The sequence below is a fragment of the Corynebacterium sp. ES2775-CONJ genome, from assembly GCF_024814515.1.
In the GTDB taxonomy this organism is placed as follows: domain Bacteria; phylum Actinomycetota; class Actinomycetes; order Mycobacteriales; family Mycobacteriaceae; genus Corynebacterium.
In genome coordinates this window covers 1-115,343 of the sequence record NZ_JANUXT010000001.1, presented here as the reverse complement: position 1 = coordinate 115,343, position 115,343 = coordinate 1, and the positions used below count along the sequence as shown (strand labels likewise).

The window sequence follows — 115,343 nt, the reverse complement described above, 5'->3', positions numbered from 1 at the left end:
TGGAGTGTGACCTTGATCTTTCAGGTATTTTGCAAGTTTGCCGGCGAGAGTAGTCTTACCCGCTCCTTGAAGACCAGCGAGCATGATAACCGTGGGAGGAGTTTTGGCTAGGCTGAGACGGCGGGTTTCCCCACCAAGTATGCCTGTGAGTTCTTGGTCGACGATCTTAATGACTTGCTCAGCTGGATTGAGAGCCTTGGAAACTTCGGCCCCAAGCGCGCGGTCTTTGATTCGAGAGATAAAGCCACGCACGACGGGGAGAGAAACATCGGCTTCGAGGAGGGCGAGTCGAATCTCGCGAGCCACCGCATTGACGTCAGCTTCTGAGACGCGACCTTTTGATCGCAGCCCCGTGAGGGCTTTGCCGAGGCGGTCTGATAGAGATTCAAACACGTTACTACTCATCTCCTTAATATCTTATGCTCAGCCTCGCTCCGAGGTCTCCGCACAGTTCTCTTCCCACCTATACTAACCTCTGCTTAACACTCGGGTCACGTCACGGTCTACGGCAGCTCGCTCATATCCCGGTTTGAGCGAGCACACCACAATAATGGTTGCCCCTGGAGTAGACATGCTCAGCCAGTGTAGATCGGGCAGAACCCCCATGAGGGTCCCCAGTGCGGCGCGCCGATCACTGGTACGAATTTCTAATATATCTCCGTGCCAGTAGGTGACTGGGTCGGAGCGCGTAACAGGTGGCAGCGCCGAATAAACTCCTGATTTATAGGCTTGGATGAATTCTCCCTTATCGAAACCAGTGCCTAGCGTGTTGTAGACGGTCAATTCAGCGATGATCTTCCCCCGTGATCCATCGTCGATAAAGTCTGCTTCAGTAATTGTCCATCCTTTAGCTGCGATGAGGGCAAAAAGCCTAATACTCTCTCGCCAGTACTCCCCTTCCCAGCAGATTCTGGCTTGGGATTCTTCTCCTCCTAACAGGTCCAAACCCGCGCGATAGCGAATAACCGGAGGCCGTGGTTGATGGCTGTGCAACTGAGCACGAGCTTTGGAAATGAGCAGCCTCGAGCCCGATTGCAGAGCTGGGGACCACACACCAGGACCGGTAGCTTGGGCATCTGCGGCTACTAAGACCTCTAATAACTCGAGAACAAGGAAATTGTATCCAAGGGTGTCTAAAAGCGTGTCGCGGATATTATCGGATTCAATGTCCTGGGTTGCGATGAGCCTTGGAATAAGAGTGTGATGCAGAACAACGGCGTGGACCACCGCTTGATCTTGAGCTGAGAGCTTTAAAGTCTGGGCCATCTCGACAACCATCTGCGCCCCAACCTCCTGATGACTTCGGTGGTGACCTTTGCCAATATCATGGTAGAGGGCAGATAGGAAAAGGAGGTCAGGACGGGAGACACGGCCCCGAGACCGAGCACAAAACTCTAGGACCTTAAGGCTATGTCGATCCACGGTGTGGATGTGGGTAGGTTCTCTGGGCAACATTCCCCGAATACGCCCCCAACCAGGGCAAATATTTTCCCATAACCCGTATTCGTCGAGCTCCAGAATCACCCGAGCGCTATGATCTGGTGAGGAAAGAAGAGCAAAGAAATCCCCTGTCATCGTTTTCGTCCATTCATGGCGATTCGCCCTGGGGACGGTGATGAGCTGACGCCAGACCGAGCGTCGAATGGGCATTCCAGTTCGTGCGCCAGCCGCAGCTACGCGAAGCACCAGCCCTGGGTCGCCGAGATTCGGTTGCCGGGCGAGTGTAATCTCGCCATTCTCCTCAACAACGTCGATATCGAGAGGGCGACGCTGGGCACTTCGCGCAGGGGAATTACGGCGCAGCAGATGCCTCGTCGACGCTAGAGCGGTAGTCAGAGCACCATCGATGCGGTGGGCTGCGTGAGCGAGATCCCGAGAGAGCGCATACCGGTCTGAGTAGCCCAGATCTTCTGCGACATCCACAGCGAATTCCGGATCCAGCACATCGCGTGCGCGCCGGGCATGGTAATGCAAGAGGGTGCGCGAATCCACTAATAAAGCACGTTCTTTGGATAGATCGGGGATATCGACCATATGGCCAAGGGCTAGAGCACGCAAAAATTCGTGATCGCGCAGACCCCCACGTCCATGTTTTAGATCCGGTCGCGTCATCGCAACGACAGAGCCAGAACGTCGCCACCGTGCGATGGCAAGGTCGACAAAAGCATTAAAGTTCCGGTTGAGATGGACTCGCCACCTACGCAGCACAGCGTCCCTGGTGGCCGACGTTAATTCTTTATCGCCGCGAATATGCTTGAGTTCTAATAGAGCCAATGCCGCGGTGGGATCGGAGTTGACTAATGAGACACACTCATCTCTGGTGCGCACCGCGTGATCGAGGCGGAAGGATGCATCCCATACTGGATACCACAGGTCCTGAAGATTCTCAGCGGCAATGGTGCCATCATAAATAAGCACCAGGTCCAGATCTGATTGCGGCTGCAGTTCACCGCGTGCCAGCGAGCCGGTGGCAGCGAGTGCGCTCCCTTTCGGGAGGCGGATATTGGCGAGGACGTGTGCGGCACGGGCTCTCGCGCGGTCACGGATATCGTGAGCACGCACAGAGCTAAATTGCCGCGGAGCCGCGCTCACCAGTACGCACGCGAACGACATCCAGCACGTTGGTGACCCAGACTTTACCGTCACCAATCTTACCGGTATGGGCTGCGTCGACGATGGCTGTGACGACATCGTCAATGATGGGATCCTCAACAACGACTTCGATTTTTACCTTGGGTACGAAGTCAATAGCATATTCGGCACCTCGGTAAACCTCGTTGTGGCCTTTTTGCTGACCGAATCCTTGAGCCTCGGTGACAGTCATAGCGTGAACTCCCACCTGCTCAAGCGCATCCTTGATATCCATCAATGTAAATGGTTTAACAATGGCAGTGACGAGCTTCATTATTTGTCCTTGCTAGGCTCCGTTAAGCCCACTGAAAATCTTTTGGGTACTCCCCAAAATAGTAGCCTAGCCAGCCTCCTGGCGGGGAGGCTGGCTAGGTGTCAAGAATGACCTTTTACTAACTACTAGTCATAGCGACCTCAGCCGAGGAGCGCATCAACGAAACTTTCTACTTCGAATGGAGCGAGGTCGTCGGCACCTTCACCCAAGCCCACAAGCTTGACTGGAACACCTAGGTTCTCTTGGACTTGGAAAACTATCCCACCTTTGGCTGTGCCATCGAGCTTGGTCAGCACCACACCAGTGATATTAACCACTTCACCGAAAACCTTGGCCTGATTTAAACCGTTTTGACCCGTCGTAGCATCGAGAACAAGCAGCACTTCATCGACGTTAGTCTTCTTTTCCACAACTCGTTTGACTTTGGCAAGCTGATCCATCAGATTGGCGGAATTGTGAAGTCGCCCAGCGGTGTCGATGACCACCACATCGGCTTTGTGGTCCACTCCACGTGAGACAGCATCGAAAGCTACGGATGCCGGATCGGCAGCCTCTGCACCGCGAACGACCTCTGCTCCAACCCGACGCCCCCAAGCTTCGAGCTGATCAGCTGCTGCGGCACGGAAGGTGTCGGCGGCACCGAGAAGCACCTTATGCCCCATCGATACCAGTACGCGCGCTAATTTACCGGTGGTTGTTGTCTTACCCGTCCCATTGACGCCGACCATCAAGATAATCGCCGGTTTACCTCCATAAGGGATAGCCTTAAGGGAACGATCCATGTCGGGCTTGCATGCTTTAATAAGGCATTCTCGAAGCATAGAACGCGCTTGAGCTTCAGATTCCACTCCACGGACCGCGATCATATCCCGTAGCTCTTCCACCACAGTCATGGTGATCGCCACCCCGAGGTCAGCTTGAATGAGCTCAGCTTCAATATCCTCCCACGCTTCTTCATTGAGATCGCCGGCAGAGAGTATTCCCAGCACAGATTGTCCAAAAACATTCTGCGAGCGCGCCAGTCGACCGCGCAGTCGACCCATGCGACCGGCTGCGGGAGCTATATCGTCGATGGTGTCTTCCACTCGAGCGCTTTCTGGGGAGCGATCAACAAGCCCATCGAGCCTTTCAGAGCTCGTGCTTACTTCTCCGTGAGCGGAGATATTAGCGGGTTCCACTAGCCCGGTTGGTGCGGTGTCTGAAGTGTCAGCAGCGTCCTCGGCTTTGTCATCACCGTCATTTTCTTCCAAGGCTGCGATATCTTCGAAATCAACGAGCTCGACGAAATTATCATCTAAATCATCGGCTACGCCCTCTGTATCAGCATCTACCGACCCGTTGTCTGGTAGTGCCTCGTCGGCCGCTGTGACAAGCTCAGCTTCCGGCTTAAAATCGCTCGAGATATCCGGCTTGAGATCCTTGGCACCGTCCGACGGCGGTATGGGGGCTAGTGGCTCCACCGTGGAGATCGGTGTTTGATCGGCTCCAGGAGGTTGCGGTGGATCGAGCAGCTCAGGGTGTTTCTCGGCTGGGGCGAATTGAAAGCCTCCATGAGCCTGATAATTTCCAGATTTTTGCTCTTGAGTTAGTTCTTTGGGTTGATCATCATCGGGTTTCTGGAACGCGATTGTTTTGGTTTTTCTACGTTTTAAGCCAATAACGATCAGGATGGCAACAATGATTGCCACCACGACGGCAGCTAGGATGATCCCATAGAGCGGTTCGATAGTCATGCTCCCATCTTGGCAAATTTAGAGGCTTTTCACACCTTGAACCGCGCCATGCATCAACTCTTATTGCCTAATAAAGTGTGGCCGCTCATGTGGCGGCCACACTTTATTAGGCAATTCCGGGTTTCGATAGAGCTAAAACTATCGCCTCTGCTGAGACCAGATCGCTGGTCACTAGATCGGGGACTATATCGGCCATGCGCGCCCACCCATCGGTGGCCGCATCAAGAGTTTTATTTGACGTAATGAGTCCGTGTGCCGATAACCTTGATGCCAAAGCTAATACGAAAGAAACCACTGGGCTCAGCGCCCATAAATGTTCTTGATTATTGGTATCTACTCCATCGAGCTTATCGAAGCGGATCCGAGCAAGGGCGTAAACAGTCTTGTTGGTGCTGCGTAGTGTTCGCAAGATGGTCACGGCGGCGGCGATAAGCTTTTCACCAGCGAGCAGTTGGTTCAGCTCTGTGCGCTTATTAAAGGTTTCGAACACTGCCAGTAACCGTGAGCCGTCGTCTAAGACTGCGCCCGGGACAATATGAGCGTCGTCGAAAAGTTGCTGCAAAATTGCCCGCTGTTGCGCTGGGTCAAGACCCGCAATCATCACTGTAGAGCGATCAATGCAGGCAGAGTCAAGAGTCTGATCACGCCCGGTCTTTAGAATTTCCACGACATTCTCGCCCGCCACTGCTTGTAATTCGCGGTAGAGCTGCCGAGCGGCGCTCCGCTGCTCGGCTGTAATCCCCTCGGTTCCATAAAGGTTCGAGAGAGTACCCATCAGCTCGAGCGCCCCGATCCAAGCAGCGCGATGATGGGATTCATCGGATCCGGCGCTTTTATCGAAGATGCTTCGCACAAGGCCGGTTTCGATAAAGCGCCCTGGTTGCTGTTCAGAGGTAACGAGTGAGTGTGCCAAACCACGGATAGCGGCATTCGGTTGCGCACTAAACACAGTGCGCACCGCCTTGCGGAGTTCCTCCCGACGCCCCCCAGTTGCCAATATATCCCACAGTACTGGCATCACTGCTGCTTGGGTGGGAACCTGATCGGTTTCCCCCGAGAGGAAAGCACTCAGAGTCCCCAGTCCGCCGTCTAATTCCCCATAGAAACCCTGTTGCTCAAGGGTTTGAGCTTGCGGCCCTGGTGCCACCGGGGTGCGGAGGGCTGTAAAAGGATCGCGGCGATTAACTTGCACGATAAGGTTGCCAGATCCGATATAGCGCACCGGTAATTCAGCTCTACCCTCACTGAATTCCAGACGCTCGGCTGGCTCCCACGGCGCAGTTTCTGGCCAGACCCACACCCCCCAGTAGGGGCCCAATGCATCGGAGGTGATCGTGGAGCCGTCCAGTTTTATATGAGGTAGGTCTGCGATTTCGCTATCAGCTAATACCACCGAGATACGACGGTCGGTTGCGGGATCAGTCCATTCTAGATTGACTCGACCCGTAGGAAGCATGTGGGTGGCCCCGACAATCTTCGACATATGCGCTGTATAGGTATAACCACCGTCGGTGGTGGCCATAGTCGTGGTTTTAACCGGCTGTCCGTGACGGTTGATTACGGAGATCTTGGGATCGTTCATAGAGCGCGTACCGCGCACTCGAATCTCTCCCGCGAGATCGATATGGTGCGGGTGCACGGACATCCGTGACGCTCGCCACATCGCGGGTTCGTTAATGGTGGGGAGTTCAAAGATGAGCCGCGGAGGCGAAAATCTCAGCGGGAGAGCGTCGCCCTCGTCGGTACTTATGACGAAGTCTGATCCTGGGTCAAGCGGCCCCACGGCAGGATGAGCCGGCTGCACCTCGAAGGATTTGTCACCAGGCTTAATGATGAGAGTTGCTTCTGAGAGACCTCCTTGGGACGGTATCCTGAAGGAGCCGCAGCCTCCTTGGAAAGTGCTGCGAGCTAAGGCTCCCTCCACTATGGCGAATTCATGGCGAAAGGATTCATTACGTGGTCCTCGAAGTCGCACCAGATATTCACCGACCCAGGGTGCGTCGTACAATTCTGGATCAAAGACCTCAAAAACGCCTCCTTCAGCGGGAACTTCCAAAGGCTCTGGTTGGGTGACTTCCTCACCTTGAGTTCCCGCGCCGGAAAACGAGGCAATAGAGAGGTACCACATCTCGCTGACACCGGAGCTAGTGGGTGGAAATTCTGCTAGCAGACTGGTGGAATGGACGCGCAGACCAGTCATCGTAAAAATATCGGGCAAGGCGTCATCGGGTGTCGAAAAGCTCACACGCTGCCGGGGGTCAATGGAACGAGCGCGTTTTAAATCGGCGTGGGTACCAGGCGCCACCGCGTCGATCGCTTGGGACTCGGCAAGGTCCACGTTATGGCAGGTCCACCCACTCCAGCCTTCGATAGCAAAGGACGCAGAAATAACATTGTGCGCGCCGGTGACAGGATCGATAAGCTTATAATCCTCTGGCACCAGAGCTCGCAGTTTCATATGGTGCAAGGATCGTTTATCGGTTACTGTGCCGCCGCGTTTATTAAAAAGGAGTATGGGGTCAGCAGCATCAACCACCGGCACATTCCACGTGATTGAGTTAGCTAAATCTTCGACGGTTACTTCACGAACGGGTTTGGGCAAGCTGATATCGAGTGGATCGGAATACCCTGTGACATCTCCCCACGAACGGCCTGTGCGATAAACCGTGGTGGAACCATCGATACTCACTCGCCAAGTGATCTCGCCCGAATCTGGCACTTTTTGTTCTGGCAGCCGCAGCAGCACCTTTTTGCGCCTAGCATCAAGAATAAGGCGTGGTCGCATCTCGCGATTAGCCACCCCTACGGCAGCCAATCTGTCTACGGTGCCCACTGGACGCTCTCGGAGTTCTGCTATAACCGCTTCCCTGATCGAAGTCACCAAAGATGTTCTCACGCCCTCATCTTCCCGATCCACCCACGAGTGTGGGTGCGCGAGGGCGAATTCGCGCACCGTAAGAACTCCGTCAAGGATTCGCTGGGCAAGCTCGGGGGCATGGGCAGAAAAACGAGAAAAATATGGAGGTAGCTTGTCTGGATTGCTATCGAGGGCTTCCAGCAAGAGAGGAACTTCCGTGTTGATCAGTCCAGCATGAAAGCAGAGGGTAGAGATGGGATCGGTATCAAATGTTGCTAGACCTCTACGCTTCAACGCGGCTTCTAGATCATCCTCGAGGAATTTCTCTAGCTCAGAAACTGTCTGCTGGGTGATATCAAGGCCCACACCGTTGAGGTATTCGTGGATAAAATTATCTGCATCAACGAGTTTCTGGGCACGTTGCACCAAGGTAATCAGCGCTGTGGATTCACTGATCTCTAGCAGCGCCTTGAGCGTTGAGCCTGCTGTGATCTGACGACTGAGGAAGATTCCGTATAATTTTTTGACCTTTTCCAGTTCGTCAGTTGCGAGATCGAGATCAGCAACCAAGGTTGCCGCATCGAGGTCGGCGGTGAGCTCGACGTCGTGTTGCGATGCCCATCCGAGGAGGGAGTCAGTGGGATCGGCAATAGGTTGAACCTCAGCGGGCATAGAGAGTTGCGTCCTTTCTCTTTTTAAAAAAGCAGAGTTTACCATGTTCTAAATGAAACCTAAGCGCTCATAAGGAGCTGGGGTTTTTATGTGTTCTCACTGGGTTCATTCGCTGCGAAATGACCTTGGTTACACCATCTCCGCGCATGGTCACACCATAGAGCACATTAGCTATATCCATAGTAGGTTTTTGGTGAGTAATGACGATCAGCTGTGAGTCTTCTCTAAGTTGTTCAAAGAGCGCTATCAGGCGACGCAGGTTGACATCATCGAGCGCGGCCTCCACCTCATCCATTACATAAAACGGGGAGGGTCGCGCTTTAAAAATAGCGACCAGTATTGCCAAAGCTGTGAGAGATTTCTCCCCGCCAGATAATAGGGAGAGTCGTTTGACTCTCTTTCCTGGTGGTCGCGCTTCAACCTCTATGCCGGTTGTCAGAATATGTTCGGGGTCGGTGAGAAAAAGCCTCCCCTCACCTCCGGGGAAGAGAGTAGCAAACACTCGGGGGAATTCTCGCTCGACATCATGCCAGGCATCGGTCAGCAGTTGCAGGATCTTGTGATTGACATCTTTAATCACAGTCTCTAAGTCTTTTCGAGCTTTCTCCACGTCGTTAAGCTGAGAGGACAAAAAATTATAGCGCTCTTCTAAAGCTTTATATTCTTCTAGGGCCAAGGGGTTGACCTTGCCCAGAGCACTCAGATCCTGCTGGGCCTGGGCGAGCTTGGCAGTGGCCGACTGAGCATCGAAATCTTCAGGAATATGGTGGGTGGTAAGCAAATCGTCGATCGCCATACCCATTTGTTCGGCTACTTGGCGCTCAGTCTCCTTCAGGCGCACTGCTTCCTCGCTGTAGGCGAGTTCAGCGCTATGGGCCCGAGCACTTTTATCCTTAAGTTCACGGTCTAAGTTATTTACTGCTTTCTTGAGCTGATCACGTATAAGTTTCTTCCTTGCTAGATCTGCTTGGCAGTGTGCTCGCTCATCAGCGGCTTTTTCTAAGGCTGCATCGAGGCGCTGATTAATAGTGGAAGCTAAGAAGGACACCGTGCTCGCTAGGTCTGCTTTGGCCTTGCGGTGGGCTTGAGTGCGTTCATGGCGTATCTTGTGTTCGCGCTCGTTGCGGGCTTGACGCTCAAGCGATTCCACTCGCTCTCTTTTACTCTGAAAGGCATCTTGCAGGGAGCGAAGCTGGAGGAGGGCTTCAACCTCCATCGCCTTGACCTGGGCGAGCGCAGATTGGCTTTGATCGCGGCGCTCGAGCATGGGGCTGAGATCAGGTGTTTGATCAATCTCCCCGACCAGTGCGAGACGGTCTCGAGTGACGGTGATAGCCTCTTCACAATCAGCGAGGCTGAGCTCGGCCTTTTTCCGCTGTTGCCCGTGTGTTTCCATCGCTAGCAGGATTTTCTCTTTTTTGGCCTTGTAATTATCTGCGCTTTGCTCCATTTCTCGAACGTGAGCGAGACTATCGCGAAAGTGGGCAATAAGACGAGCATGCTCGACGCGTCGCCCATCGGCACTTAAGCGCGCGCCTTCAAGAGTGCCCACTAGTTCGTTGAGCTCAGCCTGATAGGTATCTCTTTCGGCCAAGGCTTGCTCAATGGCGCTATGGACTTCTATGGCTTTCGGGGCGCTCCGATGACCGAAGATTATCCACCCCTCCCCTACCATTTCGCCATCTACGGTCACCGCTCTGAGGCGAGGTTCCTGGGCGACTAGCATGTGCGCCTGTTTCAGGTCATTGACACACACGACATCGGCCAGAAGTCTGCTTACACTAGCTCGGAATTCCTCTGCGACGGTGATATCGTCTAGCAACCACGAGGCCCCGCCGGACAGTGATATATCAAGGTGCCAGGATAGTTGCTGAGGTTGTTCGAGCATTATTGTGGTGCGCTCGATAGCCTCGTTATGTGATCCTTCAAGTGCTGCGATGATATCGGGAGCTGATGGTAAACCACCGGCGAGACTTTCTTGGTACAAGCCGAGGGCTACCCCGAGAGCTTTTTCCTTGCCGGGTTTCACCTGAATGAATTCTGCCAAGGTCTGTAGTCCCTCACGATCAGGTGCTATAACCGAAAGGGCTTCTACGGGCGCTGTGGGCAGGGTATCTCGTAACGTGCCCACGCGAGAGTCCAAAGCTGCAATCTTCTTCTCTACAAAGCGTTGTTTAAGACGCAAGTCATCGAGCCTCTGCTCTGCATCAACTAGTTCCTGTTCGGCCTGGCGGTGAGCTTCTTCTCGCAGTTCGCATTCGTCTCGCGCCACGAGTAACTGGTCAGATATTTCCTTGAGAGCGCTGACAACCTCATCCAGTTGCGCTGCATAATCAGTGTTTAGTTCCACGATACGAGCATGCTCAGCACGAGCTGCTTCTAGAGCGGTACGCTGCGATTGCTCTTGGGCTTGAAGTCTGACAATCCCCTCGCGACGATCCGCCTGCGCCTGCACATGGCGGTAGTATTCGTGCTCGGCCTCGCGGGCTTGGTCTTCTTTATCGACTACTTCCTCGCGAATGGATTCGAGAGTGTCGGTAGCGATGTTGATCTTCTCATCAGCAATCTCGCATTCGATTGCCATCTCATTCGCCCGTCTACTCAATTCCTCTGGGTCCCGTCCCGAATAAGGGGCGGGTTGAAAAGAATGTTGCCGATCATTGGCAATGCGCGCAGTGGCTGTAGCTTGCTCTTTTAACCTGGTGAATTGAAACCACATCTCTTGGGCGCGGCGGGCGGCTTCTTCTGCTTGTGCATTTTCCTCTTCGATAATTGTCAAGCGCTGGCGTTCCTCGCCAAGCGTGTTGCTAATAGCGGCTACTTCTGCAGCCGCTATCTGATGGGCATGCGCACTCGTTTCCAGTGCGCGCCTTCGGCTGCGGATGTGGTACACGCCGAGATCAAGGCGAGTCTGCCGGACCTCTGCCTGGACAGTCCGGGCGCGTTGCGCAGTCGCGGCCTGACGGGCTAGAGGTTTGAGCTGCTTTTTCAACTCGTCTGTGAGGTCCTGGAGGCGGTCCAGGTTTGCCTGCATATGGACTATTTTTCGCTCTGCTTTTTCTTTGCGTCGTCGGTATTTCAGCACGCCTGCAGCTTCCTCAATATAGGAGCGACGATCTTCTGGTTTGGAATCCAGAATTTGAGCTAGCCTTCCTTGGCCCACCACCACATGCATTTCTCGCCCGATACCGGAATCGCTGAGAAGTTCCTGAATATCCATGAGACGGGCCTTTGAACCATTGATCTCGTACTCACTAGCTCCGTCTCTAAACATTCGGCGGGTGATAGATACCTCGGAGTAGGCTATATCCAGTGCGCCGTCAGAGTTGTCAATGCTCAGCGTCACTTCAGCTCGACCTAAGGGTTTACGATCACCTGCTCCGGCAAAGATGACATCGTCCATCTTCGCCCCACGCAGAGTCTTCGCACCCTGCTCACCCATCACCCAGACAAGGGCATCGACGACATTGGATTTTCCGGAGCCATTAGGGCCAACTACTGCACATATACCGGGTTCGAATTTCAGAGTTGTTGCAGACGCGAAGGACTTAAACCCCTTAAGAGTCAGTGACTTTAAATGCACGGTAGCCATTCCTTAGTATCAGACGCATCTAGCACCTTGATTGTATTAGCTCCTCATTCAAACCATTGAATCTGAAGGGGACAAAAAAGTGCCAAGCATTTTCTTACCCTAGGTAAGTGGGTAGTATATCTGCAGCGTGGTGGCAGGGAGCTTTCTGAGTATAAATCTAGACTCCTAGTCGTGCCACGGAGATATGGGCTGTTTACGCGACCGCAATATCCTAACTAGGAGCTAAAATCATGGTGAATGCTTGTGCGCGATTCTCATTTACCGACCTCCCATTTCATCGGACCCTTGGATACTACTTCCCTTGGCATACGATAAAACGTTAGCCCAAACAGTAAAAACGATGAGCGATCAACTATGAGATGCCAACAGAAGGACAGACTATGAAGAAGAAATCATCTCGTACAAGACCTTGGTTCTTCCGGCCGGAGATCGGGCTGGAGGCTAAGTTGATACCATCAATGAACTGTCGCTCGATTTTTTAAGACTCACCGTTTTGTACCCAGGCTACCCATCTATTCCACAGCAACCTCATCGACTCTGCAGGCGCTCAGCAATATGAGCGGTGCTATAACTGTTGTGGGTTCACTTATGCGATAGGTAAGAATTTGGGTTGAGCAGTCACCATAGAACTATTGAGCGTCCGCTTCTGTACGGTGCTCATGGGCACACATAAGGATTAGTGTGAATCAGCTCGGGTGTGAGTAGTTCTTCGTCGCAATCCGGGTCGAGACAGAAACCCAGCCCGCCCTATCTCTGTCGAGGCGGGTAGAACTACTAGTAGGGATTTAGCGCCGCCTTAATGGTCTAAGGTCGCTATATTCTGAGCAGTTTTCTAGTGAACGTCGAGAACGCGTGCAGCTAGCTATACGCGATGAGGAATCGCCTCAGTGCCTACTGGCAACCCGGGGCTGTATTGTCGGTAGCACAATTTGCTCGGTCGACGCGAACGTATTCACTTGGACCTATGCCTGCAGTAGCTCACGGTCGCATCCATCGGATCTTACAACCACTCCCTTGGCAGTCCAGAGGATCCGTCGACTAATGAGATTTGTTATTTATGTCGTTCATACAGGGGATATGAAACCGATATCAGACGTTGATAATTCTGGTCGGGTTTGACTGACCATCGAAGAAACCGCACCAGCGCGTGGCCGGTGCGGTAAGTCATGACTAGAAGCTGGTGACTACTTTGCCAGCCCGTCGCGTGCAGGCGTCAGAGCCATCCCACGCTTCGATATTTCTAAGCTCGGGCAGCATATCGCGGTGGAAAATTGGATCGAGGCCTTTGGCCTTTTGTTGGGTGTAGTTCTTCAACAACTTCACAGCTACTCCACCCAGTGGGACAATAGCTACTAGGTTAATAAGCACCATCAACGCGGCGAAAGTATCGCCGAGTGCCCACACCAGTGGAACAGATCCGATTGAGCCGAAGAAGACGAAGCACATAACCGCCACCCGGAAAATATTGAGTGCCGGCTTCGACTGAGTGAAGTATTCCAAATTGGCTTGGGCCAGATAGTAGTTTCCAATGACCGAAGAGAAGGCGAGGAAGAAGAGGATCAAGGTGACAAAGTGAATGCCAATGCTACCAATCTCATTAGCCAAGGAGGCTTGGGTCAGTGCTGCGCCTTCAACTTCCCCGCTAATCGTGGGGTTACCAAGCAAAATGATGAAGGCGGTAATCGAACACACCAAGAGGGTATCGAAGTAGACGCCGAGCGTTTGAACGAGACCCTGCTTGACTGGGTGGGAAACAGTGGCGGTGGCCGCGGCGTTTGGAGCGGAACCTTGTCCCGCCTCATTGGAGAAAAGACCGCGACGCATACCATTCATGAAGGCTGCACCCACAGTCGCACCGGCAATCTCGCGGAAGCCCAGGGCATGCAGGACGATATTCTCAACCATTGCGGGAACTTCGGAGATATTGATGAGCACAACCACTATGCCTACCGTCAAGTACAACAGCGCCATAAATGGCACAACCACCTGGGTAAAGTTGGCGATGCGCTTGACTCCGCCAAAGATGATGAGACCTGTAAGTATAGCCAGGACCAAACCAATACCACCTTTGAAGATGGTCGAGTCTGTTTCAAAGGAAGTAGAGAGAGCTTCGGCAATGGAATTGGACTGAATGGCATTGTAGACAAAACCAAAGGTGAAGGTGATGGCCACTGCGAAGATCATAGCCAACCACCGCATATTGAGACCTCGAGTGAGGTAGTAGGCTGGGCCACCGCGGTAGGTGCCATCGCCTTCTCGCTCTTTCCAAAGCTGTGCGAGAGTTGCTTCTACAAAGGCGGTAGCGCCGCCTAGTAATGCGATAATCCACATCCAGAAGACTGCACCCGGACCGCCGAGGGTGATAGCGACGGCAACACCAGCGACGTTGCCGGTACCCACCCGGGAAGCAGCCGAGATCGTGAAGGCCTTAAACGAGGAAATGCCTTCAGCGTCGGCTCGGGTTTCGCCTCCTTTGTCGACGACCGCTCGGAACATCTCCGGCAGCATCCGAAGCTGCACCACGATGGTTGCTATTGCGAAATAAAGCCCAGCGGCGATCAGGAGGTAAGGAATAACTTTCCAGATATTATTGTTGACCGATTCGGTTACGAATGATTCGAAGGTTCCCATGCGAGTTACCTTACAGCCGCAAGAGAACTACGTCCGCATCACAACTAAAAACTGAGAAAATTTGAGTGACTTTAGGCCCTATTATCCGAGAAAAAAGCCACATAAACTGCGAAAATTTTAATTCTTGCTGGCATTGATGAATGACAGATAGCGGCATGGATACCCCCCGCTATTAGCCCCTCTACCAACGATCTGAACCTACTAAATAACAGGTAAAGGGCTGTAGATATGAGAGTAGATCGCTTGTTTTTGGGCATTCCGGTGCTTAAGATTTAGCGATAGCCTTTCCTTTTGGCCCCTGCACCTGAGGATACTCGGGGGAAGGGTGGGCTGTCACCGAGGACCAAAGATGAGATGCTGCTGCAATAAACGCGGAAATCGCAATGAGAATAGCCCCAGTTCCTAAAACAAGAGTACCGACCCTTCTGGAATCGCTTGGCTGACTAAGACTGCTTGCTGAAGCTCCCGGCTGATCGATGGTATCTGAAGTGCCCATCTCGGTTGCGTTCACATGAGCGGTGCTGAACATGCACGCACTCAAAGCTATTGCGAGGATGCGTTTGCTAACTGTGCTCATGATACTAACTCCAATCTTTTATATTCACGTTACTTTGAATATTTAAAGCAAACAAAACGAGAAGGTTGCGCACCGAGAAACCCTTGAAAATATCCACGAAGATGATCACTATACAAGATATTAGGGATCCCCGCACAAGAAACGGACCTGGCCAACGGCACGCCTAGTTGAGAAGGCTCCGCCCTAGCTCTCAAGGTATGTGCACCTCATCCCAGATCGGCGTACCGAACAGCTTCGCTTTTAGTGCCGGCGCTGGCAGTTGGGACACAGGTGGCTGGATCTCCCTGCTACGTGTAGTCGGATAAGAACCTGACCACAGCGCTGGCAAGGCAGGCCGGTTTGACCGTAGGCGTGGAGAGATCGCGAAAAATACCCTGATTGACCGTTCACATTCACATACTGGGAATCGAAACTGGTCCCGCCCTCTCGAAGCGCACTCGTCATTACGTCGCGCCCTGCTTGAAGAAGCTCGATAATGCGTTTGATAGACAGTCTGGATGCGCGCTGCTGCGGGTGTACGCGGGCCCGCCACAGCATCTCGTCGGCATATATATTGCCGATACCGGAGACAATTTCTTGGTTGAGCAAGATACGCTTAATCTCAATATCTTTGTGCTTGATTCGGGCGGCTATCGTGTCGAGGTCGACGCACTTTTCCATAAGGTCAGGGGCAATATGGCGAATTCGGGCTGGGACCTCACGGCCGTGCACCATCTCAAGAGTGCTAATATCCCAATATCCAAATGTGCGCTGATCGACAAACCAGAGTTCGGAGTTATCGCTGAAGAGAACGCGGATACGTAGATGCGTGTGCGTGGGCACACCTTGAGGTTCGTTGTTCTTGACGAGCATTTGTCCGCTCATACCCAAGTGCACTATGACAGTGGTCTTAAGCGGTTGGTTTGCATTCTCAAGGCTGAGCCAGAGGAATTTTCCGCGTCGGTTTACCGCGGAGATGCGGCGACCAATAAGGGCTGCCTGCAGCTGCGCTTCCCCACCGGCTATATGTCGGATAGCCCGCGAGTGGTAGGCCTTAAGTTCGAGAATATTTCTGCCCGTTATATGCTCGTTGAGCCCCTGACGTACAACTTCTACTTCTGGGAGTTCCGGCATAAAAGAAGCTCGTTTCGCGCTGCGGTATCGTTGAGAATATCCAAAGCGTTATGAGCAGCCTGCTGTTCAGCCTGCTTTTTATTGCGCCCTTGGCCCGTTCCGATAATCCGCCCGAAAACCTTAACAACAACAGTAAAAAGTTGGTCGTGCTCAGGGCCTTCGCTGGTGGACTGGTAATCAGCCATCGGCAGTTTATATTCGGCAAGCCGCTCCTGCAATGTAGTTTTCCAATCTTGGTGGAGTCCGACCGCAGTTGCACGCGCGATCTTCTCAGCGAAGAGCCGCCATACCACCCCACGCGCGGTATAAAAATCATGCGCGAGGTAGATAGCTCCTAGTAAAGCCTCCATAGTATCGGCCAAAATGGAGTCTTTATTACGCCCATCCGTATGCAGTTCACCCTTTCCAAGGAGGACATAGGCGCCAAGATTAATGTCGCGAGCAATATCGGCGAGGCCATAGCGAGAAACGATGCTGGCTCGCATTTTGGATAAGTCACTTTCGGGACGAGAAGAGTACATATCGTATAGCTTCTCAGCAACTGACAGGCTCAGCACTGCGTCGCCCAGATATTCTAGGCGCTCATTATTGGCGAGATGGCCGTTTTCGTTGGCGAATGAGCGATGCGAGAGCGCTAGTTTAAAAAGCTCCTCGGGAATGTCGACGCCAAGCGCCGAGGTCAGGGGCTCCAGATCGAGAGCATTAAACGCTGCGTCGAGGGCAAGGTCCCCGCTCAATCGGGTTGATTTCCTACTCACAGGAATTTCTCCAAGCCTGCCCAGCGCGGATCGGCCTTGATGGGGCCATCGGCCAGACCGTCTGGCTCCGGTACGTTTTCAGTATCACACTCATCGGCGCACTGCGGGTTAAAGGGAAGGGTGATGCCTGCTTCGTCGATGACGGCTTGCAGGATATCGACATAATCATCGGTGAGAACTTCAATGTCATCATCGTCTCCATCAGCGTCTTCTCCCCCGATAAAATCATCGCTGAGTGCATAGACTTGCGTGATGCGGATTCGTGCGTCGGGATTCAGGGAGCTTAAGCAGCGTACGCATTGACCATTAAGGGTGGCGTTTACTGTCGCGTCAACCATGATGCCCTCGCCGAGTGAACTGATGGTGGCTTCGACGGTGACCTCAGTGCCTTTATCGATGGCGATCATGGCCGGGCCAATACGCTCGGGACTTGGCCCGGTTTGGGTGGTAAAGGTGGTTTCGCCGGTGCGAAGCACTTCCGACAGGTTGAAAATAAATGGCGATTGCGCGCTATTTTTTACGGTATTCATCGCTTTGAAACTCTACTCCCTTTTTATTCTTCTAGCAGCCTAAGGCTTCCAACAGAAGTAAAAGCCCCGAGTGCTTACTCGGGGCCTAGGGTTTCAGTAACTACTTGCTATAACGGGCGCCACCCGAAGCTCCGGCACCGCTACGCAGTGCGCTGCGATCTTTGGAAACAACCCGCAGCGTAGCGGAGAGAGCCTCTTCGAATTCAGCTAATTTTGAATCCACGAACTGATCACATTCAGTTCGCAGGCGGTTCGAATCAGCGTGTGCGGCGTCGACGATGCGGTGGGCTTCTTCATTAGCACGGCGTACCACTTCGGATTCGCTGACAAGCCGCTGCTGCTCAGCAAGCCCCTCGTCGATGCTGCGCTGGTATTGGTCGTTACCGGAGTCAATGAGGCGCTTGGCTTCAATCCCCGCGCGCTCAACGGTGCTCTCAGCTTCTCGACGGCTCGATTCTAAAAGCGCGTCAGCTTCATCCTGGGCGCGCGCCACAGTGGCATGAGCCCTGTTTTCCGCATCGGCCAGCATAGCTTCAGAGTCGCTTTGAGCATGACTCATCATCGAATGAGCTTCTTCACGGGCATCGTCTACTAAATTCTGAGCCTCAATCTGAGCCTGTCCAATGATCTCATCTTTTTGGTCGATGACGTCTTGGGCATCGTCTATTTCTATCGGTAGCGCATTGCGTAAATCATCGAGAAGCGCAAGCATCTCGTTGCGAGGCACCATGCAGTTGGCGGTCATGGGCACCCCGTAAGCTTGTTCAACGTTACGGACTAGTTCATCAAGGGATTGGAAGACGCGGTACATAGTTCCAAGCATACCTGCACAAAAGCGAGATGCGCTGTCTGCAACAACGCATCCCGCCCGAAAATTTTCTGCTTAGAAAACTCCGTGAGCCAACATGGCGTCGGCAACCTTCTTAAATCCAGCAATATTTGCTCCGATGACAAGGTCTCCCTCGTGACCGTATTCGCGGGCGGTTTCCTCGCAGGTGCGATAAATATCGCTCATAATTTCTTGCAGGCGCTGATCAGCGTAGTCAAAAGTCCACGACTCGCGGGAGGCGTTTTGTTGCATTTCCAATGCAGAGGTGGCTACACCACCAGCATTAGCGGCCTTACCAGGTGCGAAGTGGATACCAAGTTCCCGATAGACATCGATAGCCTCAGCTGTCGACGGCATATTAGCGCCTTCGGCGACGAATCTACAGCCATTCTGAGCCAGGGTGCGAGCATGATTGCCATCGAGCTCGTTTTGGGTTGCGCACGGAAGGGCCACATCACATGGCAGATCCCAGATCGACCCCTCAGGGTGGAAGGTTGTTCCAGCAACTTCATCGGCGTAGACCGAAACGCGCTCGCGTCGATCTTCCTTGATCTCCTTGAGCTTTTCTACATCCACTCCTTCTGGGGTATGAACCCAACCTGATGAATCCGAAAAACCAACCACCGTTGCACCCAGTTCTTGGGCCTTTTCGATGGCATATATCGAGACATTGCCAGAACCGGAGACCACCACTGTGGCACCATCGAAGGAGGCTCCGTGGGTTTTCATTAGTTCTTGGGTAAAGTAGACGCAACCATAACCTGTGGCTTCGGTTCGCACCAGCGATCCGCCCCAACCCAAACCTTTACCGGTAAGCACTCCAGCTTCGTATTGATTAGCGAGGCGTCGATATTGGCCAAAGAGATAACCAATTTCCCGGCCGCCTACCCCGATATCACCGGCAGGCACATCGGTAAACTGGCCGATATGGCGGCGCAGTTCGGTCATAAATGCCTGGCAGAAGCGCATGATTTCGGCGTCAGACTTACCCTTTGGATCAAAGTCCGATCCACCCTTGCCACCGCCAATGGCCTGGCCCGTCAAAGCATTTTTAAAGATCTGTTCGAAGCCTAGAAATTTTACAATGCCCAAGTTGACCGAGGGGTGAAAACGCAGGCCGCCTTTATAGGGCCCCAGTGCTGCATTGAATTGGACACGGAAACCGCGGTTTGTCTGCACTCGCCCCTGGTCGTCGACCCATGTCACCCGGAAGAGAACCTGCCGATCGGGTTCGCAGATGCGCTCGATTAGGCCGTCTTCTAGATATTGAGGATCTTTTTCTGCAACGATTTTCAGGGACTCAAAAACCTCGTCGACAGCTTGATGAAATTCAGCCTCGCCGGCGTTGCGCTTGACCAGGGTTTCGTAATAAGTATCGATGGTTTTTTTGATTTCAGACATAGTGGTTCCTTCCCTAGTCCATATAAAGCACCCCGCTTGTACTCTTGAGCTACAACCGCTACGACCGTAGTGAGAGATGATTAAAACCTATAAAAACTCTATATTCACGAGCCGAAGAGTCGGGGCGACTATTGTGTGCAGCATAATTCTACACAGCTATAGAAATTAGTACCTATTCAGCTATCGAATTCAATACCCCCTTTTGGGATAGATGCATGTCATCTGAGGTTTTTCCAGATTATCCGACCGTCAGGATCGCTATATATAGTTTTCATTAAGGGCTCGTCGTGGGGGTAAATTACTCCAGCGTGGCCCCTCGCTCGCTATAGTATGGGGCTAGAAATCTAGCCCCGAGTACCACACGATAGGAAGTTCCTTCGATGCGCATTGTTATCGCCCCCGACTCCTTCAAGGGCTCTGGTAGTGCCACCGAAATCGCCGCCATGCTCGCTCACAGCATACAAACGGAACTCTTACACCACATGGCTCCAGAGGAGATTGATATTGTACAATGCCCCATGGCCGATGGCGGTGAGGGAACCAGTGAAGTCTTCACGGGTGAGCGCATCACTCTTCCGTCTATCGACGCTAATGGGCGCCTGATTGAGGCTAGTTACACCTTCGACTCCGAGATCCACACGGCCTATATCGATCTCGCTCAAGCCTCTGGCCTCCCACTCGTAGCAGATGATCCACGACCTCTTGATGCCGATACTTTCGGAACCGGTGTACTCATTGCGGATGCTCATGCCCGCGGAGCCACCCGCATAGTCCTGGGATTAGGTGGCACAGCCACCACTGATGCGGGCACGGGTATTCTCGCGGCCCTAGGAGTGGTGCCAGTCGATACTCACGGTCGCCCAGTCGCTCACGGTGGGGGTTCTCTGAGCTCCATTGACCGCCTCGATACCGCCACCCTCAATATCGGCGCTGCCCAACTCGAGTGGATTCTACTACGAGATGTCTCCAACCCAGCCACGGGCCCAAACGGCACCGCCCGTCAATTCGCTCCGCAGAAGGGAGCAACCCCAGCTGAGCAGGACATTCTCGAGCGCGGCATCACCGATTTTGCGAGTCTCGTCGACCTCGACCCGCAAACAGTCGGCTTCGGGGCAGCAGGGGCTCTACCCCTAGGACTCATCTGGCTGTCACGGCTTATCTATGGGTCTAGCGATCATATCCATCTACTCCCCGGTGCCAAGGTTGTTGCCGACTCCCTCGATCTCATGCATCTAAGCCACGAAGCGGACTGGATTATCACCGGCGAGGGACAGTTTGACTCCCAATCCGAGGCGGGGAAAGTGGTCTTTGAAGTATTAGATATAGCCTCACACTCCCCGGCGCGCACGATAGTGGTGGCGGGGAAAATTGAGGGCACTCCTCAGGCCGATTGGACCTACACACTCATCGATGCCCCCTTGCCAGAACAGCTTCGCGACGCCGGCAAAAAGATCGCCCACGAAATTCTGAGGACATTACAGGAGAATCCTCGGAAATAATTTTCCCCTCCTTCGCCCAAAGTTTGGCAATAGGCACCGATATACCGACTATTATCAGTGCCTATGAGTTTCCTGTTTTCGCGAGTTAATCCGATCCAAACCATGGCCGATGGCACGATTAAGCAAATTAATCCTTTCTCGGGTACTGAGGTTTGGACGGTACCCGGACGCGGGCACCGCCCTCTTGATCACCCAGCCCGCGATACTCTCCCAATCACACCAGGAGAACGGGAAAACTATTGCGCTTTCTGCAGTGCTCGCTTAGACGAAACACCACCAGAAAAGGCGCGGGTTATCCGTCACGGCGAAAACGATTTTGAAATTGTAGAAAAACCCAGCTTTGCCGAAATCGATGGCACCGAGGCGGAGTTTAGGCGGGTATCAAACCTATTCGAGATCGTCAGTTACGCCTACTGGCAGGCCAACTACGGCTTCGAAATGAATGCAGCGCAACGATCATGGATGCAGCAGTACCAATCGGATCCACGCGGCATCGACCATATATTGCGGATGGTAAAAACCAAGCGCCAGGCCGCTGGACTTGACCCTGAACTTCCTAGCCAGATCCTGGTCAAGGAAGCTGAGAGCTTTTTTGGCGGTGGCCATGACCTCATTATCGGCCGACGGCATTTTTCCGATCATGCACATGACCATACGGGCCTAGCCTCCGCGGGCAGCTTAAGCGTCGTGGAGCACCGAGCCTTTATCCAGTTCACTATCCACACCATGCAGGATTTATACTCCAATAATCGCTACACCCCTTATGTTGCCGTTTTTCAGAACTGGCTCAAACCCGCCGGCGCCTCTTTCGATCATTTGCACAAGCAACTAGTTAGCATCGATGAGCGCGGGCTGGCGGCCGAGAACGAGGTAGCCAAACTACGGCAGAATCCCAATATGTACAACGAATGGGCCGTCAACTATGCCGCGATGCGGAATTTAGTGATCGCCGAGAATGAGCATGCTATCTGCTTCGCTGGCTTCGGTCACCGTTACCCCACTTTAGAGGTTTATTCGAAGTCCCCCACCCCTGAGCCCTGGCTGCAAACTCCAGCAGAAGTAGCTTCAATGAGTGACTTGATCCACGCCTGCCACGCAGCGGTTGGCCCCCATGTGCCCAGCAATGAAGAGTGGCATCATAAACCTATTGACCTAGACATCCCCATGCCCTGGCGGGTGATGATTAAGTGGCGCGTATCCACCTTGGCAGGTTTCGAAGGTGGCACAAAAGTATATCTGAACACCCTCAGTCCTTGGGATGTCCGTGACCGAGTGGTGTCATCGATGTTCCAATTAAGAGATAGCAACAGTATCTCCTCAGATATTCAGATCGCTACCGAATGCACCATCGAGCGCAACAGTCTCAAATACAATCGCCTACTTCCTTTATAAGCCTCCCACTTAAGGTTCGCACTCACTACAGTATGAAGAATGACTAACTCCATCCACGAACTCATTTCCCACACAGATCTCTCCTGGCAGCGGGAACTCTATGAATATCTTCACCAGCACCCTGAACTATCTGAGCATGAGGAGTTCACCGCGAAGAGCATTATTGGTGCGCTGGCACCTTTTGACGCGGAGGTGATTACAGATATAGGCGGTTTTGGCATCGTGGCTACTCTGCGCAATGGCGACGGACCATGCGTTTTATTGCGCGCGGATTTCGACGGCCTGCCTGTCACGGAGGAGACCCAGGTGAGCTACACTTCACAGAATCCTGGGGTTATGCATGCCTGCGGTCACGATATGCACGCAACCTCGTTACTTTCAGTCGTAGCTATTTTGGATGCGAACCGTCAAGCGTGGTCGGGCACCTTCATCGCGCTATTCCAACCGAGTGAAGAAAACGGTCGAGGGGCTCAAAAAATGGTCGACGCTGGGCTTCATGCCATCCTGCCGCGCCCCGATCTCTGCTTGGGACTGCATATTATTGCCGGCTCTGCAGGTACAGTATTCACCCGCCCGGGCCCCATTCTCACTACTGCAGACACGATTGAGATCACTATTGAAGGGAAATCCGCCCACGGCTCAATGCCACATTTGTCGATCGACCCCACCTTTACCGCTGCAGCCATTGTGATGCGACTACAGGGCATAGTAGGTCGCGAAATTTCTCCACACGATTTTGCGGTTATTTCAGTAGGAACTCTTGAATCCGGTCATTCTTCGAATACGATCCCAGGTTCAGCGCGCCTGGTGCTCAATTGCCGTAGCTATGATTCCTCTGTGCGCGACACACTCTATGCCGCAATCGAACGAGTGGTGCGAGCCGAGTGCCAAGCATCTGGAATTATAGAAGAACCTAGTATTCGCTACTATGCTCATGCCCCGCTCACCGATAACTCGGAGAAAATCTATCAGGATTTACGTCCAGTTTTCGACTCCCACTTCGGTGACAACTCACAGGTGGCCGAACGGTGGACCGCTTCGGAAGATTTTTCGAATATTCCGCGCTCGTGGGACAGCCCCTATTTCTTCTGGTTTGTTGGAGCAACGCCCAAATACGTGTGGGAGGCCGATCCAAGTAGTGCGCCAGGAAACCACATGCCCGATTTCCTTCCCGATTTCGCTCCCACACTCTCTGCTTGCGTTGAGTCTTCCTTATTGGCGGTGCTGCACTACCTGGGCCACTCATCAAAAAATTAAAATGCTCATAACTAGCACGGCACCATAACCCCATTCATCTCCATTAAGATGTGATAAATCTCAAAGCAGCAAATGTAGTCCAAACTCACATCACCCAAATTTGAACCGTTAATCACCTTTATTTAACCAGCTAGATACGGTATTAAATGATTTAGGCGGTATAAAGCGCAGCTGTAGTTTCGCTAAAAACGGGGGCAAAACAGGTTCGTGGGTATTTTCAATAGTACTTTTCAGTACGCGGCTACTAGACTGGGGCGCTAAGAAGAGATCGATGGCTTCAGATGCATTTCGCCATCGATCTATCCCCTATGATTACAGGAGAAGAACTTCTATATTATGAAGAATTCCACGAAGACCCCTGCGCTGGATGCTACTGTTGCAGGCCACGTCCGCGCCGTAGCCGGCTCATCCCCAGCTACCGCAACCAACCGCAAGTTCTGGTTCGGCCTATCGCACTCCGTTATGGAACAGCTCTCCGATAACTGGGAGAGGACCACCAAGGCCTATAACGCTACTCGCCAACAGCACTACCTGTCTGCTGAATTCCTTATGGGTCGCGCACTGCTGAATAATCTCACCAACCTCGATCTGGTTGAGGATGCAGAAAAGGCCACCAGGGAATTGGGCCACGAGCTCTCGGATGTTCTTGAAGCCGAAAACGATGCCGCACTAGGCAATGGCGGCCTCGGCCGTCTCGCCGCCTGCTTCCTCGACTCCGCCGTCACCCACGACTATCCAGTAACCGGTTACGGCATCCTCTACCGTTATGGTTTGTTCAAGCAGATTTTTGACAACGGCTTCCAGACCGAGGAGCCTGACGCGTGGAAGGAAGACGGCTACCCCTTCGTAGTCCGTCGCGAGGAAGAGCAGCGGACCGTAAAATTCGACGATATGGTCGTTCGCGCAATCCCCTTTGATATGCCAATCACCGGCTATGGCACCAAAAACGTGGGTACGCTGCGGTTATGGAAAGCAGAGCCACTGGAGGAATTCGACTACGAGGCCTTCAACTCCCAGCTATTTACTGATGCGATCGTAGAACGCGAACGTGTCATGGATCTATGCCGCGTGCTGTACCCGAACGACACCACCTACGCTGGCAAACTCCTGCGCGTACGCCAGCAGTACTTCTTCTGCTCTGCGTCCTTGCAGGCAATGATCGATAATTATATCGAACAGCACGGCAATGATCTCAGCGATTTTGGCAAGTACAACTCGATTCAGCTCAACGATACCCACCCTGTGCTCGCCATCCCTGAGCTCATGCGTTTGCTCATGGACGATCACGGACTGGGCTGGGATGCAGCATGGAAGATCGTTACCGAAACCTTCGCCTACACTAACCACACGGTTCTTGCTGAGGCTCTCGAGCAATGGTCGTGCACCATTTTCCAGCAGCTGTTCTACCGCGTCTTTGAAATTGTGGTCGAAATTGACCGCCGCTTCCGGGAAGATATGGCTCAGCGCGGCCTCGACGCAGGGCGCATTAACTATATGGCCCCTGTCCAGGACGGCGTGGTCCATATGGCGTGGATCGCCTGCTATGCCGCTTACTCCATCAACGGTGTCGCTGCCCTCCACACCGAGATCATCAAGGCAGAGACCCTAAAGGAATGGCACGAGATCTGGCCTGCGAAATTCAATAACAAGACCAATGGTGTGACCCCACGCCGCTGGTTGAAGATGTGCAACCCGCGCTTGGCTGACCTCCTCACTCGCCTGCTTGGTTCCGATGCTTGGGTCACCGACCTTGATGAACTCAAGAAGCTGCGCAAATACGGCGAAGACGATGCCATCATGCAGGAACTTCTCGATGTTAAGGATGCTAATAAGCGCGACTTCGCCCAGTGGATCGAGGATCGCCAAGGCATTGCCATTGATCCAGAGTCGATCTACGACGTTCAGATTAAGCGTCTGCACGAATACAAGCGCCAGCTTATGAACGCTTTGTATATTTTGGATCTCTACTTCCGCATCAAGATCGACGGAGAAAGCAACGTTCCTCCTCGTACCTTTATCTTTGGTGCTAAAGCGGCTCCCGGATACGTACGTGCCAAGGGCATTATTAAGCTCATCAACGAGATCGGTCGCCTCGTCAACAGTGACCCTGAGGTCTCAAAGGTGCTGCGTGTAGTCTTCGTGGAAAATTACAATGTTTCCCCGGCCGAGCACATCATCCCAGCCTCTGATGTCTCTGAGCAGATCTCCACTGCAGGCAAGGAAGCTTCCGGCACCTCAAATATGAAGTTCATGATGAACGGTGCTCTCACCCTCGGTACCCTTGACGGTGCCAATGTGGAAATTCTGGATTCTGTGGGCGACGACAACGCCTATATCTTTGGTGCCAAGGTTGAGGAACTGCCGGAACTGCGGACCAATTACAGCCCCTACCATGTTTACGAGACCGTTCCGGGCCTCAAGCGCGTGCTCGATGCCTTCGTGGATGGCAATCTGGACGATAATCAGTCTGGTCTCTTCCACGATCTGCGCGCCTCCCTCCTCGATGGGGGCGGCTGGGAGACCCCAGACGTGTACTACGTTCTCGGCGATTTTGCCGCCTATCGCGAAACCCGCGATAAGATGGCTGCAGATTTCTACGCTGATCGCCTACATTGGGCCCGCATGTGCTGGGTCAATATTTGCGAGTCCGGCCGCTTCTCCTCCGACCGCACTATCGGTGACTACGCTCGCGAAGTGTGGAAGCTAGAAGAAACCAAAATCTAATCACTTCTGAGTGAGATCCGCGATTTGGCGCCACCGTCATATCGCGGATTTTTTTCGCCATAGCTTCGCAGCATCCTCGGGCCCGTATCTGCCCGATCAGTTCAACCGGTAATGGGGTCGCTTGCGCGGCGGGTTCTACCCAAGTACAGATCCGACACTTTAAAAAAACTACGCGGTCTCACTCTAGGATATGGTGGTGAAAGTCCGTTTGAACCGAGCACATGCTTACTACAACTATCACGAAGCGGTAGACTTCATTTTGGTGCGAGAGTTGAGATCTAGATTGAACCTCTACACTGCTGTGATCTACCACCACCATCTCTCGCTTTCCGTGAAGCCCCGCAGCAAGGTTAAGTAGCTGAAGCAGATATGAATCGAAGGAGGTCATCGTGGCAATTCATGTGTGCCGTATACTCTCAGCCGCCGTAGTGAGTACCGTGGTTCTGACGGGTCTTAGTGCGTGCAGCACCGGCGATGATGGGCAGCCTTCCGTTTACTTTCTGAATTTCAAACCGGAGCAAGAGTCTGCCTACCAAAAAATCGCCGCAGCATATACAGCTCAGACTGGTGTTCCCGTGAAAATCGAGACTGTTACTTCAGGAAATTACGAAAATGCTCTCAAAACTGAGGTGTCCCAACCAGATGCCCCTACCCTTTTCCAGCTCAATGGCCCTACAGGCTTGAAAACGTGGCAGCACTACACCGCAGATCTCTCCGATATCGCACTGACGGCGGCGCTCAAACAGCCCAATCAGGCTCTCAGGGGTGATGACGGCAAGGTTTACGGAGTGCCCTTTGCAGTAGAGGGCTACGGAATTATCTACAACGAGGAAATCCTAGATCGATACTTCGCTATGCCTGGAGCTCAAGCGACGTCAGCAGCGGATATTCGCGATTATACGACGCTCAAAGCGGTTGCCGACGATATGCAGTCTAGGAAGGAAACACTTGGCATTGACGGAGTATTCTCCTCAACATCGCTAAAAGCAGGGGAGGATTGGCGTTGGCAAACCCACCTTGCCAATATCCCTATGTATTACGAGTTTAGAGACGCCCAAAGCCATAATCTCGACACCGTGGTCTTCAAATACAACGCGAATTTTAAAAAGCTTTTTGATCTATACCTTAATAATTCCACGGTAGATAAAACCTTGACTCCGACACAGCAAGTCTCGGATTCCATGACGGAATTCGCGCTCGGAAAATCGGCTATGGTGCAAAACGGTACGTGGGGATGGAGCCAAGTCACTGAGGTGGAGGGCAGCATCATAAAGCCAGATAAAGTCAAATTCTTACCGCTTTATACTGGTATGTCCGATGACCCGCACCAGGGCTTAGCTGTTGGCACTGAGAACTATCTGGCCGTTAACGCGAAAGCCCCCAAAGAGGATCAGCAGGCGTCGATTGATTTTATCAATTGGCTATTCACCAGCGATGCCGGAAAAAAATACGTGATCGACGACCTTGGTTTTATAGCCCCTTTCAAGCAATATGCTGAAGACGATACCCCCGATAATCCTCTAGCCCGTGAAGTTGCTGTGGCTCTTTCCGATACGCACAGAATAACTATTCCGTGGGTCTTTCAGTATTTTCCTTCACAACAGTTCAAGGACGACTTCGGCTTAGCTTTAACCCAGTATGCAACTGGCAGAATGGAATGGTCTGATGTCGTGTCCCAATTCGTCGAGAGCTGGGCAGCTGAAAAGAATGCGAATACCTAGGCATCGGACTCGACTTTTCTAGTTAAATCCAACGCGGGTTCGTTTATGCGTTGTTGTAGCCCCCAACTAGTGGAATCGCGGTTTCTCACAGCTTCCTCAAGGCCCATGATTAGATGAATATATCGCAAGTACTCTTTGTCTTTCTTGTGTGCATAAAAAAAGAAGCTGCCCACTACATGGACAGCTTCTTTTTTTTCCTAGGCCTTGATTTGCTTAACCACGGTCTCTTCACCCAGGAGATGAACCTGGATCATATTGGTGTTACCAGATACTCCTGGAGGGGTGCCGGCTACCATAACTACCATGTCATCGCGAGAATAGCGATCCATGGACAGCAGCTGCTTATCAATTTCTTCGATCATTTCATCGGTGCTTGCCAGATCAGGAGTGAGGAAGGTCTCGGCGCCCCAGGTCAGGGCAAGTTCACTGCGAACCGCCACATGCGGAGTAAATACGAGAAGCGGTAAATCCGTGCGCAAACGAGCGACACGCTTTGCGGTATCACCGGAGGAGGTAAAGGCAACCAATGCCTTGGCATTCAAGCGTTCGGCGATATCGCGCGCAGAGTAGGAAATAACGCCACGCTTGGTACGTGGGATATGGGCCAGTGGAGGCACCTCACCATCTTGCTCAGCGGCCATAACGATACGAGCCATGGTACGCACGGTATTGTGGGGATCTACACCAACCGAGGTCTCACCGGAAAGCATCACGGCATCAGCGCCGTCGAGGACAGCATTAGCCACGTCGGAAGCCTCAGCGCGAGTCGGACGGGAGTTGGTGATCATGGAGTCCAGCATCTGAGTTGCAACGATGACGGGCTTTGCATTCTCACGCGCGATTTGCACGGCGCGCTTTTGAACATGCGGAACCAGCTCGAGTGGGCATTCAACACCGAGGTCACCGCGGGCGACCATAATGCCGTCGAAGGCGAGAACGATAGCTTCGAGGCTTTCAATAGCTTCAGGTTTCTCCAGCTTTGCAATGACCGGGACGCGGCGCCCTTCCTCGTCCATGATCTGGTGGACGAGTTCAACGTCTTCCGCTGAGCGGACGAAGGAGAGAGCAATGAAATCCACGCCTAGTTTGAGGGCGAAACGCAGGTCACGAATGTCTTTTTCGGATAGGGCGGGGACGGAAATGTCCATACCAGGCAGGGATACGCCCTTGTTATTGGAAACTGGGCCACCTTCCACTACTTCGCAGACTACGTCATTGCCTTCGACGCTCTTACATACAAGTGCAACCTTGCCATCATCAACGAGGAGGCGATCGCCAGGCTTAGCGTCCTTGGCTAGGTTCTTGTAGGTGGTGGATACACGGTCGTGGGTACCCTCGACGTCGTCGACGGTGATCCGAACGATTTCACCGTTCTCCCACACAGTGGCGCCGGTGGCGAAGCGACCAAGGCGAATCTTGGGCCCCTGCAGGTCGGCCAAAATACCGACAGCGCGACCAGTTTCATCGGTTGCTTCGCGAACCCAGCGGTAGTTTTGCTCATGGTCGGCGTGGTCACCATGGGAGAAGTTCATGCGAGCCACGTTCATACCATCACGGACAAGGTTCAAAATAGCGTCCTTGCTGGCAACAGCAGGACCCAGAGTACAAACTATCTTAGTGCGACGTTCCATGCCTTAAACACTAATCGCACAAAGCCAAATGCGCTAACAAGCCGCCCTAGGTCACACCGTCGGACTAAGGAAATAAGATGCAAACGGGCATAAACGCAGCTCACTAGAAAAAAGGTGTGATAGAAATAACTTTTGACCTTATTCGGCTGCCGCTCGGTGAGGACTGATCTCCCCGGCCGACTCCCGCCCGCGTGGCAAGAGAAAGAAAACGATGCCAGCCATCACAAAGGCCGCAATGGAGACGATCGCATTGATCCTGATTCCCTCAATTAGCGTGGCCTCATCGGTGCGCATATTCTCGATAATGAACCGACCCGCGGTATAGCTCATCACATAGAGGGCAAAAACTCGGCCATGACCCAGTCGGAGTTTTCTGTCCATAAAGATAAGAAAAAAGAATACCGCGACATTCCACACCAGCTCGTAGAGGAAGGTTGGGTGCACTGTGGCAATAATTTCGCCCGTCGAGCGCCCCGTCATTGGCGCGTATTGCCCCATCTCGTCTACTCGATAATAAATCTCGAGTGCCCACGGCACTGTAGTTTCCGCACCGTAGAGTTCTTGATTAAACCAATTACCCAGTCGTCCGATCCCCTGAGCCAAAATGACGCCGGGTATGAGGGCATCAGCAAAGGGCGCAAAGGGAATCTTTCGCCACCGCAGATAACCCCATACTGCCACTGCGCCAAGGAATACAGCCCCCCAAATTCCGAGACCTCCATTGGTGATCTTTAGTGCGTCCACTGGATTACAGGTATCACAGAAGTATTTATGGTTATCGGTAATCACGTGATAGAGACGACCGCCGATTATCCCAGCGGGAATGGCAATAATAGCCGCGTCGAGGACGAGTTCTGGATCGCCACCACGCTCGTGATATCGGCGGCGACCGATCCATATCGCCACAATAATCCCCACTATGATACTCAAGGCATAACCACGCAAGGGGAAGGAGCCTAAGTACCACACCCCTTGCGGAGGCGACGGAATAGCGGCAAGTGTACTCATAATCACAAATATGCTCCCAATAATGACGGTACGTTTTAGATAGTGCGGTGAAGATATTCTTTTAACCGCGCCCCGGACAGGAGGGATGAAGTCCCACCGAGACCAGCTTTTTAGTAAATTCCTGCGGTGAATCGGCAGTCACCAGGGATTGTCCCATGACTACAGCGTCCGCACCCGAAGCCGCATAATCAAGAAGCTCGGCCGCGGTGCGCACCCCCGACAAAGCAATTTTTATAATACTGTGCGGCAAGCCTGGTGCAATATCACCGAAGGCACGACGATTTAAGGTCATTGTCTCAAAATCCCTCGCATTAACCCCGATTATGCTAGCGCCGGCAGCCAAGGCTCGAGAGGCCTCCTGCGGATTCCGCACTTCTACAAGCGCAGCCATTCCCAGTGATTCAACGCGGTCGATGAGCGCGGCAAGATGTGGTTGGTCGAGGGCGGCTACCCGAAGAGGGACCATATCAGCGCCATAGTAGCGGGCTTCGTGGATCTGGTAGGGATCGATAATAAAGTCGCGGCACATAATGGGCGTTGCCACTGCTTTGCGCACTTCGGCCATCTCTTCTAGGGAGCCATGAAATTGGCGACGCTCGGTATGGCAGGCGATGATGGCGGCACCGCCACGTTCGAATTGCTGGGCCAAGTCCACGGCGGAATCAATATGAGCGATCTCACCGACGGTGGGAGCTGCCCTTTTGATCTCAGCGATGAGGCGACAGCCCCGTTGTTCAAAAAGCGGCCGCACCGGTCTGATATCGGGAGCATGAAGTCGCGACCGTTGCTTCATTTGTTGAAAAGACATGACAGCCTCACGGGCGCGGACATCCTCACGAACGCCAGCGATGATGGATTCTAAGACCGAAGCCACTGAAAGACGATCCTTAACTTAAAGGAAGCTTTATACCGGCAAGCATAAAGCACATGGTGCACGTCTAAGGCTAATGGGGCTGATGAGTAAAACAAAAAGAACGGGTACCCCCTCTAAGAAGCCTCGAACTTTCCACCTTTCGGTTGATCTCCATCGGTCGGGTCGATACCTGCATCGAGGGCATCCCAGATCAACCGACTAGACTCGGGATCGTCTTCGAGATCGGTGACAAGATGATCACGGATCTGACTTTTGCGCTGATATACGCTGCTTCGCTGCACCAAACCCGGTCTCAGACCGATACCTATACCGCCACCGATCGCTGTGAGTCCCCCGATGATCACTAACGGTTCGTAGTTGCTAGAGATGAGAGCGAGTACGCCTGCGATTATGGCGCCTACCCCCGCTAGTCGACGCCCCAAAGCTGGAGTGAAAGGCACCGCTAAGGCACTTAGCCCCGCTGCGAAGGTAGCCAAGAGTGCCGCTGGTTCCCCGGTTGCCCGAGAACCTAGACCGATCAGTATCGTCGCCATAACGATAAGGAGACCAAAGAGCTTATAGGAGTATGTCACTCTATCGCTCCTTTTGGTTAAGATCTGCGAACGCTGTACACAAATGCTCGTGACAGGGTTGACTTCCAATAATAAGACCGTGTGAATCTGCAGTCCATGGGTTGCCTACGAGGTCACTGACTATGGCACCAGATGCTTGGGCGAGTACGACACCAGCTGCGTTATCCCATAGGTGCGGACTGAGACTGACTCCTGCCGCGAAAATACCAGCAGCCCCAAAAGCGAGATCAACTCCGACCGAACCAATCAGGCGAGAGCTGTACCCGAAGTCGGCACACATATCTCTGACTGTTCGTGCGTAACTATCATCCGTTCGAGAAAGGGACGAGATACCAATATGGCTACGCACTTTGGGGCGGGGTTCTAGTGGGGGTTGCGCTCGGCCATTAATAAAAAGCGGGGAACCCTCGTAGGCACCGTATCTACGTGACATAAAAGGGATGCTACTGAAACCAATAACGGGTCGCCCATATGCCACGAGGCTCATGAGGATTGCGCAGGTGGGATTTCCGGCGGCGTAATTTGCGGTGCCATCGATTGGATCGACGATCCAGAAAACCTCGGTGTGTTGTCCCCCAAATTCTTCCCCGCTGACGGGAATTCCGGTAGCGGCGGAAAGTTCGGCGCTGATAATTCTTTCCAATTTTAGGTCTATGGCAGTGGCAAAATCACCACGAGACTTCTCAATTTCCGGCGCTGCTCCAAGGCCTGCAGTAAATAGAGGCTCGACGCTCTTCACCACGCCTTCGGCGCGGTCGTAAAGGCTTTCGAGGTTGATCATAAAGTATTTTTTCCCATGCGTGCACGCATAGTGCTGGGGATAATCGCGCCAGCAATGCCTTCTGACTCATATCGAATTAGTTCGCTTAGCATCGCGGACGAGTCAACGCTGCCTGCTATAGTTTTAGCGTTCGTCACAGCCGCGCTATCGCGCATGAGATCGATGAACGATTCCTGTGATTCGCTCATGATAATGAGCCACTGCAATCCTCGAGCGTCGAGCTCTTCGAGGAGTTCCCAGAAATCTGCGTCGGCGGCAGTGCGCCATTCCCCACCGTGCATGTGCACGGTGATCTCGGCTGCCATGCGATCCAGAGAGGTATAAGGGTGAAGTTCCCTCAAACTGTTGACTGCAATAACTGGTATATAGCCCATCTGATCCGAGGTGCCACGGTATTCCGCAAAAACCCGAGAAATTAGGTGCTGGTAGGTTGCGAGCTCCTCTGGAATATCCGTGCCTCGCGGGATATAAATCTCGTTATCGACAGCTTCCTGGTTGAGCACTGCGCCTACGTCTGCTGGCGGAAGATCAAACCGTTGAATCAGGCTGAAAGTCATGTCATTGAGTGTAGCCGTAGTGCTAGCTTAAAAAAGCCCGTATGCCCATAGGCCGGCCGACACCAATGCCATAAGGGCCAGGATCGCCAGCGCAACCGCCACAATGCGTAGGCCCTGTCGATAAGCTGACCACGCTCCCCCGAGCATAAAACCGCCCGCCATAATAAGGACGTAGATGAGGACATAATTAGTTTCTGATTCTTGTGCGAGGGTAGTGATCAACAAATTCTTACCTTCTTCCGTCGGACTTGGTAGAGGCTCACTGCGCCAGCACCTAGAATAATTATCACTGAGGCAATAAAGGCACCATGGTAGGCGAAAATACTTGCAGTATAACCCAGGATAAATGAACCCAAACCCGTCCCGCCATCGAAACTAATATTCCACAAGGCGGATACGGTGGACAGACGCGAGGGAGGGGTGCTCTGGAACATTTTTACCATGCTTTCGTTCTGCACAGCCCCATAGCCACACCCAAAAATAATGGCTGCAACCAAGAAAAATATGGGATCCCAATGCCCTAATATGGTCACGGCTACCAGCCCCAAGCCGCTGGCAGCAAGACCCAAGGCTGGCAGGATCAAATAACCAGCACGACCCCGACTGTCAGCATAAAGACCAGCACCATAACGACTCAACATCTGAGCTCCGCCTAGTCCAGCTAGCATAAACGTGGACAGCGTCAACGAAGCCCCACTCCTATCCATAGCCGCAGGAAGGAGCGCAGAGAGCGCACCAAACCCCATGGCAGTCGCTGACATGGCAACGGCAGGTTCGAATACCTTCTGCAGCAGCCTAATATTATCGCTCCGAGTGGCCTTAAGATGAGGGCGCGGCACCGCCACAGATGGAATAAGCAGTCCCATCGCCGCAGCTGCAAGCGCCACTGCGGCGGCGAGAATATATACGCATCGGAAACTCAAAAGATCGGCTAAGTAGACGCCCGCAGGCAGCATTATTAATTGGGCAAATCCGATCCAAAATCCCATGAGACCCATCGCTTTTCCCAAGGAGCGCGCGGGGACTAGGGCCGCTAAAACCGCGGCTTGAGCGACTGTGAGAGCGCCAAAGCCGATTCCTCGCACGGCAGAAATCACAAGCAGAAAAGTGGTCTCAACACTAAATATATAGCCCAGGGAGGGGATCCCTAACATGAGGGCAGAGAAGATGATGACTGTAGTAAAGCCCCATCTCCTTAGGGCTGCAGGAGTCAGTATTTGCGCCCCGACAGTGGCTGCCATAAAGACTCCAGTCGTCGCACCGGCAAGACTCAAGCTGCCACCCGATTGGATCACGGCTAAAGGTATCAGCGGCAGAAGGAGAGAAAGATTTCCGAAGGCTCCCGCCACTGCTATCAAGATAGGGACGAATCCGGTGATGGAACAAAGCGAAGTCTTATTACTATCAACACTCATGCGGTTGCTAAAGCCAGCGTGGACTTTCTCGTCACTCCTTTACAGCTATCGACAATCCGCATCAAGGATAGTCCCCTTCTCTCCGCCTAAGCCACCTGAGATTCCGCAAAGAGCGCAGCGGGTGATGCGATCGGTTCCATCTGGGCATTGACTACCCAGCAATAGGTTGGTGCGTATTCGGCACTGAGTTCGTGAACGCACTCTAGATGGCGCGCACCTACTATATGGGTAATCCACCATTCTGCACTTCTATGGGGAAGAAATTTAGATTCCGGGGAGCTCAAGCGCAGACTAATGAGATAGGCGGGGGAAGCGCCAGGGGAATATAGCCGAATGTCCTCTCTCGCTTTCGCGCCTATCCGGTAACGGCGCACCGCAACGATAGCTGTGGGGGCTGCTGGGTAGTCGCCAACGATTTTTCGGGGAGGTCGCCACGCCCCAGTGGCCCGAGCCAGAGATCTCGGATGCTTGATCATGCTCCAAATAGACGATATATCGTTGTATAACTCATCGAGTGTCGTGGGGTGCATAACAATCGGACGGTGCTGACGGGGATCGGGAATTTTTTTCATAACGCCCACTGTAGTGAGGGAAGTAGACACCCGTCCCAGTTTTTCGAAAACTTGTTCGATTAATCCTAGGTACACAGTTCCATCAGGAGCGACTGCAGCGCTGCCCCTGTCGCTTTAAATTCAGCCTGCGTAATCTCTCGCGGACTGCTCCCATAGCGGGCTATCACGTGCATATTCATCTGTGCCCCCGCAGCAAAAGCTTCGAAGAAGTATTCATTCATCATCGTGGCATAATGGTCATCAACAACAGCGGTTACCATCGGTTCGGGTTCCCCACTGACCACGCTCACTGGATCAGCAGGATATTCCATCGCTACTTCCGCTAGCGCCCGGGAAGCGGCAACGACCGCATGCCCATAAGACCGAAAATCGCCCGCACGGCCGATTGCTGTGTGAATCGCTTGGCCCAGGGCTACTCCAGTCTCTTCGATGATGTTTTGGGGCTCCCCCAGCGGATCGGGCTCCACCAACACTTTAAGGCTGATTCGAGCGCTGTCTGCGAAAAGGAGTAATAGCTCATCGAAAAACTTAAGATGGGTGTGCACTTTAGATGTTCCACCGTCATGCAAGTCCACCGTAACTTTTACGGCCGCGTCACCGTGGTGGTTAATCACCGCGTCTTGATGGGACAATCCCCTTCGCCTCCCACTAGCCAAAAATACCCCCGTCGCAAAAATCGACGGGGGCTGGACATATATTTTAGTCGCAGAAAACCCAGCGGCCATTCTCATTAACAAAGCGCTGGACACCGGTGTATGTTCCATCAGACCAGCTCGTGGTTACGTTGGCAGAAGCTGTGGTGCCATTAACCATGATGTCCGTAATGGCATCGACACGGGAGTTGGCATTAGCAAATTCTGGAACCTCGCTAAGCGGAACATCAGGTACGAGGTCAAATTGGTTGCCAGCTTCAGCATAAATGCGGTCACGCACATGTTGGCAGGAATTATTAGGAACGTAGGTCATAAAACTACGCAAAGTCTTTTGATCCTGGAGACCGCGGATCAGCCCCTCAATCTGAGCAGCCTGTTCAGGGGTCGCTGGGCCGCCATCAGAGACAGGCGCATGCTCGGCTACCGGGAAGGGAACCTCTGTCGGAACCGCTGGGTTTTGGGGATTAGCCGGAGGAGCTGGAGGTGCGGGAGGAAGCGGTGGCTGCTCTGGCTTCTTCTCAGCATCCTCAGGAGCAGCGCTTGGTTCAGCGCTCTCAACAGTTGTTGTAACCGGAGCCTTCGTAACGGTCGAGACTGCAACCGAGGTGGTGGGAGACTCCGCCTCGTCAGAACCACATGCTACTAAGAGCAGAGAACTCGCTGCTACGGTGGCCACTGCCGCCTTCTTATAAACGAAACTCACGGTAATAAAACTCCTTATTAGGGTTGATCTCTTGTCTAAATACCCACTATAACACTCATCAACTGAGATCAAGATCCTCCCAGTGTTTTATGAGAAAGTTCCCAGCCTTTGTCAAACCTCGCTCCCCACGACGCCTTTGTCGGTCGCGCATCATCGTTATGGCAGAGGTATTAAGATACTAGGCGTGGAGTTAAATAAGAGCGCGATCATTCAAGCCAGCATCGATATTCTCAGCAGCTATGGATTAGCGGATATGACCATGCGACGCGTAGCCACACACCTTGCTGTTGCACCTGGAGCCTTGTACTGGCATATCAAGAATAAACAAGCTCTGATCGACGCCACCGCTCGAACCCTTTTAACAGATTTTCTAGCTTTAGACCATCACGATCTGCGCGAAGCAGCCCTCTTTTTGCGTACCACGATGCTAGGAATCACCGACGGCGCTGAGCTTGTTGGTACGGCGCTTATCAGCAATGATCTGCGTGCTGAGGTTGAAGGTATTTTCAGTAAGGCCACCACTGCTGACACACCACAGATCGCCGCCGCGACCCTAGTCCATTATGTCGTGGGCGCCAGCGTATTTGAGCAAAACCAGGCCCAACGCCTAGGGGCCTCATTTGATGCGGACAATGCCCGTGACCAGTTTTTAGCCGGCGTTGATATCATCTTAAATGGAATTCAAGCTCTTTCGGGCTAAGATACTGGGCTATGACTACAGAACCGATTGCGGAGGAGCACTCACCCTCCAGCGTTAACGATCAACCCACCCGCAAGGTCTGGCCGGGTGATCCTTTCCCACTCGGCTCCAAATACGACGGTGCTGGCACCAATTTTGCTATCTTTTCTCATGTTGCTGAAAAAGTTGAGCTGTGCCTCATCGATGCTGATAATAACGAGGAGCGCATTTCTCTTACTGAGGTAGACGCCCATATCTGGCATTGCTATCTACCCAACGTACTTCCAGGTCAACGCTACGGGTTCCGTGTCCATGGCCCCTATAACCCCGCCGACGGCAAACGCTGCGATCCGTCGAAGCTGCTCGTGGACCCCTATGCTCGCGCCTTCGATGGCGAATTTGACGGTGATGCTTCCCTCTTCAGCTACGACATCACTCAGCCGGATAAACCAGAGGCACGCAACACCGAGGATTCCCTCGGGCATACCATGCTCTCTGTCGTCGTCAATCCCTTCTTCGACTGGGGCTCAGACCGCGCGCCCCAGGTTCCCTATCATGACACGGTGATTTACGAGGCCCATGTCAAGGGAATGACTATGACCCACCCTGACGTTCCCGAAGAACTCCGCGGAACCTATGCTGGCCTAGCACACCCAGCCATTATTGAATATCTCAAGGATCTTGGCATCACTGCCATTGAACTGCTCCCTGTACACCAGTTCTTACAGGATGACCGGTTGCGTGATCTGGGACTGCGCAACTACTGGGGCTATAACACCTTCGGCTTCTTTGCTCCGCACCTGGATTATGCAGCCGCTAAGACCCCAGGCGATGCCGTATCCGAGTTTAAGGGCATGGTTCGCGCCTTCCACGAAGCTGGTATCGAGGTGATTCTCGATGTTGTCTATAACCATACAGCCGAAGGAAATCATCTCGGCCCAACGATCGCCTTCCGAGGTATAGATAATGAGGCTTACTACCGCCTGGTAGATGGCGACAAACGCCACTATATGGACTATACGGGAACCGGAAACTCCCTTAATGTTCGCGACCCTCACCCACTGCAGCTCATCATGGACTCACTGCGCTACTGGGTCACCGAAATGCACGTGGACGGTTTCCGCTTCGACCTCGCCTCCACCCTGGCGCGCGAGCTGCATGACGTGGATAAGCTCGCTACTTTCTTCGATCTCGTACAGCAGGATCCAGTAGTCTCACGCGTTAAGCTCATTGCTGAACCGTGGGATGTGGGCGAGGGTGGTTATCAGGTAGGTAACTTCCCTGCCATCTGGGCCGAGTGGAACGGGAAATACCGCGACACCGTTCGGGACTTCTGGCGAGGCGAGCCCTCCACGCTGGGCGAGTTCGCATCCCGACTCACAGGTTCCTCGGATCTCTATGCACATAATGGGCGTCGGCCTACGGCCTCCATCAACTTCGTTACTGCCCACGACGGCTTTACCCTTAATGACCTCGTCAGCTACAACGAAAAGCACAATGAGGATAATGGTGAGGGTAACCGCGATGGCGAGTCCCACAACCGCTCGTGGAACTGTGGCGCCGAGGGTCCCACAGATGATCCCGATATTAATCAACTGCGTGCTCAGCAGCGTCGCAACTTCCTCACCACGCTCTTACTCAGCCAAGGCACCCCCATGCTGGCTCACGGTGACGAAATTGCGCGCACTCAGTCTGGCAATAATAACGTCTACTGCCAGGATAACGAGCTCGCGTGGATGGACTGGGACCAGGTGGCCGATAACCACGAGTTACTAGGTTTTACCAAGCGACTCATTCGTATCCGCGCCAACCACCCGGTTTTCAGACGCCGTAATTTCCTCGCGGGCGGACCACTAGGTGAGGACGCCCCCGATCGCGATATTGCGTGGATGGTTCCATCCGGCAAGCTCATGACCCAATCGGATTGGGAATTCGCTTTTGGCAAAGCTTTAATGGTCTATCTCAATGGAGCATCTATTGCTGAGCCCGATCGTCGCGGGCACCCGATTATCGATGAATCCTTCCTCATGATCTTCAATGCCTATCATGACGTCATCGAATTTACCTTGCCACCAGAGAACTTCGGGTCTTCGTGGAAGCTCGTCGTAGACACTACGGAACCCACGGGGTACCCACTGGAGGGTAAGGTCATCGAATCCGGGGGTTCAATGACCGTTCAGGGTCGCTCCATTCTCATCTTCCGGCAGGTAGATCCGCCGGTCAATGCTAGTGTCCCTGGCGATGAGTATGCTGAGCGAGAAGAATACGATAGCTAATACAAAAAGGGGCGGTGCCTATCTGGAGTAGCGCACCGCCCGCTGGGTTCATCAAGACACGAGGCTTTCTATGACTATTTCCATCCATGGCGGCGAAGTCACCATTACCGCGCAGGAGATCACCATTCACCCCACTCTCCTGACCGCCTCACTTGATGCCCATCCCCTCACCCTTCCGCTCGGACCAGCGCGGGTTACCCGCACCCCCAGCTCGATCCTGGGAGGTGTCGTCCAGATTGGAGATGACCCCGAGCACACGATCACTTTTCCCCCAAATTCGGACCATCAGATCGAGTTATTCTTCCAAGCTCTAGAGGCTGCTAAGAAGGGAGAACTGGCCGCTATAGCCAATCTGGATTTCTGTGGCATCGATGTGGAAACAGCCAATAGTGACTGGGGGTCGATCTGCCAGGTTGGTTTAGCCCGGGTGCGAGACGGCCTGGTGGTCGAAACTAAGTCCTGGTTGTGCCAGCCTGCAATCGCAGGTTTCGACGAATTCAATAAAGAATTCCACGGCATTACTGAGAAAACCGTTGCTACCGCCCCACCGTTTGCAGAGATCCTTCCCGAGGTGATTGCGTGGGTCGCTGACGACGACGTAGTGGCGCATAATGCTCAATTTGATATGACAGCCTTCTTCCGAGCCGCAGCCGCAGCACAGGTTGATCCCCCGCAGTGGAATTTCGCGTGCTCGCTCGCCGCGGCCCGGTCCTGTCACCTGCCTATAGCTTCGCATAAACTTAATGTCGTCGCAGATCATCTCAACGTTGATCTTGAACACCACCATGATGCTCTCTGCGATGCCAAGGCTTGCGCAGAGATCTTCGCTGCTCTTACCCGCCTGAAGCGGACCAGTGGGAGCCTTGAGGAGGTTTTTATGACATTTGGTTTCGAACGCGGTTCGCTCAACAGCAATAGGGTTTACCCAGTGCTGCGCGCCTCTCTCGCCAGTGCACCGGTGCCAAAGGAAAGCACGCCTAGGAAATCGCAGCCGTGGGCTAAGGTTGCCACACCGGAGAAGGTCCCGGATACTAATACCGAGGCTGATCCCCGCAATCCTCTTTATGGGCACGTAGTGACCCTCACCGGTGATTTCGATCCCTTCGATAAAGGTCTCTTGTGGCAAAAACTTGCAGCTGCAGGTGCTACGGTGGCCAAGAATGTGACCAAGAAAACCACTCTATTAGTGATCGGGCCGTGGAACTGCATTACCACCAAGCAAAAACGTGCAGAAGATCTGAACGACAAGGGTCAGGCCATAGCTTTCTGGACAGCTCAAGAACTTTTTGACGTTCTTGGCCTAGACGCCAATCTCAATCCTCCTTTCTAAACCAGAAGGTATTGCGACTCATGCGGTAGGAAGTATAGCCTCCCTTAACACGTCAGCAGCTCTATATCCAGGGCGATCTCATCCTACTTCGGCTCGCTCGTCCTCGCCGCACCGTTGAAATATGAAGGAGAGCTTGAAATATCCATACCGCCCCTTATGACGAAGCAATAATAAAACCTGTCTCGGTGCTCGGTGTGCTCCACATATTAAATTGACATATCCATGAGATCATCGACGAGTATGCGTCAGAACCAACGCACAAATCGCGCTAAACCCCAGCGATGAAGGTTGTATACAAAGCTCGTTTCATCCGCTCCTTGGATGCGACGGGGAAAGCTAGATATCCCTAAACTGCTACCCCATCAATAAACCAAACGATTCTAAACCTCTCTGACTCTATACCCCATACTTAGTAGTGGTTTTCCTGCTCCCCCTGCAGGTCCTCAGCTAATGTACACGCCGGTGGCTCAATGAAGGCATCATCTCACTATTGCCTAGATTTTCACCCAGTCAAGGCGCTCCTCTTGCTCAACCCCAACGAGTAAAAGTGAGAGAACCACAGCGTCTCGCCTTCTCATAGCCCCAAGGAATGGTGGTTAAAAAAAATTATACCGATGGAATTCTCGTATACTGCGTTCTCGACCCATAATGCACGATCAATTCGTAGCTCCCGCACGGCGCTCGCTATGATAGGTAATTGTGAATTCGCTCTCGGATCTTCATAATTTCCACCAGGACTTCATCAAAACTCACCCTGATGCTGTACCTGAGTTCCGTGATGCTATCGAGAGAGTGCTAGCAGATGCTGGCTTAGCCTACGATCGGGTCAGCGTACGCATAAAATCGTGGCGCTCCTTGCGCGCTAAGATCAAAAAGAAGCACGCCGATGGCTCCCCTGTTTACCCCAACCCGATTCGTGATATCCACGATCTCATCGGAGTACGTATTACCACCTACCACTCGACTGAGATTCCACAGATCATTGAGGCTTTAAGCGATGAATTCACGGTGCGCCGAAGTGTGGATAAGGCGGAGCAGGCTCGCATTTCAGGAACCTTTGGCTACGGTTCTCACCATCTCATCGTGGAAGTTGATAGTAGAACCAGCGAGTTGTCTAACTATATGGGCCAAGAATTTGAGGTGCAGATTCGTACCGTTCTGCAGCATGCCTGGGCCGAATTCGAGCACGATATCCGATACAAGCGTCGATCGCGTAAATTGTCTCCTCAAGTTGATCGGGCTTTTACCCTTGCTGCAGGCTTGATCGAACTAGCCGATCAACAATTTGATCAGATTGCCGCTATCGAGGAACCTCGCGAAAGTTCCGCGGCCGATCTTGGGGTGGAATTTACTGCCGAAACCTTGCCGGGGATTATCACCATGATCAACGGCAACCAGATCCCTCAGTCGTCTATCTCCAGCTACCAGTGGCTTGAGGAGCTTCTCCACGCTCACGAAATTCGTACTGCTGGCCAACTGGAAGCATTATTGAGCCCTCGGAATATCACCCGTATCCGTGAAGCCATGAATTATAAATTCCGCCCTGGACACGTGCGAGTAATCGACGATCTTCTCCTTGCACAATACGGTCGCGAGCATATCCGCCTCACCGGATCAAGTGGAAAGCACCCTAAACAGCGCGTTCATCGCCTCGAGCGGAGTCTCCCGTTAGTTTCCCACGTCTTTTAACGGTCGCGCCCGATTAAACGATCGAGCTGTCGACGTTCCTTCTTCGTCGGGCGGCCCGCACCACGATCTCGTCGTGGGATGCCTAAATCTCTTGGCGGAGGCGGCGGCGAATGATCGATATAGCACGTTCGAGCTATGCTGGCGCCCACACGTTTTTTCATGGTTTTGGTCACTTCAACATCGGTGAAATGATGATCTGCCCAAACACTAACCCGATCTCCAGGGACGACAAGGTGCGAAGGCTTCACTGCTTTCGCATTCACCTTGATATGGCCTGCCTTGCAGGCATCAGCTGCTTTCGAGCGTGTCTTAAGTAACCGTACCGCCCATACCCAGGAGTCGACTCGAACGGGACTGTTATCGGTCACCATTGATCACGGTAGTTGATAATCGCACGAATTCGCCCGTAGTTCACACCCACTCCAGCTAAGCTAACGGCTGCGGCGATGATGCTGATGCCGATCTGCGAAACTAAAAGCCCTCCCACGGCAGCGGCCAACCCAGCACCGCCCCAAGCGACGGCGGCGCGGGCGTGACTGCGCACGGCTATTTTTCTTTGTTCGGTGCTATGTGGTGATTGAAGAGTCATAGGTTTGATTCTACCCACGTACTTCCGGCATCAGTAAGCCGCGCCCCACCTGCAGTCAGTGCCGCTAGAAAGCTTTCTAACTCCGCTTTTCCACCCGGGTCTACCGCGATTGTAAAATGTGCGCGATGCTTGTACTCCACCTCAGTCACATGAAATCCGCGTCCACGTAATTCGGCTTCTATCTTGCCTGCATCACTGTAGTTGAAGTCGGCTTGAAAAAGATCTTGACGTGCGCGACTGACACTTTCGACTTGATCAAGGCAGCGCATAACAGAATCGGAATAGGCATGTACTAGACCACCAGCGCCCAACTTGATGCCACCAAAATATCGTACGGTCACCGCTGCGATATCTAGGAGTCCGGAACCTCGAAGCACATCCAGCATCGGGGTACCAGCGGTGCCAGAGGGCTCACCATCATCTGAGGATCGCTCGATTGGGTTCGACCCGTCGACGTGGTAGAGGTAGGCGCTGCAGTGATGGCGAGCATCTGGGTAACGGGATCGAATCTCTGCAATAAACGCGCGTGCCTGCTCTTCATCTTCAACCCGAGCGATGAAGGTGAGAAATTTACTGCGCTTGATCTCAAATTCGTTAAAGAATTCTCGATGGGCTCTCGGGCGCCGATATGCTCTTGCCAACGGTTAACTCACCACAAATTCGTATTCTGGCGTTCCAGGCTCAAGGTGTCGGCAGGTAATTCGGGATGCATCCATCCGCGCTTTGAGCCCGTCGATATCGCTAGCAGACCCTAGTTGTAGACCTACCAATGCAGTGCCAGTTTCGCGGTTATTGCGCTTGAGATACTCGAATAGAGTGATATCGTCATCGGGCCCTAGGATGTCGTTAAGAAAGCTTCGCAGCTGTCCGGGCTCCTGGGGGAAACTGACTAAGAAATAGTGCTTAAGTCCGCGTTGCACGAGTGATCTCTCGACGATCTCGGAATAACGAAGGACGTCGTTATTGCCGCCTGAAATCACGCACACGACGATATCACCAGCACCAAATTTCAGATCTCGCAGCGCCGCCACGGAAAGAGCTCCCGCGGGCTCAGCTATAATTCCTTCGTTCTGGTACAGCTCGATCATCTCGGTACACACCACACCCTCACTGACCGTCAACGGGTGCAGCCGACCGAGATTCTGTTCAATTACTTGGTAGTTAATATCCCCTATACGCTTCACAGCTGCTCCGTCAACGAAGGGATCGACAGCTGGAAGCGTCACAGGGCCGTTGGCTTTTAAGGCCGCCTCCAAAGATGGAGCTCCCTTGGGTTCGACCCCCACCACTGCGGTACGAGGCGACAGATCAGCCAAATAACTTAAGATTCCCGAGATCAATCCGCCCCCGCCCACGGGGACCACAATTGTGTCAAGGGTTTTACCCAAGGCCGATAACTGAGAGAGAATTTCTGCCGCCACCGTGCCTTGGCCGATCACTGTATTTGCGGCATCAAAGGGCTCGATGATCGTCGCTCCTGTCTCCAGGGCATAATGATGAGCTGCAGCACTTGCCTCATCGAAATTTGCCCCAGTGACCTCCAAGGTAATATTCTCGCCACCGTGCACCATGATGCGATCCCGCTTCTGTTTGGGGGTAGCTGAGGGTACAAAAATACGACCGTTGATTCCCTTAGTCCGACACGCGAAAGCAACGCCTTGGGCATGATTGCCAGCCGATGCTGCCACAATTCCAGCCTTTTTCTGCTCATCACTGAGCTGTGAAATAGCGTTAACAGCCCCGCGAATCTTATAGGAACGAACATCTTGAAGATCTTCGCGCTTCAGGTAGATCTCGGCGCCCGTTAATTGTGAGAGCCTGGGGCAGAATTGTAAAGGTGTGGTGCCGATTGTTGCAGAAATTCGAGCCTGCGCAATTTGAATATCCGCTGCGTGGATATTAACCGGAGTTTGTGCTGGCGAATGATCTGCTGGGGTACTCATGAATACCTAGCTTAGCGCTTTAGGTTTCGAGCGAAAAAAATCACCTCGGCTGCGGGCTCTCACCAGCTAGTGTGCATCTGGTATCGCGCACCGTGCGGTCAAACCTGCTAACGTCTTTGCTATTGGTGATCACACTGCTTCAATGCGTTATTATCGCAAGGAATCACGCTCACTACAAGACTCACTACATTTATAAAGGAGCAAACGATGCGCCCTCGTTCTATTAGCACCCTGGTGGTCAGCCTAGGTACTGTCGCGGCTCTGATCGCCGTGCCCGCTGGAGCCACCGAAAGTTCCCAAACCACTGAGACCACTGAGACCACCGGCACCACCGGGACAACTGCAGCCCCCACAACTGAGGAGAAAAAACCCGACCACTATGGCAGTGACAAGGGTGCGGATGGCGTAGCTTCTTCCGAGGATGATTTCTTCGAGTTCAACGAGAATGGAGCCCTTGTCCGGATGGGCGACCTCGAGGAAAAGCACCTTCCCATTATTAGTGCAGTATTCGGTCTTATAGCATCTATTGCCGTTTTCGGGGCTTCGGTATTCCGGGCTTTCCCTGAACTACAGGGGATGCTCAACAACGCTCTTAAGCAGGCTGGGGTGCGCGTTTAATGCGGGTGACCCACAGTGTAGCAGCGGTTATGCTCACCCTTCCGCTTATAACCGGGCACGCAGTGGCCGCAGAGGCGCCCACTAACCAGAAACAGCAGTCAGCGGAACTCATGACCACCGACGTCGAACAGCAAGAGGGGTCACTCTATGAGCAGGCGCTCAAACCTGGTTCCTCTTTAACCGGCAGTACCCCTATCGATCTCACTATGATTGCGGCGGCCTTAGTGGGCGGTGCAGCTCTGATCTACCGCATCATTGCAGAGGGGCCACATAATTTCCTTGTGGGCCTTCGTATGCAAATCGATGATTTCATCGCTCGAACCCAGCAATTATCTACCGTGCTTGTCGGCTGAATAAAGGCGCTGCATATCCAAGCAGCGCCTTTATTCTTTAAGCCAGAATCCCAGGGCCCAAGGTCGCTTTAAGGTCACCCATAAGGCTAGCTGACCGTTCGACTCGAAGGCTTTCACCTAAGATCATTGTGTGCGATTCATCTCCGTCGACAAGGTTGAGATACACATCCGATTCCCCGCTATTAGCCAGCAAGACAGATTTGAGCTTGCCAAGATTCTCCATCGTGCATTGATCGGTGCGCAGGTTCAAACGAACTGGTAACCCGGTTCCATTTCCTATACCCAAATCGGGTATTTTCAGATCATCGCAGAAAACTCCAACCCGATCCTCCCGGATACTGATATGGGCTTTGATGAGAACAATATTGTCTTCAACGATATGTGGACCCACAATGGCATAAGTCTTCGAGAAAACCAGGACCTCAACTTGCACACCAGCATGGTCCTCCACGGTCACAATGGCCCACGGTGTACCATCTTTTTTCGATACTCTCCGATCAACGGCTGAGATGATGCCACCAATCTCGACCTCTTGGCCATGACTGACGTCCTGTGAAGCGATGATCGACAGCGGAGTCTTGGTTTGAGCGGCAAGGGCATCTTCGTAGCCATCGAGAGGATGCGCAGATACATACAGGCCGAGCATCTCGCGTTCGAGAGCCAATTGGTGCTTCTTATCCCACTCCTGATCAGGGACGTCGATAGTGAAAATCTCCGCCGGACTCGAGTCCGAATCGGCGCCGAGACCTGCGAAAAGATCAAATTGCCCCTTATCCATGGCCCTCTTCGGCCCGGTGGCGGCATCAACGGCCTCATCGGAGATAAGTGAAAGTCCCCGGCGCGGATGCCCGAGAGAATCAAAGGCACCCGCTTTGATCAGCGATTCCGTGACGCGCTTATTACAGGCGGTGAGGTCAATTTTATCGAGATAGTCAGAAAAGTTTCTATAACTGCCCTTGTCTTCGCGCGCTTTGACAATCGAATTCACCACGTCCTCGCCGACATTTCGCACCGCTCCGAGTCCGAAGCGGATATCGGAACCCACAGGGAGGAAGTTGAATCGCGATTCATTCACGTCTGGGGACAGCACAGAAATCCCGAGGTGACGACAATCCGCTAGATAGATCGCCATTTTATCTTTTTTGTCCGCCACCGATGTTAACAGTGCCGCCATATACTCAGCTGTAAAATTAGCCTTCAGGTAGGCGGTCCAATAGGAGACCAGTCCATAGCCTGCGGCGTGGGACTTATTGAAAGCGTAGCCGGCGAAGGGCAAAATCACATTCCACAATGCGTCGACCGCTTCCTTGGAAAACCCATTGCTGAAGCAGCCAGTGGAAAATTTCTCGTATTCTGCTTCAAGGACTTCTTTTTTCTTTTTACCCATGGCTTTACGGAAGCCATCTGCTTCACCCGCGGTGTAGTTGGCCAGCTTGCGAGAGATCGCCATGATTTGCTCTTGGTAAACAATCAGCCCATGAGTTTCGGCGAGAATATCTTCAAGGACATCCGCCAACTCAGGGTGGATGGGTTCTTTGGGCTTCCGTCCGTTTTTCCGGTCGGCGTATTCATGGTGCGCGCCCACTGCCATAGGCCCTGGGCGGTAGAGCGCCAAGGATGCCACGATATCGTTAAAGCCAGTTGGCTGCATGCGCTTGAGCAACTCTTGCATGCCAGCAGAGTCGAGCTGGAAGACACCCAAGGTATCTCCTCGGCTCAGCAATTTATAGACTTCAGGATCATGGGTGTCGAGGCTCTCGAGATCCACGGTGGTATCGCGATTGATCTTAATATTCTCGATAGCATCGCCGATAACCGTTAAGTTGCGGAGCCCTAGGAAGTCCATTTTCAACAAGCCTATGGCTTCACATGCTGGATAGGGCCAGCCTGTGATCAGTGCACCGTCATTTGGGCGTTTCCACATGGGAATACAGTCAAGCAGTGGAACTGAGGCCATAATCACGGCACAAGCGTGAACACCCGCCTGCCGTACCACTCCTTCAAGGCCTCGGGCAGTATCGTAGATCTTTTTTATTTCTGCGTCGGCTTCGATGAGTTTGCGAACCTCACCGGCTTCTTGGTAGCGGGGGTGCTCTGGGTCCATAATGCCAGATAGCGGGATATCTTTGGCCATTACCGCAGGCGGGAGGGTTTTAGCGATGCGATCGGCAATTTGGTATCCTGGCTGGCCGTGCAAGGTTCGAGCGGCGTCTTTCAGCGCTTGTTTCGTTTTCACGGTGCCGAATGTAATCACTTGGGCGATCTTGTCCTCACCCCAGCGCTCGGCCGCGTAGCGGATCATCTCCGCTCGGCGGCGATCATCGAAATCGATATCTATATCGGGGGCCGAGGGGCGTTCCGGGTTGAGGAAGCGCTCGAAGAGCAATCCATGCTCAATTGGGTCGATATTGGTGATAGTGAGCGCGTAGGCTACGAGTGCACCTGCGGCCGAACCTCGGCCTGGTCCCACACGAATACCCACCGAACGAGCGTATTTGATGAGCTCCGCGACAATTAAAAAGTACGAGGGGTAGCCCTTCAAATCGATTACTTCGATTTCGTATCGTGCGCGGTCGAGATATTCTTGGGGCACCTCCTGGCCAGGGAACCTCTCTTTGAGGCCTTCTGCGACCTGGTGCTGAAGCCACGAGGTCGGAGTATGTCCTTCCGGTACATCCGCAATGGGCATGCGGTCATGGGGATGTGGCTCCCACAGGCGACCATAGTCTTGAACACGCTCGGCGATCCAGAGGGTGTTATCGCACGCATCCGGAACCAAATGATCCCATAATTCACGCATCTGGGCGGCAGATTTGACATAGTAGCCGCTGCCGTCGAATTTGAAGCGATCTTGGTCGTGCATTGTTTTACCCGTTTGCACGCACAGCATGACTTCGTGGGCATGAGCTTGAGACTCCAAGACATAATGGCAGTCATTGGTCACTAGAGGTGGAAGGTTGAGTTTCTTCCCGATCTCTAGCAATTCGCCGCGAACTCTGTTCTCAATATTGAGGCCGTGGTCCATGAGCTCGAGAAAATAATTGTCTCGTCCGTAGATGTCCTGCCACATCGCGGCAGCTTCTAAGGCTTTATCAAATTGGCCGAGCCTCAGGCGCGTTTGAACGTCGCCGGAGGGACACCCAGTTGTGGCAATAATGCCGGTTGCGTGCTCAGCAATGAGTTCGGCATCCATACGTGGCCACTTGCCCAGTTGACCTTCATACGAGGCCATCGACGAGAGATAAAAGAGGTTTTTAAGCCCCTCAGCTGTTTCTGCCACCATTGTTTGGTGTAGATACGCTCCCGACGCGGAGACATCGTCGGATTTTTGGCTTTCATCACCCCACCGCTGGCGCTTGAGATCGAAACGAGAACCGGGGGCTAGATATGCTTCGATGCCGATAATTGGCTTGATGCCGGCGCCGGTCATTGCTCGGTAAAAGGCGTCCGCGCCAAACATATTGCCGTGATCGGTAATTCCCACTGCTGGCATCTCTTGGCGGGAGACTTCCTCGGCCAGCATATTCACCTTAGCCATCCCATCGAGCATGGAATATTCCGTGTGGTTATGCAGGTGTACGAAGGAAGATTTTTTTGCCATAGGTGTTGAGTCTAGTGTGTTTACTTCACCCGTGCATCTGTCTGGTGGGCCGGGAGATTTTCGAGGTTTTTAGGCTTCTGGCACTATGATGAGCGCTTATGCTGTATGTCGTTTCGGCTTATCTTCTGTGGGGTCTATTCCCTGCTTATTTTCCGCTGCTTGCTGCGGCTTCCCCTTATGAAATTATAGCCCACCGTATTGTGTGGACCGCCGTTATCATGCTGGTCATCATTTCTCTTACGGGCACAGCACGCAGACTGCGCGAGATCGACCGCACAACGTGGGGGTGGTTGTCGTTTGCCAGTATCGCTATTGCATTGAATTGGCTTATTTATGTGATTGCTGTTAATTCGGGGCATGTGGCCGATGCCGCACTCGGGTATTTTATTAACCCTCTTGTCAACGTTCTTTTCGGAATTATCTTTCTTAAGGAGCGCTTGCGTTTTCTCGAGACTATAAGCATCGGCATTGCGGTTCTCGCAGTAGTATTTCTGACAGTGCTCGCAGGTGAGCCCCCAATTATTGCTTTAAGTCTGGCATTTAGTTTTGGTACCTATGGTCTGATTAAGAAAAAAATCAATCTTCCAGCTTCGCTCACCTTGACGGCTGAAACTTTGGTGCTCACTCCTTGCGCTCTAGCGGCGATAGGTTACCTCGAATACTCCGGTCAGGGTAGTTTCGCCTCCGTGGGACCTCATCACAGTGCCCTTCTGATCGCTACAGGCGTGATTACTGCTGTTCCTCTTCTCCTCTTTGGAAAGGGCGCGCGGATGATACCACTGTCAACGGTGGGGATGTTGCAGTATATGACCCCGACTATGCAGCTACTATGGGCAGTTTTTGTTGTCAACGAGAGCGTCGATTCATGGAAGTGGATGGGTTTTATCCTCATCTGGATCGCTGTTGCCATCTATATGAGCGATACCCTCATTCGCGCCACCAGATCCCATAGATCCCATCGGTCACATAGGACTAATAGGAGACGGGTCGAACGCTAAACAGTCCCCAGCGAGCATCGGAGGGGAGAACCTCGATAGCGAGTACCTCTGAGGCTTGTGCCACCTGATCAAGAGTTGTCGGTGAGGCGTGGACAACAAGCCCCGTCACAGCATTGGGATCGAGGCCTTTCAGCCGAATTTGTTCCTCTAGATGGTCACCCCGAGGTTGAGTAATAGTCTCGGGTATACCAATGACCGCAGCTTCGCCTACCCCCACCGCATTGACTCTTTCGACCGCTAAGACGATCTCGCCGGCCAGGTCGGCGGGGATGGGACGCACAAAACTAATATAGGCAAAAGCGGGGGCATGATGCTCTCGCCTACTCATACGTGATCGCTGCTGATAATCCGCGCGCGTCTCCCCACGTTCTGGCCCTAGTACATCGCCGTTAAAGATCACGGGTGGTTCCTTGGCAGTATCAGCAACAAAGAAGCTATAACCCAAGCCCATCACGGCAAGCGATACAACAGCTAGGCCGACGCGGATAGTATCAGCCGCCATGGCTACTAAGAATTGCCAGCGCGCACTACGTCGAGCGCATGACGGAGGTCCGGTGGATATGGTGAGCAGATCTCCATCCATTTACCCGAGGCGGGGTGCTCGAAACCGAGTCTAACCGCGTGCAGCCATTGCCGCTCTAGGCCTAAGCGCTGTGCCATAACCGGATCGGAGCCGTACATCGGATCACCGCAACACGGGTGATGCAGTGCAGCTGTGTGCACGCGAATTTGGTGCGTCCGCCCAGTTTCAAGGTGTACTTCTAAAAGCGAAGCCTCCACGAAAGCTTCTAGGGTTTCATAGTGGGTAACCGCATATTTACCGTCAGTGGTCACCGCGAACTTCCATCCCGAACTTGGGTGGCGGCCAATGGGGGCCTCAATTGTCCCCTGGAAGGGATCCATATGACCTTGCACGAGCGCATGATAGGTCTTCTTGACAGTCCGCTCCTTAAAGGCGCGCTTGAGTATCGCATAACCGCGCTCGCTCGCCGCCACTACCATGACACCTGAGGTGCCAACGTCTAGACGTTGCACGATTCCGTTGCGTTCTGGGGGGCCGGAGGTAGATATTCGAAAGCCCGCAGCGGCTAAACCCCCAACAACAGTGGGACCTTCCCAGCCCACCGTGGGGTGGGCAGCTACTCCTACCGGTTTATCTACCGCTATCACATCCTCGTCAGCATAGAGGATGTCGAGGCCCTCAACAGGTTCAGCCTTGGGTTCTAGCGGCTCCTGTGGCGCAGGAAGAAGCACTTCGAGAAGGCCACCTGGGGTGATCTTATCTGCCTTTCCCAGGATTTTCCCATCGACTGATATATCGCCATTAGTGGCGAGCTCAGCGGCAACGGTGCGTGAAATCCCAAGCAGTTTGGACATGGCAGCGTCGACACGCATTCCATCTAAACCTTCGGGGATTGAGAAGGTGCGGTGTTCTCTCACTGGGCACTCCTCTCCGCGAGGAGCGAACGTACCACATAGATCGCGATTCCTATGGTGAGGCAGGCGTCGGCAAAGTTGAAAACCGCGAACCGTGAGACCGAAATATAGTCAACAACATGCCCAAAAAAGAATCCTGGAGGTCGTATCAAACGATCAATAAGGTTTCCCAGGGTGCCACCGCCGACAAGACCAAGGACGATACCGACCCACACCGTATTAACACGGAACGAAAAAACTAGAATGCCAATGAGCACGACCGTTTTAATGAGCGTAAATAGCCACGTCGTACTCGAGCCCAGGGAGAAGGCGGCACCAGAATTGAAGGCGAGACGAATGCTCAGCCACTCCCCCACGATCGGCCATCTGTCACCGCGGGCAATATTGGCGAGGATCCACTCTTTGATGCCTTGGTCTAGGAGAGCCAAGATCACGATGATCCCCCAGATCATGCCAGTTAAATATAAGCTTTTCGATCTCTGCACCCTCTTATCTTTGCAAAAGGTCCCTCTTTTCGCTACCTTGCCCCCGCTACCAACAGGTAGGCTACGTACATGTTTTCTCTCTCTCGTACCCTTGTCAGTCTTTCGGTAGCCATCATATTGACAGGTATTGCAGGATGCAGTGTCACCGGTGAGCGCGATCAAGTACCGGTTGACCAGGCTGTAGGTCTAGCGCTACAGCCCCCACGAGTTCGACTTATTGAGAAAGGAGAAAGCCCCCGCAACCCCCTGATCTTTCAGGATCACAACACCCCCACTCAAGCAGCGACCGTGAAGGTCGGGTCCTCGCTGAGTCAGCAGATATCGACCGGCGATACGCTCAGCCCCCAGCCTTCCTTAGACGCGGCGTCACCTGCGGTGACCACGCTTAAGGTCACTGCGGAGAGCGTCCCTGCTCAGCAATCCGAAGAGTCCACTCGAAGCGTTTTTCTCAAGGTCCGCAGCGCCAATTCCGATACCGATCTCGATACTGCCCGCGGCTTCGGTTTTGGATGGTTCGCTGACGATTCCGGGAGGATCTCTTCCGTTAATTTTGCTGCTCCCACTCAGGCCACAGATGCTGCTCGAGCCCAGACAGAAGACAGTTTGCTGACCCTGGTGGGGCTACCGGTAATTTTCCCCCAAGAGCCCGTTGGGGTCGGCGCTAGATGGACAGTTGAATCACGGATCACTAGTGCTTCCGCCAGCTACTTACAGGATATGACCTTCGAGCTTCTCGAGCGATCTGGATCTGTGGTGCGACTAGGAGTGAGTGTTCAGCAACGTCCCTCGCAGGGAGCCATCGAGGCTCAAGGGGAAAAACTAGAGGTTATCAGCGCCGAGAGTGTAAGCGAAGGCGAGTTAGTCATTGATACCTCCCACCCGCTGCCTGTTTCCGGTAGTTTAAAAGTTATCGCGCGAGTTATATATGCAGCCGCGGGTAATGAGGTGCGGGTGGTACAAGATAACAGCACCGTTGTGGAGTTCGTTCCACCGCAGTAAAAAGGTAGTGGAGATACTAGGTGCAGCCACCTCCCTGCCCACGGCCACACAGGCGTCATGAGGTCAATAGATTTATAGGAACGAACATGTATATAGGTCCTGTCGCACTGAGCAATTAGAGTCTTTGAGCCAAGATCATAGGGGGAAGATTGTGCAGCTTGCTCGCAGAGATGCCAGTGAAAGCAACCTTCAGCTCTGGAGTGTAGCGTAGGTACGCGGTGCGCACAGGCAGATTGATGATGCACTTATCGACGACTCTAGGCGGTGTGGACGCCGTGAGCGCGCTATCTCATCGAGCATAGGATACCCCCACTGCTGTGGTGAGGGGATCAAGCGGTCCCCGCATTCCCTGCTTCGCGGGGTGCCGGACTCGAGACACCGGGCGGCCGCTGGAGTGCGTGCTCGCACGGAAAGCAGTAAGGCATAGGTGGTGATCGCGCCATCAGCGCTGGTGTATAGCTGGTTTTATGTGGTGAGTTGCTGAAACGCTCTCTATAGCCTAAGCGCATCTTCTCGTCGAGCACGAGATACCACATGCACAACACCCCTTGGGAATCCCAAGGGGTGTGACTTTGCTAGGTTATTTCTTTTTCGGCGCTGATATGCTAACTTTTTCGATCTCCACACTCTGTGCGGGTGGGCCATCGACTGCGCCATCTTTGACTCCATGAGCAGCGATATCCCTAAGAACGTCCATCCCTTCAGGTTCCACGGTTCCAAAGAGTGTGTAGTTAGGGGGCAATGGGGAGTCTTTGTAGTTGATGAAGAACTGAGATCCGTTGGTATCAGGGCCCGCATTAGCCATGGCTACAGTGCCGGCCATATAGAGTCCTTGCGCAGATTCTCCAACCGGATATTCATCGGCAAAGCGGAAGCCGGGGCCACCTCGTCCGGTTCCCTCTGGGTCGCCGCACTGGAGCACATAGATCCCGTCAGTAGTCAGACGATGGCACACCGTATTGGTGTAGAAGCCGGACTTCGCCAGGTGAGCGATAATCGCCGAGGTACAGGGAGCTTTGTGCGGGTCAAGGGTTAAGGGGATATCGCCGCGGTTAGTTTCAAAGACTAAGGAGACCGGGTCAGATAGTTTGTCTTCCGGGAGTTTTTCGGAGATATCACCGAATCCCTCTGCCGTGATACCACACTCAGCGGCGAAAACCGCTGTCGCGTCTTGCGCTGCTTCGCCATTTGGTGCCGTCGATGAGTTATCAGTACTGCACCCTGCGATAAGAGCACCACTACTTAAGGTGATCAGGGCTATCTTGGCTAAGCTCTTCATCAATTCTTCGTCGCCGTCCTGTATCTTTCTGGTTAATATTTTCTACGCTGCTGGTGGGGCTGGTGGCATCTCAGCATCTTCTGGGGACGCTGGCACCCCAGGGTTCTCAGGAGCAGCAGGCTCATTACCTAAGGTCTCATTACATAGCGGTGGGACCTGTTCGGGAGTGACCGTATTGGTAATTAGGGTACAGGCCCAGGATTGGGATAGCTTCCAGTGCCCATCTTCGTAGATGAATTCTACATTCTCCGCTGGTTGAGGTTCCCGATCCGGCAGCATGAAATTGACCGTTGCCAGTACTGAGTCAGGGGTATAACCGGGAAGAATGGGCTGAACCACTTGGAACTCTGCACCTGATTCCAACTTAGAATCGGTCATGACCTGGAAGAGCTCTGGTACAGTTTCGCCACCTTGGACTGTTTTGGTCTTCTCTTCCACTGGCACGTTGGGGTCGGCTGCGAGAGCCAAGAGTGCATTGAGTTCCTCGGCAGTAGGCAGACTGGGGGCCATAGCCTCCGTGGGACTCATCGTGGTCTCTGTAGGGGCCACCGTATCGGTGGTTGCATCGGTATCGGTCGAGCAGGCACTCAAACTGAATGCGGTGGTGGCAGCAAGCGCTAGGGCCGCGATTTTCGACGAGGTCATCAAAGAAATCTCCTTTATCGGTTCACGATCGGATCTAATCCCTCTAGACTATCGCAGGAATATCCTCAGGGCGAAAAATTCTCGCACCACCAGCCACTGTGGCACCCTATATCTATGAGCTCTCCTACCTTGCCCAAGATTGTTGTCGTGACCACCGGCGGAACCATCGCTTCCGTGGCACATGCCGGCGGCGCTCGCCATCCAGAAATTACTGGCGAAAAACTCATCGCCCCGATTCGCCAGCGTTTTCATGATCAGTGCACGTTTGAGGTCAGGTCTGTTGGCGTCATTGACTCGTCCGCCATGACCTTTGCCACCATCGACACCATCGTTACTGTCTGCCACGAAGCCCTGCGCGATCCCACGGTAACGGGTGTCATAGTCACGCACGGAACCGATTCGATGGAAGAGACAGCGATCGCCCTCGATACCTTCCACACCGACGCTCGCCCGATTGTTGTTACTGGCTCCCAGGAACCGTTCGATTCGGAGCACTATGACGGCTACGATAATCTTGCTGATGCTGTAATAGTCGCTTTAGATTCAAGCGCTCGTAATATAGGAGTACTGGTCACCTTCGGTCGCGCGGTCCTAGCCGCACGCGGAATGATGAAATGGCATACCAGAGACTTCCTCGGTTTTGCCACGAATGCACCCGAGGAACCCGAGCGGGCAGAGCCGGTGCCGGTGGTTCCACTTGAAGATATTCGGGTTGACATTATTTATGCTTATCCTGGGGCTCCGCGCACTCTTGTCGATGCTGCTCTAGCAGCTGGAGCGAACGGTCTTGTTGTCGAGGCGATGGGGGCCGGAAATGTTGGTGCTGAGATGGCGGCGGCGTTGATCGACGCCCGTGAGAAAAATATTCCCGTTGTGATAAGCACGCGTGTGCCCAGAGGCGAAGTGAATGCATTGTACGGCGGGGCGGGCGGTGGTAGTACTCTCAAGGCCCATGGTGTCGTAGGCTCGCGCTATTTTCGCAGCGCCCAGGCTCGCGTGCTCCTCGCGATTGCCATCGCCTCAGGCCGTGTGCCGGAAACTCTCTTTTAGAAATCTTCCTCAGCTAGGTTGTCTGGCCACGCCAGGCTCGCTATAGGATCAGCCGGCTCTAGGAGGGGATCGTCGGTTGAGAATGTCTTAATAAATCCCGGGCCTGTCGCGCGGGTTTCAAAACGGACGGTCAGCACTCCGTGTCCACATCCTTGGATCCACCCATGACCATAGTCAGGATGGGAGATATCTTGGGTGGGGCGCCATCCGCCATTATCGTGGGAACTAATATCAACCTCGGTGCTGATTTCTGGGGTCGAGCTACGGACTCCGACCTCGTAGTCAGACTCTGCCGACGCTACTGGTTTACTGGGCAGCAATTCAGGGAATAGCATCTCCTGGCTCGGCATTTCGAGGTTGGAAAAGGATACGCCGACGAGGCGAATAGGTCCTACTTCCTGCGGATAGCGGAGGAGCAATTCCGCTGTCTTTTCTAATAATTGCTGGTCGTCGGTGGCGTAGAGGAAAGAGTGGGAGCGTGTTTCGTTGTGGTGATCGGCCATTTTAAGTTTGACACTGACAGTGCGCGCTCCTCGTCCATCTTTGAGCAAACGTTGGTGAGCGCTGCGAAAAGCGCGCTGCAAAGCCTGGTCCACATCGTCTTTTGCGATCAAATCTTCTGAGTAGGTAAATTCGGCGCCCACAGATTTTGCAATAGCGCGGGGGGCTACGGGACGGTTGTCGTTTCCCCGGGCAATCTCCCACAAAGCTAGCCCTGTGGCTCGACCGAGGGCAATTTCCACTTCTTTTTCTTCAAGCGCGGCAAAATCGGCAATCGTATGAACCCCTAGATCTTTCAATCGGCGGGAAGCCACTGGTCCGACTCCCCATAGTTTTCCTACTGGCAGAGCACCGAGAATTTCGCGCTCATCTTCGTGATTAATAACAGCTACTCCGTCCGGTTTCGCCAAACCAGACCCGATTTTTGCGGCCTGTTTTCCGCTTCCGCACCCAATAGAGCACGTGAGTCCTGTTTCTTCGCGGATTGCTTGTCGCAAGTTTTCAGCCCACGCTGTCACCTCTTCAGCCTCTTGACCATGTAGGTTCTCCGGCTCTAGGAATGCCTCGTCGATAGAGAGCTGTTCGATGAGACCCGCTTTATTTTTCACAATACGGAAGACCCGCTGAGATACTAGTGAGTAGACGTTTTTCCGGGGTGAGATAACTACGGCACTATATCCCACGAGATTTTTTGCTTGGTGCATGGGCATGGCTGAATGGGCACCAAAGGCACGCGCTTCATAGCTAGCGCCCGCTACTACTCCGCGCCCGGAGGTGCCGCCCACAAGGACGGGGCGTCCCTTGAGGGTCGGTTTGGTGAGCTGTTCCACTGAGGCGAAGAAGGCATCCATATCAATGTGCAGTACCCACCTCTTATCCATGCGAACAAGTGTACTAAAAGCACTATCAGGTGCAAATGCGGAAATTTGAGGGAAAATATGGCTATTATTTGATAGTCAAAACAACTAATATGATTAATGTGTACGCGATAAAAACATCGACCAAATACGTCCTCACACTCATCATATTGCTCGCCATCACTTGCACCCCGGCGCAGGCAAAACTCCACTCCACAACGCTTATCGGCTCCGGAACTGGCGCCGAGTACGTGGCTCTCGGCGACTCCTTCGCCGCGAACCCTAGCACCACGGAACACTACGAGATTCTTAACCCCAATGAATTCTGCCGATATGGGGATATCTCATACCCAGAAGCGCTTGCTCGATACTTCAACAGTTTTGCTAATTTCACCTGTTCAGGTGCTGTCATCCGCGACGATTATATCGGCCGGCCAGTCAAAGCCACGATGATGACACTTCTCAACAATGCCGCCCCATCTCGAGCTCTCGGCCCCGATACTCAGATTGTCACCATCACTATCGGAGGAAATGAATCCTGGAATGGTGTCCGTGACTACGGCCTTGCTGGATCAACGCCCCTTGTCACCACTGATAATTATATTATTCGTATAAAAGAGTCGATCAGCCGCATTAAAGAATTAGCTCCGCAGGCGCGTATTTTATTGGTGGGATATCCCGAAGTTGTCGGCCCCGATAATCAAGGCTGCTTGATCAGTAGTGATCGCTTTGGATTTCCGATCCACCTATCCATACCTGTAGTGGGTGCCTACGACTACGTGCGTGCTCTAAATCACGCAATGCAGGAGGCCGCCCCACTTTTAGGGGTAGAGTACGTCGATGTCTATACCGATTCGATTGGGCACGGTTTGTGTGCACCTGAGAATCAGCGCTATATCAAAGCCATTGTGGATACTCCGGCGCGCGATCCGATGTTGCCGCTACACCCCACCGAATTAGGTACTGAATTCCAGGCTCGCAAGGTTGCCGAGTATTTGAATCTACAGTAAAAAAGAGGCCTCGCTATAAGGCCTCCTTTTTATAACTTTTTATAACCTAGCTGCGCTGCAGGTGCGCACTAACTCCACTGAGCACCTCGTGATCCAAGGTTTCGTTGCTCACGATAGAGAATTCGGTGGCTAATACTTCGCCAGCGATAAAGTCGCGGTGGCGTTGAGCCCATTCCACCTTCTCACCTGGCACCGACAGCACCACGCTGATGCGATCGGATACCTCAAAGCCACTATTCTTTCTGGCGTCTTGAAGACCGCGCACAATATCAGCGGCCCATCCCTCGGCTTCAAGGTCCTCCGAGAGCGTCGTATCCAATACCACCAGTCCACCGACGCCCTCGATGGCTGCCGTCGAGGCTGGATCGGCGGCGACGAGCCGCTCGCTAAATTCTGCTGGTTGCAATTCGATGCCGTCGGCAAGCAGGGTTCCGGTCTCTAGAATTTCGTAGTTACCAGCCTTCACAGCCTTAATCACCCGTTGTACGTCCCTGCCGAGGCGAGGACCAGCTACCTTGGCATTCACGACGGCCTCGAAGCGGCCCACAGAATCAACATTCGAAGTTAGCTCTACATTTTTTACATTCACTTCGTCGCGAATGATCGAAGTAAATTCCGCCAGCCGTTCTGCCTCAGGAAGAGCCACCGTGAGCTTCGACAGCGGTAATCGATTACGTAGCTTATGAGCCTTTCGCACAGAGGAGCTCGCCGAGCATACCCCGCGGATATCATCCATGGCGCCGACCAAGTTCACATTGGCCGCAAAATCTTTGGCCCGAGGATAGTCCGTTAAGTGCACAGAGCGACCTCCGGTTAAGGCCCTCCAGATAACCTCCGAGATCATGGGCAGTAGTGGCGCGGTTAGACGGGTGAGCGTCTCAAGCACGGTGTAGAGGGTGTTGAAGGCCTCGGGGTGCTCTTCGTCGCCCGCCCAGAAACGCTCACGGGAGCGACGCACATACCAGTTCGTCAATGCATCACAGAACCAACGCACCTCATCACAGGCCCGTGCTACGTCGGTTGCATCGAGCGCTGTGGTGATGTTATGCACCAAATCGTGCAGCTTAGCCAGAATATAGCGGTCGAGGACGTCCTCGGAATCTAGGGACCACTGGGCCGGCTTCGAGGAATAGAGTTGGAGGAAAGTATAAGCATTCCACATGGGCAGCAAAGCTTGGCGTACACCTTCGCGAATGCCTTGCTCGGTGACAATAAGGTTGCCGCCACGCAGGATCGGTGAAGACATGAGGAACCAGCGCATAGCGTCGGACCCATCTCGATCGAAAACCTCATTGACATTCGGGTAATTGCCCTTGGACTTGCTCATCTTCAGACCGTCGTCGCCGAGTACGATGCCGTGAGCAACTACCTTCTTATACGCTGGGCGGTCGAAGAGAGCCGTAGCCAGAACGTGCATAGTGTAGAACCAGCCACGTGATTGCCCCGAGTATTCCACAATGAAATCTGCTGGTGCGTGGGTGTCGAACCACTCTTTGTTCTCAAAGGGATAATGCTTCTGCGCAAATTGCATCGATCCAGATTCAAACCAGCAGTCAAGAACCTCCGGAACGCGCCGCATCATCGACTCCCCTGTCGGATCATCGGGATTCGGACGCACGAGCTCATCAATATACGGGCGGTGAAGGGAGGTCGGCCGCACTCCGAAATCGCGCTCAAGTTCATCAAGGGAGCCGTAGACGTCTATGCGTGGATAGTTTTCATCGTCGGAGACCCACACTGGGATAGGCGATCCCCAGTAACGGTTGCGGGAGATATTCCAGTCGCGCGCACCTTCAAGCCATTTGCCGAATTGGCCGTCGCGAATATGCGCAGGCATCCATTCGATCTGCTCATGGTTGAGCTCCACCATGCGATCGCGGACTTTAGTGACCGCCACGAACCAGGACGGCAAAGCCATGTAGATCAGCGGCTCACCGGAGCGCCACGAGTGCGGATAGGAGTGCTCAATAGTTTGATGGCGCACCACCCGTTGCGCTTTTTTAAGATCTTTGATGATCTCCTTGTTGGCATCAAAGACTAGTAAACCCTCATATTCAGGAACGAGGCTGGTGAATTTTCCATCCATATCCACCGGAATCACCACATCGATTCCATGGGCCTGGCAGGCGATCATATCATCTTCACCGAAGGCCGGAGCTTGGTGTACGATGCCGGTGCCGTCTTCGGTTGTGACATAGTCAGCGCCGATGATCTGGAAGGCATGCGGGTGGTCAAGGAAATAATTGAAAACCGGCTCATAGGTCAGTCCGATCAAGTCGGTACCGGGGTGAACTGAGATAATCTCAAAGTCCCCAAGCTCAGCCGCGTAGGAGTCCACGAGGGCTCGGGCTAGTAGGAAATCTTGACCCACAAAATCCGCTGCTCCCGATGGGCCCACCTTGACGCGCACATATTCAACGTCGGGGTTGACCGCAAGTGCCAAGTTGGAGGGCAGGGTCCACGGCGTGGTGGTCCAGGCAATCGCAGCCGCTCCAACAAGATCGGGATTAGCACTACTTCCCTTTCGGAACCCAGTGATCGGCAGGGTAACCGTTAATGTGGGATCTTGGCGCATCTTATAGGAATCGTCGAGACGCGTTTCCTGATTAGATAAAGGAGTATGCTCGGCCCAGGAATAGGGCAGTACCCTAAAGCCCTGGTAGATCAAGCCCTTGTCGTAGAGAGCCTTAAAAGCCCACATGACCGATTCCATAAAGCCGAGATCCATGGTCTTATACCCATTGGCAAAATCCACCCAGCGGGCTTGTCGGGTTACATAGTCCTTCCACTCTTCGGTATAACGAAGAACCGAGGTGGCGCAGAACTTATTGAATTTTTCCAGGCCCATCGACTCGATCTCGCCCTTGTCCTTGATGCCCAGCTGCTTCTCAGCTTCCAGCTCTGCGGGCAGTCCGTGGCAGTCCCAACCGAACACACGGCTGACAAGATTGCCCTGCATGGTGCGATAACGAGGGATAATATCTTTGACGTAGCCTGTCAGAAGATGCCCGTAGTGAGGCAAGCCATTCGCGAAGGGCGGACCGTCATAAAAGACGTATTCCTCCTGCCCCTCTCGCTGGTCGATAGAAGCTTGGAAGGTGGAATCTTCCTTCCAGTATTTCAGTACTGCCTCTTCCATATCGGGGAATCTGGTTGACCCCCCTGTCATATCGACCTTGGGATAAACTTTGCCGAATTCGGACATTCAACGCTCCTTCAAGAAAAACTTGTGGGTTCCACCAGATGCAGGGACGCTAGTGTCGCGCGGTACCACCCTGCTTGAATGCCATCAGCATTCCGCTTCGTTTTTCTTGCTGCGAGGATATGACGGTCCCACCCGCTCAGTTCTACTGAGAGGAAACGCACTTCGGTGCGGTTTTCTCCGTTCTTCCGAGAAGCTCCCCCGGTGATAGCCGAGATCGTTGCCTATAGTGAGATAAATTATAGCGCGTCCTGACAAAAAAAGACCAGTTCCCACCACGAGGTGGAAACTGGCCATTAAGCTAACCGAACTACTCAGCTGGCTTAGCGGAGGTTCGGGACTCCAGCTCAGCAAGCTGCGACTCAAGGAGGGTCTTCAGGCGGGTACGGTATTCGCGCTCGAAGGTGCGCAGCTCAGCAATGCGGTTTTCCAGAGCATTCTGCTGCTGCTTGATGGTAGCCATGGTCTCGGTATGCTTACGCTCTGCGTCAGCTTGGAGAGCATTAGCCTTGTCCTCAGCGGCCTTAATTTGTGCATCTGCCTGAGCTTGGGCCTCGGATAGAGCTTGGTAGGACTTGGTTTTCGCTTCCTCAAGGAGACGCTCGGCGGTGATATGAGCGTCGTGGACCTGCTTTTCGGAGCGCTCGCGAGCGTCATCCAAAGTAGCCTTAGCGGAAGCCTCAGCTTCGGCTACTTGTTTCTCAGCCGCGGAGCGAGCGTCGTCAAGAAGCGACTTGGACTCGGTCTTTGCCTCGTAGGTCAAGCGGTCCGCCATCTCCTGAGCCATACCAAGTACGCGGGCTGCTTGCATATGGGTATCGGCGGAGGCTGCCTCTCCGCTTGGAGCTGCGATGGTAGCAGGTGCGGATTTCTGGGCGGCAGCAAGTTCGTCCTTTGCGGACTGAGCCTCAGTCTGAGCCTTGCGCACAGCCGACTCTAGTTCGACGAGTTTCTTTTCGTATTCGGCCTTGAGCTGGTTTTCCACCTCGGCTCTTATAGCTGTCTCGTTAGCTCCACTTGGTACAGCCTGAGGAACGATACCCGATTGCAAGTCGGCGATTTGTTTACGCAGATCGTCGTTCTCGTCTTGAATCTCGGCGAGGGTATCCTCAACCAGATCCAAGAACTGATCGACCTCGTCCTCGTTGTAGCCACGCTTACCAATCGGCGGCTTGCTGAATGCGACATTATGCACATCGGCTGGAGTCAGCGGCATGGAAATTTCCCTTCGAGATTCAATCTATTTCGACGTGCTCTGTCGCTCGCCGAACTTACATTTCTTACCTAGAATAACCCACTAAAGTCGCTAAAGGTAATGAAGACACGACTAATTAAAAGTGGACTCCCGTTTATATTAGCCCCTTATTTTGATATGCGCACCAATTTCTATAAGTAAATTGCAGGTTATTACCCCATTGCTTGTGCACTCCCGTGCCTGCCCAACGGTGACTTATGATGAGCGATTACCAAGAAAAAACCCTCCCAGCGCCTCAACGAAAGTCAAGACTAGGAGGGGGATTTGCGAACCTTCACATACTGTTTAGAGCAAAACCGCTATTAAAACCTTGGAAAACGAGAGGGCGAAGAAAAGGATAAGGATGGAAACGTCGAGCGATACGCCACCGAGTGGGAGCGGAGGAACCACTCGTCTGAGCGCCTTGACTGGCGGATCAGTGACCACGAAGGCAGCCTCCGAGAGCCGGTTGAACCAGCTAGGCGCACTGTAGTTTCGAGAGAATGTCACAATCATCTCAACCAGGATGCGCGCGATAAGGACGAAGAGATAAAGTTCGATCGCCCACAACAGGATAATTTTGATAGTTTCCACGGAGAACTTCGGGCCCTTTCACAGATAAACAGGACAAAAAAAGTCCTTGTCTCGGTACACTAGTTAGCCTAGTGCACCGTGACAAGGTTTAAAAAGATGACTTCCACCATCGAGCGCCGAAATTAGTGGATATGTGCAGCCTTCTTCAACTGCTCGCTGTCAAGATCGCAGTGCTCAGGGATAACAGCGAAAATACGGTTCTCTAGCTTAACCATTCGACCACGCAACGCATAGCAAAGACCTGCGGCGAAATCGACAATTCCTTTGGCTTCCTTGGCATCCAAGGCCGCGAGGTCGAATACGACGGCATCCCCGTCACGGAAGGGCTCACCGATCTTCACGGCATCATTATTGCGGTAGATTTTCACGGAAACTACCGACGCTTCGACACGGGTACGAGTGGCATAGTGATCCTCGCGCTCACGAGCGTAGCTTGGGGTCCGATCATAGCTTTGAGGCTCCTCGAAATAGGCATCCTCAGAGTCATATGGGAAGGAGTCGGGGTCAGCGCCGAAGAAGAATTCTTTGGTGGATTTAAACAAGGACATAGTGGGAACCTTTCGGGTGTGTGCGCCGCGATCTCTCGAGCGCTACTGCGGTGGTGGAAGTATTGTCAAGTACTCAGATTATCGGGTAACAGTGCTGGACATGGAGACAAACACGCCCAATTGTGCGCCTCTATTAACTAGTGATATAAATAACACCCGCCTGACGTCCGGTATTCCCGTCCCGACGATAAGAAAAGAATTGTTGATCACTGATGGTGCATCGGTGATCACAGTCAATCGAGCGTACTCCGAGAGCGTATAACTGGTTTATGATCCCCGCACGCAGGTCCAGGCCCGGGGTCTGTTTAAGAGTTGTTGTACGCGCACCGCTAAGATGTCGTTCCACGTCGGCAGCCATAGCCTCCGGCACCTCATAGAAGTCGCCCGAGGCCGCAGGGCCTATGAGGGCATGCATCCGAGACGGAATTGCTCCAAGTTCTACCATGCGCTCGACAGTACGGCGAACAATGCCATTTCGAGCCCCCATGCGCCCGGCGTGTACCGCGGCCACGAGCGGAGCCTGCGGATCACTCAGGAGAACGGGAACACAATCAGCCACGAGAACACACATACCCAGCTTCGGCGTCGCGGTTATGAGAGCGTCCGTTGCCGGCACAGGTTGGTCTGTTGGATATTCGACAACGGTGATATTGGGTGAGTGGATCTGCTCCATCCACACCAAATTTTGTTCGTCGAGCCCGACTAATCGCGCGAGCCGCGCTCGGTTCGCGCGCACGTTGTCCTCATGGTCACCCACGTGATCTCCGAGGTTGAAGGAATCATAGGGGCTTGGGGAAACGCCTCCACGCCTGGACGTGAAGAACTGGCGCACAGGGCGCGCAGGGAAATCGGGGCCCTGAGGCCCCTCAGGCTTGGGCATATGATCTAGTAACGCATGAAGTCGGGGATGTCGAGATCGTCGTCATCCTCGGGGCGCTTTGGGGTCGGTTCGCTTATACGCGATGTAAATAAACCCCCTTTGCCACTGGAGGTATCCGAGGAGAATTCGTAGCGTCGATGGCGCGCATCATAGCTCTCTTGACTTTCACCGCTTTCACCCGAGCCCATAATCCCAGACGTGGGTGATGGTTCTGGGGTAGGTGATGCAGCCATGGCAGGCTGAGAGTCGGTGGAATTGTTGTCCCCGGTGTTATCGAAACCAGCCGCAATGACGGTTACCCGAACTTCGTCTCCCAGGTTGTCATCGAAGATGGTGCCGAAGATCAGGTTGACGTCTTCGTCGGCCTTTTCTTGAACCATCGACGCCGCCATATTCACTTCCATAAGTCCCAGATCAGATCCGCCTGCCACTGAAATCAGCACACCCTTAGCGCCTTCCATGGTGGATTCGAGCAGCGGGGAGTTAATCGCTTGCTGGGCGGCTTCCATCACACGGTTCTCACCGCTGGCTGAGCCCACGCCCATTAAGGCGGTTCCCGCATTAGCCATCACGGTTTTGACATCATTGAAGTCAAGGTTGATAACGCCTGGAGTAGTGATGAGCTTGGTGATGCCCTGGACGCCGTTGTGGAGCACTTGGTCAGCGGCGCGGAAGGCTTCCATCATGGAGAGGTTCTCGTCTCCCAATTCGAGGAGTCGATCATTAGGGATCACGATGAGGGTATCGCAGACCTCAGCTAGCTTCTCAATACCTTCGATGGCCTGCTTGGTGCGGCGGCGACCTTCGAATTTAAAGGGGCGGGTCACCACACCCACTGTCAGAGCTCCCTGCTTGCGCGCAATAGAGGCGACCACTGGGGCGGCACCGGTTCCGGTTCCCCCACCCTCACCAGCGGTTACGAAGACCATATCGGCACCCTCGAGGGTTTCTTCGATTTCTTTTTTGTGATCTTCTGCAGATTGGCGTCCAACTTCAGGATTAGCTCCGGCGCCAAGGCCTCGGGTGGCCTCGCGTCCGATATCGAGCTTGACGTCCGCATCGGTGAACATCAGTGCCTGCGAATCGGTATTCACGGCGATAAATTCAACACCCTTCAGACCTTCTTCGATCATGCGGTTGACTGCATTGACGCCACCGCCGCCAACACCAACGACCTTCATTACGGCGATGTAGTTATCTGGGGAAGTCATAAAGAAGACTCGCCTTTCTGGAAATTCTTGTGCTCGTATTAATCTAGCTGTCACCCTTTCGGGCTGTGGTCAACCAGAAAGCGTGAAGGTTTGTAGCTTCTATCTTCGCGGACGAACCCAAAAATTCTTGGTACATTTTCGTGGCGTGTCGATACCCTCAACCTAAACTTTAGAGTTTTGACATGCGATTTTAGCGTTGCGGCTCGATATTTCTAAGGGACGACAGAAACGATCGGCGCACCTGAGATATCAATGGTTTGCTCGGGTCGAGTCACCGCTACCGACAAAGCGATTGCTTTATCATGACTATTCTCATTGCTACCCCAAAAAACCCGCTTTCCATCCTTAAGAAGGAGTGCCATACTGCTTGCCGACGGTGCTTGGATCTCCGCAATCGCCGACCGCTCCGCAACGCCAATACTCTCGATTACCCCCAGGATATCGCGGTAGCCCTGGTCATCGGTCACCCCTGTCACTGCAATGAGCCCCTCGGGGTGCGGTTCGACGACAAAGACCCGCCCTTGACGGTCGATGAGGTGATCCCCGTCCTCTTTAGCTTCGTACATCACTGGCTCGTGCTCAACGATTTCGATTGCCACGGTGCTCGGAAGCTGGGTTTTTACTGTGGCCGTCAGTACCCACGGCAAGGCAACGAGATCCTGAGCAATATCCTGGGTATCTACTCGCACCGTATTCGTACCGATCAGCGGATCGGTGACGTTCTGGATATCTTCGGCGTGGGTGTGCTGGCTACCTTGGGAGATAATCTCCTTAACCGTGAATACGGGGAAGAAAAAGGCGATGGCGAAGAGAATGAGGCATATTGACCCTATGCCTACCAAGGTCAGTGATATCTTTTTCGCCATCATCAGATAAATCGATCCTTTCCAGGTCCTAGGCACCGGTGGTTAGCTCGTGTAAAAGGGACGCTCCCAACATGGTCACGCTTCCTGCCCCCATCGTGATCACCAGGTCGCCTGGTTGCAACTGTGGCGCGATAGTGGCTGCGGCTGCGGAAAAATCTGGCACAAAGCTAGCTGGGATAGTCATAGCCGAGGTGATAATCTGTGAGTCCACTCCCTCTACAGCTTCCTCGCGGGCGCCATAAATATCCAAGACATAGGCACGATCTGCAAGCGATAAGGCGCTGGCGAATTCCGAGGAAAATTCTAGAGTACGGGAATATAAGTGGGGTTGAAACACAGCAACCAAGCGTCCGTGGCCTCGAGCGGCTATTCTCTCTCGTGCGGCTTGCAGCACGGCCGCAACTTCCGTGGGGTGATGGGCATAATCGTCGTAGAGATCAATATCGTTGGCACTACCACGGTATTCAAAACGACGGCGCACCCCACCGAAGGCAGAAATTCCGCGAACCAAAGCAGCGAAGTCCCCCCCAGCGGCCACGCCTGCGGTCACGGCGGCCGCAGCATTTAGCACCATGTGCTGGCCTGGAATGCTCAGGCTGATAGGCATCGACCGCTCCCCCATCTTCAGCACGGCGGTGGTGTGATCGGTGCCGGTGCTCATCGATTCAACGATCGTATGAGCAATGTCGGGATGCTGTGCGGCTGCCTCTGGTGTGCCATATCCCCATACCACCGTGAAGTCCTTAAAGTCCTCTCCCAACTGTGCGGCAGCTGGATCATCGAGGCAGACAATCAACGTACCTCCGGAATCTACTCTCTCCGCGAAATCGTAAAATACCTGCATATACGCATCATTGGAGCCGTAATAGTCGAGGTGATCGGGCTCCATATTGGTTACTACCGCAATATCGGGGCTATACCGCAACAGCGACGCATCCGATTCATCCGCCTCAGCTATGAAGAACTGGCTGAGACCGTGATGGGCATTCTTGCCTGAATCGCTGAGTTGCCCACCGATCGCATAGCTGGGATCCATGTCCGCGTGGTGCATCGCTACGACGGCCATCGAGGTGGTCGAGGTTTTGCCATGGGTTCCGGCGATGAGGATTTGCGTTTTATCGGCCATCAATTCTCCCAGGAGATCGGAGCGCCGAATCACTGGAATACCAAGTGAGTTGGCGTGCGATAATTCTGGATTATCTGGTGGGATCGCGGCGAATGAGGTGACAACCACAGTAGGGAGCTGACCTGAGAGGGTGAGGTTGTCAGCTGCGTGTCCGACAGCGATATGGGCGCCCAAGGTACGCAAATCACCAAGAGCCGGAGATTCTTTGATATCCGATCCAGATACCACAAGCCCCCGTTCAAGAAGGATACTGGCAAGCCCTGACATACCGGCGCCTCCAATTCCCACTAGGTGAACTCGGGACAAATCATGCGAGGTGACCATGCTATCTTCCAATTCTTTAACTATGACTATGATCGAGCAACGATATCGGCCACGATATCGGCGATCGTATGGCTGGCATTACCCACCCCAGAGATCTTTGCGGCCTCACGCATGCGCTGCAGTGCATCGGGGTCACGCAGCAATGCGTCCACCGTATCAACCAGGCGGTCGGATAGTTCGTGATCTGCAATAATGCGGGCAGCACCTGCATCAACCACGGCTCGCGCATTGAGCCCCTGCTCTCCGTTGCCATGAGGAAGCGGTACATAGAGCGCGGGGACTCCTGCGGCGGTAATTTCTGCCACCGTCATAGCTCCAGAGCGGCACACGATGAGATCTGCAACCTGGTAGGCAGCCGCCATATCTTCGATATAAGGCACGCTCACCAGGTTTTCCCGAGCAGTGGGAGCGGTATTATTGGGCCCGTGTGCCAAGAGGATCTGATATCCGCGAGCGATAAGCTCATCGGCGTGCTGTTCAATGGCATCATTGAGCGACTTCGCCCCCTGAGAGCCACCAGTGACGAGTAAAGTATGGCGCGTTTCATCGAGGTTCCACAGCGACTGTCCACGCTCACGAGCCGCACGAATATCACTATCACTACCAAGTGATGAGCGAATAGGGATACCGACCACACGCCCGGGCATCCCAGAGCCTTTAACGGCGTTCAACCCTAGGCCACCAATTTTTTGGCCCAGTTTATTGGCTAGGCCAGCCCGTGCATTTGCTTCATGAACCACAAAGGGCAGACCTAGACTGCGCGCCGCTAAATATGCAGGCGCTGCTACATACCCCCCGAATCCCACCACTACATCAATGTCATTATCAGTGAGGATACGACGAGTCTGCCGAATGGTATCCAGGAGCCTGAATGGGAGTTTCATCAGGTCTTTATTCACCCGGCGCGGTACGGGTACCGGCGGAATCATGCGCAGCTCGAAGCCGCGTGCCGGTATGAGGTTCTTCTCTAATCCTTTGGGACTACCTAAGGCTATGACGTTATAACCGCGGCTTTTTAACTCCCCCGCCACTGCGAGTGCCGGTTCGATATGCCCGGCGGTGCCACCGCCAGCGACGAGGATATTCACTGTCTTTGTAGTCATAATTGTTCTCAGTTTAGTCTCCATCGCATCGAACCGCTGGTATGCGCTCCGAGGTTGATCTGAATTGGCTTTTGCTCAGAACTATGAGCGGGGATATTCTCGGCGCGGTGATCGCCTGAGCGAGTCCCCGTTCATGTGACGGCGCCCACGAGCCTGTCGTGGTTGAGTTGGCTGTGGCGGTGTCCGACGCTGATTGCGCGCAGGTAGCTGCCGCGTTATTGGTGTGTGGCTTGCCCTTGTTCCCGTCCGAGGGCGTGCAGCGCCTGGGCGGTCGAGGCCCTCAAGGTGGGGTTCAGGGAGCAACAATACCCGGTCGATCCAGGGCCGGCCATTTGCCTGCATCGCTGAGATTGCATCGCTTTCATGACGCGCCGCGCTCGCAACGAGGCCCATGGCGCCCAGAGTAATGATCGCCGAGGTTCCACCCGATGAAATCATAGGCAATTGGATACCCGTCACGGGGAGCAGGGCCACTACGTAGGCGATATTAATGAAGGCTTGGAGCACGACAGCCATGACAAGTGTGGAGGACAGGAGGCTGAGATAAGGGCTGGAAGATTTCTGAGCGATACGCAGCCCGATATAGCCCAACCAAGCGAATAAGGAAATGAGAAGAACTCCACCGATCAGCCCGATCTCTTCACCAACTATGGCGAAGATGAAGTCATTATGAGCCTCTGGGAGGTAGAACCACTTAGCACGTGATTGCCCGATTCCTACTCCCGTGATCCCTCCTTCTGCTATGGAGAGTAGACCTTGATAGGACTGGAAGGATGAATGGGTAGAGTCCTCAAATTTGCCCCAGAAGATATTGAGAAATACCGTAATGCGGTCTTTTCTGAATTGGGTAGAAAACAGCGAGAGTCCGATGACTCCGATGACCAACAGCATCCCCATGGCACCAAGGAAACGGATGTCCACACCCACGAGGAATAGCAAAACCACAACGACGAGCATGAAGCTGATTGCCATCCCAAGGTCGTGCTCAGCGACGATGAGCATCGCCATCACTGCGGATACCACGAGGTACTGGACTAGCGGTTCGTGCATTGAGGTCATCCGCAATTTTTTTCCGGCTAGTTTATCGGCGCCCCACATAACAATGGCAACGCGAGCGATTTCCGAAGGCTGAATGGTCAGCGGCCCTAGGGTTATCCATGACTGCGAGCCCGTTTCCGCTAATCCCGTTCCGACCTGGGGAATGAGGACGAGGATGAGTAGCAAGATGGAAACGGCGAGAATAGCTGAGCTGAGTCGCCTTACTACCTGAGGGCGGATCTTTAAGGCTGCCCACAGGGCTACAAAGCCGAGGGACACCATGGTGAGCTGGTGCAGCGGTAGAGTCCACACGCTATTGGCTTCTCGTTCGGATTTTGCCACGGCCGCACTTGAGACCATGATGAGGCCTATGGTGGCAAGTAGCGCCACCGTTATTAAAATATTGACATAGTCGAAATAGGGTCGTGCGCTATTGTCTTTTAGCCTCATCGTGAGCTGGTGCCAGAGGCCTGGGCGCGCTGTGGACTTCGCTGTCATGGTCTGAACCCTCTTCTCATTGGTGATGCTCTGCTAGGTACTTCTTTGCCGCTTGGCTAAAGATATCCCCTCGCTGGCCCATTCCGGTGTACATATCTAGGCTTGCAGCGGCGGGCGCCAAAATCAGGCTATCGCCGGCGCAGGCTCTGTCACTTAACCAGGCGACAGCGTCGTCCATCGCGATAACGGGATCTTTTTCTGCAATGGAATAGACCTCTATATCAGGCCTATGATGTGCCACAGCACGGGCGATGGTCTCACGATCGACACCAAGAAGTGCTACGGCCTTTAATTGAGCTGCATATTTCTTAACCAAGCCGTCAATATCGGCGCCCTTAAGTTGTCCACCGGCAACCCATAAGATGGAATCGTGACCGGCGAGGGCGGCGTCTGCGGCGTGAGGATTGGTTGCTTTTGAATTATCGATCGCTTGGATGCCTCGCTCGTAAGCGATGACCTGGCCGCGGTGGCCAGCGCTTTGAAAATTCTTTAGAGCGCGAGCGATGGCTTGGGGCTCAACGCCCACAGCGCGTGCAGCGGCGGTGGCAGCTAAAGCATCGTAAAGTCCGGCAGGTCCCGGTGGCTGAATCCCCGCTATGGGAGCGATATACTCTTCTTCGGCAAAAGCTCGGTCACAAATCTTAGAATTACGCACACCTATTTGACCTTTGCGGGGCTCCTCCGCCGTAAAGGTTACGTTAGCCTTGGAGATGAAGGGACGACTAGCGACGTCATCGGCGCCCGCGATCGCGTGCTCTGCGGTGAGAATTTTGGCTTTATCCTCACAATAGGCCTGCATGGAGCCATGCCAATCGAGGTGATCTTCAGCAAGATTGAGCAATACACCCACATGGGGTCTCAGGTCCTCAGCCCAGTGCAGTTGGAAACTCGATAATTCGGCGACCACAATATCGACTCGCTCGCTCGCCTCCAGGGCCTCCGCGATTGATACCCCGATATTGCCCACCGCTTGGGCCTTGGCCCCTGACTCTCGCATCATTGCAGCGAGCATGGAGGTCGTGGTGGTTTTCCCATTAGTTCCTGTGACTGCCATCCATGTGCGAGGAGGTCCAAAGAAGCCAGCCTGATCAAGGCGGAAGCACAACTCCACATCGCCTATGACTGTGACACCGCGCTGAGCGGCAGCGTCAAAAAGTGGAGTGTCAGGGCGCCACCCTGGTGACGTTACTATGAGGGCGGTATCCGCTAGTGCGTGGTGCGCCCGTTCGGGAGTAATACCTGGGACTCCGGTGAGCTCCAGGGCGATGGCGAGTGCGGTCTCATTGGCGTCTACAAGGGTTACGTCATGGCCTTGGTTGCTGAGCAGGCGTGCCATAGCGGTACCAGATACGCCGGCTCCGGTTACGAGAATTGGTCCAGTGATATTCATTTAGTTGACTCCGTAGGAGAGAGATTCGCTGAAGAAAATCGCTAGCCCTACTCCGACGCTGAGCAGAGTGAAGGCCCAGAAGCCCCACACCACATGGATTTCGCGCCAGCCCCCTTTTTCGAAGTGATGGTGCAGCGGGGACATTCTGAAGAATCGCTTCCCCGTGGTGCGGAAAACTGCGACCTGAATGATGACGGAGATGGTTTCGAGAACGCAGATCAAAGCGATGATGATGCCCAGTAATTCGGTGCGGCTCATAACCGAAAGTGCGATCACCATGCCGCCGAGCGCCATGGATCCGGTATCGCCCATGAAGATTCGGGCAGGGTTGCGGTTCCACCACAAGAAGCCGAGGCTCGCCCCAATGCCGCTGGCGGCGATGATGGCTAGATCGAGGGGGTCTCGTACGTCATAACAGCCGGGTACGGCTGCGACACTACAGGAGTTTTGATATTGCCAAAAGGTGATGACGGCATAAGCTGAGAAGACGAGCACTGAGATGCCCGCCGCTAACCCGTCCAAGCCATCGGTCAAATTCACTGCATTCGACCATGCGGCCACCACCAAGTAGATGAAGGGCACAAAAATGATCATGCCCAAGCCCCCACCGAAGGCAAGATCGATGGTGTCTATATCACGCACAAAACTGAGATGAGTGCTTCCGGGACTAAGCCCATCCTCATTAGGGAACAAAACGATGGCGATCCCGAAGCAGATTCCGATGACAGCTTGGATCACTAATTTTTGTGTCTTCGTTAAACCTAGATTGCGCTGACGAAAGATTTTAATATAGTCATCGGCAAAACCCAGTCCCCCGAGCGCAAGGACTAAGGCGAGGGCGATGATGCCACTGGCACTCGGACCGCCATGACCGTTCAGAGCCCCGTAGACCGTGGCGAAAGCATAGGCGAGTACGATGGATACCACAATGGCAAGGCCACCCATTGTGGGCGTACCCCTCTTTGTTTGGTGGGACTCTGGACCTTCCTCCCGGATCTCTTGGCCGATCCCTGAGGCCCTAAATTTGCTTGTTAAGACCCCGGTCAGGCTCATAGCGATGATAAAACTACTAAGCGCGGCAATAATAATCTGGGTCATGGGTTATGTACTTTCCTGGTTATCTTCTATCGTTATGCGGTTATGAGGAAGCAGCCTATCTGCTACCTCCCAGAGGCCCAATGCATGTGAAGCCTTAATAAATACCACGTCGGACTCGTGGCAGATATCTTCGACTCGTGCTGCCGCGGCGTCCGGGGTCATTTCTTGGTAACTTTCTACTCCCCGGGTGAGGGCATGAGAATAGATTGTTGCCGCAGCTGGGTCTTGACCTACCGCTATGACGATATCGATCCCCTGATTGACGGCGTAGTCGATAATCTCGCGGTGGGCGGCAAGTGCTTCATCGCCTAGTTCCCCCATGGCCCCGAGCACTGCGATTACCCGATGAGTGCGCATTGTTATAGCTGCATCGATACCTGAGCGCATAGATTCCGGGTTGGCGTTGTAGCTATCGTTGATGACCACTAGGTTATCCGTTGGGCGAATATTGACATCCATACGGTTAGCTGATGTCCCTTGGTGAGAATTTAGTCCCGCGACGATATCTGCAAAGGCGATTCCCGCTCCCACGGCCGCAGCCGCGGCGGCAAGAGCATTAGAAACCTGATGAGCACCGAAAATATTGAGGTGGATAACCGCGTTTTCGCCACCGTAGTGCAACGTGAACCGGGCCCGTGAGAGCTTATCAAGGCTGATATCACTGGCCCACAGATCGGCCGGCTTTTTCGTGGAGAAGGTGAGAATCCGCGCGGATGTCCTTTGGCGCATCTGCATGACTAAGGGGTCGTCCGCGTTGAGCACGGCTACCCCTTGAGGGTCGAGAGCTTCGACCAACTCTCCTTTGGCGCGAGCAATAATTTCTTTCGACCCAAATTCCCCCATATGGGCGCTTCCTATATTGAGCACCACTCCAATCTGTGGAGGTGCGACCTGAGCTAGGTGAGCGATGTGTCCGAGTCCGCGCGCACTAAGTTCTGCGACAAGATACCGGGTGCTTTCGGTGCAGCGTAAGGCGGTATAGGGGTGGCCAATTTCGTTATTAAAGGAGCCCGGTGGCGCGACGGTTTCTCCCGCGAGTCGCGCAATACTGGCGATGATATCTTTGGTACTTGTTTTGCCGGCCGAGCCAGTAACGCCGATCACGGTGAGTTGGTCAAGACGGGTGATCAGGTGGTGAGCAAGTGTGGCTAAAGCGGCGAGCACACTGCTTACCGAACCGTCCTGGTCGTGCTCTGTGGCATATGAATTGCTATCTGCGGGGCCGATATGCGGGACAACGACCGTGGGTACGCCCGTAGGCCGCAAGCCCATGACGGCCTGGGCTCCCCGCTTCCGTGCTTGTTGTGCGAAGTCATGGCCATCTACGCGGGCTCCTGGTATTGCTAGAAAAAGATCGCCTGGTTTGATTGCCCGCGAATCAAATTCCACTGACCCATCCACGATTTCGGAGCCGGTGGCGTCCACGACAATTCCGCCCACGGCGGTGGCGATCTCATTTAAGCTCATGGCGATCATTTGCGGGATCTCTTTTCTATGGCCAGGGCTAGTTCTTCCCTATCGTCAAAGTGGTGATTGACTCCGTTGACCAGCTGTCCTACTTCATGCCCTTTTCCAGCGATAATGATCGAGTCACCAGGCTGAGCCCAATTCACTGCGTATTCTATTGCGTTTCTGCGATCCCCGATTTCTATGACGTCACCGCTCTCCTTTTCTTCCCGTGCCCCAGTGAGCATGGCCTGTCGGATCTGTGCTGGATCCTCCGAGCGCGGATTGTCATCGGTGACCACCAAAAGATCGCTAAGCCCTGCAGCTATCTGACCCATTACTGCCCGCTTAGATTCATCGCGGTCCCCGCCGCAGCCAAGAACAATGCCCACACGACCCTGAGTTTGTGCTCTCACGGTCTCTAATATGGCCTGTACTGCTGCTGGTTTGTGCGCATAATCAACCACAGCCAGAAAATCTTGACCACCGTCGATACGTTCCATGCGTCCGGGCACCCCGACGGTAGCTAAGCCCTTGACTGCCGCTGATATATCGAGTCCGAGACTATCGACGAGGGCTAGGGCGAGGCCCGCATTCGCGCTATTAAAACGCCCTGGCATAGGAAGGACAACTGGTACCGAATTAAAGCTAAACTCCTGAGATCCCGCCTTGGCACTGCGAATGCCGGTGACCTCATAGTGAGTGCTCTGGCTCGTATAATTGTCCACAGTCCTTAAAGCACGGGCTAGCGAACCCGCTCTGAGCAGCATTTTCTTTCCCCATTCATCGTCGGTGTTGATAACGGCTCGAGATGCGTGGATGGCTGATTGGGGATCGAATAAAAGGGCCTTAGCCTCGAAGTACTCTTCCATGGAGCGGTGGAAATCAAGGTGGTCTTGAGAAAGGTTAGTAAACCCTGCGAGATCAAAATGAACCCCATTGACACGCCCTAGCATAAGAGCGTGGGAGGATACCTCCATAACCACGTGGGTCACACCGCTATCGAGCATTTGGTGGAAAAGGGCTTGCAGAGTTGGGGCCTCTGGGGTGGTAAGTGAGGTAGGCACCTTCACGCCATTAATCCTCGTGCCCGTGGTGCCAATAATGCCAACCTTTTTCCCCGCTGCCATGAGACAAGCCTCTAACAGGTAGCTTGTGGTGGTCTTTCCAGATGTGCCGGTGATACCAATAACGGTTAAATCAGCAGAAGGGTCGGAAAATATATAACTGGCGACGGGGCCGAGAATGGAACGAATATCCTCCACCACTAAAATGGGGCGCTGTTCTCCTTCATCTTCAAGGATGAGCAATCCTTTGCGATCGGTGAGAATAGCTGCTGCCGCGGTGGAGCCTGCAAACTGGGCGCCGTGGACACGGGTGCCTGGTAAAGCGGCAAAGATTTCACCTTCCTGCACCGACGCCGAGTCGAGGCTAATGCCAGTGATCCCTCCCCGTGCTGCGTCTGCGTTCACCAGAGTCGCACCTGCAATGTCGGCAAGAATCGATAGGGTGATTCCTTGCTGCTGATTCTGCACTGTCACTAACCTTCTCTCCACATTGTATTTTTTGCTCGGTAGCCCTATATAAGGGGGGGGGATTCGCCGGTTGCTAAGGAACCTGCAGGATCATCGGACCTGAATCGGGGGGACTCAGCGGAATATTATCGCGATCGAGAAGCCAGCTCGCAATATCGTGGAAGAGCGGCGCTGCTGATTGCCCGCCTTCACCGTGAACACCACGTTGCGGCCGATCTAACATAAGGGCCACAACGAAGCGGGGGTCATCCGCTGGAGCGATACCGGCGAAAGTGATCCAGTATGCGGAATTGGAATAGGCCTGGGTGAGGGGATCAACCTGCTGTGCGGTACCAGTCTTTCCGGCGATTTGGTAACCCGCAATCGCTGCCGTGCTACCGGTTCCTTGTTGCAGTCCACTGGGATCGGATTGGGTGACAGAGCGGAACATATCTACCACGGTTTGCGCCGTTTCCTTACTCACTACCCGAACTCTTCGAGGTTCCGGTTGTTCAATAACGGTGCCTGAAGTATCACGGGCTTCAGCGATAATGCGAGGTTCGATACGCTCACCGCCATTAGCGAGAGTTTGGTAAACTCCAGCCATTTGAAGCAATGTCCAGCTCATGCCTTGGCCGATGGGAAGATTAGCGAAGGTTCCTCCCGACCACTGTTCGATCGGCGGTAAGAGTCCCTCCGACTCGGCAGGCAATTCAATGCCCGTGGGATGTCCAATGCCAAATTTCTTGAGTAAATCCCCATAGCGCTGCTCGCCAAGACGTTGGGCTAGCATGAGGGTTCCTACATTGGAAGATTTTCCAAAAATCCCAGTAGTGGTATAGGGCACTGGTCCATGGTCCCACGCATCTTTGACGCTGACTCCCGCCATGTGGATGGATCCTGGGACGGTGAGCACCTCATCGGGCGTGCTCACACCATCCTCAATGACGCCGGCGGCAGTAATGATCTTAGCTACCGATCCAGGTTCAAAGGGCTCGGATATCGTAGGATTTCCGAAATTCTTGCCTTCGTCGAGTTGCTTTTGCAGATCACCGGTGTTATCAACGGCGTCCGTATTAGCCATAGCCAGAACTTCACCGGTGTGGGCGTCGAGAACAACTGCTGATGCGCTCTGTGCTAAAGAATTTGCTTTGGCTTGTTCTAGTTGTTGTTGCACATAGGTTTGCAGATCCAAATCGAGGGTGAGGGTAACGCTTCCTCCGTCGACGGGCAGGGTCTTATCGCGACGAGTACCCGGGATGACGGGTCCCCCATTTGAAACATCGTACGTGTACTGGCCATCGCGGCCAGCGAGAAGAAAATCTCGCGAGGCTTCGAAGCCGAACTGCCCCGCACCCTGGGGGCTTACTTTGCCTAAGACATTAGAGGCAATGGCACCGTTAGGGTATTCCCTTAAAAATTTATTCTCCACCACAATGCCGAAGAACTTATCGGCAACCATCTGCGCTATATCTGGGTCTACCCGAGCGACCAGAACCGAGTAGGTACTGTCGCTAGTCAGCGTCTGATAGATCTCCTTGGCGGAGACGTCATGATGGGAGGCTGCGTTCTCGGTGATGATGGAAGCTATTTCTGTTGCATAATTGCGCAGATAGGTATCGACGAGGCCCTCAAGGACGCTATCGCGATCTTTAACGGCTATGCTGCCCCACTTGCCTTCTTTGATCAGATCCATTTTGATCACATAGGGAAGCTCGTCGCGCAATAGATTCGGGTGAACGCTTAACATACTCGATCGCATGGTGAATGCGAGTTTTTTACCTTGTCTATCAACAATCTCCCCGCGCTTTGCATGATCCTCGAATACTCGGGTGCGCTGCTGTTCGGCGCGGGCGGCTAGTTCCGGTCCCCAAGCGATATCGATAAAAGCCATTCGCCCGATAAGAACGACCGCGATCACGACGGTTAATACTCGCACTAGAGCGATCCGCTGGCGCATTGCTTTTTGTGGGGCAGTCTTTTGTGGCGCTTTCTGAGGTCGTTCGGGCGCTAGATTCGGGTAACCGCGAAGCCGGGACGAGCTATCCTCTCGTCCCGGTCGCTGAGATCTCGGCTTATCCACGGCTTATAGAACCTCGAAATACTCTAGTTCCCTGCAGTATAGGGAGCGATATCTGCCACCACGGGACCCTCGATGGGCGCCGTAGTCTGTTGATCCATCGTACCCTGTGTGTGGAGCGGATCGCTGGTGGGGATATTAGACGTCATATACTCATCGTTGATATCGGTGATCGGGCGCGTGCGATCACTAGGGGGTCGCTGTTCGACTACGGTGCCATCGGGATTGCGCACTAAGACACCTGGCTGATCTGGAATCACCATGCCATAGCGCTGTGCTTGGCGGGCAATTTGACCTGTCGCTGCGGCTCGCTCCACGTCTCTATTGAGCGTCTCGAGCTGGTTATCCAAAGTCTGCTGCGCGATCCTTAGCTCGGTGATCCTGAAGGCTTGTTGGGTGGTCACACCAGAGACAATTGAGGCGGCCAGGAAACCGAGCAGAATGAGGAGGGTGAAGCCTACAACCGTATACACCGCGCGTCGATTAGCTTGCGGGCGTTCGATTCGGCGACCACGGTGTGTGAACTGTTGCTTTGAGCCACTCTTATGTTGGAAGCGCCTTTGAGGGGCAGTCACCGTGCGGGTAACCACGGGGCGCTGAGGAGGTGCTAGCGTGCTAAGTCGAGAGCTCTGCATAGACCCCTTGCTTAAGTCGCGAGACTGACCAGTGCGCTTGCGGGGCTCGATGGTCGTTGCATTCATGATCCTATGCCTTCTTTTATTGCTTGCACAGCCCGAACCCGAACAGGGGCGGAACGCGGATTGGTATCAATTTCAGTAGCAGAAGCTTTCTCCGCTCCCCGGGTCAGAAGTTTGAAGCGAGGAGAATCATCAGGCAAATGAACCGGTAGCCCCAAGGGTGTAGTGTCCGCCGTAATTTTTTTGAAGTAATTCTTCACGATCTTGTCCTCAAGAGACTGATAGGCCATAAAGATACATCGCCCGCCTGGAGCTAAAAGATCAGTGATGACGGGAAGTACATTCTCGATGGCTTCGAGCTCCTTGTTCACCTCAATGCGTAGGGCCTGGAATGTCCTTTTTGCGGGGTGACCACCAGTGCGGCGAGTCGCGGCGGGAATAGTGGCATAGAGAAGTTCGACTAGGCGCGCCGAGGTAACAAATGGTGCTTTCTCGCGTTCCTTCACGATGGCCGTAGCGATCTTTCCAGCGAAGCGTTCTTCGCCGTAGGTCTTGAGCAGACGTGCCAAGTCGCCGTGGGAGTAAGTATTGAGAATATCGGCGGCGGTGAGCCCGTCATTGCCATCCATACGCATATCGAGGGGTGCATCGACTCGGTAGGCAAAGCCTCGCTCAATCTGATCAAGCTGCATCGATGACACTCCCAGGTCAAAAAGAGCACCCGTGAGTCCGAATTCTTTTAATAAGGTACACCCAGGGGCATCGGAGGCTCTTAAGAGAGGCAGGAAGCGATCGAAGCGAGTATTGAAGGCGATAAACCTAGAGCCAAAGGGTTTTAAACGCTCACGGGCCTGGTCTAGGGCCCGCTCATCTCGGTCGAGGCCGATAATATGCACGCTTGTAAAGGTGTTCAGAAGGGATTCGCTGTGCCCTCCAGCACCTAGGGTGCCATCAATAATGACGGCGTTATCGCCCATGAGCTCGACAGCGGGACTGAGAAGTTCAACGATCCTGTCTCGCATAACCGGTATGTGGCCGTGATTGGCCGCGGTGTGATCAAACTGAGTAGTGCTGTCAACCACAAGCGTCTCTTTCCCTTGAACTCTTCGTCATGCCAGTCGAGTTGGTGGGGTATACATAGAGCCCCATTCTTCATCCACTGGATTAGATCCAGGCTCTGATGTCGGGGAAGTACACCAGAACGACGATCAAGAATGGAGTTCATATGTACACTCCGCGTACTCGATGCAGCGTTAGAGCAAACCGCCCAAGATATCACCATCGGCAGCTGCGAAGGCTGCTTCAGTTTCTTCTTGGTACGTTGCCCAGGCCTCGGCGTCCCAGATTTCAAGGAAATCCATGGATCCTATGACCACACATTCCTTCACAAGACCCGCATACTCACGGTGCGGAGCCGATAAAGTGATGCGTCCTTGACCATCTGGCCTTTGTTCATCCGCACTTGCTGCGAGGTTACGGATAAAGGCGCGTGCCTCAGGATTCGTTCGCGAAACTTCTGCCGCTTTGCGAGCGCGTTTGACAAATTCATCCTTCGGGTAGACCGCCAGGGAATGGTCTTGCCCTTTGGTCACCATGAGACCGCCGGCTAATTCCTCTCGAAATTTTGCCGGAAGAGTCAGGCGGCCCTTATCGTCCAGCTTGGGGGTATAAGTTCCCAGAAACATGGATGCAGGCACCCACCTTTCTTTTCCAAGCCTCGGTTGACAATCAAGGGGCAGTAATCGTGTGTCCTCCACTTATCTGCGAAGGTTTCCCGTTTACTACGTGCCCCACTCTACCCCACAATCCCCCACTTTTTGTAGCCAAACATTGAATCCACCCTTTTCTTGCGCGCAAAAAATGCTTTTACCTGCGCAGATATGAGTGGGGCAAAATTTTAGCTATAGCCAGTTCACCCCTGGATTCTCCCCCATTGGTATCGTTGTACACCGCTAGTATAAGACACACCCATCATTCACAAGACTTAACAGCAGTCCTCAAAAACCTCATATTTCTGTGGCGAACTGCACCATCATCCACAACTTAACCGAGAACCATTCCAGCACTATCCAAAAAATTTAAAACCCAGCCATTGATGGTGGGGGGAAGTGGGGAGCACAATAAAAACCCCCAAGATTTCTCTTGAGGGCTGAGATAAAAAGCGTTTATTTTTCGAAGCGTTTGCGGAAATTCTCTTCCATACGCGACCCCAAGCCGTCGTCTTTGACCGGCCGTGGTAGGGTTTTCTCTCTCTTCGTTAAACCACTAGAAGCACCATCTCCACTGAGCATCCAGATAGCGCCAGCCACCATCACCACAAAGCCGACAATACTGAGGGCAACCAGCCATAGGGAGATTTGACTAAGTGCTACCCCACCGACCAACATCACAAGGCCAATGACGATAACTGCAAAGCCCCTGAAGCTCAGCGCGCTATGAGCTTCGCCTCGCGGGACCGACTTACCGAAATGTGGATCCTCCGCCAGCAACGACCGTTCGATCTCCTTGAGTAATTCTTGCTCGTGCTCGGAAAGTGACACGGCGCCTCCCTTGGTACGCAATGCAGCGATATATTGTGAATACAACCAGCATAATGCCTTTTTATCGGGAGGAGCTGCATGAAACCGCTCTCGACATAGCAAAGATTATGCCTTCTTAGTACTACAACGGCCACCCCGAAGCGAAAGTTCCCTTAGCGAACACTTTTCTAGCCACGTCACCCCCATCTAAGAAGCCGCTGGGTAGGAGACCACGGTAATCCGATCCACCTCGTTATAAAACTCGGCCACGAGCTCGATGAGCTCATCTAAGACCTCCACGGTTAGCTGGCACTCCAATCCCGATAGAGATCGGCTACGCAATTGCGAAAAGGCTCCGATACGCTGCGCCCACTGCGTAGCCTCGCCGCCCACCATAGCTAACTGAGCAAAAACTGAACGCGGCTTCCGTTTACGCTTCGCCACGACGGTACAGGACACCCACGCAGCCGCAACCTTAATGGATGCCAGGTATGCATATTCTAAGGCGATATCGAGACGACCGTGGTCGCGAGCCTGCACCGCCTCACGGGTGAGCACCTGAGCACGGTTTAAGAAACCCGCGGCACTCCCCTGACCAGCCTGAAAACGTGTACTAGCCGAAACGACGACTCCCATTATCTTTCTCCTTAATCATTCACGCCTTTCGAGCGACGAGACTCAGGGGGCTTATGCCTTTTTAGAACGAAGATTTGCTTGTTGTAGCTCAGATTATCGAATGAGGTGGACTACACACTTCTCATTTTAGAACATATGTTCTAAAATGAGAAGGGGTATTTTCCGCTAAACAAAGTTATCTGCTTAAAAACGTGGTTCCATACAAGGGTGCCTATCTTCTACTCACGCCTGAGCCCTTATGAATTCTCGGTGCTCTGTCCCCAACTGGTCAGTATTTATATCCGTGCGATGAGTTATGGCACAGACGTGCACAACACAGCGATGAAAGCGTGGCGGATTGCCTCCCTCGAAAAAGATTTTCAATCAGTTATCGCGCATGATGCCAGCCACCTTTTGGGCTTTTGTTTTGGCCACCGCGGAGCCCGCCACCAGTGGTGGGACCAAGAAATTCGGCGCGGTTTGCGTGAGCATGGGTCACACCGCTTAGAGGTGCTAGGAGATTATTTCACTATTTCCGAAATTCACGTCGAACCCCGACTCCAAGGACTGGGGATCGGCCACTCCCTCCTCCAACAGCTACTGCACAAGGTGGACTGTGAGTACGCGATACTATCTACTCCCGAAGTGAACGCAGAAGAGAATGCAGCCTTCCACCTGTATAGGAACTTTGGCTTTCAAGATGTACTTCGCGATTTTCACTTTCGCGGCGATGCCCGCCCCTTTGCCATCCTCTCTAAGCAACTGCGCCCCTAAGCCAGTGCAGGCGCTCAGCTCACTACAGACCTGATGAGAGTGCGCTGCTTAAAAAAATGCTGCGCGGTAGCGGATATACCGTAAACTAGTCAGGAAGACTTGGTGACATCCGCCGCAATACGTTAATAATTCGAACTCATTCACCCGCGCGAGGAATCATGAATCAGTACCCTGCAATCGAGGATCTACCAGCTCGTGTTGAAGATAAGCTCCGCCGCTTCTTTAGCGAGCAGCGCGAAGCTATTGCTACTATCGGAGACCCTGTCTCGGAGGCTGTAGGGAAACTGGAAACATTTGTCCTAAGCGGCGGGAAAAGGATGCGACCTCTGTGCGCCTGGGCAGGTTATGTGGCAGCTGGTCATGAGTGTGAAGACGTCGAAGCTGTTATCACTGCCATATCTTCGCTTGAATTTATTCAGGCCTGTGCTCTCATCCACGACGATATTATCGATTCTTCTGATACGAGACGCGGCAATCCCACCTTTCACCGCCTCATCGAATCCACACACCGACAGCGCGGCTGGTCTCGCGATAGCGCTCACTTTGGAGAATCAGTCGCCATCCTCATGGGCGATCTCGGGCTCGTTTGGGCCGACGATATGTTCCACTCCTCTGGGTTAAGCCCCGCTGCCATCACCAGAGCCCTACCGGCATGGCGCGGAATGCGAACGGAGGTTATCGGCGGCCAATTACTTGATATCGCGCTAGAGGCTAGCTCAAGCGAAGATCTCGCCCTAGCCAATAATGTCAATCGTTTCAAAACCGCCGCCTATACCATCGAGCGCCCCTTACATATCGGAGCTGCACTCGGTGATGCCTCGGCCGAACGAATCACCGGTTTGCGACACTTTGGTAGGGAAATCGGTATAGCTTTCCAACTCCGAGACGATCAATTGGGGGTCTTCGGGGATCCTGAGGTTACCGGCAAACCAGCAGGCGACGATCTGCGCGAGGGTAAACGAACGGTACTTCTCGCCACTGCGCTCAAACTTGCTGATCCCGCAACTAAAAAGCGGATTCGAGCTGGTATAGGCAACGTCGTGGACGCTGCAGCTATTAGCCAGCTAACGGCCGATATCAAAAGCACAGGGGCCGATGAAGCAATCGAAGAGCGAATTGACACGATGGTCTCACAAGGACTTCACTATCTGGAGCAGCTTAACCTGAAGCCAGAAGTATTTGAGTTACTCTCGCAGATTGCCTCCCAGGCCACGGCGCGTGCCCTTTAGCCACTGATATGCCTGCCAGCTCACCTTTTTATTCGCACATCACCCAGCTTTCCCCCGCCCGCGCTGGCCTCATCCTCGGCTCAGTCTCTGCTCTCCTGCTTACTCTAGGTTCTTTTGGTGGCGGTGCAATCCAGCGGCGCGACGGGCTACTCAAGCGTCTCGGTTGGGAATTTCTCAGCTTTGGTCACGGAGCAACGTTGTCTAATACCGCGGTGTGGGTGGGCACCATGGGTCTGATAGCGGCGTGGGTTCTTCTCGGACTCTGCCTACCAAGTTATTCCTTTATGCGTAAGGTTATGCTGTGGTGGGTGGTGCCTCTCATTCCAGCAGCTCCCCTTATGTCGCGTGATGTCTACTCCTACCTCATGCAAGGTACTCTGTTGCGCGACGGTTTCGACGCCTACACCCAAGGCCCCGCTGTTAATCCCAATAATTACCTCTTCGAGGTCTCCCATGATTGGCGTAATACCACTACCCCATATGGGCCATTGCATTTATGGTTGAGCAAGGGAATCACGATTCTAGCGGGCGATCAGGTGCTCATAGGTGTCTACCTCATAAAAGCCGTCATGCTGATCGGGTGTGCACTCATAGCTTATGGTGTGGTTCGGCTGGCGCTGATATTCGGTGTAGACAGAAGTTTTGCGCTGTGGATAGGCGTGCTCAATCCTGTCATGCTCATCCATCTTATTGGTGGCCTGCATAATGAGGCCATCATGGTAGGTCTGGTGATGGTCGGCCTCGTGAGCATCTACCGCTTTCCCAATATTGGGGGATTCTATAGCGGTATTGTGCTCATTGCATTAGCGATGTCGCTAAAGGCAACGGCGGGTTTTGTCCTACCTTTTGTGATCTGGATCGCGGTCAATCGCCACAACTCAACAGCTGCTCGGGTGCGCGCCTTTTTCTTGCACGCAACAATCGGAGCACTTCTTAGTGTAGCCGTTCTAGCGTTAATCACCACCGCTTCGGGTGCTTCCTATGGATGGATCCAAGCGCTCACGGGTAATTCCAAGGTTATAAATTCGCTGTCCGTCCCTACCCTTATCAGTGACCAGATCGCGGTTATTGGGTCACTATTTATCGAGCCCTTCCCGTATAACGAGGTTCTGGCAGTGATGCGCCAGATGGGTGCTGTCATCATGGTCGGAGGGTATCTCCTCTGTTGGTGGTGGGGTCGCACGAAACCGGTGGCCGCTATGGCTGTCATGTATATCGTGGTCTTGAGCTTTAATGCAGTGGTATTACCGTGGTACTACGCCAGTATTCTGCCATTGAGCGCGGTGGTAGTTGGACTACGCGAGAGGCCTTTACTCATCCGGGCACTCGCAGCTTGCAGCATCTTCATTGCGGCCAGCTTTACCGGTTCGGGCAATCACCAACTCTATAATCCGATCTGGGTCATCTGTTGCGCCCTGGTAGCCGTCAGCGCAGCACGGCTTATAAGAATCTAGAGACCCATAGCCTGTGCGCGCCGCATAACTTCGCGCGCTAGATGCCCGTGGAGGGCATCTATAGGACGACCAGGAAGGGAGTCATCGTCAGTGTAGAGATAGGTAAAAATTTCGGTATCGGTATAGCCACCGTCCGAGAGTAGGGCGATAAGACCTGGGACGAATTTATTGGTTGTTCCCTTCGCGGAAAGGAAATCGGCCGGAATTTTTTTGATCGCACCATCGTATACACAGATGAGCCTATGCTCGCCCAACATATCGAATACTCGGGTCACTGCAACACCCAAGCGCTGGGCATATTCAACCACTGTTAGCAATTCGGTATCGGCGGGGATTATCGAAGCTGAAACTTTTTCACTACTCACACAGCTAACATACCAAGACTTTTCTCACTGACGCAGTTTCCGCAACTCCGAGGTTTTAGGGAATAATCGAAAGCATGCAGTTAAACGTTGGCGATATCCTCGAAGACCGGTACAAAATCGAAGCACCGATTGCGAAAGGTGGAATGTCCACGGTTTACCGCTGCCTCGATACCCGCCTGGGTCGGCGCGTGGCCGCCAAGGTCATGAACGAACGCTACGTTAACGACCCTGTCTTTAGACAGCGGTTCCACCGCGAAGCCCAGGCGATGGCGCGCATCAACCACCCTAACCTTGTCGGCGTCTATGATTTCTCCTCGCAGGGGCAACACCTCTACCTCATCATGGAGTTGATCACCGGCGGCACGTTGCGGGAATTACTCGCTGAGCGCGGTCCTATGCCACCGCATGCCGCCGTCGCGGTGATGCGCGAGGTCCTTAAGGGTCTTGATGCCGTCCATCAAACCGGACTCGTCCACCGTGATCTGAAGCCAGATAATATTCTCATCTCGTCCCATCACCAGGTTAAGCTCTCCGACTTTGGTCTCGTGCGCGCCGCCGCCCACGACGGCGATCAGAACTCAATTGTCGGTACGGTTAGCTATCTGTCACCAGAACAGGTTTCCGGTGCCTCCATCACCCCAGCGTCTGATGTGTACTCCGCAGGTCTGGTGCTCTTCGAACTGCTCACCGGAGAAACACCCTTTACGGGTGAATCCGATATGGAAAAAGCGTTTGCGCGGCTCGATATCGACGTGCCTGTTCCCAGCTCTCAAATCAGCGGGGTTCCGAAGCTCATCGATGAATTGGTAGTGTCGTCGTGCTCTTTTAGTCCCAGCGAGCGCTTTAATAATGCATCGGAATTTCTACTCGCACTCGAAGACGTCGCTGAGGAATTGCAGCTTCCTGATTTCACGGTGCCCGTGCCTCGCGACGGTGCGGCCTCGCGTGCCGCTGAAGGCATAATCGAAGACGACAATTCTGCCATGTTCACAACGGCGCTAACTGCTGGAGAGATGAGCGAGAATCCGGTGGATAGCACCACCGTACTGCCAGTAATCGGCAGCAATGAAGAGACTTCCATTCTTGCCACAGAATCAGCCCCCGATTTTGACGCTCTCAACGAGACCACTACCTTTGCTCCCGTAAATAGCGCGCCACGCTATATTCCGGAGCCAGTAACCATCCCATATACCCCACCAGTGACCGCTCACAACCGCGGCAAAGGGCGACTGATTGCGTGGACAATTTTGGCCCTCATTCTCACCATTGCGGTAGCGATCGGTGGGTGGTGGTTTGGTTCCGGCCGCTACGGGGAGATCCCACAGGTCATTGGTATGGAGCGAGTAGCTGCTGAACGAGTACTGAGTGAAGCCGGTTTCTCAACCACCAGCCAGGAGGCCTATGCCAACGATATTCCGGTAGGTTTTGCTGCTGGCACCGATCCTCAAGCAGGTGGACGACAGGTTAAGGGTGACGTTGTCACCCTTTTGGTGTCCAAGGGGCGTCCACGGGTGCCTGATTTTCGGGGAATCGCTAACTACCCTCAGATTCTGGCCAATTACACATTGGCGGCTCAAGAGGGAGAACCAGAATTCTCCTCCGATATCCCAGCGGGTGAGATCAGCCGCGTGGAACCGGAACCCGGCACGGAGGTGCTTACCCAATCGGTAGTCACAGTGCATCGCTCCAAGGGGCCCGAGCCGGTGACAGTACCTGAGGTTAAGGGCCAGACAAGCCCACAGGCGCGCACCATCCTCGAAGAGGCTGGCTTCAATGTCATTATTGAAAAAATCTACGATGAGACGATGACAGATGGCAAAGTGATCAAGAGTGATCCGCCTGCTGGCGAACAAGCGGCGAAAGGTCAGGATATTACAATCTCAGTGTCCACGGCGGTAGTTCTGCCCGAGGTTGTCGGGCTTGACGCTGCCGAGGTTCGCAGCCAATTAGAGGACCTAGGCGTTAAGGTTAAAGCCACTAAACGAGCATCTTCAGCCACCGCTGCGGGCTTTTCTGATCAGGCGGTAGCCACGCTCGATCCGCCACCTGGAACACTCATCGACGCCGACGCAGCGGAGGTCACCATCATTGTAGTGTCGAGGATATCGGTTCCCGATTTTGTTGGCTTGAGCGTTGCCGATGCCGCGCGCGCCGCTCGAGACGCTGGACTCAGTTTAGTTGTAGCGTCGAGTGCGGACGACGGAGCAATTGTGACTAAGCAATCACCGAAAGCGGGTAAATCCGTTAAACCGGGCCAGCGCATAACTGCCACCGTGTCCTAGGAAAAAAGAACCCGCCAAATGGCGGGTTCCTTTTTTAATTTCTTAGCATCTCAGCGACTAGGAATGCCAGTTCAAGAGACTGTTGAGTATTCAGACGGGGATCACACGCTGACTCATAGCGACCGGGCAGATCCAAGTCTTGGATATCCTCAGCACCTCCTAGGCATTCAGTGACATTCTCTCCGGTAAATTCAATATGAATTCCGCCGGGGTGCGAGCCTAGTTCGCGGTGGACTTCAAAGAAGCCCTGAACCTCGTCGATAACCTTGTCAAAGTGACGCGTCTTATAGCCATTCGACGATGTAATGGTATTGCCGTGCATAGGGTCAGACTGCCAAATGACCTTGTGCCCTGACTCCTCCACAGCCTCGACGATTCCTGGCAGAACTGAGCGCACTTTGTCGTGTCCCATTCGCGCCACCAGAGTCAGTCGACCCGGCTTAAAGTTCGGGTCAAGCTTGTCTGCATAGGCTACAGCTTCAGCCGGGGTAACACTCGGACCGATTTTTAAACCAATGGGATTAGAGATCATGGCGGCGAAGTTCACATGGAAATCATCGATACCTCGGGTACGCTCGCCTATCCACAGCTGGTGCGCTGACAGATCGTATAAGGAGGTACGACCCTCTTCATCGGTTGCAAGGCGGAGGAGGGCGCGCTCATAATCGACAAGGAGAGCCTCATGGGAAGCAAAGATCGTAGCGTGGCGGAGTGAATCATCGTTGACTCCGCACGCTCCCATAAAGTCCAGTCCGCGCTCGATTTCTTGAGCGAGTGCCTCATAGCGGGCGCCGGCTCGAGATGTGGAGACGAATTCGCGATTCCACTCCATCACTCGGGTGAGATCGGCGGTACCCGAGGCGGTCAAGGCACGAACCAAATTCATGGCAGCCGAGGAGTTTGCATAAGCACGGATCATACGAGCTGGATCATGATAGCGTGACTCGGCGTGCGCTTCGACGCCGTTAACAATATCGCCGCGGTAGTTGGGTAGACCATTTTCGTCGAGATCGCTCGAACGGGGCTTTGCATATTGGCCTGCAATGCGCGCAACCTTCACTACTGGAGTTGACGCACCGTAGGTGAGCACGACAGCCATTTGCAGCAAGGTCTTGATATTGGCGCGAATATGGGGTTCAGTATTGGACTCGAAGGTTTCGGCGCAGTCGCCACCCTGAAGCAAGAAGGCTCGCCCTAAAGCCACATCTCGGAGATTGCTTTCAAGTTCTCTAATTTCGGGGGCAACCACGATCGGCGGCACCGATTCCAGAATCTTGCGCACATTCGCTGCGATGTGCGGGTCCCAGTTTGGCTGCTGATGGGCGGGACGCGCAATGACGTCGTCGAAGATTTCGCGAATGCCATCAGGTAGCGGCGGTAAATCTGGGAGGGCTTCTTTAGGAATATCTACTGTCCAACTCACACCTCTATGTTTATCACGAAAATCACATAGTGACTTAATCCATAGCACCCGATGTCATGACCGCATTCCTTTGATTGAGGGGCATAGCGGCCATGCAGACCTGGAATTTGGCGAGATTATGTCTGGCATCGACTAAAGCATCGTGGTTTCCTGCTGGAAGAGGAGGAAGTTGTGGTTTACCAGCTAATTCCCAGTACTGCTTAAGTTCTCGAGTATAACGTGGCAGATTCCTCGGCATCCCCTGCATATCGCCCCATAATTGAGCAAAGACCACGTGGTCATAGGCCCCGACCCAAGCCCAGAGTTCGATTGATCCGGGGAAACTGCTCATAAATTTCAAAGCTTCTGCAGCAATGCGTTCATTATTCATCCACACCGAGCTAGCGGGGTTGGGAAGCTGGTTGAGTACATGTTCTTTAACCCACGCATTGGCCAAGCGGTGGTCTGCATCAGTGGATACGGCATAGAATTCTTCTCCTGTTTGCGCCACAATGCCGATAGAGACCAGATCAATTGAGGTGCCGTCCTCGATGAACTCGGTATCATAGAAAAATCTCATCTCAGCTGTCCTTTCGACTGGGCCAGAAAAAGATCAATGCCACAGCAACGCACACCATAGGGGCGATAACCGAATTATGGAAATCCAAGGCCCCCACGATCACATAGCCGATCAGCAGCAGGAGGGTCGCGATAATCTTGATCTTCATCGTGAAGCCAAGTGTACTGATTGGGTGCGGGTGCCCCAAAGTGGTAGCGAAATAGGCGGTGGAGTGACCAACCATCTAAGGCCTGGGAGTTGATGCACTCTATGAAGCACCCATGCCCCGAGAATGGAACACCCTAGTGCTGCCCCCACCATGAAGTGAGTATGTCCGAAATGCTCGAATGGCAACAGGATGAGTAGACCAAGACTGAGCCCGATGGGGTGACCGAGATAGATCACTAAAGTATGTTGCCCAACACTAGCGAGCACAGTACCTACCAGGGGGATTTTACTCAGTGCCACGGCGGCTATAACTGCTAGAGGTAGGTAGGCTAAGCGGATTCCCACGAACTGTAGCGGCTCCCAGAAGGCAGAGAACTCGATCAATTCAATCTGGTAGGCTCCGACCGCTAAACCTCCAGCCCCAAGGAGATGGCCCGGCTTGAAAGCTGACATGGCAAAGTGCGTTATCCACGGGCGCAAGTAGGCACCTAGAAGAAAAGGGGGTAGGTAGTACAAAAAGCGGTGAATATTTGGGATGGGGAGCTGGATCAGTAGTGGCGTCACAGCGATTATTAAACTCGGGATGAGCAACTGTTGGGATAATCGCCAAGAGCGGCTCAGCCACAAGACACACGTGAAGAGAATGAGCATATACAAAAACCAATACATGGAATGTGCAGCAAATAATAGCTCAGTTAGTTCTCGCAACCCCACTATCCGCCCGCGATGGAGGTACTCGGTCAACAGCACCCATATGGGAGTCCAGAGGATATAGGGTACAAATAGGTACCACAGCCTGTGGGTGAAGAGTTCTTTGGCTGTAAAACGAGTGACTTTCAGGGCAAAAAAGCCCGAAACGAGGAAGAAAAGGGGCATTCTGAGGGGATCGATGAAGGCATTGAGTCGTGCTAAGCCGGTATCTATCCCGCCGGGGACCTCTATTGTGGCGTGGAGGGCTACGACGCCGATAATGGAGATGCCGCGCGCCACATCAGGCCACGGTAGGCGGGCCTTATCCGATGGGGTGCTCACAGTCTTTTTCTCCAGCCACTGGGGATCGTTTTTACAAGTGGCTAAGCATAACAAGGGGCGGGCTCAAAGTAGTAGTTCTGCCCCCAAAATCGGGATTTAGACTTGCGGTTCCGCCCCTAGTGGATAACCTTTTCCTGCGGCTAGGGATTCTTTGACTGTACTGGCATATATATCGACATAATCTGCCTGTGCCAGCTCAACCAGGGTCTTCATAAAATAGTCTGTGAAGGCTCTCTTCGCTTCATGAGTCTCGGGGTCTAAGCCGAGACCTGTTATATAGGCGCGGGCGTCAATAGGCTCGCCGATGCGTAGTCCTACTTTATGTGGTCGAAGAATCCAGGAACCAATGGGGTTGGCCTTTCGAGCACCGATCATAGCCACCGGCACCACTGGTACTCCCAGCTTGAGAGCTATATGTGCCATACCTGTCTTACCGCGATAGATGCGGCCATCTGGAGAGCGAGTGCCTTCTGGATAAATACCCAGGACTTCCCCATTGGTGAGAATTCGCGCCGCGGCTTCCTCTAAAGCTGCCTTGGCGTCTGACGATGTGCGATCAAGTGGAACCTGGCCTACTGCATTAAAAAACCACCGCTGAATAGCCCCGATAACGCCGGTACCGGTGAAGTACTCACTTTTGGCTAAGAAGGTCACATGGCGGGAAATCATCAGTGGCAAGTAGAAGGAATCCATCACCGATTGGTGATTGGAGGCTAGTATGACGCCACCTGTGTGGGGAATATTTTCAGCGCCGGTAATCTCGGGACGGTTATAAAGCTTCAGGAAAGGACCCATCACAATATACTTGAATATCCAATACCATTGTTTGCTGGTCATAATCCTTTGAAAGCTCCTGAATAGTCTTAATCCGGCAGGGATGGGTTAACGTAGCGCCGAGCCAAGTCAGCTACGCCTATCATACCCGCATCAGCGCCCAATTCAGCGCATTTCACCTCGGCCACGGGGCGGTGGCCGGCGCCCACCAGATTCTCAGCCATAATCGTTTTCGCAGTAGCCAGATAAAGGTCCGCATCTTGGGAGACTCCCCCACCCAGCAGAATAAGACCGGGGTCAAGGACATCGCCGACGATGGACAGACCCTTGCCCAGCCAGATAGTAAAATCCTTGAGCACCTCGGTTGCTAGCGGATCGCCTTCACGGGCCAGATGCATAATGTGGCGGCCGCTGATTGTCTTATGTGTTAAAGCTGTGGGGAGATGGTGGGGGTGATTGAGGTATTCTCGCGCGGTTTCTTCTAAAGCCGATCCCGAACAGTAGCGCTCCAAACAGCCCTTTTTCCCGCAGGCGCAGGCACGTCCATCGGGAACGACGGTAAGGTGCCCAAATTCCGGAGCGGTGCCGAAGGCCCCGCGATAGATAGTGTTTCGATCCATCAAAGTTGCCCCAATGCCGGTGCCGAGGGCGAATAATACCCAATTGTCCACACCACGGGCTGCACCGAATTGGTTTTCGCCCCACGCTGCCGAATTGGCATCGTGTTCAAGTCGAACCGGCAACCTCAGAGCCTTTTCAAGTTCTCTCTTGGCAGGATAGTCGCGCCAGGAAAGGTGCGGAGCAAAGCGCACGATTTCGCATTCAGGATCTAAGAACCCCGCAACTGCAAGTCCCACCGCAGCAATATCATGGGAGGATTTTAGATGCTCTACCGCCTGGATAATACCTCGCACAAGGGTTTCAGGACTGCGCGGGACGGGAGTAGCTACTGCATCGATGATATGTCCCTCGTGGTCAACCACGCCGGCACGCAGATTGGTTCCCCCGATATCGAAACCGACGGTGAGAATTTCATGCATGACCTTAGACAACCTTTGTACCCACTCTTTGACGTAGATTAATTATTCAAGGATATAACGTCTTGAAGCTTGGCTCTAAATTACTCGGCATAACCCAAAACTGTGCGCAGCCGCCGACCCATGGTATCCCAGGTCCAATTTTCCTCGATATTCCTCCGGCCTGCCTCCCCCATGGCACGACGTCTTTCAGCATCTTCAGCAAGGTAGCACAAGGCTCGAAGGAGCTCCTTCGAATCGTGGACTACAAGACCGCTATCAGCGGTCATGGTTTCCGGGGCACCCCCTGAGTTCCCAGCGATAACCGGCACTTGGCAAGCTTGCGCTTCAAGATAGACAATCCCTAGGCCCTCGATGTCGAGTCCGCCTCCCCTCGTGCGGCAAGGCATGGCAAAAATATCCGCACTCTGCATGAGCTCTACCTTTTCGGTTTCACTGATCCGACCTGAAAAGGTAATAGTTGGTTCATCACCTGCTAACCGGCGTAACCTCTTCTCGTCTCTCCCACTACCAGCAATAATAAGTTGGGCATGAGGATATGCGCGGAGAAATTCCGGCCACACCTGAATGAGTTGATCTTGACCTTTACGCGGAACCAGACGAGAGATGCACACAACCGTCAGAGATTCACTGTGTTGGGTGGGTCGAGGTCTAAATACGTCGTGGTCCACGCCTGAAGGCAGATGCGCAAAGTGACACGAACCTTTTTGCTCGAAGGCAGACGCGAAGCGATCCAGGGTGTAATCAGAGATATAGGTGACGCAGTCAGAGTGTTTTCCTATAGTGCCAAGGAGGGAGCGGGCAACAGGCAGCATGGACCAGCCCACTTCATGCCCGTGAGTGGTAGCCACTACGCGAGTCGCGCCGGCTTCTTTTGCTGCTGCCGCCAAGAGTCCGAGGGGAGCTGCTGCCCCGAACCACACGGTATCGACTGAATATGTGCGAATTATTTGCTGCATCTTTCGGCGCACCCGAGGAGTGGGAAGCAGCACTCGCGCGGAGTCTCTTATGATCGGGTAACTAACCGTGGCATCATAGAGTGCCGCTTCGTGTTGGTCCTGGGTAGAGGCGTAGACAACGATATCGCCCGCAGGCAGGGTATGTACAAAATCGCGCACATATGATTGGATACCGCCTGTGGTAGGGGGGAAATCGTTAGTAACGAGTAGGATCCGCATCAGTATCTACGCGCCCCATAAAACGGCATGGAGTCCATGCTCACTACCTGAACGGGGATACCATAGTCGCTGGCGTGGAGGACTTTGTTATTACCAGCGTAGATGCCGACGTGAGTGGCCCCTGGGTAGAAGCCCACCACGTCACCGGGCTGCAATTCTGCTCGGCTAATTGGCTTACCACCCGACATCTGGGCTTGGGAGGTTCTGGGAAGTACTTTTCCTTGCTGAGCATAAGACCAGACCACTAGTCCCGAGCAGTCGAAAGCGTCGGGGCCGGCGGAACCCCACCCGTAGGGAGAGCCGAGCTTAGTCAAACCCACTTCAAGGGCTTGCATACCGGAGGGATTATCGCCCTCGATACCCGCTAATGTGTAATCTACCGGACCATTCTTCTCCACCCAGCGAGCCCGTTCTGCAGGACTGAGGGCATCAACCTGGTTAATCACCTCGGTGATCCTAGTCTTGAGCTCTTCTTTTTCTCGCTCCAGATCTTTTTGTCGAGCGATGATGTTATTACGCTTAAATTTTGCTTCCTCCAGGGCCTGACGGGCTTCGTTACGCGCCTCGTTAGCCTCGCGTGTAGCCTGCTGCAGGCTTTCTACTACCTTCTCGGTGGTATGGGTCAACGTTGCAAAATAGGCTGAGCGGTCGATGGCGTTTTGGGGATTGTTCGATCCGATAACCTGGGTGACTCGATCTTTTACTGCGCCCCGATATTTCGCCTGAGCAATCGAATTAACACTCCGTTGGTAATCGCGTTGCTTTCTCAGAGCGTCATCGGCGAGCGCCGTGGCCTCTGTAGCGCGGTGCTCGAAATCAGGTAATCCTGCTTCGGCGGCTTTTAGGTCCTCAGCTAATTGCTTGACCTCCTCGTTTTTTATATTAGCCTCTGCGGAGATCTCGCCCATACGCGCGATGAGGTTGCCCACATCACGGTCTGGAAGTTCTTGGGCATTAAGTATTGGCAACCCCAAACTCACGCTAGCAAGCACGGTCACTATGCCGACGGCACGAATGTGCACGATACTCCACCCCTTTTAGGCATATCAGATGAAAGTTAAACCGCCATTTTATCCCATCCCTCATCCAGATGGGACAAAGCGAAAAACCCCGAGCCCCTATGATTATTAGGGCTCAGGGCTTAGAGAATGGGAGCATACAGACTAGTACCGCACTGCCGAGTGGAAGGGCATCGTAGAAATTGCAGTCTCGGAGAGTGGGACACCTTCGGTGAGTGCGTGTATTACCATGCCGTTGCCGGAGTAGATACCGACGTGGGATGCACCTGAGTAGAAGACAACGATATCTCCAGGCTGTAGATCCTGGTAAGACACCGGCTGGCCCGAGGACGCCTGGGCATATGACGTCCGGGGGATGCGCTTACCTACCTGCGAATAGGCCCATGTGGTTAGTCCTGAGCAATCAAAGGCATGTGGCCCGGTTGCTCCCCATACATATGGGGAGCCGATACGAGAGCGAGCTGCATCGACTACTGCCTGTCCGAGGGTTTGGGTTTGAAGCTGCTCGACGCCAGGGAATCCGACGACGGCTGAGTAGTTAGGAACAGAGGCTTGCCCGGCAAGCGATGGGATCCACTGCTCAACACCGGGGATATTAGCGATTCCCGGTATATTCTCGATGCCTGGAATTTCCACTGCAAGATCAGTTCCAGGGACGACGACCTGCGCAGCCTGGGCGGCGGGGTTAACCAAGGTTGCTGCCGCTGCGACGGCGGTTACAGCCGCTGCGTTGCGAGCAGTCGAGTTGGTTTGACGGCGGTGCTTAGCCACGAATTCAGTCTCCAATACTAAATCTCAACCAGCCAAGGAGTGTCCTTAAAAACTGGCGGTCGCTTCGAGAAGATCTCAGTGGGACCAAAGGTAGGAAGAATTTCTCAACCCATGCTTTTTGATTTGTCTCAATAAGGTTACGAAATGATTACAAGTCGTGTCTACTCCTTAGGTGAAAAACCAGCGGATTCAGGAGGGGTGCCCTGCACAAAGAAGGATGAAGGGAGTGTTTATTAGACGTTGGTATATTCTCCGGAAAGGCCGTCTACCTGCACATAGGAGCGTTATCAAACCGTTACACTTTTGAGGTCATCCCGTTATAAAACCAACGTAAAAAGTTAATGTGATTTATAACACATTCCGGGAGATTAGGGGTATATCGGCGAAAATGTGCGAAATGCTCACGCTAAACGGCAGCTAGACGCGCCTTTTCTCTAGTTCACTCGAGTAACAGAAATGTACAGACGGCGCACGAGCATATATCCCTTTAGAACCCCTCAGATCCCCCCAGCTCTGCTCAAAAATGCGGCACAGATCTCTACCTATCACTATCTTCCATATCGTTGGCAGGAAACAGATGTCACTGCCACCAAACTGTGCGCTGTACACATCCCCTCTACGGTACTGCCAGAGACCTCTCGCAAATGGCCTACTCAGATAGCACGCGTATCGTTTCCACGGCCCCAGGGCGGGGTGTATCTTCCCAGGAGATCTTCGGGCGTTAAAAAAATGACGAGATAATTAAACGATCCCCACCGGGCCGTGTTGCATTCACAACTTGAAAATCGCGCTGGTTTAGATCGCAAACTCCATTACTACCTCCCAATAGCTCAGGAGGTAGGACGGTCATCTTGAGCTTCGTCCTTAGGCCTCGATATAGCGTGGTGGTGACGGTCCCACAACCACAACTCTTTAGACATGCTGCTGCTCGCACTCCCCATACGATCGGCTCGTTCACATGCGGGCATCTATATCGTATTCACCAGGACTCAATTTTAGACCAAATCTACTAAGGGTGTAGTAGAAACTGACGCAGATAATTAACGCGCCTTCTATCTGGCTCACCCGCGCCACAACTGCGCCGTAACTAGGCTTAAACGGGGCGCTAGCCGAATCTTTCGAGGGATATTCCATCGGGCAATTCCCCACTACCCCTGGATGCAGCAAACTTTCGGTTCTGCAACACTTGATTGAGGCCACTGAAAGCCATTCAACCTCAGCTGGTGAGTTGCGGGTAAGTTGATACAGCAAGCAAAAAAAGTGGTGTCTCCTTATATATATGGAGACACCACCTGATAGAGCCTATTTAGATTCGATTGTTATCGATATCCTCTGCCCTATTTGCTTCATTGAGATTTTCCAGCATTTCGACCTGTTCGTGGTGGTTTTCTTCTTCGATTTCTCGAGCCTTTGCAGCAATCTCTGCATCGTCGGGAGTAAAGAAGCTACCACGCCCGGGCTCGCCGGCGAATACCAGCTGGTTCAGCTGCTTCGGCACAGCGGCACCGGCATAAGGCAGTGGGATGGGGTGTCCATTTTCGTCCACAGGTCCTAGAGGTTGGTGAACTTCGATAAAGGCGCCATTAGGCATGAGCTTGATAACGCCGGTCTCGATACCATGCTCTAGAACTTCACGATCTGAGCGCTGCAGGGCTATACACAGACGATACGTGATGAAGTAGGCCAGTGGTGGCAATACGAGAAGTCCAATGCGACCAAACCACGTCATGGCATTCAGCGATACATAGAAGTGCAAGGCGAAGAGATCGTTACCGCCGGAGAGCGTAAGTACCGCGAAGAAGGTAATACCCATAACTCCGATGGAGGTTCGCACTGGGACGTCGCGTGGACGCTGCAGCAGGTTGTGATGGGCATTATCGCCTGTCACTTTTGCTTCGATGAATGGATAAGTGATGAGCAAAACAACCATTAGACCCGCGACGAGTCCGACCCAGACGGCATTCGGTATGGTGTGGTTGCCAATATACAGCTCCCAAGCCGGCATAACGCGAGCCAAGCCGTCGGTCCACAGCATATAGATATCGGGCTGGGAGCCAGCAGATACCTGCGATGGATTATATGGGCCCAGCATCCAAATGGCATTGATTGTGGTCAATCCAGCGAGCAAGGCGAGAACACCAGCGGTGATAAGGCCGAAGGCGGCTGCCTTGATACCGAAGAGTGGGAGGATACGAATTCCCACGACGTTATTTTCAGCACGACCTGGTCCGGGGAATTGGGTGTGCTTCTGGTACCACACGAGCGCTAAGTGTGCAGCGATCAGGCCGAGGAGGATGCCAGGGATAATGAGAACGTGGGCGATATAGAAGCGATCGAGCATGAGGTCGGAGGGGAAGTCTCCTCCGAAGATCAGCCAGTGCAACCAGGTTCCAATAATTGGGAGTCCCACAATGATGGCCGACATAATACGCAGACCAACACCGGAGAGGAGATCATCAGGTAGCGAGTAACCCATGAAACCTTCGGCCATTCCGAGAAGCAGGAGTACACAACCAATGATCCAGTTGGCCTCGCGGGGACGTCGGAAAGCACCAGTAAAGAAGATGCGCAGCATGTGCACGGTCATTGAGACCATGAACATCAGCGCAGCCCAGTGGTGCATTTGTCGAATGAACAGCCCTCCGCGAACCTCGAAGGAGATATTTAATGCGGTGGCGTAGGCGCGCGACATTTCCACACCATTGAGTGGGAGATAAGCGCCGTCATAGATGACCTTCGTAATCGATGGATCGAAGAAGAGGGTCAGATAGACACCAGTCAGGAGCAGGATGAGAAAGCTGTAGAGAGCGATCTCACCGAGCATAAATGACCAGTGGGTCGGGAAGACCTTATTTATTTGGGTCCGCATACCACCAGCGAGGGTGTAGCGGGAATCGATATTATTGCCTATTTCAGCGAGTTTGTTTGTCATTATGACTTACGCTCCCAGAATGCCGGGCCGACAGACTCAATGAAGTCGCCTGCGGCGATGAGGTAACCCTCTTCGTCTACGGTAATCGGCAGCTGTGGCAGAGCACGTGCGGCTGGCCCGAAAATAGGCTTTCCGTAATGCAGAGCATCAAACTGCGATTGGTGGCACGGGCACAGGATTCGGTTCGTTTGCGCTTCGTAGAGGGAGGTTGGGCAACCGATGTGCGTGCAGATCTTGGAATAGGCGTAGTAATCGCCATAGTGGAAATCTTCTTGGCCAGCGCGCTCGATGACCTTTTCAGCGTCCGAGGAGCGCAAGCGAATGAGCATGACCGCGTTGCGAGGGCCATGAATGGAGTGCATCTGATTCTCATAGACGTCCGCCTGGGGGTCGTACAAGTCCCCATCGTTGACGAGGTCAGCAGGAAGTGGGAAAACGGTCTCCATTCCAGCTGCCACTAGATCCTCAGGGCGCATGCGAACCAAGCGGGTCACGCCATGGGTCGTATAGTGCTCACCGGAGGAGCTTTCATGCTTTTCGGCGAGGGCACCAGTGTCACGTCCAAGATAGAGCTTCACTCCCTGCTCGGAGAGTGTCCAGCCGGAGGTCCAGAGTGTACCGTCACCCTGAATGCCGAGTTTGCCGGCTTTCCACGGGTTCTTGATCATGCCGCCTAGTGGGGCGATGATCACTAAGCCAGCTAGCACGCCACCGAGACCGAGGAGACCTTGGATAACCTTTCGGCGCCCTAGAGTCGAGGTGTGCCATGAGTCATTCAGTAGGGCTACGATGGTGCGGCGATCGACTTCATCTGAGGGGCCATCATGGCGGCGCTGCACCGCGATTTCGTCTGGAACGATGGTCTTCACGTAAATGACCACGCCCATGCCGAGGGACAAAATGGCCAGACCAGCGGTGAGGCCAAGAAGCGGGGTGAAGAGGGTATACATCCACAGCCCGTCATCGCCATGACCCTTATACTGCCACGGCCAAGCGATATAAACGGCCAGGAAGGCCAAAGCAGCTACTATACCTAGACCAAGCCAGATGCCCACAATACGAACAGCACGCTTCTCGGCGGGGTCGTTTTTAATAGGGAACCGTTCCTTGCGGTAGGCAACGGTGACGTCATCGAGCTCCGTGCCAAGGCGCGCAAGTTCCTCGTTGGTCATTGCGTTGAGCTCTTTGTCGCTGAAGTTCTTTGAAGTATTTTCGCTCATGAGCGCGATCCAATCCACATAGCGGCGGCCACGAGGACCACGATTCCTACAAGCCACATCAACATGCCTTCAGCAACGGGGCCGATGCCACCTAAGCTCCAGCCACCAGGAGATGGGGTTTCCTTCGCAGACTTAATGAAAGCAATAATGTCTTTTTTCTCGTCCGCCGATAGCTGCCGATCGGAGAATTTAGGCATATTTTGTGGACCAGTGAGCATAGCTTGGTAAATCTCTTGCTCATTTGCTGGGTCAAGGTACGGAGCGTACTTGCCCGAAGACAATGCCCCGCCGCGCCCAGTGAAGTTATGGCAGGATGCACAGTTGAGACGGAAGAGATCAGATCCGCGCGCTACGTCGGCGGGATTGATTTTGCCGTCGAACTGGTGCCCGCGAAGAGATTCTTGGGCTACCGAACCGTCTTCGTTATAGACGATTTCGGGTCCGCCACCGTTGGCGGCTACATAAGCGGCGATCGCTAGCGATTGCGCTTCATTATAGCGAGGGGTCTTGCGAGCGGCTTGGGCTTCATTGCGCAGCATCGGCATACGGCCGGAGTGCACTTGGAAATAGACCGCACCTGATCCAGCACCGATCAGTGATGGTCCACGATCTTCCACACCCTGCAAATTGGTGCCATGGCAAGTCACACAGGCTAGCTCGTAGAGGTCTTTACCCTCTTGGATCAAAGCCTGCTCATCGGCTTGCGCAGTGGCAACTTGCGGATCTGGGGTGGCAGCGTTTACTAATAGGCCGGTGCCGGTGAGGCCGAAGGCAAGTGCAAGGGCACCAGCGAGGGTGCGCCGCAATTTCCGCTTGCCACGCACCTTCTTCGCGTGGGCGGCCAAGTCGGTTGAGCTCACCGTCTCGGAGTTTGTATGGTTGGTCTCCATCATTTTCCTTATGTCTCGATTATGGAAAGTGAATGGCTGTAGGCCAGGGGGTGGATGATCAGATCATCCATAGATGGCCGCTACGGCCTACTGAATGACGTAAATAGTAATGAACAATCCGATCCAGACCACGTCGACGAAGTGCCAATAATAGGACACCACCATCGCTGCAGTTGCCTGGGCTGGGGTAAACTTTGACATCTTGATGCGCAGCAGAATAACGACGAAGCCTAGAACACCAGCGAGCACGTGGGCTGCGTGGAAGCCAGTCGTAATAAAGAATACGGAACCGTAGACACTGCTAGGGATGGTCAGGCCGTGCTCTACCAGGTGGTAGTACTCATAAGCCTGGCCGAGAAGGAAGATCGTACCTAAAAGGATGGTCAGTGCATACCACCGACGCAACTTGAAGACGTCTCCCCTTTCTGCTGCAAAAACGCCGTACTGGGCGGTCACCGAACTCGAAACCAGAATGGCCGAGATGGCTAGGGCATAGGGGACATTAAGGTGATCAGCACCTTCTTGCCAGGACCCGTTACCGATCCCGTTCGCACGCGAGGTGAAATACATCGCGAACAAACCGGCGAAGAACATCAACTCTTGAGACAGGAACACGATCGTGCCCACACTGACCATATTAGGGCGATTCAGTGCGGCTACTCTCGGCGTTGCTGCCTTGTCTGGGTTTCCAATTGCGTTCGTCACATCTATAAGTATGGCTTGTTTCTGTTAGCCCGTCACCTCGCGCGCATGACCGGTTTCTCCGTCTATTGCCTTCTACAACACAGCTCATCATGCATTTTCCCTGTGTTTGCCGATGCACTTATGCGTAAAAATAGCCATAAGCGCAGGTCACCACAGTTACCCCCCGCAAGGGAACACTCAACGGCGTCCGACTGGTCTATAGCCACTAAGTTACTATTGTGAGCTAAAACACATGTTTCATTCAGATCGGGTCTTAAAACTCATACTTAAGTATGCCCCACGCCTACCTGCACTTTTATCGAAGGACTACCCCCCTTTATTGCCCCTGAAAAATCTCCGGGAACTTTTTTCAGTTTCATCCGACCACAACTACCCCACTAACACTCAGACCCCCACCCGACTATTTCGGGTGGGGGTCTGAGAGAAGAACGAACGGAGAGGAATCAGATCTTTAGTGCTTTTCCTTTGGTAAACCGTATTGCAGGTTCAACATCGTGGTTGTATAAATCAACGCGACGGCACCTAAAGCAATGAGCCAGTAGTGCATAAAGACGATGCCAAAGCCCAGCAGCGCAATGGCCCCGGACATAGCAGCCGGCCAAATGGAGGACGGGGAGAAGAATCCTAGTGTTCCCGCTCCGTCGGAGATCTCAGCTTCCTCCCAGTCTTCAGGAACAACATCCATGCGCACTTCGGTGAAGTGCAGATAGGCACCCAGCATGAGAGCTAGCAGGGTGGCCAAAATCAGGGAGACACCACCCGCCCATTCGAAGTTATAGCCGCCTCCATCAGCAACGAAACGGTTGCCAGTATCGTCGACATACATGGTGGCCAGGAAGTAAAGTACGGACATAATCGCCAAGAAGACGGTTATGGAGTACATGATTCGTGATGATCCGCGCATTTTCTCTTACCTCGGTCCTTTATTCGCCCGTAAGCTCACGTACATTATTGCCATCACGGGTTGCAGTGCGCCCTGAGTTGAATGGGCTCGTGGTGATTGCATAACCTGGTTCGCCAATTGCCTCTAATGCAGCTGAATTTGGAGCTTCAGGGTTGCTGCGGCGGAAGTCGAGATAGTCAACGAACTTTTCAGGCGTGACCACTCGAAGCTCAAAGTTCATCATGGCATGGTAGGTGCCGCACATTTCGGCGCAGCGGCCAACGAAGGCACCTTCCTTCTCAATCTTCTCGATCTGGAAACGACGCTCCTGCTTATTCTCCTCGGGATGGGAGTATACGTCGCGCTTGAAGAGGAACTCTGGAACCCAGAATGAGTGGCTCACATCCGAGGAAGCGAGTTGGAACTCGATGGGTGTATTGCTCGGAAGGACCAACACGGGGACCTCGTCGGTCGTACCCAAAGTCTCTATCTCGTCAAAGCGCAAATAAGACATATCGCTCTTCGAGCGCCCGTTGATTGGGTTATGACCACTCGGGTCGATCTTAGAAGCCTCGGCTAGTTCTTGGCGCTCAGTGTCGATTCCGTCGTAAGTCTTTCCGTCGGTGGTGAGTTCAGCAGCAACCTCGCGGTAGCCGAACTTCCAGTTCCACTGGTAGCCGGTGACATCGACAACAACCTGAGGATCTTTATCCAGTGCAGTAACCTTGTCTTGGGTTTGCACGGTGAAGAAGAAGAGCGTCATAACAATAACCACCGGGACGATGGTTAAAAAGAGCTCGACCGGAATATTATATTGGGTCTGACGTGGGAACTCGTCTTTACCGTCTTTTTCGGCCTTCTTTGCCGACCAGGCGAACATGCCGTAGATGAACAGGCCCCACATAATGACGCCGATCGTCCAGGCAGCTACCCATACCCATACCCAGAAGTTATACATTGCGGTTGCTTCGGGTGTAATACCCTTAGGCCAGCCCATAGCGAGGAACCAGCCGAGAGCTCCACCTGGAGCATCGACATTGCACCCCGCAAGGGTTCCAGCACCTAAGGTCAGTACACTTGCTAGAAGTGCTACCCGCCCAAAGCCACGCTTGTGTTGATTAGCCACGCGTGTCTGCCTTCCTTTTCACATTCGTTCAGTTCATCGCAGGAGTACCATTCGCCCACGAGCGGCCGAGAGTATTCCTATGCCTATCTTGACAGAATATCGTATCCAGCGCGCCCGTGAGGAACTCCATAGGCCATTTGTGCTGCTTATTTGGCCGAGAGCGGCATTTTCATTACCCCATTGACGTGGATAATTAGCTAGTTAACCTCGATAAACACGTGACTCGAATCACACTCTGCAGTTGACGCACTCAACCTTTTGAATGCCCACTAAACCGATAGCTCTCTACCCCCACACCTCTCCCCCGCATTTCAGCCAGCGCCCGCCCCACCACGCGCACCGAGCTAAGCCCGGATATATGGAGTAACCTTAGAGACCAGATTTTCTAACCCTGATACTTAGAGTGAAGGAGTCCTTAACTTTCTATGTGCGGCTTACTCGGAATCCTCTCCGCCCACGGCCAAGCGCAGACCTTTGTCTCCGCGATCGAGAGTGCGCTCCCGTGCATGCACCACCGCGGGCCCGACGAGGCTGGTACGTGGCACGATAATGACGCCGTCTTCGGTTTCAACAGACTCTCTATTATTGATCTAGCGCACTCCCACCAGCCTCTGCAGTGGGGGCCCGAAGGTCAGGAAAATCGCTATGCCATGACCTTCAACGGTGAGATCTATAACTACCTCGAATTACGCGAGGAATTACAAGCTCTCGGTTACCATTTCAATACTTCTGGTGACGGGGAGCCAATCGTAGTGGGCTACCACCACTGGGGAGAGAAGGTGGTTGAGCATCTCCGCGGCATGTTTGGCATCGCAATCTGGGACAGCGTGGACCATCAGCTCTTCCTCGCCCGCGATCAATTTGGAATCAAGCCGCTCTACTATGCCACAACCGAGAAGGGTACCGTCTTCGCATCCGAGAAGAAGTGCATCCTTGATATGGCCGATGCACTTGGTCTAGGTCTCGACCTTGATCGCAGAGCCATCGAGCACTACGTGGACCTGCAATACGTCCCCGAACCCGAGAGCCTGCATCAGGAGATAAGGCGACTTGAATCGGGTTGTACTGCTACTGTCCGCCCTGGGGAGAAGCTGGTACACTCACGTTATTTCCGTCCCCAATTCCCAGCCCGAAAAGTAGGTCCCGCTGGTGAGCAGGAGCTCTTCGATCGCATCACCCACGCCCTGGAAGATAGCGTAGAGAAGCATATGCGTGCCGACGTCACCGTTGGATCCTTCCTCTCGGGTGGTATCGATTCCACTGCTATCGCCGCTCTAGCCAAGCGTCACAACCCTAATCTACTCACTTTTACCACTGGATTTGAGCGCGAGGGTTATTCCGAAGTCGATGTGGCCAGAGAGTCCGCAGAGGCTATTGGAGTTGAGCATATCGTCAAAATTGTCTCACCCGAGGAATACGCCGACGCCATTCCTAAGATCATGTGGTACCTCGACGACCCCGTGGCGGACCCCTCCCTCGTCCCGCTCTACTTCGTAGCCCAAGAAGCTCGCAAGCACGTCAAGGTCGTGCTCTCAGGGGAAGGCGCCGACGAGCTTTTCGGCGGCTACACCATCTATAAAGAGCCGCTCTCGCTGGCACCATTCGAGAAAATTCCGGGTCCCCTGCGCCGTGGTCTGGGGCAGCTCTCGCGCATTCTTCCGGAGGGAATGAAGGGTAAATCCCTACTCGAGCGCGGCTCCCAAACTATGGAGGAGCGCTACTACGGTAATGCCCGCTCCTTTAACTTTGAGCAGATGCAGCGTATCATTCCGTGGGCCCGCAAAGACTGGGATCACCGAGAGGTCACCGCTGGAGTTTATGCTCAATCTCAGGAGATGGACCCCGTCGCCAGGATGCAACACCTTGACCTCTTTACGTGGATGCGAGGCGATATTCTGGTCAAAGCCGATAAAATCAATATGGCCCACTCGCTCGAGTTGCGTGTTCCTTTCCTCGATAAGGAAGTTTTCCACGTGGCAGAAACAATCCCCTACGATCTCAAGATCAGCCATGGGACCACTAAATACGCCCTCCGTAAAGCGATGGAATCCATCGTCCCAGCGCATGTGTTGCACCGTAAGAAATTAGGCTTCCCCGTCCCTATGAGGCACTGGTTAGCTGGCGATGAGCTCTTTGGCTGGGCTCAGGACACCATCCGCGACTCCGGCACGGCGGAGATATTTGATAAAAATGAGGTTCTAGCCATGCTCACAGAGCACCGCAACGGTCACAGCGATCACTCTAGGCGCCTGTGGACGGTCCTCGCCTTTATGGTCTGGCATGGAATCTTCGTGGAAAAGCGCATCGATCCTGGTATCGAGCAGCGCGAATACCCAGTCGAGCTATAGGCATTCTCGAGCTATAGGTATTCGAGCGACAAAAAGGGCGCCTGTCAGGGTTTTTACCCTGCCAAGCGCCTGATTTTCGTTAGTTAAAAGAATCTCCACACGCACACGAGCCGCCAGCATTGGGGTTATCGATGGTGAACCCCTGGGACTCGATGGTGTCTTGGAAGTCAATAGTAGCTCCCGAAAGATAAGGCACACTCATCTTATCCACCACGAGTCGGACGCCGCCGATGACGTCTTCCTTGTCACCGTCGAGTGAACGGTCATCGAAAAAGAGTTGGTAGCGCAATCCGGCGCATCCGCCTGGTTGGACGGCAATCCGCAGCGCCAAATCATCTCGATTTTCTTGCTCGAGCAACGCTTTAGCCTTAGCAGCAGCCGCTTCGCTTAAAATAACTCCGGTATTGCTTTGAGTCTGTGGGGCAGTCATGAAAGTCTTTACTCCTTAACGCGGTAATTCCTGATACAACTCTACCGCAGCCATCACATAAGTGTCGGCACTGTTGGTACGTACCTCTATTATGCCTCCTTGAGCCTTTGGCCTGCTAGCCGAATTCTGGTCCCGATACGATTCCCAATGAGGCTCGGTGCAAAAGTTTTTTGTGATGCTTTCGTAAAAGCGGAGCAATATTAGTAGTCTTGATATCGTGAATTCCGATAAACAGCAGCCCGCCGAAGCCCCACGTTCCAAGGCTTATACGCCCAAGAAGGGACGCCCTACGCCGAAGCGCAAAGAAGCTCAAGCGCACCCGGGGACGTTCCAGTCGCGTTATGCCTCTGATGAAGCCTTCCTCCGCAACCGCAAGATGCGGAAAGAGCTGAAAGCTTCCATGACCAAAGAGGAGTGGAAGGCTCATAAGAAGGCCGAGAAGGAAGCACGCCTCGAGCGCAGCCGCCGCACCAAAGAGGGCATGGATCGCGGCGAAGAACGCTACCTCCTCGAACGTGATAAGGGCCCAGAGCGAGCCTATGTACGCGACTATATTGACTCACGCCGCTATATGAATTCTTTTATGATGCCTTTTGCTCTCATCCTGCTCATTGGCATGGTGATATCCTCCTCATGGCCTGAGATCTCCTATTTCATCAGTCTCTTTGCCATGGCTGTTATGATCGGCTTGGCCGTTGAAGGAGTCATGCTCGGCCGCGGCGCTGTGGCTGCAGTGCGCGATAAATTCCCAGCCTCCGCCGAATCTGGCCTCGCCTTGGGCTTTTATGCTTTCGGCCGCGCCTCTCAACCTCGGCGCTGGCGCACCCCGAAGCCTAAGGTTGCAGCGGGCGATTATATTGGCGGCAAGAAGAAGAAGTAGTACACATGCGTACCCTAATAGTGGGAGGGGCTCGTTCCGGTAAATCGGCTTTCGCTGAAGGCCTGGCTGGTTCGGGCCCGTGCCTGTATATAGCGACTGCTCGTGGAGCTGATGGGGACGAGGATTTTCGCGCCCGAATCTATGAGCATCAACGCCGACGCCCCTTGACCTGGATAACCGAGGACCGCGCGGATATCCGATCCGTTCTCGCCAGCCCCGAGGACTGGATCAAGCCACATACCCCGATTCTTATTGATGACCTCGGCACCTGGCTGAGTGCGCTTATCGACGCCAAAGAGGCCTGGGAGTCACCGCGTGGCTGTGTGGACGCTGAGATTGAGGAATTATGCGCGTTGATTGACGATCTCCCCGACTATTATCCACTCGTTATTGTTAGCCCTGAAGTGGGGATGGGGATCATCCCCCACTTTCACTCCGGGCGACTTTTCCGCGATGAATTGGGCCGACTCAATCAACTCGTAGCAGATATCTGCGAGGAAGTAGTCTTTGTCGTAGCAGGCCAAGCGTTACCCTTGAAGAAACAGCTGACCGACAAAGACCCGAGAAAGGCTTGAGGTTTGAAGGCTTATGCATCCAACTGATTTTTTCCCACGAGTTCACGCCCCCGATAGCGAGGTGGCGCGGCAGGCCGAGGAGTACCAGCTCGCCTTGACTAAACCTGCGGGATCTTTGGGTCGACTTGAAGAGATCGGGATTTTTCTTGCGGCCTGTCAATCGCAGCTACCTCCACGTCCCCTTATCCAACCGCGGCTGGTGGTCTTCGCCGGTGATCACGGTATCGCAGCTCGTCATGTCTCGGCCTACCCGCAAGAGGCCTCCGCACAGATTGCCGATAATATTCGCAATGGTGGTGCTGGGGTCAATGCCATTGCTAATGCTTCCGGTATCGGGATCCGTGTGGTAGATATTTCGCTCAACCATGATGTGTGGGGCGAGGAGCGAGTCTCTCGCTCGAGTGGAATGATCGATATCGAAGATGCGATGAGCGAAGAGCAATTAGTGCGCGCCATCGAGATTGGTAAGCGTATTGCCGATCAGGAAATCGATAGCGGTTGCGACCTCATCATGGCTGGCGATGCTGGAATCGGAAATACCACGATCTCCTCTACCATTATTGGTTTACTCACTAATCACGAGCCTGTTGAAGTTACCGGCCGTGGCGCCGGCTGTGATGATGAAGCGTGGAAGAATAAAGTCAGCGTCGTGCGCGATGCCATGTTCCGTGCGCGGCGCGACAAGGGCGATATTCTGACCGTTATGCGTAAGGTTACCTCTCCCGACCTGGTAGCTATGGCAGCGTTTATAGCTCAGTCCGCGGTGCGCCGCACCCCTATCTTGCTCGACGGTGTGGTGGTTGGTTCTGCTGCCATCCTCGCTGACCGTCTCGCCCCTGGAGCTCGGGCATGGATGCTCGCTGGACATCAATCCGCCGAGCCAGCCCACACCTTCGCCTTAAAATATCTGGGCCTTTCACCTCTCGTGAATCTAGGTATGCGGCTAGGTGAAGGGTCTGGGGCGGCCGCCGCCTACCCGCTGGTCAAAATGGCCTGTCATATTCTCAATGATATGGCGACCTTCGAGCAGTCCCATGTTGCTGGCGCCGATGCCGTCCCCGCCGATCGCTTCTCCAACACTCACTGATAGATGTCCGGAAAAGCTCACTTCACCTCAGGCGAGCATCAACACCCGCTCATCGAGGGCCCACTTACTGCCCTCAGCTGGCTGACGGTTCTCCCCATTCGCGGTGCGGATGTCTATGACAGGGTCACAGGCACTCGAGTCATGCTGAGTTTGCCTCTCGTGGGAGCCCTTTTCGGGTGTATTGCGGCTCTTTTGGCTCTAGCCTTTTCAGCTCTGGGGGTCAGCTCGCTTTTAGGCGCGGTTATTATTCTATTGGGGTGGGAATTAGCCAATCGCTTCATGCATCTCGATGGTTTAAGCGATATGGCAGATGCTTTGGGTTCCTATGCCGATAGCGCCAAAGCTCGTTTGATCTTGGATGACCCTCATACCGGCTCCATGGGGGCTGCTGCGATTGTGTTGGTCTTTATGACCGAGGTTGCAGCGATGTCGACGATGCTCGAACTTAGCTACCCTTTACTACTGGGATTAGCGCCGTGGGCCAGCCGGATATGCACCATGGTGCCTTGTTTGACGAGGTTCAGCCCGATTCGCCCCACGGGTTTTGGTGGCCTGATAATTGGAACGATTAAGCCACTCGCCCTCGCGTTATGGTCACTGATCTTTGTTCTTGTGGCACTATGTATCCAACCGAGCTGGGTTATTATGCTGGCTTACGGAGGAAGTATAGGAATCAGCTACGTTTTGTCGCGCTACTGTGACCATCGTTTGGCCGGGCTCAATGGCGATGCGTGCGGCTTTATCCAACAGGTATCCCAGGCAAGTTTTCTCCTGATCACGAGCCTGGGATTAAGCCTCATTTAAGGCGCGGCTACGAGTGTGTGCAGCCACTGATGGGTATCAGTGAGATCGCCCCGCTGGATTCCCGTGAGGTGCTCACGCAGCTTCATAGTGATCGAACCCGGCCGACCTTCATTAACGGCAAAATCTCCGTGCCGGGAGCGCACTGTGCCCACAGGTGTGATGACCGCAGCGGTTCCGCAGGCGAAGGTTTCCGTCATCATCCCGCTCTTTGCATCGCGCTCCCATTCATCGGTGCTAATCAGGCGCTCTTCGACCTCGTAGCCCATATCGCTTGCGAGTTCGAGCAAAGAAGCTCGAGTAATACCCGGCAATAAAGAGCCAGTGAGTTGTGGAGTGACAATCTTCGGGGCCTTGTCACCGTCGTAGACAAAGAAAAGGTTCATTCCGCCCATCTCCTCAACGTATCGGTGCTCGTGAGCATCAAGCCACACCACCTGGTCGCACCCCTTGTCTGCTGCTTGAGCTTGGGCAAGCAAAGAAGCGGCATAGTTGCCGGCACATTTGGCAAAGCCGGTGCCACCTTTCACGGCACGCACATAGTCCTCGCATAACCAAACAGATACTGGTTTGATTCCGCCTTGAAAATAGGCGCCAGCGGGGGAAGCAATGAGCACAAAGATATAGGAGGATGATGGATGTACGCCCAGGGTGGATTCGGTGGCTATGAGGAAGGGACGCAGATAAAGCGATTCCTCACCTCCGTAGGCTGGTACCCACTGCTGATCCACCGTGACCAATTGAGTGAGGGCTTCAATAAAAAGATCCTTGGGAAGTTCCGGCATAGCCAGTCGGGCGGCGGAGGACTGGAAGCGGGCAGCATTGGCATCGGGGCGGAAGGTTTTGATACTGCCGTCCTTATGCCGATAAGCCTTGATCCCCTCGAAAATGGCTTGACCGTAGTGGAAAACCGACGTCGAAGGGTCGAGGTGCAAAGGGGCGTATGGGGTCACCGTGGCGTCATGCCAGCCGGCCTCCTCAGTCCAGGAGATCGTGACCATGTGGTCGGTGAAATACTGACCAAATCTGGGGTTTTTGTGGATTTCGGCGATGCGCTCTGCGGCGGTTGGCTCGGAAGTTTTATTGATGCGGAATTCTAGGCTACTCATATTTTTAATGTACACCGCTTCATCGACGATCAGCTCAATACCTAATCCAGCGGAATTTTGGTTAAGGTTGGGGATTGGCCGAGAAAATCTCAGCTATTGTGCTTGAATAAAGGAGTCATCGATGAACGAATTATCGTCGCTCATTACTGGTGCGCGGACTCGCGTGCATTTAGAACACTCACTGCCCAATAATACCGAGGCTTTGATCATCCCCGCTTTCGCTGGTGAGGACGGTCTTGAGTTAGCAGCATCTGGGCTTTTCGACGACGAGATCGAGGCAGACCTTCTCGAACTTCTCACCGCGCTGGGTGCGACGGGCAAGAAGATGGAGATTACTAAAATCCCCGCCATCGAAGGTATCGCCGCCGATATCGTGGTGGCTGTGGGTCTTGGCGATAATGACGCTTTTGACGCGGATATTTTGCGGCAGGCGGCCGGAGTCGCAGCTCGCTCGGTCAAAGGGCTCGAATATGTAGCCACCACCTTAGGCATCTTTGGAATTCGAGAAACAGTCGAGGGCATCGTCCTAGGCGCTTACCATTATGACGGCCTTAAAACGTCCTCCCTCACCACCCCTGTCGAAAATGTCACCATCATCAGTACCCGCGAGGACGCACGGGATGACTTCGACCGCGGCCTTATTGCCGCTCAGGCGGTTACTCTGGCCCGCGATCTCGTCAATGCTCCTTCCTCACACCTCTTCCCCGAAAGCTACGCGAACATCATCGACTCGCTGGCTCAGAGCTACGGTCTTGAGGTGAGCATTCGCGATGAACACCAGCTCGCCGCAGAGGGCTTCGGTGGCATCCTAGCCGTGGGCCAGGGTTCGAGCCGCAAGCCGCGCTTGGTGCAATTGAAATACCGCGCACCTCAAGGGCACGAAGACACTAAACATATTTCCTTCGTGGGCAAGGGTATTACATTCGATACCGGTGGTATTTCCATCAAGCCCGGGGCCAATATGGATCTCATGATCACCGATATGGGTGGCTCTGCTGCCGTTATCGCCACAACGATCGCTGCTGCTCGATTAGGCTTAAATGTCAATATCACAACCACTGTCTCTTTGGCTGAAAATATGCCTGGTGGCAATGCCTACCGCCCCGGTGATGTGATTACCCACTACGGCGGAAAAACCACTGAGGTACTCAATACTGATGCTGAGGGCCGCCTCGTCATGGCTGACGCTATAGTCTTAGCCTCCGAGGATAATCCCGATTACCTCATCGATACCGCTACCCTCACCGGTGCCCAGATCGTTGCCTTAGGCGATCGCACCATGGGAATCATGGGAGATACCGAGCTCATTACGACACTCGCCGAGCTGGGCAACGTGGTGGGCGAAGGGGCTTGGCCAATGCCTCTACCGGAGGAGTTGGCTGAAGCCGTAAAATCAGAGGTCGCAGACCTGCGCAATGTGACTAATTCGCGGGCGGGCGGGATGCTTTCCGCCGGATGTTTCCTAAGAGAATTTGTCGGCGACAATATTCCATGGGCTCACGTGGATATAGCTGGCCCATCATTTAATTCTGGTAGCCCATATGGATTCACCGCGAAGCGCGCCACTGGAGTGCCGGTGCGCACCTTCCTAGCCTTCCTCGATAGCCTTTCTTAAACTGATGCTGCAGGTCACGTAAGTACCTGCAGCACCCTAATACTCGCCGCGTTCGAAACGTTCGCGGCGTTCTTTTTGCTCGCGGCGCTTGCGCAAAATTCGCTCTCTCTCAATACGCTCACGCATGCGTTGGGGGTAACCAGTTTCCTCAACATCATAGAGGGCAATACCTAGTTCTTTGGCCACCACATCAATACCCTTAGGACCGCCGATGCGACGGCGGGTAAAATCACCCGATTCATCGACAAGGCACACACTCATTTCGTTAACCAGGGTTTCTGGCTCGATAAAACCCTCGACTAACAGCCGCGATGCCACCCACCCTTTGAGGTAGGCCAGGTCATTGCTGCGGATAGTATCCCCGGGAGCGCGGGGTGGCTTCAGATTTGATTTCGCGCCTTTGCGGCCAAATATATTGAACACAAGGAACAATTGTAGGGGGAAAAATAAGAACTTGCGGACATCCGTGTCACATTTCTGCCATAAAACGGGTACGCTCTAGGGGTATTAAGACCTTTTGTGACTACTGCAATCACACGTTAAATTCATAGGAGCTAAATTAACCATGGCGCACTCCGTTATCATGCCCGAGCTGGGCGAATCAGTAACTGAAGGCACGATTACCCAGTGGCTCAAGGCCGTAGGCGATACCGTCGAGGTCGATGAGGCCCTGCTCGAGGTCTCCACTGACAAGGTAGACACCGAGGTCCCCTCCCCCGTTGCTGGTGTCTTGTTGGAGATCAAGGTCAACGAGGACGATACCGTGGACGTCGGTGAAGTAATCGCCGTCATCGGCGACCCCGATGAAGCTCCAGCTGACAACCAAGACGATGAAAAAGAAGCTGCCCCCGCAGCGGAAAAGGCTCCTCAAAAAGATTCCTCTGCGACATCATCTGCTGGCGCCGTTGATGTGGTGATGCCGGAACTAGGAGAATCGGTCTCCGAAGGCACCATTACCCAGTGGCTCAAGGCCGTCGGTGATACCGTCGAGGTCGACGAGGCCCTCCTCGAGGTCTCCACAGACAAAGTAGACACCGAGGTCCCCTCCCCCGTGGCCGGCACGATCGTGGAGATCCTGTTCGAGGAAGACGATACCGTTGACGTCGGTGACGTCATTGTGCGCATCGGCGACCCCGATGCCGTTCAGGAAGAGACCAAGCCTGAGCCAGAGCCTGAGGCTAAACCAGAGCCTAAAGCTGAAGCCAAGCCACAAGCACACTCATCTGCTGGCGCCGTTGATGTGGTGATGCCGGAACTGGGAGAATCAGTCTCCGAAGGCACCATTACCCAGTGGCTGAAAGCCGTAGGCGATACCGTCGAGGTCGACGAGGCCCTCCTCGAGGTCTCCACTGACAAAGTAGACACCGAGGTCCCCTCCCCCGTGGCCGGCACGATCGTGGAGATCCTGTTCGAGGAAGACGATACCGTTGACGTCGGTGACGTCATTGTGCGCATCGGCGACCCCGATGCCGTTCAGG

General features: G+C 53.6%; 100 protein-coding genes (1 of these 100 running past the window's edge). 26 read left to right on the top strand and 74 right to left on the bottom strand.

The features are described from left to right. The 13 genes from ffh to gdhA form a co-directional block, all read right to left on the bottom strand. Positions 1-393: the 5' portion of a signal recognition particle protein gene (gene ffh, locus NXT01_RS00500; protein ID WP_259077084.1), read on the bottom strand. 1,167 nt of this gene lie to the left of the window's left edge; only the first 393 of its 1,560 coding nucleotides appear in the window; its start codon is at positions 391-393; the stop codon falls past the left edge of the window. Between the two features lie 75 nt (positions 394-468). After that, positions 469-2,613 (bottom strand): [protein-PII] uridylyltransferase, encoded by a 2,145-nt coding sequence (locus NXT01_RS00495; RefSeq protein WP_259076269.1) that lies wholly within the window; start codon positions 2,611-2,613, stop codon positions 469-471. Further along, positions 2,567-2,905, bottom strand: coding sequence for a P-II family nitrogen regulator (locus NXT01_RS00490; RefSeq protein ID WP_259076267.1), 339 nt, complete (start codon positions 2,903-2,905; stop codon positions 2,567-2,569). Before NXT01_RS00490 ends, NXT01_RS00495 begins: the two co-directional genes overlap by 47 nt. Positions 2,906-3,045: 140 nt before the next feature. Then, the gene (ftsY, locus tag NXT01_RS00485; RefSeq protein WP_259076266.1) at positions 3,046-4,638 is read right to left on the bottom strand and encodes a signal recognition particle-docking protein FtsY; all 1,593 of its coding nucleotides are present in this window, start codon (positions 4,636-4,638) and stop codon (positions 3,046-3,048) included. 106 nt (positions 4,639-4,744) lie between these two features. After that, entirely contained in the window at positions 4,745-8,167 is a 3,423-nt protein-coding gene (locus NXT01_RS00480) for a hypothetical protein (protein WP_259076264.1), read from the bottom strand. Between the two features lie 67 nt (positions 8,168-8,234). Then, positions 8,235-11,750, bottom strand: coding sequence for a chromosome segregation protein SMC (gene smc / locus NXT01_RS00475; RefSeq protein WP_259076262.1), 3,516 nt, complete (start codon positions 11,748-11,750; stop codon positions 8,235-8,237). A 1,179-nt stretch (positions 11,751-12,929) separates the two neighbouring features. After that, positions 12,930-14,390: a sodium:alanine symporter family protein gene (locus tag NXT01_RS00470; RefSeq protein WP_259076251.1), complete on the bottom strand. Its 1,461-nt coding sequence runs from the start codon at positions 14,388-14,390 to the stop codon at positions 12,930-12,932. A 265-nt stretch (positions 14,391-14,655) separates the two neighbouring features. Further along, positions 14,656-14,967 (bottom strand): hypothetical protein, encoded by a 312-nt coding sequence (locus NXT01_RS00465; RefSeq protein WP_259076248.1) that lies wholly within the window; start codon positions 14,965-14,967, stop codon positions 14,656-14,658. 240 nt (positions 14,968-15,207) lie between these two features. After that, positions 15,208-16,080 carry a bifunctional DNA-formamidopyrimidine glycosylase/DNA-(apurinic or apyrimidinic site) lyase gene (gene mutM / locus NXT01_RS00460; protein WP_259076245.1) on the bottom strand — a complete coding sequence of 291 codons (873 nt, stop codon included), beginning with the start codon at positions 16,078-16,080 and terminating at the stop codon, positions 15,208-15,210. Further along, positions 16,059-16,838 carry a ribonuclease III gene (gene rnc / locus NXT01_RS00455; protein ID WP_259076243.1) on the bottom strand — a complete coding sequence of 260 codons (780 nt, stop codon included), beginning with the start codon at positions 16,836-16,838 and terminating at the stop codon, positions 16,059-16,061. Before rnc ends, mutM begins: the two co-directional genes overlap by 22 nt. Next, positions 16,835-17,368 carry a DUF177 domain-containing protein gene (locus NXT01_RS00450; protein WP_259076240.1) on the bottom strand — a complete coding sequence of 178 codons (534 nt, stop codon included), beginning with the start codon at positions 17,366-17,368 and terminating at the stop codon, positions 16,835-16,837. Before NXT01_RS00450 ends, rnc begins: the two co-directional genes overlap by 4 nt. 100 nt (positions 17,369-17,468) lie before the next feature. Next, positions 17,469-18,179, bottom strand: a complete 711-nt coding sequence (locus tag NXT01_RS00445; protein ID WP_259076238.1) for a DivIVA domain-containing protein — start codon at positions 18,177-18,179, stop codon at positions 17,469-17,471. Positions 18,180-18,251: 72 nt separating this feature from the next. Beyond that, positions 18,252-19,598, bottom strand: a complete 1,347-nt coding sequence (gene gdhA, locus NXT01_RS00440) for an NADP-specific glutamate dehydrogenase (RefSeq protein WP_259076236.1) — start codon at positions 19,596-19,598, stop codon at positions 18,252-18,254. A gap of 380 nt (positions 19,599-19,978) precedes the next feature. Between gdhA and NXT01_RS00435 the strand changes: the two genes are divergently transcribed. The 5 genes from NXT01_RS00435 (at position 19,979) to NXT01_RS00415 (ending at position 28,191) form a co-directional block, all read left to right on the top strand. Continuing rightward, positions 19,979-21,097: a glycerate kinase gene (locus NXT01_RS00435; RefSeq protein WP_259076234.1), complete on the top strand. Its 1,119-nt coding sequence runs from the start codon at positions 19,979-19,981 to the stop codon at positions 21,095-21,097. Between the two features lie 63 nt (positions 21,098-21,160). Continuing rightward, positions 21,161-22,489 (top strand): DUF4921 family protein, encoded by a 1,329-nt coding sequence (locus NXT01_RS00430; RefSeq protein ID WP_259076232.1) that lies wholly within the window; start codon positions 21,161-21,163, stop codon positions 22,487-22,489. Positions 22,490-22,528: 39 nt separating this feature from the next. Further along, positions 22,529-23,746 carry an amidohydrolase gene (locus tag NXT01_RS00425; protein WP_259076228.1) on the top strand — a complete coding sequence of 406 codons (1,218 nt, stop codon included), beginning with the start codon at positions 22,529-22,531 and terminating at the stop codon, positions 23,744-23,746. A 336-nt stretch (positions 23,747-24,082) separates the two neighbouring features. Continuing rightward, the gene (locus NXT01_RS00420) at positions 24,083-26,470 is read left to right on the top strand and encodes a glycogen/starch/alpha-glucan phosphorylase (RefSeq protein ID WP_259076226.1); all 2,388 of its coding nucleotides are present in this window, start codon (positions 24,083-24,085) and stop codon (positions 26,468-26,470) included. A 389-nt stretch (positions 26,471-26,859) separates the two neighbouring features. Beyond that, positions 26,860-28,191, top strand: coding sequence for an ABC transporter substrate-binding protein (locus tag NXT01_RS00415; RefSeq protein ID WP_259076223.1), 1,332 nt, complete (start codon positions 26,860-26,862; stop codon positions 28,189-28,191). 197 nt (positions 28,192-28,388) lie between these two features. Here the strand turns inward: NXT01_RS00415 and pyk are convergent, their stop codons facing one another. From pyk to NXT01_RS00360, 11 genes are all read right to left on the bottom strand, one after another. Continuing rightward, positions 28,389-29,822 carry a pyruvate kinase gene (gene pyk / locus NXT01_RS00410; protein ID WP_259076221.1) on the bottom strand — a complete coding sequence of 478 codons (1,434 nt, stop codon included), beginning with the start codon at positions 29,820-29,822 and terminating at the stop codon, positions 28,389-28,391. A gap of 138 nt (positions 29,823-29,960) precedes the next feature. Then, positions 29,961-30,830: a prolipoprotein diacylglyceryl transferase gene (lgt, locus tag NXT01_RS00405; protein WP_396124680.1), complete on the bottom strand. Its 870-nt coding sequence runs from the start codon at positions 30,828-30,830 to the stop codon at positions 29,961-29,963. Between the two features lie 61 nt (positions 30,831-30,891). Further along, positions 30,892-31,704 (bottom strand): indole-3-glycerol-phosphate synthase, encoded by an 813-nt coding sequence (locus tag NXT01_RS00400; protein ID WP_259076217.1) that lies wholly within the window; start codon positions 31,702-31,704, stop codon positions 30,892-30,894. A gap of 113 nt (positions 31,705-31,817) precedes the next feature. Continuing rightward, positions 31,818-32,276, bottom strand: a complete 459-nt coding sequence (locus NXT01_RS00395; RefSeq protein ID WP_259076215.1) for a Trp biosynthesis-associated membrane protein — start codon at positions 32,274-32,276, stop codon at positions 31,818-31,820. Between the two features lies 1 nt (position 32,277). Continuing rightward, on the bottom strand, positions 32,278-33,057 hold the full coding sequence (locus NXT01_RS00390) for an inositol monophosphatase family protein (protein ID WP_259076213.1): 780 nt from the start codon (positions 33,055-33,057) through the stop codon (positions 32,278-32,280). Next, complete coding sequence (locus tag NXT01_RS00385) at positions 33,054-33,614, bottom strand: hypothetical protein (protein WP_259076211.1); 561 nt, start codon at positions 33,612-33,614, stop codon at positions 33,054-33,056. The genes NXT01_RS00390 and NXT01_RS00385 overlap by 4 nt, the downstream gene beginning before the upstream one ends. Positions 33,615-33,641: 27 nt before the next feature. Next, a complete protein-coding gene (locus NXT01_RS00380) occupies positions 33,642-33,839 on the bottom strand; it encodes a hypothetical protein (protein ID WP_259076209.1) in 198 nt (65 codons plus the stop codon). Continuing rightward, positions 33,833-35,029, bottom strand: coding sequence for an MFS transporter (locus NXT01_RS00375; protein WP_259076207.1), 1,197 nt, complete (start codon positions 35,027-35,029; stop codon positions 33,833-33,835). Before NXT01_RS00375 ends, NXT01_RS00380 begins: the two co-directional genes overlap by 7 nt. Positions 35,030-35,115: 86 nt before the next feature. Continuing rightward, entirely contained in the window at positions 35,116-35,601 is a 486-nt protein-coding gene (locus tag NXT01_RS00370) for a hypothetical protein (RefSeq protein WP_259076206.1), read from the bottom strand. Between the two features lie 65 nt (positions 35,602-35,666). After that, positions 35,667-36,233, bottom strand: coding sequence for a hypothetical protein (locus NXT01_RS00365; RefSeq protein WP_259076203.1), 567 nt, complete (start codon positions 36,231-36,233; stop codon positions 35,667-35,669). 67 nt (positions 36,234-36,300) lie between these two features. Next, positions 36,301-36,957: a nuclear transport factor 2 family protein gene (locus tag NXT01_RS00360; RefSeq protein ID WP_259076200.1), complete on the bottom strand. Its 657-nt coding sequence runs from the start codon at positions 36,955-36,957 to the stop codon at positions 36,301-36,303. A gap of 184 nt (positions 36,958-37,141) precedes the next feature. On the opposite strand from NXT01_RS00360, the gene NXT01_RS00355 reads away from it, so the two are divergent. The 4 genes from NXT01_RS00355 (at position 37,142) to NXT01_RS00340 (ending at position 42,931) form a co-directional block, all read left to right on the top strand. After that, complete coding sequence (locus NXT01_RS00355; RefSeq protein ID WP_259076197.1) at positions 37,142-37,657, top strand: TetR family transcriptional regulator; 516 nt, start codon at positions 37,142-37,144, stop codon at positions 37,655-37,657. A gap of 11 nt (positions 37,658-37,668) precedes the next feature. After that, entirely contained in the window at positions 37,669-39,912 is a 2,244-nt protein-coding gene (gene glgX / locus NXT01_RS00350) for a glycogen debranching protein GlgX (RefSeq protein ID WP_259076185.1), read from the top strand. A gap of 70 nt (positions 39,913-39,982) precedes the next feature. Next, entirely contained in the window at positions 39,983-41,242 is a 1,260-nt protein-coding gene (locus NXT01_RS00345; RefSeq protein ID WP_259076182.1) for an exonuclease domain-containing protein, read from the top strand. A gap of 699 nt (positions 41,243-41,941) precedes the next feature. Then, a complete protein-coding gene (locus tag NXT01_RS00340) occupies positions 41,942-42,931 on the top strand; it encodes a GTP pyrophosphokinase family protein (protein WP_259076173.1) in 990 nt (329 codons plus the stop codon). On the opposite strand, the gene NXT01_RS00335 is transcribed toward NXT01_RS00340, so the two are convergent. Genes NXT01_RS00335 through ilvA form a run of 4 tightly spaced genes read right to left on the bottom strand, consistent with a single transcriptional unit; the run spans position 42,928 to position 45,463 of the window. Next, positions 42,928-43,302: an RNA-binding S4 domain-containing protein gene (locus tag NXT01_RS00335; protein WP_259076172.1), complete on the bottom strand. Its 375-nt coding sequence runs from the start codon at positions 43,300-43,302 to the stop codon at positions 42,928-42,930. The two genes, NXT01_RS00340 and NXT01_RS00335, sit on opposite strands and share 4 nt — an antisense overlap. Further along, entirely contained in the window at positions 43,296-43,520 is a 225-nt protein-coding gene (locus NXT01_RS00330; protein ID WP_259076171.1) for a hypothetical protein, read from the bottom strand. The genes NXT01_RS00335 and NXT01_RS00330 overlap by 7 nt, the downstream gene beginning before the upstream one ends. Further along, the gene (locus NXT01_RS00325; protein ID WP_259076169.1) at positions 43,517-44,161 is read right to left on the bottom strand and encodes a YigZ family protein; all 645 of its coding nucleotides are present in this window, start codon (positions 44,159-44,161) and stop codon (positions 43,517-43,519) included. The genes NXT01_RS00330 and NXT01_RS00325 overlap by 4 nt, the downstream gene beginning before the upstream one ends. 3 nt (positions 44,162-44,164) lie before the next feature. Continuing rightward, positions 44,165-45,463 (bottom strand): threonine ammonia-lyase IlvA, encoded by a 1,299-nt coding sequence (gene ilvA / locus NXT01_RS00320; RefSeq protein ID WP_259076166.1) that lies wholly within the window; start codon positions 45,461-45,463, stop codon positions 44,165-44,167. Between the two features lie 207 nt (positions 45,464-45,670). Here ilvA and NXT01_RS00315 point away from each other — a divergent pair, with 207 nt between their 5' ends. Then, positions 45,671-46,081: a hypothetical protein gene (locus NXT01_RS00315; RefSeq protein ID WP_259076163.1), complete on the top strand. Its 411-nt coding sequence runs from the start codon at positions 45,671-45,673 to the stop codon at positions 46,079-46,081. Further along, entirely contained in the window at positions 46,081-46,434 is a 354-nt protein-coding gene (locus NXT01_RS00310) for a hypothetical protein (RefSeq protein ID WP_259076160.1), read from the top strand. The genes NXT01_RS00315 and NXT01_RS00310 overlap by 1 nt, the downstream gene beginning before the upstream one ends. 37 nt (positions 46,435-46,471) lie before the next feature. Here NXT01_RS00310 and dnaE read toward each other — a convergent pair whose 3' ends face one another. Beyond that, positions 46,472-50,035: a DNA polymerase III subunit alpha gene (gene dnaE, locus NXT01_RS00305; RefSeq protein WP_259076158.1), complete on the bottom strand. Its 3,564-nt coding sequence runs from the start codon at positions 50,033-50,035 to the stop codon at positions 46,472-46,474. Positions 50,036-50,133: 98 nt separating this feature from the next. Here dnaE and rarD point away from each other — a divergent pair, with 98 nt between their 5' ends. Further along, positions 50,134-51,033, top strand: coding sequence for an EamA family transporter RarD (rarD, locus tag NXT01_RS00300; protein WP_259076156.1), 900 nt, complete (start codon positions 50,134-50,136; stop codon positions 51,031-51,033). On the opposite strand, the gene NXT01_RS00295 is transcribed toward rarD, so the two are convergent. The 3 genes from NXT01_RS00295 to lspA are packed head-to-tail and all read right to left on the bottom strand — an operon-like array spanning position 51,008 to position 52,922. After that, positions 51,008-51,535, bottom strand: a complete 528-nt coding sequence (locus NXT01_RS00295) for a hypothetical protein (RefSeq protein WP_259076154.1) — start codon at positions 51,533-51,535, stop codon at positions 51,008-51,010. The genes rarD and NXT01_RS00295 overlap by 26 nt on opposite strands. A 5-nt stretch (positions 51,536-51,540) precedes the next feature. Next, the gene (locus tag NXT01_RS00290) at positions 51,541-52,428 is read right to left on the bottom strand and encodes an RluA family pseudouridine synthase (protein WP_259077082.1); all 888 of its coding nucleotides are present in this window, start codon (positions 52,426-52,428) and stop codon (positions 51,541-51,543) included. Positions 52,429-52,469: 41 nt separating this feature from the next. Continuing rightward, positions 52,470-52,922, bottom strand: a complete 453-nt coding sequence (lspA, locus tag NXT01_RS00285) for a signal peptidase II (protein WP_259076152.1) — start codon at positions 52,920-52,922, stop codon at positions 52,470-52,472. A 102-nt stretch (positions 52,923-53,024) separates the two neighbouring features. On the opposite strand from lspA, the gene NXT01_RS00280 reads away from it, so the two are divergent. Next, entirely contained in the window at positions 53,025-53,954 is a 930-nt protein-coding gene (locus NXT01_RS00280; RefSeq protein WP_259076150.1) for a hypothetical protein, read from the top strand. A 580-nt stretch (positions 53,955-54,534) separates the two neighbouring features. On the opposite strand, the gene NXT01_RS00275 is transcribed toward NXT01_RS00280, so the two are convergent. Beyond that, entirely contained in the window at positions 54,535-55,233 is a 699-nt protein-coding gene (locus tag NXT01_RS00275) for a peptidylprolyl isomerase (RefSeq protein ID WP_259076148.1), read from the bottom strand. A 42-nt stretch (positions 55,234-55,275) separates the two neighbouring features. After that, positions 55,276-55,878: a hypothetical protein gene (locus NXT01_RS00270; RefSeq protein ID WP_259076146.1), complete on the bottom strand. Its 603-nt coding sequence runs from the start codon at positions 55,876-55,878 to the stop codon at positions 55,276-55,278. A 108-nt stretch (positions 55,879-55,986) separates the two neighbouring features. On the opposite strand from NXT01_RS00270, the gene NXT01_RS00265 reads away from it, so the two are divergent. Continuing rightward, the gene (locus tag NXT01_RS00265; protein ID WP_396124697.1) at positions 55,987-56,928 is read left to right on the top strand and encodes an asparaginase; all 942 of its coding nucleotides are present in this window, start codon (positions 55,987-55,989) and stop codon (positions 56,926-56,928) included. Here NXT01_RS00265 and NXT01_RS00260 read toward each other — a convergent pair. After that, on the bottom strand, positions 56,925-58,310 hold the full coding sequence (locus NXT01_RS00260) for a DNA polymerase IV (RefSeq protein ID WP_259076142.1): 1,386 nt from the start codon (positions 58,308-58,310) through the stop codon (positions 56,925-56,927). The genes NXT01_RS00265 and NXT01_RS00260 overlap by 4 nt on opposite strands. 98 nt (positions 58,311-58,408) lie before the next feature. On the opposite strand from NXT01_RS00260, the gene NXT01_RS00255 reads away from it, so the two are divergent. Then, entirely contained in the window at positions 58,409-59,296 is an 888-nt protein-coding gene (locus NXT01_RS00255; RefSeq protein WP_259076139.1) for an SGNH/GDSL hydrolase family protein, read from the top strand. Between the two features lie 46 nt (positions 59,297-59,342). On the opposite strand, the gene ileS is transcribed toward NXT01_RS00255, so the two are convergent. The 20 genes from ileS to NXT01_RS00155 form a co-directional block, all read right to left on the bottom strand. After that, positions 59,343-62,501, bottom strand: coding sequence for an isoleucine--tRNA ligase (gene ileS / locus NXT01_RS00250; RefSeq protein WP_259076138.1), 3,159 nt, complete (start codon positions 62,499-62,501; stop codon positions 59,343-59,345). A 307-nt stretch (positions 62,502-62,808) separates the two neighbouring features. Beyond that, positions 62,809-63,714, bottom strand: coding sequence for a DivIVA domain-containing protein (locus tag NXT01_RS00245; RefSeq protein ID WP_259076135.1), 906 nt, complete (start codon positions 63,712-63,714; stop codon positions 62,809-62,811). A 324-nt stretch (positions 63,715-64,038) separates the two neighbouring features. Further along, positions 64,039-64,326 (bottom strand): YggT family protein, encoded by a 288-nt coding sequence (locus NXT01_RS00240; RefSeq protein ID WP_259076133.1) that lies wholly within the window; start codon positions 64,324-64,326, stop codon positions 64,039-64,041. 122 nt (positions 64,327-64,448) lie between these two features. Further along, on the bottom strand, positions 64,449-64,874 hold the full coding sequence (locus NXT01_RS00235) for a cell division protein SepF (protein ID WP_259076131.1): 426 nt from the start codon (positions 64,872-64,874) through the stop codon (positions 64,449-64,451). 133 nt (positions 64,875-65,007) lie between these two features. Further along, positions 65,008-65,754, bottom strand: a complete 747-nt coding sequence (pgeF, locus tag NXT01_RS00230) for a peptidoglycan editing factor PgeF (protein WP_259076130.1) — start codon at positions 65,752-65,754, stop codon at positions 65,008-65,010. A 5-nt stretch (positions 65,755-65,759) separates the two neighbouring features. Then, positions 65,760-66,965, bottom strand: a complete 1,206-nt coding sequence (gene ftsZ, locus NXT01_RS00225) for a cell division protein FtsZ (RefSeq protein ID WP_259076128.1) — start codon at positions 66,963-66,965, stop codon at positions 65,760-65,762. A 212-nt stretch (positions 66,966-67,177) separates the two neighbouring features. After that, positions 67,178-67,834: a cell division protein FtsQ/DivIB gene (locus tag NXT01_RS00220; protein ID WP_259076126.1), complete on the bottom strand. Its 657-nt coding sequence runs from the start codon at positions 67,832-67,834 to the stop codon at positions 67,178-67,180. Between the two features lie 25 nt (positions 67,835-67,859). Beyond that, positions 67,860-69,281 (bottom strand): UDP-N-acetylmuramate--L-alanine ligase, encoded by a 1,422-nt coding sequence (murC, locus tag NXT01_RS00215; RefSeq protein ID WP_259076114.1) that lies wholly within the window; start codon positions 69,279-69,281, stop codon positions 67,860-67,862. 26 nt (positions 69,282-69,307) lie between these two features. Next, entirely contained in the window at positions 69,308-70,384 is a 1,077-nt protein-coding gene (gene murG, locus NXT01_RS00210) for an undecaprenyldiphospho-muramoylpentapeptide beta-N-acetylglucosaminyltransferase (RefSeq protein ID WP_259076111.1), read from the bottom strand. An 81-nt stretch (positions 70,385-70,465) separates the two neighbouring features. After that, positions 70,466-71,920 carry a putative peptidoglycan glycosyltransferase FtsW gene (locus NXT01_RS00205; RefSeq protein ID WP_259076108.1) on the bottom strand — a complete coding sequence of 485 codons (1,455 nt, stop codon included), beginning with the start codon at positions 71,918-71,920 and terminating at the stop codon, positions 70,466-70,468. Between the two features lie 16 nt (positions 71,921-71,936). Next, on the bottom strand, positions 71,937-73,310 hold the full coding sequence (gene murD / locus NXT01_RS00200; protein WP_259076105.1) for a UDP-N-acetylmuramoyl-L-alanine--D-glutamate ligase: 1,374 nt from the start codon (positions 73,308-73,310) through the stop codon (positions 71,937-71,939). Continuing rightward, positions 73,311-74,408 carry a phospho-N-acetylmuramoyl-pentapeptide-transferase gene (gene mraY / locus NXT01_RS00195; RefSeq protein WP_259076093.1) on the bottom strand — a complete coding sequence of 366 codons (1,098 nt, stop codon included), beginning with the start codon at positions 74,406-74,408 and terminating at the stop codon, positions 73,311-73,313. 3 nt (positions 74,409-74,411) lie between these two features. Then, entirely contained in the window at positions 74,412-75,884 is a 1,473-nt protein-coding gene (gene murF / locus NXT01_RS00190; protein WP_259076090.1) for a UDP-N-acetylmuramoyl-tripeptide--D-alanyl-D-alanine ligase, read from the bottom strand. Next, on the bottom strand, positions 75,881-77,389 hold the full coding sequence (locus NXT01_RS00185; RefSeq protein WP_259076088.1) for a UDP-N-acetylmuramoyl-L-alanyl-D-glutamate--2,6-diaminopimelate ligase: 1,509 nt from the start codon (positions 77,387-77,389) through the stop codon (positions 75,881-75,883). Before NXT01_RS00185 ends, murF begins: the two co-directional genes overlap by 4 nt. A gap of 73 nt (positions 77,390-77,462) precedes the next feature. Further along, positions 77,463-79,328: a penicillin-binding protein 2 gene (locus tag NXT01_RS00180; protein ID WP_259076086.1), complete on the bottom strand. Its 1,866-nt coding sequence runs from the start codon at positions 79,326-79,328 to the stop codon at positions 77,463-77,465. 146 nt (positions 79,329-79,474) lie between these two features. Continuing rightward, a complete protein-coding gene (locus NXT01_RS00175; protein ID WP_259076084.1) occupies positions 79,475-80,149 on the bottom strand; it encodes a hypothetical protein in 675 nt (224 codons plus the stop codon). Beyond that, entirely contained in the window at positions 80,146-81,168 is a 1,023-nt protein-coding gene (rsmH, locus tag NXT01_RS00170; RefSeq protein ID WP_259076081.1) for a 16S rRNA (cytosine(1402)-N(4))-methyltransferase RsmH, read from the bottom strand. The genes NXT01_RS00175 and rsmH overlap by 4 nt, the downstream gene beginning before the upstream one ends. Positions 81,169-81,339: 171 nt before the next feature. After that, complete coding sequence (mraZ, locus tag NXT01_RS00165; RefSeq protein WP_259076079.1) at positions 81,340-81,771, bottom strand: division/cell wall cluster transcriptional repressor MraZ; 432 nt, start codon at positions 81,769-81,771, stop codon at positions 81,340-81,342. A 480-nt stretch (positions 81,772-82,251) separates the two neighbouring features. Next, positions 82,252-82,626: a DUF3040 domain-containing protein gene (locus tag NXT01_RS00160; RefSeq protein ID WP_259076077.1), complete on the bottom strand. Its 375-nt coding sequence runs from the start codon at positions 82,624-82,626 to the stop codon at positions 82,252-82,254. Positions 82,627-82,812: 186 nt separating this feature from the next. Continuing rightward, the gene (locus NXT01_RS00155) at positions 82,813-83,241 is read right to left on the bottom strand and encodes an SAV_6107 family HEPN domain-containing protein (protein ID WP_259076075.1); all 429 of its coding nucleotides are present in this window, start codon (positions 83,239-83,241) and stop codon (positions 82,813-82,815) included. Positions 83,242-83,448: 207 nt separating this feature from the next. Here NXT01_RS00155 and NXT01_RS00150 point away from each other — a divergent pair, with 207 nt between their 5' ends. The 3 genes from NXT01_RS00150 to NXT01_RS00140 all read left to right on the top strand — a co-directional run bounded on the left by NXT01_RS00150 (position 83,449) and on the right by NXT01_RS00140 (position 86,677). Beyond that, a complete protein-coding gene (locus tag NXT01_RS00150; protein ID WP_259076073.1) occupies positions 83,449-83,994 on the top strand; it encodes a GNAT family N-acetyltransferase in 546 nt (181 codons plus the stop codon). 158 nt (positions 83,995-84,152) lie between these two features. Continuing rightward, positions 84,153-85,223: a polyprenyl synthetase family protein gene (locus tag NXT01_RS00145; RefSeq protein WP_259076070.1), complete on the top strand. Its 1,071-nt coding sequence runs from the start codon at positions 84,153-84,155 to the stop codon at positions 85,221-85,223. 8 nt (positions 85,224-85,231) lie between these two features. Continuing rightward, complete coding sequence (locus NXT01_RS00140; protein ID WP_259076068.1) at positions 85,232-86,677, top strand: alpha-(1->6)-mannopyranosyltransferase A; 1,446 nt, start codon at positions 85,232-85,234, stop codon at positions 86,675-86,677. Here NXT01_RS00140 and NXT01_RS00135 read toward each other — a convergent pair. Continuing rightward, the gene (locus NXT01_RS00135) at positions 86,674-87,042 is read right to left on the bottom strand and encodes an Rv2175c family DNA-binding protein (protein ID WP_259076066.1); all 369 of its coding nucleotides are present in this window, start codon (positions 87,040-87,042) and stop codon (positions 86,674-86,676) included. The two genes, NXT01_RS00140 and NXT01_RS00135, sit on opposite strands and share 4 nt — an antisense overlap. A 74-nt stretch (positions 87,043-87,116) precedes the next feature. Between NXT01_RS00135 and pknB the strand changes: the two genes are divergently transcribed. Next, positions 87,117-89,324, top strand: a complete 2,208-nt coding sequence (gene pknB, locus NXT01_RS00130; RefSeq protein WP_259076063.1) for a Stk1 family PASTA domain-containing Ser/Thr kinase — start codon at positions 87,117-87,119, stop codon at positions 89,322-89,324. Between the two features lie 34 nt (positions 89,325-89,358). Here the strand turns inward: pknB and NXT01_RS00125 are convergent, their stop codons facing one another. The 15 genes from NXT01_RS00125 to NXT01_RS00055 form a co-directional block, all read right to left on the bottom strand. Then, the gene (locus NXT01_RS00125) at positions 89,359-90,747 is read right to left on the bottom strand and encodes a class II 3-deoxy-7-phosphoheptulonate synthase (protein ID WP_259076062.1); all 1,389 of its coding nucleotides are present in this window, start codon (positions 90,745-90,747) and stop codon (positions 89,359-89,361) included. A gap of 34 nt (positions 90,748-90,781) precedes the next feature. Further along, a complete protein-coding gene (locus tag NXT01_RS00120) occupies positions 90,782-91,306 on the bottom strand; it encodes a polyadenylate-specific 3'-exoribonuclease AS (protein WP_259076060.1) in 525 nt (174 codons plus the stop codon). Position 91,307: 1 nt separating this feature from the next. Continuing rightward, a complete protein-coding gene (locus NXT01_RS00115; protein ID WP_259076057.1) occupies positions 91,308-91,454 on the bottom strand; it encodes a hypothetical protein in 147 nt (48 codons plus the stop codon). After that, the gene (locus tag NXT01_RS00110) at positions 91,451-92,485 is read right to left on the bottom strand and encodes an acyltransferase family protein (RefSeq protein WP_259076055.1); all 1,035 of its coding nucleotides are present in this window, start codon (positions 92,483-92,485) and stop codon (positions 91,451-91,453) included. The genes NXT01_RS00115 and NXT01_RS00110 overlap by 4 nt, the downstream gene beginning before the upstream one ends. A gap of 96 nt (positions 92,486-92,581) precedes the next feature. Then, positions 92,582-93,322, bottom strand: a complete 741-nt coding sequence (locus NXT01_RS00105; RefSeq protein WP_259076053.1) for a 1-acyl-sn-glycerol-3-phosphate acyltransferase — start codon at positions 93,320-93,322, stop codon at positions 92,582-92,584. A gap of 26 nt (positions 93,323-93,348) precedes the next feature. Beyond that, complete coding sequence (locus NXT01_RS00100) at positions 93,349-94,299, bottom strand: ROK family protein (RefSeq protein WP_259076051.1); 951 nt, start codon at positions 94,297-94,299, stop codon at positions 93,349-93,351. An 80-nt stretch (positions 94,300-94,379) separates the two neighbouring features. Next, positions 94,380-95,477 (bottom strand): glycosyltransferase family 4 protein, encoded by a 1,098-nt coding sequence (locus tag NXT01_RS00095; protein ID WP_259077079.1) that lies wholly within the window; start codon positions 95,475-95,477, stop codon positions 94,380-94,382. After that, positions 95,474-96,496 carry a C40 family peptidase gene (locus NXT01_RS00090; RefSeq protein ID WP_259076049.1) on the bottom strand — a complete coding sequence of 341 codons (1,023 nt, stop codon included), beginning with the start codon at positions 96,494-96,496 and terminating at the stop codon, positions 95,474-95,476. Before NXT01_RS00090 ends, NXT01_RS00095 begins: the two co-directional genes overlap by 4 nt. Positions 96,497-96,637: 141 nt before the next feature. Then, on the bottom strand, positions 96,638-97,264 hold the full coding sequence (locus NXT01_RS00085; RefSeq protein ID WP_259076046.1) for a C40 family peptidase: 627 nt from the start codon (positions 97,262-97,264) through the stop codon (positions 96,638-96,640). Positions 97,265-98,570: 1,306 nt separating this feature from the next. Next, positions 98,571-100,196: a cytochrome bc complex cytochrome b subunit gene (locus NXT01_RS00080; protein WP_259076043.1), complete on the bottom strand. Its 1,626-nt coding sequence runs from the start codon at positions 100,194-100,196 to the stop codon at positions 98,571-98,573. Beyond that, positions 100,196-101,416, bottom strand: a complete 1,221-nt coding sequence (locus NXT01_RS00075) for a ubiquinol-cytochrome c reductase iron-sulfur subunit (RefSeq protein WP_259076041.1) — start codon at positions 101,414-101,416, stop codon at positions 100,196-100,198. The genes NXT01_RS00080 and NXT01_RS00075 overlap by 1 nt, the downstream gene beginning before the upstream one ends. Further along, positions 101,413-102,309, bottom strand: coding sequence for a c-type cytochrome (locus NXT01_RS00070; protein ID WP_396124677.1), 897 nt, complete (start codon positions 102,307-102,309; stop codon positions 101,413-101,415). The genes NXT01_RS00075 and NXT01_RS00070 overlap by 4 nt, the downstream gene beginning before the upstream one ends. An 84-nt stretch (positions 102,310-102,393) precedes the next feature. Then, the gene (locus NXT01_RS00065; RefSeq protein ID WP_259076036.1) at positions 102,394-103,011 is read right to left on the bottom strand and encodes a heme-copper oxidase subunit III; all 618 of its coding nucleotides are present in this window, start codon (positions 103,009-103,011) and stop codon (positions 102,394-102,396) included. Positions 103,012-103,462: 451 nt separating this feature from the next. After that, positions 103,463-103,915, bottom strand: coding sequence for a cytochrome c oxidase subunit 4 (locus NXT01_RS00060; protein WP_259076034.1), 453 nt, complete (start codon positions 103,913-103,915; stop codon positions 103,463-103,465). Positions 103,916-103,934: 19 nt separating this feature from the next. Beyond that, positions 103,935-105,020: a cytochrome c oxidase subunit II gene (locus tag NXT01_RS00055; RefSeq protein ID WP_259076032.1), complete on the bottom strand. Its 1,086-nt coding sequence runs from the start codon at positions 105,018-105,020 to the stop codon at positions 103,935-103,937. Between the two features lie 425 nt (positions 105,021-105,445). Here NXT01_RS00055 and asnB point away from each other — a divergent pair, with 425 nt between their 5' ends. Then, the gene (gene asnB, locus NXT01_RS00050) at positions 105,446-107,368 is read left to right on the top strand and encodes an asparagine synthase (glutamine-hydrolyzing) (RefSeq protein WP_259076028.1); all 1,923 of its coding nucleotides are present in this window, start codon (positions 105,446-105,448) and stop codon (positions 107,366-107,368) included. A 79-nt stretch (positions 107,369-107,447) separates the two neighbouring features. Here asnB and NXT01_RS00045 read toward each other — a convergent pair whose 3' ends face one another. Continuing rightward, on the bottom strand, positions 107,448-107,798 hold the full coding sequence (locus NXT01_RS00045) for an iron-sulfur cluster assembly accessory protein (protein ID WP_259076025.1): 351 nt from the start codon (positions 107,796-107,798) through the stop codon (positions 107,448-107,450). Positions 107,799-108,015: 217 nt separating this feature from the next. Between NXT01_RS00045 and NXT01_RS00040 the strand changes: the two genes are divergently transcribed. From NXT01_RS00040 to NXT01_RS00025, 4 genes are read left to right on the top strand one after another with little or no spacing between them, the layout of a single operon-like run. After that, positions 108,016-108,678, top strand: coding sequence for a DUF3043 domain-containing protein (locus NXT01_RS00040; protein WP_259076023.1), 663 nt, complete (start codon positions 108,016-108,018; stop codon positions 108,676-108,678). Between the two features lie 5 nt (positions 108,679-108,683). Further along, on the top strand, positions 108,684-109,253 hold the full coding sequence (locus NXT01_RS00035) for a bifunctional adenosylcobinamide kinase/adenosylcobinamide-phosphate guanylyltransferase (protein ID WP_259076020.1): 570 nt from the start codon (positions 108,684-108,686) through the stop codon (positions 109,251-109,253). 13 nt (positions 109,254-109,266) lie between these two features. Further along, a complete protein-coding gene (cobT, locus tag NXT01_RS00030; protein ID WP_259076018.1) occupies positions 109,267-110,340 on the top strand; it encodes a nicotinate-nucleotide--dimethylbenzimidazole phosphoribosyltransferase in 1,074 nt (357 codons plus the stop codon). Positions 110,341-110,343: 3 nt separating this feature from the next. Further along, positions 110,344-111,144: an adenosylcobinamide-GDP ribazoletransferase gene (locus NXT01_RS00025; protein ID WP_259076005.1), complete on the top strand. Its 801-nt coding sequence runs from the start codon at positions 110,344-110,346 to the stop codon at positions 111,142-111,144. Here the strand turns inward: NXT01_RS00025 and NXT01_RS00020 are convergent. After that, on the bottom strand, positions 111,141-112,250 hold the full coding sequence (locus NXT01_RS00020) for a branched-chain amino acid aminotransferase (RefSeq protein ID WP_259076002.1): 1,110 nt from the start codon (positions 112,248-112,250) through the stop codon (positions 111,141-111,143). The two genes, NXT01_RS00025 and NXT01_RS00020, sit on opposite strands and share 4 nt — an antisense overlap. 121 nt (positions 112,251-112,371) lie before the next feature. Here NXT01_RS00020 and NXT01_RS00015 point away from each other — a divergent pair, with 121 nt between their 5' ends. Then, positions 112,372-113,865: a leucyl aminopeptidase gene (locus NXT01_RS00015; protein ID WP_259076000.1), complete on the top strand. Its 1,494-nt coding sequence runs from the start codon at positions 112,372-112,374 to the stop codon at positions 113,863-113,865. Positions 113,866-113,901: 36 nt separating this feature from the next. Here NXT01_RS00015 and NXT01_RS00010 read toward each other — a convergent pair whose 3' ends face one another. Further along, positions 113,902-114,288 (bottom strand): oxidoreductase, encoded by a 387-nt coding sequence (locus tag NXT01_RS00010; protein WP_259075997.1) that lies wholly within the window; start codon positions 114,286-114,288, stop codon positions 113,902-113,904. 142 nt (positions 114,289-114,430) lie between these two features. On the opposite strand from NXT01_RS00010, the gene NXT01_RS00005 reads away from it, so the two are divergent. Continuing rightward, positions 114,431-115,343 (top strand): biotin/lipoyl-containing protein (locus NXT01_RS00005; RefSeq protein ID WP_310470050.1); only part of this gene is annotated, 913 nt, incomplete at its 3' end.

What these genes read in the sequence shown, in the direction of transcription:
- NXT01_RS00315 (WP_259076163.1), top strand. Translation starts at nt 45,671, where the DNA reads ATGCGCCCTCGTTCTATTAGCACCCTGGTGGTCAGCCTAGGTACTGTC.
- NXT01_RS00180 (WP_259076086.1), bottom strand. Translation starts at nt 79,328, where the DNA reads ATGCGCCAGCGGATCGCTCTAGTGCGAGTATTAACCGTCGTGATCGCG.
- NXT01_RS00270 (WP_259076146.1), bottom strand. Translation starts at nt 55,878, where the DNA reads ATGACCTCGTCGAAAATCGCGGCCCTAGCGCTTGCTGCCACCACCGCA.
- NXT01_RS00375 (WP_259076207.1), bottom strand. Translation starts at nt 35,029, where the DNA reads ATGAGTGTTGATAGTAATAAGACTTCGCTTTGTTCCATCACCGGATTC.
- lspA (WP_259076152.1), bottom strand. Translation starts at nt 52,922, where the DNA reads ATGATCTGGGGGATCATCGTGATCTTGGCTCTCCTAGACCAAGGCATC.
- NXT01_RS00280 (WP_259076150.1), top strand. Translation starts at nt 53,025, where the DNA reads ATGTTTTCTCTCTCTCGTACCCTTGTCAGTCTTTCGGTAGCCATCATA.
- mraZ (WP_259076079.1), bottom strand. Translation starts at nt 81,771, where the DNA reads ATGTTTCTGGGAACTTATACCCCCAAGCTGGACGATAAGGGCCGCCTG.
- NXT01_RS00035 (WP_259076020.1), top strand. Translation starts at nt 108,684, where the DNA reads ATGCGTACCCTAATAGTGGGAGGGGCTCGTTCCGGTAAATCGGCTTTC.
- NXT01_RS00105 (WP_259076053.1), bottom strand. Translation starts at nt 93,322, where the DNA reads ATGACCAGCAAACAATGGTATTGGATATTCAAGTATATTGTGATGGGT.
- NXT01_RS00370 (WP_259076206.1), bottom strand. Translation starts at nt 35,601, where the DNA reads ATGAAAAAAATTCCCGATCCCCGTCAGCACCGTCCGATTGTTATGCAC.
- ilvA (WP_259076166.1), bottom strand. Translation starts at nt 45,463, where the DNA reads ATGAGTACCCCAGCAGATCATTCGCCAGCACAAACTCCGGTTAATATC.
- NXT01_RS00310 (WP_259076160.1), top strand. Translation starts at nt 46,081, where the DNA reads ATGCGGGTGACCCACAGTGTAGCAGCGGTTATGCTCACCCTTCCGCTT.
- NXT01_RS00480 (WP_259076264.1), bottom strand. Translation starts at nt 8,167, where the DNA reads ATGCCCGCTGAGGTTCAACCTATTGCCGATCCCACTGACTCCCTCCTC.
- asnB (WP_259076028.1), top strand. Translation starts at nt 105,446, where the DNA reads ATGTGCGGCTTACTCGGAATCCTCTCCGCCCACGGCCAAGCGCAGACC.
- NXT01_RS00020 (WP_259076002.1), bottom strand. Translation starts at nt 112,250, where the DNA reads ATGAGTAGCCTAGAATTCCGCATCAATAAAACTTCCGAGCCAACCGCC.
- NXT01_RS00335 (WP_259076172.1), bottom strand. Translation starts at nt 43,302, where the DNA reads ATGGTGACCGATAACAGTCCCGTTCGAGTCGACTCCTGGGTATGGGCG.
- NXT01_RS00345 (WP_259076182.1), top strand. Translation starts at nt 39,983, where the DNA reads ATGACTATTTCCATCCATGGCGGCGAAGTCACCATTACCGCGCAGGAG.
- NXT01_RS00445 (WP_259076238.1), bottom strand. Translation starts at nt 18,179, where the DNA reads ATGTACCGCGTCTTCCAATCCCTTGATGAACTAGTCCGTAACGTTGAA.
- ileS (WP_259076138.1), bottom strand. Translation starts at nt 62,501, where the DNA reads ATGTCCGAATTCGGCAAAGTTTATCCCAAGGTCGATATGACAGGGGGG.
- mraY (WP_259076093.1), bottom strand. Translation starts at nt 74,408, where the DNA reads ATGACCCAGATTATTATTGCCGCGCTTAGTAGTTTTATCATCGCTATG.
- NXT01_RS00175 (WP_259076084.1), bottom strand. Translation starts at nt 80,149, where the DNA reads ATGAATGCAACGACCATCGAGCCCCGCAAGCGCACTGGTCAGTCTCGC.
- NXT01_RS00470 (WP_259076251.1), bottom strand. Translation starts at nt 14,390, where the DNA reads ATGGGAACCTTCGAATCATTCGTAACCGAATCGGTCAACAATAATATC.
- murD (WP_259076105.1), bottom strand. Translation starts at nt 73,310, where the DNA reads ATGAATATCACTGGACCAATTCTCGTAACCGGAGCCGGCGTATCTGGT.
- NXT01_RS00235 (WP_259076131.1), bottom strand. Translation starts at nt 64,874, where the DNA reads ATGTCCTTGTTTAAATCCACCAAAGAATTCTTCTTCGGCGCTGACCCC.
- lgt (WP_396124680.1), bottom strand. Translation starts at nt 30,830, where the DNA reads ATGAGTACACTTGCCGCTATTCCGTCGCCTCCGCAAGGGGTGTGGTAC.
- NXT01_RS00290 (WP_259077082.1), bottom strand. Translation starts at nt 52,428, where the DNA reads ATGCGTGTCGACGCTGCCATGTCCAAACTGCTTGGGATTTCACGCACC.
- ftsY (WP_259076266.1), bottom strand. Translation starts at nt 4,638, where the DNA reads ATGACTATCGAACCGCTCTATGGGATCATCCTAGCTGCCGTCGTGGTG.
- murC (WP_259076114.1), bottom strand. Translation starts at nt 69,281, where the DNA reads ATGGTCACCTCGCATGATTTGTCCCGAGTTCACCTAGTGGGAATTGGA.
- NXT01_RS00120 (WP_259076060.1), bottom strand. Translation starts at nt 91,306, where the DNA reads ATGAGATTTTTCTATGATACCGAGTTCATCGAGGACGGCACCTCAATT.
- gdhA (WP_259076236.1), bottom strand. Translation starts at nt 19,598, where the DNA reads ATGTCTGAAATCAAAAAAACCATCGATACTTATTACGAAACCCTGGTC.
- NXT01_RS00450 (WP_259076240.1), bottom strand. Translation starts at nt 17,368, where the DNA reads ATGAATACCGTAAAAAATAGCGCGCAATCGCCATTTATTTTCAACCTG.
- NXT01_RS00490 (WP_259076267.1), bottom strand. Translation starts at nt 2,905, where the DNA reads ATGAAGCTCGTCACTGCCATTGTTAAACCATTTACATTGATGGATATC.
- NXT01_RS00015 (WP_259076000.1), top strand. Translation starts at nt 112,372, where the DNA reads ATGAACGAATTATCGTCGCTCATTACTGGTGCGCGGACTCGCGTGCAT.
- NXT01_RS00390 (WP_259076213.1), bottom strand. Translation starts at nt 33,057, where the DNA reads ATGATCAACCTCGAAAGCCTTTACGACCGCGCCGAAGGCGTGGTGAAG.
- NXT01_RS00155 (WP_259076075.1), bottom strand. Translation starts at nt 83,241, where the DNA reads ATGGGAGTCGTCGTTTCGGCTAGTACACGTTTTCAGGCTGGTCAGGGG.
- pyk (WP_259076221.1), bottom strand. Translation starts at nt 29,822, where the DNA reads ATGGAACGTCGCACTAAGATAGTTTGTACTCTGGGTCCTGCTGTTGCC.
- mutM (WP_259076245.1), bottom strand. Translation starts at nt 16,080, where the DNA reads ATGCCGGAACTCCCAGAAGTAGAAGTTGTACGTCAGGGGCTCAACGAG.
- glgX (WP_259076185.1), top strand. Translation starts at nt 37,669, where the DNA reads ATGACTACAGAACCGATTGCGGAGGAGCACTCACCCTCCAGCGTTAAC.
- NXT01_RS00330 (WP_259076171.1), bottom strand. Translation starts at nt 43,520, where the DNA reads ATGACTCTTCAATCACCACATAGCACCGAACAAAGAAAAATAGCCGTG.
- NXT01_RS00045 (WP_259076025.1), bottom strand. Translation starts at nt 107,798, where the DNA reads ATGACTGCCCCACAGACTCAAAGCAATACCGGAGTTATTTTAAGCGAA.
- ftsZ (WP_259076128.1), bottom strand. Translation starts at nt 66,965, where the DNA reads ATGACTTCCCCAGATAACTACATCGCCGTAATGAAGGTCGTTGGTGTT.
- murF (WP_259076090.1), bottom strand. Translation starts at nt 75,884, where the DNA reads ATGATCGCCATGAGCTTAAATGAGATCGCCACCGCCGTGGGCGGAATT.
- NXT01_RS00220 (WP_259076126.1), bottom strand. Translation starts at nt 67,834, where the DNA reads ATGATGGCGAAAAAGATATCACTGACCTTGGTAGGCATAGGGTCAATA.
- NXT01_RS00115 (WP_259076057.1), bottom strand. Translation starts at nt 91,454, where the DNA reads ATGAAGATCAAGATTATCGCGACCCTCCTGCTGCTGATCGGCTATGTG.
- NXT01_RS00245 (WP_259076135.1), bottom strand. Translation starts at nt 63,714, where the DNA reads ATGCCGCTGACTCCAGCCGATGTGCATAATGTCGCATTCAGCAAGCCG.
- NXT01_RS00495 (WP_259076269.1), bottom strand. Translation starts at nt 2,613, where the DNA reads ATGTCGTTCGCGTGCGTACTGGTGAGCGCGGCTCCGCGGCAATTTAGC.
- NXT01_RS00260 (WP_259076142.1), bottom strand. Translation starts at nt 58,310, where the DNA reads ATGGATAAGAGGTGGGTACTGCACATTGATATGGATGCCTTCTTCGCC.
- cobT (WP_259076018.1), top strand. Translation starts at nt 109,267, where the DNA reads ATGCATCCAACTGATTTTTTCCCACGAGTTCACGCCCCCGATAGCGAG.
- dnaE (WP_259076158.1), bottom strand. Translation starts at nt 50,035, where the DNA reads ATGGCAAAAAAATCTTCCTTCGTACACCTGCATAACCACACGGAATAT.
- NXT01_RS00385 (WP_259076211.1), bottom strand. Translation starts at nt 33,614, where the DNA reads ATGACTTTCAGCCTGATTCAACGGTTTGATCTTCCGCCAGCAGACGTA.
- pgeF (WP_259076130.1), bottom strand. Translation starts at nt 65,754, where the DNA reads ATGCCCAAGCCTGAGGGGCCTCAGGGCCCCGATTTCCCTGCGCGCCCT.
- NXT01_RS00425 (WP_259076228.1), top strand. Translation starts at nt 22,529, where the DNA reads ATGACTAACTCCATCCACGAACTCATTTCCCACACAGATCTCTCCTGG.
- NXT01_RS00295 (WP_259076154.1), bottom strand. Translation starts at nt 51,535, where the DNA reads ATGGCGGCTGATACTATCCGCGTCGGCCTAGCTGTTGTATCGCTTGCC.
- NXT01_RS00145 (WP_259076070.1), top strand. Translation starts at nt 84,153, where the DNA reads ATGAATCAGTACCCTGCAATCGAGGATCTACCAGCTCGTGTTGAAGAT.
- NXT01_RS00100 (WP_259076051.1), bottom strand. Translation starts at nt 94,299, where the DNA reads ATGCATGAAATTCTCACCGTCGGTTTCGATATCGGGGGAACCAATCTG.
- NXT01_RS00075 (WP_259076041.1), bottom strand. Translation starts at nt 101,416, where the DNA reads ATGAGCGAAAATACTTCAAAGAACTTCAGCGACAAAGAGCTCAACGCA.
- pknB (WP_259076063.1), top strand. Translation starts at nt 87,117, where the DNA reads ATGCAGTTAAACGTTGGCGATATCCTCGAAGACCGGTACAAAATCGAA.
- NXT01_RS00080 (WP_259076043.1), bottom strand. Translation starts at nt 100,196, where the DNA reads ATGACAAACAAACTCGCTGAAATAGGCAATAATATCGATTCCCGCTAC.
- NXT01_RS00465 (WP_259076248.1), bottom strand. Translation starts at nt 14,967, where the DNA reads ATGAGCACAGTTAGCAAACGCATCCTCGCAATAGCTTTGAGTGCGTGC.
- NXT01_RS00430 (WP_259076232.1), top strand. Translation starts at nt 21,161, where the DNA reads ATGAGTTTCCTGTTTTCGCGAGTTAATCCGATCCAAACCATGGCCGAT.
- NXT01_RS00070 (WP_396124677.1), bottom strand. Translation starts at nt 102,309, where the DNA reads ATGATGGAGACCAACCATACAAACTCCGAGACGGTGAGCTCAACCGAC.
- NXT01_RS00435 (WP_259076234.1), top strand. Translation starts at nt 19,979, where the DNA reads ATGCGCATTGTTATCGCCCCCGACTCCTTCAAGGGCTCTGGTAGTGCC.
- NXT01_RS00420 (WP_259076226.1), top strand. Translation starts at nt 24,083, where the DNA reads ATGAAGAATTCCACGAAGACCCCTGCGCTGGATGCTACTGTTGCAGGC.
- rarD (WP_259076156.1), top strand. Translation starts at nt 50,134, where the DNA reads ATGCTGTATGTCGTTTCGGCTTATCTTCTGTGGGGTCTATTCCCTGCT.
- murG (WP_259076111.1), bottom strand. Translation starts at nt 70,384, where the DNA reads ATGACTACAAAGACAGTGAATATCCTCGTCGCTGGCGGTGGCACCGCC.
- NXT01_RS00140 (WP_259076068.1), top strand. Translation starts at nt 85,232, where the DNA reads ATGCCTGCCAGCTCACCTTTTTATTCGCACATCACCCAGCTTTCCCCC.
- NXT01_RS00275 (WP_259076148.1), bottom strand. Translation starts at nt 55,233, where the DNA reads ATGAAGAGCTTAGCCAAGATAGCCCTGATCACCTTAAGTAGTGGTGCT.
- NXT01_RS00060 (WP_259076034.1), bottom strand. Translation starts at nt 103,915, where the DNA reads ATGCGCGGATCATCACGAATCATGTACTCCATAACCGTCTTCTTGGCG.
- NXT01_RS00025 (WP_259076005.1), top strand. Translation starts at nt 110,344, where the DNA reads ATGTCCGGAAAAGCTCACTTCACCTCAGGCGAGCATCAACACCCGCTC.
- NXT01_RS00205 (WP_259076108.1), bottom strand. Translation starts at nt 71,920, where the DNA reads ATGACAGCGAAGTCCACAGCGCGCCCAGGCCTCTGGCACCAGCTCACG.